The organism is Microbacterium sp. RU33B, from assembly GCF_900155915.1.
Classification (GTDB): Bacteria; Actinomycetota; Actinomycetes; order Actinomycetales; family Microbacteriaceae; genus Microbacterium.
Genome location: NZ_FTPO01000003.1, coordinates 1 through 114,290, shown reverse-complemented (window position 1 = coordinate 114,290; position 114,290 = coordinate 1). Strand labels below are relative to the sequence as shown.

At 70.2% G+C, this 114,290-nt stretch carries 108 protein-coding genes (1 of these 108 running past the window's edge); 25 read left to right on the top strand and 83 right to left on the bottom strand.

Annotation, left to right across the window (positions count from 1 at the left end):
- From B0B14_RS13970 to B0B14_RS13695, 56 genes are all read right to left on the bottom strand, one after another.
- Positions 1-1,545 carry the 5' portion of an adenylate/guanylate cyclase domain-containing protein gene (locus B0B14_RS13970; protein WP_179085335.1) on the bottom strand. The gene continues 630 nt to the left of window position 1, outside the view, so the window shows 1,545 of its 2,175 coding nt (coding positions 1-1,545); its start codon is at positions 1,543-1,545; its stop codon lies off the left edge, out of view.
- Between the two features lie 231 nt (positions 1,546-1,776).
- Positions 1,777-2,358: a 50S ribosomal protein L17 gene (gene rplQ / locus B0B14_RS13965; protein ID WP_076682965.1), complete on the bottom strand. Its 582-nt coding sequence runs from the start codon at positions 2,356-2,358 to the stop codon at positions 1,777-1,779.
- Positions 2,359-2,398: 40 nt separating this feature from the next.
- Positions 2,399-3,388: a DNA-directed RNA polymerase subunit alpha gene (locus B0B14_RS13960; protein ID WP_076682963.1), complete on the bottom strand. Its 990-nt coding sequence runs from the start codon at positions 3,386-3,388 to the stop codon at positions 2,399-2,401.
- A 160-nt stretch (positions 3,389-3,548) separates the two neighbouring features.
- Positions 3,549-3,947, bottom strand: coding sequence for a 30S ribosomal protein S11 (rpsK, locus tag B0B14_RS13955; protein WP_076682961.1), 399 nt, complete (start codon positions 3,945-3,947; stop codon positions 3,549-3,551).
- Positions 3,948-3,985: 38 nt separating this feature from the next.
- Positions 3,986-4,360: a 30S ribosomal protein S13 gene (rpsM, locus tag B0B14_RS13950; RefSeq protein WP_076682959.1), complete on the bottom strand. Its 375-nt coding sequence runs from the start codon at positions 4,358-4,360 to the stop codon at positions 3,986-3,988.
- Positions 4,361-4,519: 159 nt separating this feature from the next.
- Complete coding sequence (gene rpmJ, locus B0B14_RS13945; protein WP_005050492.1) at positions 4,520-4,636, bottom strand: 50S ribosomal protein L36; 117 nt, start codon at positions 4,634-4,636, stop codon at positions 4,520-4,522.
- 66 nt (positions 4,637-4,702) lie between these two features.
- Positions 4,703-4,924 carry a translation initiation factor IF-1 gene (gene infA, locus B0B14_RS13940; RefSeq protein ID WP_017201569.1) on the bottom strand — a complete coding sequence of 74 codons (222 nt, stop codon included), beginning with the start codon at positions 4,922-4,924 and terminating at the stop codon, positions 4,703-4,705.
- 152 nt (positions 4,925-5,076) lie between these two features.
- Entirely contained in the window at positions 5,077-5,760 is a 684-nt protein-coding gene (locus tag B0B14_RS13935) for a DsbA family protein (RefSeq protein ID WP_076682957.1), read from the bottom strand.
- Positions 5,761-5,780: 20 nt separating this feature from the next.
- Positions 5,781-6,614: a type I methionyl aminopeptidase gene (map, locus tag B0B14_RS13930; protein ID WP_076682955.1), complete on the bottom strand. Its 834-nt coding sequence runs from the start codon at positions 6,612-6,614 to the stop codon at positions 5,781-5,783.
- 1 nt (position 6,615) lies between these two features.
- Positions 6,616-7,242 carry an adenylate kinase gene (locus B0B14_RS13925; protein WP_076682953.1) on the bottom strand — a complete coding sequence of 209 codons (627 nt, stop codon included), beginning with the start codon at positions 7,240-7,242 and terminating at the stop codon, positions 6,616-6,618.
- Positions 7,239-8,564, bottom strand: a complete 1,326-nt coding sequence (gene secY, locus B0B14_RS13920; RefSeq protein ID WP_076682951.1) for a preprotein translocase subunit SecY — start codon at positions 8,562-8,564, stop codon at positions 7,239-7,241. Before secY ends, B0B14_RS13925 begins: the two co-directional genes overlap by 4 nt.
- 146 nt (positions 8,565-8,710) lie before the next feature.
- Positions 8,711-9,322 (bottom strand): 50S ribosomal protein L15, encoded by a 612-nt coding sequence (gene rplO / locus B0B14_RS13915; RefSeq protein ID WP_076682949.1) that lies wholly within the window; start codon positions 9,320-9,322, stop codon positions 8,711-8,713.
- Positions 9,322-9,507, bottom strand: a complete 186-nt coding sequence (gene rpmD / locus B0B14_RS13910; protein ID WP_023954062.1) for a 50S ribosomal protein L30 — start codon at positions 9,505-9,507, stop codon at positions 9,322-9,324. The genes rplO and rpmD overlap by 1 nt, the downstream gene beginning before the upstream one ends.
- Positions 9,507-10,220: a 30S ribosomal protein S5 gene (rpsE, locus tag B0B14_RS13905; protein ID WP_076682947.1), complete on the bottom strand. Its 714-nt coding sequence runs from the start codon at positions 10,218-10,220 to the stop codon at positions 9,507-9,509. The genes rpmD and rpsE overlap by 1 nt, the downstream gene beginning before the upstream one ends.
- Positions 10,217-10,576 (bottom strand): 50S ribosomal protein L18, encoded by a 360-nt coding sequence (gene rplR / locus B0B14_RS13900; protein ID WP_076682945.1) that lies wholly within the window; start codon positions 10,574-10,576, stop codon positions 10,217-10,219. The genes rpsE and rplR overlap by 4 nt, the downstream gene beginning before the upstream one ends.
- 2 nt (positions 10,577-10,578) lie before the next feature.
- Positions 10,579-11,115 carry a 50S ribosomal protein L6 gene (rplF, locus tag B0B14_RS13895; protein WP_076682943.1) on the bottom strand — a complete coding sequence of 179 codons (537 nt, stop codon included), beginning with the start codon at positions 11,113-11,115 and terminating at the stop codon, positions 10,579-10,581.
- Positions 11,116-11,121: 6 nt separating this feature from the next.
- Positions 11,122-11,520, bottom strand: a complete 399-nt coding sequence (rpsH, locus tag B0B14_RS13890; protein ID WP_076682941.1) for a 30S ribosomal protein S8 — start codon at positions 11,518-11,520, stop codon at positions 11,122-11,124.
- Positions 11,521-11,611: 91 nt separating this feature from the next.
- Positions 11,612-12,202: a 50S ribosomal protein L5 gene (gene rplE, locus B0B14_RS13885; protein ID WP_076682939.1), complete on the bottom strand. Its 591-nt coding sequence runs from the start codon at positions 12,200-12,202 to the stop codon at positions 11,612-11,614.
- Positions 12,202-12,561, bottom strand: coding sequence for a 50S ribosomal protein L24 (gene rplX, locus B0B14_RS13880; RefSeq protein WP_076682937.1), 360 nt, complete (start codon positions 12,559-12,561; stop codon positions 12,202-12,204). The genes rplE and rplX overlap by 1 nt, the downstream gene beginning before the upstream one ends.
- 2 nt (positions 12,562-12,563) lie before the next feature.
- Complete coding sequence (gene rplN / locus B0B14_RS13875) at positions 12,564-12,932, bottom strand: 50S ribosomal protein L14 (protein ID WP_013584005.1); 369 nt, start codon at positions 12,930-12,932, stop codon at positions 12,564-12,566.
- Between the two features lie 34 nt (positions 12,933-12,966).
- Complete coding sequence (gene rpsQ / locus B0B14_RS13870; protein WP_256714396.1) at positions 12,967-13,353, bottom strand: 30S ribosomal protein S17; 387 nt, start codon at positions 13,351-13,353, stop codon at positions 12,967-12,969.
- On the bottom strand, positions 13,353-13,667 hold the full coding sequence (rpmC, locus tag B0B14_RS13865; RefSeq protein ID WP_076682935.1) for a 50S ribosomal protein L29: 315 nt from the start codon (positions 13,665-13,667) through the stop codon (positions 13,353-13,355). Before rpmC ends, rpsQ begins: the two co-directional genes overlap by 1 nt.
- Positions 13,667-14,086: a 50S ribosomal protein L16 gene (gene rplP / locus B0B14_RS13860; protein ID WP_076682933.1), complete on the bottom strand. Its 420-nt coding sequence runs from the start codon at positions 14,084-14,086 to the stop codon at positions 13,667-13,669. Before rplP ends, rpmC begins: the two co-directional genes overlap by 1 nt.
- A complete protein-coding gene (rpsC, locus tag B0B14_RS13855; RefSeq protein ID WP_076682931.1) occupies positions 14,086-14,847 on the bottom strand; it encodes a 30S ribosomal protein S3 in 762 nt (253 codons plus the stop codon). The genes rplP and rpsC overlap by 1 nt, the downstream gene beginning before the upstream one ends.
- Positions 14,847-15,245 carry a 50S ribosomal protein L22 gene (gene rplV / locus B0B14_RS13850; protein WP_076682929.1) on the bottom strand — a complete coding sequence of 133 codons (399 nt, stop codon included), beginning with the start codon at positions 15,243-15,245 and terminating at the stop codon, positions 14,847-14,849. Before rplV ends, rpsC begins: the two co-directional genes overlap by 1 nt.
- A 25-nt stretch (positions 15,246-15,270) precedes the next feature.
- A complete protein-coding gene (gene rpsS, locus B0B14_RS13845; protein WP_045275479.1) occupies positions 15,271-15,552 on the bottom strand; it encodes a 30S ribosomal protein S19 in 282 nt (93 codons plus the stop codon).
- Between the two features lie 12 nt (positions 15,553-15,564).
- Positions 15,565-16,404, bottom strand: a complete 840-nt coding sequence (rplB, locus tag B0B14_RS13840; protein ID WP_076682927.1) for a 50S ribosomal protein L2 — start codon at positions 16,402-16,404, stop codon at positions 15,565-15,567.
- A 26-nt stretch (positions 16,405-16,430) separates the two neighbouring features.
- Positions 16,431-16,736 (bottom strand): 50S ribosomal protein L23, encoded by a 306-nt coding sequence (gene rplW, locus B0B14_RS13835; RefSeq protein ID WP_076682925.1) that lies wholly within the window; start codon positions 16,734-16,736, stop codon positions 16,431-16,433.
- Complete coding sequence (rplD, locus tag B0B14_RS13830; protein ID WP_076682923.1) at positions 16,733-17,395, bottom strand: 50S ribosomal protein L4; 663 nt, start codon at positions 17,393-17,395, stop codon at positions 16,733-16,735. The genes rplW and rplD overlap by 4 nt, the downstream gene beginning before the upstream one ends.
- A gap of 4 nt (positions 17,396-17,399) precedes the next feature.
- Positions 17,400-18,059, bottom strand: coding sequence for a 50S ribosomal protein L3 (gene rplC, locus B0B14_RS13825; RefSeq protein WP_076682921.1), 660 nt, complete (start codon positions 18,057-18,059; stop codon positions 17,400-17,402).
- 7 nt (positions 18,060-18,066) lie between these two features.
- Positions 18,067-18,375 carry a 30S ribosomal protein S10 gene (gene rpsJ / locus B0B14_RS13820; RefSeq protein ID WP_013584016.1) on the bottom strand — a complete coding sequence of 103 codons (309 nt, stop codon included), beginning with the start codon at positions 18,373-18,375 and terminating at the stop codon, positions 18,067-18,069.
- Between the two features lie 720 nt (positions 18,376-19,095).
- Positions 19,096-20,043, bottom strand: coding sequence for a carbohydrate ABC transporter permease (locus B0B14_RS13815; protein ID WP_076682919.1), 948 nt, complete (start codon positions 20,041-20,043; stop codon positions 19,096-19,098).
- Positions 20,040-21,032 (bottom strand): carbohydrate ABC transporter permease, encoded by a 993-nt coding sequence (locus B0B14_RS13810; protein ID WP_076682917.1) that lies wholly within the window; start codon positions 21,030-21,032, stop codon positions 20,040-20,042. The genes B0B14_RS13815 and B0B14_RS13810 overlap by 4 nt, the downstream gene beginning before the upstream one ends.
- A gap of 89 nt (positions 21,033-21,121) precedes the next feature.
- Positions 21,122-22,441, bottom strand: a complete 1,320-nt coding sequence (locus tag B0B14_RS13805) for an ABC transporter substrate-binding protein (protein WP_076682915.1) — start codon at positions 22,439-22,441, stop codon at positions 21,122-21,124.
- A 198-nt stretch (positions 22,442-22,639) separates the two neighbouring features.
- A complete protein-coding gene (locus B0B14_RS13800; protein ID WP_076682913.1) occupies positions 22,640-23,677 on the bottom strand; it encodes a LacI family DNA-binding transcriptional regulator in 1,038 nt (345 codons plus the stop codon).
- Between the two features lie 153 nt (positions 23,678-23,830).
- Positions 23,831-25,024, bottom strand: coding sequence for an elongation factor Tu (tuf, locus tag B0B14_RS13795; RefSeq protein ID WP_076682911.1), 1,194 nt, complete (start codon positions 25,022-25,024; stop codon positions 23,831-23,833).
- A gap of 165 nt (positions 25,025-25,189) precedes the next feature.
- Positions 25,190-27,304, bottom strand: coding sequence for an elongation factor G (gene fusA / locus B0B14_RS13790; RefSeq protein ID WP_076682909.1), 2,115 nt, complete (start codon positions 27,302-27,304; stop codon positions 25,190-25,192).
- Between the two features lie 106 nt (positions 27,305-27,410).
- Positions 27,411-27,881, bottom strand: coding sequence for a 30S ribosomal protein S7 (gene rpsG, locus B0B14_RS13785; protein WP_076682907.1), 471 nt, complete (start codon positions 27,879-27,881; stop codon positions 27,411-27,413).
- Between the two features lie 5 nt (positions 27,882-27,886).
- Positions 27,887-28,255, bottom strand: coding sequence for a 30S ribosomal protein S12 (gene rpsL / locus B0B14_RS13780; protein WP_017201609.1), 369 nt, complete (start codon positions 28,253-28,255; stop codon positions 27,887-27,889).
- Between the two features lie 283 nt (positions 28,256-28,538).
- Positions 28,539-29,129 carry a hypothetical protein gene (locus B0B14_RS13775; protein WP_076682905.1) on the bottom strand — a complete coding sequence of 197 codons (591 nt, stop codon included), beginning with the start codon at positions 29,127-29,129 and terminating at the stop codon, positions 28,539-28,541.
- A complete protein-coding gene (locus tag B0B14_RS13770) occupies positions 29,119-29,778 on the bottom strand; it encodes a hypothetical protein (protein WP_143733732.1) in 660 nt (219 codons plus the stop codon). The genes B0B14_RS13775 and B0B14_RS13770 overlap by 11 nt, the downstream gene beginning before the upstream one ends.
- Entirely contained in the window at positions 29,771-30,445 is a 675-nt protein-coding gene (locus B0B14_RS13765; protein ID WP_076682901.1) for a hypothetical protein, read from the bottom strand. The genes B0B14_RS13770 and B0B14_RS13765 overlap by 8 nt, the downstream gene beginning before the upstream one ends.
- Complete coding sequence (locus B0B14_RS13760) at positions 30,445-31,746, bottom strand: hypothetical protein (protein ID WP_076682899.1); 1,302 nt, start codon at positions 31,744-31,746, stop codon at positions 30,445-30,447. The genes B0B14_RS13765 and B0B14_RS13760 overlap by 1 nt, the downstream gene beginning before the upstream one ends.
- Positions 31,743-32,066, bottom strand: a complete 324-nt coding sequence (locus B0B14_RS13755) for a hypothetical protein (RefSeq protein ID WP_076682897.1) — start codon at positions 32,064-32,066, stop codon at positions 31,743-31,745. The genes B0B14_RS13760 and B0B14_RS13755 overlap by 4 nt, the downstream gene beginning before the upstream one ends.
- Positions 32,067-32,131: 65 nt before the next feature.
- Positions 32,132-32,428, bottom strand: a complete 297-nt coding sequence (locus B0B14_RS13750; protein ID WP_076682895.1) for a WXG100 family type VII secretion target — start codon at positions 32,426-32,428, stop codon at positions 32,132-32,134.
- Between the two features lie 102 nt (positions 32,429-32,530).
- Complete coding sequence (locus B0B14_RS13745) at positions 32,531-37,027, bottom strand: type VII secretion EssC family protein (RefSeq protein WP_076682893.1); 4,497 nt, start codon at positions 37,025-37,027, stop codon at positions 32,531-32,533.
- 11 nt (positions 37,028-37,038) lie between these two features.
- Entirely contained in the window at positions 37,039-37,632 is a 594-nt protein-coding gene (locus B0B14_RS13740) for a hypothetical protein (RefSeq protein ID WP_076682891.1), read from the bottom strand.
- On the bottom strand, positions 37,629-39,296 hold the full coding sequence (locus B0B14_RS13735) for a DUF5684 domain-containing protein (protein WP_076682889.1): 1,668 nt from the start codon (positions 39,294-39,296) through the stop codon (positions 37,629-37,631). Before B0B14_RS13735 ends, B0B14_RS13740 begins: the two co-directional genes overlap by 4 nt.
- Positions 39,293-41,806, bottom strand: a complete 2,514-nt coding sequence (locus tag B0B14_RS13730; RefSeq protein WP_076683578.1) for a transglutaminaseTgpA domain-containing protein — start codon at positions 41,804-41,806, stop codon at positions 39,293-39,295. The genes B0B14_RS13735 and B0B14_RS13730 overlap by 4 nt, the downstream gene beginning before the upstream one ends.
- Entirely contained in the window at positions 41,806-43,176 is a 1,371-nt protein-coding gene (locus tag B0B14_RS13725) for a DUF58 domain-containing protein (protein ID WP_076682887.1), read from the bottom strand. The genes B0B14_RS13730 and B0B14_RS13725 overlap by 1 nt, the downstream gene beginning before the upstream one ends.
- Positions 43,173-44,138, bottom strand: coding sequence for an AAA family ATPase (locus tag B0B14_RS13720; protein ID WP_076682885.1), 966 nt, complete (start codon positions 44,136-44,138; stop codon positions 43,173-43,175). The genes B0B14_RS13725 and B0B14_RS13720 overlap by 4 nt, the downstream gene beginning before the upstream one ends.
- Before the next feature lie 48 nt (positions 44,139-44,186).
- On the bottom strand, positions 44,187-50,150 hold the full coding sequence (locus B0B14_RS13715; RefSeq protein WP_076682883.1) for an Ig-like domain-containing protein: 5,964 nt from the start codon (positions 50,148-50,150) through the stop codon (positions 44,187-44,189).
- Positions 50,150-51,289, bottom strand: coding sequence for a serine/threonine-protein kinase (locus tag B0B14_RS13710; protein ID WP_076682881.1), 1,140 nt, complete (start codon positions 51,287-51,289; stop codon positions 50,150-50,152). The genes B0B14_RS13715 and B0B14_RS13710 overlap by 1 nt, the downstream gene beginning before the upstream one ends.
- A 131-nt stretch (positions 51,290-51,420) precedes the next feature.
- Positions 51,421-52,077: a spermidine/putrescine ABC transporter substrate-binding protein gene (locus B0B14_RS13705; RefSeq protein ID WP_076682879.1), complete on the bottom strand. Its 657-nt coding sequence runs from the start codon at positions 52,075-52,077 to the stop codon at positions 51,421-51,423.
- Between the two features lie 71 nt (positions 52,078-52,148).
- Positions 52,149-52,625, bottom strand: coding sequence for a hypothetical protein (locus tag B0B14_RS13700; RefSeq protein WP_076682877.1), 477 nt, complete (start codon positions 52,623-52,625; stop codon positions 52,149-52,151).
- 4 nt (positions 52,626-52,629) lie between these two features.
- The gene (locus B0B14_RS13695) at positions 52,630-53,544 is read right to left on the bottom strand and encodes an ABC transporter (protein ID WP_143733731.1); all 915 of its coding nucleotides are present in this window, start codon (positions 53,542-53,544) and stop codon (positions 52,630-52,632) included.
- Between the two features lie 118 nt (positions 53,545-53,662).
- Here B0B14_RS13695 and B0B14_RS13690 point away from each other — a divergent pair, with 118 nt between their 5' ends.
- Complete coding sequence (locus B0B14_RS13690) at positions 53,663-54,280, top strand: hypothetical protein (protein WP_076682875.1); 618 nt, start codon at positions 53,663-53,665, stop codon at positions 54,278-54,280.
- A gap of 15 nt (positions 54,281-54,295) precedes the next feature.
- On the opposite strand, the gene B0B14_RS13685 is transcribed toward B0B14_RS13690, so the two are convergent.
- The 5 genes from B0B14_RS13685 to B0B14_RS13665 all read right to left on the bottom strand — a co-directional run bounded on the left by B0B14_RS13685 (position 54,296) and on the right by B0B14_RS13665 (position 65,101).
- Complete coding sequence (locus B0B14_RS13685) at positions 54,296-54,928, bottom strand: hypothetical protein (RefSeq protein ID WP_076682873.1); 633 nt, start codon at positions 54,926-54,928, stop codon at positions 54,296-54,298.
- A 121-nt stretch (positions 54,929-55,049) separates the two neighbouring features.
- Positions 55,050-58,934: a DNA-directed RNA polymerase subunit beta' gene (gene rpoC / locus B0B14_RS13680; protein ID WP_076682871.1), complete on the bottom strand. Its 3,885-nt coding sequence runs from the start codon at positions 58,932-58,934 to the stop codon at positions 55,050-55,052.
- A 43-nt stretch (positions 58,935-58,977) separates the two neighbouring features.
- The gene (locus B0B14_RS13675) at positions 58,978-62,475 is read right to left on the bottom strand and encodes a DNA-directed RNA polymerase subunit beta (RefSeq protein ID WP_076682869.1); all 3,498 of its coding nucleotides are present in this window, start codon (positions 62,473-62,475) and stop codon (positions 58,978-58,980) included.
- A 266-nt stretch (positions 62,476-62,741) separates the two neighbouring features.
- Entirely contained in the window at positions 62,742-64,352 is a 1,611-nt protein-coding gene (locus B0B14_RS13670) for a 5-oxoprolinase subunit B/C family protein (protein ID WP_256714395.1), read from the bottom strand.
- On the bottom strand, positions 64,346-65,101 hold the full coding sequence (locus B0B14_RS13665) for a 5-oxoprolinase subunit PxpA (RefSeq protein WP_076682867.1): 756 nt from the start codon (positions 65,099-65,101) through the stop codon (positions 64,346-64,348). The genes B0B14_RS13670 and B0B14_RS13665 overlap by 7 nt, the downstream gene beginning before the upstream one ends.
- A gap of 94 nt (positions 65,102-65,195) precedes the next feature.
- On the opposite strand from B0B14_RS13665, the gene B0B14_RS13660 reads away from it, so the two are divergent.
- Positions 65,196-66,917: an ABC transporter ATP-binding protein gene (locus B0B14_RS13660; RefSeq protein ID WP_076682865.1), complete on the top strand. Its 1,722-nt coding sequence runs from the start codon at positions 65,196-65,198 to the stop codon at positions 66,915-66,917.
- A 193-nt stretch (positions 66,918-67,110) separates the two neighbouring features.
- Here B0B14_RS13660 and B0B14_RS13655 read toward each other — a convergent pair whose 3' ends face one another.
- From B0B14_RS13655 to B0B14_RS13645, 3 genes are all read right to left on the bottom strand, one after another.
- Positions 67,111-68,073: an ABC transporter permease gene (locus B0B14_RS13655; RefSeq protein ID WP_076682863.1), complete on the bottom strand. Its 963-nt coding sequence runs from the start codon at positions 68,071-68,073 to the stop codon at positions 67,111-67,113.
- Complete coding sequence (locus B0B14_RS13650; RefSeq protein WP_076682861.1) at positions 68,070-69,074, bottom strand: ABC transporter permease; 1,005 nt, start codon at positions 69,072-69,074, stop codon at positions 68,070-68,072. The genes B0B14_RS13655 and B0B14_RS13650 overlap by 4 nt, the downstream gene beginning before the upstream one ends.
- Before the next feature lie 102 nt (positions 69,075-69,176).
- Positions 69,177-70,838, bottom strand: coding sequence for an ABC transporter substrate-binding protein (locus B0B14_RS13645; protein WP_076683572.1), 1,662 nt, complete (start codon positions 70,836-70,838; stop codon positions 69,177-69,179).
- Between the two features lie 222 nt (positions 70,839-71,060).
- Between B0B14_RS13645 and B0B14_RS13640 the strand changes: the two genes are divergently transcribed.
- The 3 genes from B0B14_RS13640 (at position 71,061) to B0B14_RS13630 (ending at position 73,055) form a co-directional block, all read left to right on the top strand.
- Positions 71,061-71,927, top strand: a complete 867-nt coding sequence (locus tag B0B14_RS13640; protein WP_076682859.1) for a spermidine synthase — start codon at positions 71,061-71,063, stop codon at positions 71,925-71,927.
- Positions 71,928-72,012: 85 nt separating this feature from the next.
- The gene (locus B0B14_RS13635) at positions 72,013-72,537 is read left to right on the top strand and encodes a hypothetical protein (RefSeq protein ID WP_076682857.1); all 525 of its coding nucleotides are present in this window, start codon (positions 72,013-72,015) and stop codon (positions 72,535-72,537) included.
- Positions 72,538-72,566: 29 nt separating this feature from the next.
- Positions 72,567-73,055 carry a SprT-like domain-containing protein gene (locus B0B14_RS13630; RefSeq protein ID WP_076682855.1) on the top strand — a complete coding sequence of 163 codons (489 nt, stop codon included), beginning with the start codon at positions 72,567-72,569 and terminating at the stop codon, positions 73,053-73,055.
- A 22-nt stretch (positions 73,056-73,077) separates the two neighbouring features.
- Here the strand turns inward: B0B14_RS13630 and B0B14_RS13625 are convergent, their stop codons facing one another.
- Entirely contained in the window at positions 73,078-73,704 is a 627-nt protein-coding gene (locus tag B0B14_RS13625) for a 2-phosphosulfolactate phosphatase (protein ID WP_076682853.1), read from the bottom strand.
- Positions 73,705-73,738: 34 nt separating this feature from the next.
- Between B0B14_RS13625 and B0B14_RS13620 the strand changes: the two genes are divergently transcribed.
- On the top strand, positions 73,739-74,269 hold the full coding sequence (locus tag B0B14_RS13620; protein ID WP_076682851.1) for a hypothetical protein: 531 nt from the start codon (positions 73,739-73,741) through the stop codon (positions 74,267-74,269).
- Positions 74,270-74,272: 3 nt separating this feature from the next.
- Here the strand turns inward: B0B14_RS13620 and B0B14_RS13615 are convergent, their stop codons facing one another.
- The 4 genes from B0B14_RS13615 to B0B14_RS13600 all read right to left on the bottom strand — a co-directional run bounded on the left by B0B14_RS13615 (position 74,273) and on the right by B0B14_RS13600 (position 78,832).
- Positions 74,273-75,727 carry an ABC transporter permease gene (locus tag B0B14_RS13615; protein ID WP_076682849.1) on the bottom strand — a complete coding sequence of 485 codons (1,455 nt, stop codon included), beginning with the start codon at positions 75,725-75,727 and terminating at the stop codon, positions 74,273-74,275.
- Positions 75,724-76,500 (bottom strand): ABC transporter ATP-binding protein, encoded by a 777-nt coding sequence (locus B0B14_RS13610; protein WP_076682847.1) that lies wholly within the window; start codon positions 76,498-76,500, stop codon positions 75,724-75,726. The genes B0B14_RS13615 and B0B14_RS13610 overlap by 4 nt, the downstream gene beginning before the upstream one ends.
- Positions 76,501-76,985: 485 nt before the next feature.
- Positions 76,986-77,624 carry a response regulator gene (locus tag B0B14_RS13605; RefSeq protein ID WP_076682845.1) on the bottom strand — a complete coding sequence of 213 codons (639 nt, stop codon included), beginning with the start codon at positions 77,622-77,624 and terminating at the stop codon, positions 76,986-76,988.
- The gene (locus B0B14_RS13600; protein ID WP_076682843.1) at positions 77,621-78,832 is read right to left on the bottom strand and encodes a sensor histidine kinase; all 1,212 of its coding nucleotides are present in this window, start codon (positions 78,830-78,832) and stop codon (positions 77,621-77,623) included. The genes B0B14_RS13605 and B0B14_RS13600 overlap by 4 nt, the downstream gene beginning before the upstream one ends.
- Before the next feature lie 184 nt (positions 78,833-79,016).
- Here B0B14_RS13600 and B0B14_RS13595 point away from each other — a divergent pair, with 184 nt between their 5' ends.
- The 8 genes from B0B14_RS13595 to B0B14_RS13560 all read left to right on the top strand — a co-directional run bounded on the left by B0B14_RS13595 (position 79,017) and on the right by B0B14_RS13560 (position 87,476).
- Positions 79,017-79,865 (top strand): nitrilase-related carbon-nitrogen hydrolase, encoded by an 849-nt coding sequence (locus tag B0B14_RS13595; RefSeq protein ID WP_076683568.1) that lies wholly within the window; start codon positions 79,017-79,019, stop codon positions 79,863-79,865.
- Between the two features lie 16 nt (positions 79,866-79,881).
- Positions 79,882-81,318 (top strand): dihydropyrimidinase, encoded by a 1,437-nt coding sequence (gene hydA, locus B0B14_RS13590; RefSeq protein WP_076682841.1) that lies wholly within the window; start codon positions 79,882-79,884, stop codon positions 81,316-81,318.
- Between the two features lie 3 nt (positions 81,319-81,321).
- Positions 81,322-82,338: a TIGR03842 family LLM class F420-dependent oxidoreductase gene (locus B0B14_RS13585; protein WP_076682839.1), complete on the top strand. Its 1,017-nt coding sequence runs from the start codon at positions 81,322-81,324 to the stop codon at positions 82,336-82,338.
- Positions 82,335-83,246 carry an ABC transporter permease gene (locus B0B14_RS13580; RefSeq protein WP_076682837.1) on the top strand — a complete coding sequence of 304 codons (912 nt, stop codon included), beginning with the start codon at positions 82,335-82,337 and terminating at the stop codon, positions 83,244-83,246. Before B0B14_RS13585 ends, B0B14_RS13580 begins: the two co-directional genes overlap by 4 nt.
- Complete coding sequence (locus tag B0B14_RS13575) at positions 83,243-84,031, top strand: ABC transporter ATP-binding protein (RefSeq protein ID WP_083710622.1); 789 nt, start codon at positions 83,243-83,245, stop codon at positions 84,029-84,031. The genes B0B14_RS13580 and B0B14_RS13575 overlap by 4 nt, the downstream gene beginning before the upstream one ends.
- 29 nt (positions 84,032-84,060) lie before the next feature.
- Entirely contained in the window at positions 84,061-84,828 is a 768-nt protein-coding gene (locus B0B14_RS13570) for an ABC transporter permease (RefSeq protein WP_143733730.1), read from the top strand.
- An 85-nt stretch (positions 84,829-84,913) separates the two neighbouring features.
- Positions 84,914-86,092: an ABC transporter substrate-binding protein gene (locus tag B0B14_RS13565; RefSeq protein ID WP_076682833.1), complete on the top strand. Its 1,179-nt coding sequence runs from the start codon at positions 84,914-84,916 to the stop codon at positions 86,090-86,092.
- A 67-nt stretch (positions 86,093-86,159) separates the two neighbouring features.
- The gene (locus B0B14_RS13560; RefSeq protein WP_076683564.1) at positions 86,160-87,476 is read left to right on the top strand and encodes an aspartate aminotransferase family protein; all 1,317 of its coding nucleotides are present in this window, start codon (positions 86,160-86,162) and stop codon (positions 87,474-87,476) included.
- A gap of 21 nt (positions 87,477-87,497) precedes the next feature.
- On the opposite strand, the gene B0B14_RS13555 is transcribed toward B0B14_RS13560, so the two are convergent.
- Positions 87,498-87,947, bottom strand: a complete 450-nt coding sequence (locus tag B0B14_RS13555; protein ID WP_076682831.1) for an Lrp/AsnC family transcriptional regulator — start codon at positions 87,945-87,947, stop codon at positions 87,498-87,500.
- A gap of 72 nt (positions 87,948-88,019) precedes the next feature.
- Here B0B14_RS13555 and B0B14_RS13550 point away from each other — a divergent pair, with 72 nt between their 5' ends.
- Positions 88,020-89,429, top strand: coding sequence for a DUF6421 family protein (locus B0B14_RS13550; RefSeq protein ID WP_076682829.1), 1,410 nt, complete (start codon positions 88,020-88,022; stop codon positions 89,427-89,429).
- Here B0B14_RS13550 and B0B14_RS13545 read toward each other — a convergent pair.
- Positions 89,403-90,821, bottom strand: coding sequence for an MFS transporter (locus B0B14_RS13545; protein ID WP_083710621.1), 1,419 nt, complete (start codon positions 90,819-90,821; stop codon positions 89,403-89,405). The genes B0B14_RS13550 and B0B14_RS13545 overlap by 27 nt on opposite strands.
- A 56-nt stretch (positions 90,822-90,877) precedes the next feature.
- Between B0B14_RS13545 and B0B14_RS13540 the strand changes: the two genes are divergently transcribed.
- On the top strand, positions 90,878-91,576 hold the full coding sequence (locus tag B0B14_RS13540) for an SDR family NAD(P)-dependent oxidoreductase (RefSeq protein ID WP_083710620.1): 699 nt from the start codon (positions 90,878-90,880) through the stop codon (positions 91,574-91,576).
- An 11-nt stretch (positions 91,577-91,587) separates the two neighbouring features.
- Positions 91,588-92,655: a threonine aldolase family protein gene (locus B0B14_RS13535; protein WP_076682825.1), complete on the top strand. Its 1,068-nt coding sequence runs from the start codon at positions 91,588-91,590 to the stop codon at positions 92,653-92,655.
- A gap of 9 nt (positions 92,656-92,664) precedes the next feature.
- On the opposite strand, the gene B0B14_RS13530 is transcribed toward B0B14_RS13535, so the two are convergent.
- Positions 92,665-94,026 carry a DivIVA domain-containing protein gene (locus B0B14_RS13530; protein WP_076682823.1) on the bottom strand — a complete coding sequence of 454 codons (1,362 nt, stop codon included), beginning with the start codon at positions 94,024-94,026 and terminating at the stop codon, positions 92,665-92,667.
- A gap of 244 nt (positions 94,027-94,270) precedes the next feature.
- On the bottom strand, positions 94,271-94,927 hold the full coding sequence (locus B0B14_RS13525) for an NUDIX hydrolase family protein (protein WP_076682821.1): 657 nt from the start codon (positions 94,925-94,927) through the stop codon (positions 94,271-94,273).
- Between the two features lie 76 nt (positions 94,928-95,003).
- Here B0B14_RS13525 and B0B14_RS13520 point away from each other — a divergent pair, with 76 nt between their 5' ends.
- The gene (locus B0B14_RS13520; RefSeq protein ID WP_076682819.1) at positions 95,004-95,657 is read left to right on the top strand and encodes an alpha/beta hydrolase; all 654 of its coding nucleotides are present in this window, start codon (positions 95,004-95,006) and stop codon (positions 95,655-95,657) included.
- Here B0B14_RS13520 and B0B14_RS13515 read toward each other — a convergent pair.
- Entirely contained in the window at positions 95,654-96,364 is a 711-nt protein-coding gene (locus tag B0B14_RS13515) for a GNAT family N-acetyltransferase (RefSeq protein ID WP_076682817.1), read from the bottom strand. The two genes, B0B14_RS13520 and B0B14_RS13515, sit on opposite strands and share 4 nt — an antisense overlap.
- Before the next feature lie 189 nt (positions 96,365-96,553).
- Between B0B14_RS13515 and B0B14_RS13510 the strand changes: the two genes are divergently transcribed.
- The 5 genes from B0B14_RS13510 to B0B14_RS13490 all read left to right on the top strand — a co-directional run bounded on the left by B0B14_RS13510 (position 96,554) and on the right by B0B14_RS13490 (position 103,506).
- Entirely contained in the window at positions 96,554-96,736 is a 183-nt protein-coding gene (locus tag B0B14_RS13510) for a PspC domain-containing protein (RefSeq protein WP_076682815.1), read from the top strand.
- Positions 96,737-96,782: 46 nt separating this feature from the next.
- Positions 96,783-101,588, top strand: coding sequence for an Lhr family ATP-dependent helicase (locus B0B14_RS13505; protein WP_076682813.1), 4,806 nt, complete (start codon positions 96,783-96,785; stop codon positions 101,586-101,588).
- Positions 101,581-102,354: a DNA-formamidopyrimidine glycosylase family protein gene (locus B0B14_RS13500; protein WP_076683560.1), complete on the top strand. Its 774-nt coding sequence runs from the start codon at positions 101,581-101,583 to the stop codon at positions 102,352-102,354. Before B0B14_RS13505 ends, B0B14_RS13500 begins: the two co-directional genes overlap by 8 nt.
- A 122-nt stretch (positions 102,355-102,476) precedes the next feature.
- Entirely contained in the window at positions 102,477-102,884 is a 408-nt protein-coding gene (locus B0B14_RS13495; RefSeq protein ID WP_076682811.1) for a transferase, read from the top strand.
- Positions 102,885-102,930: 46 nt separating this feature from the next.
- Entirely contained in the window at positions 102,931-103,506 is a 576-nt protein-coding gene (locus B0B14_RS13490; protein ID WP_083710618.1) for a thermonuclease family protein, read from the top strand.
- A 281-nt stretch (positions 103,507-103,787) separates the two neighbouring features.
- Here the strand turns inward: B0B14_RS13490 and B0B14_RS13485 are convergent, their stop codons facing one another.
- Positions 103,788-104,192, bottom strand: a complete 405-nt coding sequence (locus tag B0B14_RS13485) for a DUF1304 domain-containing protein (protein WP_076682807.1) — start codon at positions 104,190-104,192, stop codon at positions 103,788-103,790.
- Between the two features lie 34 nt (positions 104,193-104,226).
- Here B0B14_RS13485 and B0B14_RS13480 point away from each other — a divergent pair, with 34 nt between their 5' ends.
- A complete protein-coding gene (locus tag B0B14_RS13480) occupies positions 104,227-104,946 on the top strand; it encodes a LysR substrate-binding domain-containing protein (protein ID WP_076682805.1) in 720 nt (239 codons plus the stop codon).
- A gap of 223 nt (positions 104,947-105,169) precedes the next feature.
- Here B0B14_RS13480 and B0B14_RS13475 read toward each other — a convergent pair whose 3' ends face one another.
- The 5 genes from B0B14_RS13475 to B0B14_RS13455 all read right to left on the bottom strand — a co-directional run bounded on the left by B0B14_RS13475 (position 105,170) and on the right by B0B14_RS13455 (position 110,824).
- Positions 105,170-107,647 carry a CHAT domain-containing protein gene (locus B0B14_RS13475; protein WP_076682803.1) on the bottom strand — a complete coding sequence of 826 codons (2,478 nt, stop codon included), beginning with the start codon at positions 107,645-107,647 and terminating at the stop codon, positions 105,170-105,172.
- Positions 107,648-107,680: 33 nt separating this feature from the next.
- Positions 107,681-109,342 (bottom strand): S8 family peptidase, encoded by a 1,662-nt coding sequence (locus tag B0B14_RS13470; protein ID WP_083710617.1) that lies wholly within the window; start codon positions 109,340-109,342, stop codon positions 107,681-107,683.
- A gap of 56 nt (positions 109,343-109,398) precedes the next feature.
- A complete protein-coding gene (locus B0B14_RS13465; protein ID WP_076682801.1) occupies positions 109,399-109,869 on the bottom strand; it encodes a hypothetical protein in 471 nt (156 codons plus the stop codon).
- Entirely contained in the window at positions 109,856-110,497 is a 642-nt protein-coding gene (locus B0B14_RS13460) for an RNA polymerase sigma factor (protein ID WP_218642094.1), read from the bottom strand. The genes B0B14_RS13465 and B0B14_RS13460 overlap by 14 nt, the downstream gene beginning before the upstream one ends.
- A 69-nt stretch (positions 110,498-110,566) precedes the next feature.
- Positions 110,567-110,824 carry a hypothetical protein gene (locus tag B0B14_RS13455; RefSeq protein WP_076682797.1) on the bottom strand — a complete coding sequence of 86 codons (258 nt, stop codon included), beginning with the start codon at positions 110,822-110,824 and terminating at the stop codon, positions 110,567-110,569.
- A gap of 45 nt (positions 110,825-110,869) precedes the next feature.
- Here B0B14_RS13455 and B0B14_RS13450 point away from each other — a divergent pair, with 45 nt between their 5' ends.
- Complete coding sequence (locus tag B0B14_RS13450; RefSeq protein ID WP_076682794.1) at positions 110,870-111,610, top strand: glutamine amidotransferase-related protein; 741 nt, start codon at positions 110,870-110,872, stop codon at positions 111,608-111,610.
- On the opposite strand, the gene B0B14_RS13445 is transcribed toward B0B14_RS13450, so the two are convergent.
- The 3 genes from B0B14_RS13445 to B0B14_RS13435 all read right to left on the bottom strand — a co-directional run bounded on the left by B0B14_RS13445 (position 111,555) and on the right by B0B14_RS13435 (position 114,153).
- Entirely contained in the window at positions 111,555-112,406 is an 852-nt protein-coding gene (locus B0B14_RS13445; RefSeq protein ID WP_076682792.1) for a TspO/MBR family protein, read from the bottom strand. The genes B0B14_RS13450 and B0B14_RS13445 overlap by 56 nt on opposite strands.
- A gap of 62 nt (positions 112,407-112,468) precedes the next feature.
- Positions 112,469-112,957: a glutaminase gene (locus B0B14_RS13440; RefSeq protein WP_076682790.1), complete on the bottom strand. Its 489-nt coding sequence runs from the start codon at positions 112,955-112,957 to the stop codon at positions 112,469-112,471.
- Positions 112,954-114,153 (bottom strand): cation:proton antiporter, encoded by a 1,200-nt coding sequence (locus B0B14_RS13435; RefSeq protein ID WP_076682788.1) that lies wholly within the window; start codon positions 114,151-114,153, stop codon positions 112,954-112,956. The genes B0B14_RS13440 and B0B14_RS13435 overlap by 4 nt, the downstream gene beginning before the upstream one ends.
- Between the last annotated feature and the right edge of the window lie 137 nt (positions 114,154-114,290).

The window sequence follows — 114,290 nt, the reverse complement described above, 5'->3', positions numbered from 1 at the left end:
ACTCGCTCGCTCGTGATCCTCGATGAGGTGCGACTTCACCTCGAGGCTGCGCGACATGTCGTTGAACGCCGTCGCCACATCGGCGAGCTCGTCGCTCGCGCCGGCATCGACCTGCACGCCCTCCTCGCCCGCCGCGATCCGCCGGGCCGCGGTCTTGAGCCGCCGCAGGGGCCGCACGAACACTTGCGCCAGCACGAGGGAGAGCAGGCAGACGAAGATGATCATGCCCGCCGTGGAGAGGATGAGGTTGCGCGTGAAGTCCTCCACGGGGACCAGCGCCTCCGCCGTGGTCTCCTGCGCGATGATGGTCCAGTCCAGTCCGTCGATGCCCAGCGGCCCGTAGGCCATCAGCGTCTCGCGGCCCAGATAGTCGCGGGCGATCATGGTGCCGCTCTCGCCCGCGAACGCGCGGACGACGGGGTCCCCCGCGACGGTCTGCTGGAGGAGGGTGTTCCCGTTGGCCACGCTGAGAGCCGCCGCCGGGGGCGAGAGGCCCGCCGCGACCGCCGCCGTCTCGTACGAGGCGGGATCGTCCAGGAGCACCCGCGAGATGGAGCGCATCGTCTCGTCCGGGCCGACGAGGTAGGTCTCACCGGTCGCGCCGAGTCCGTTGAGCTCCCAGGATCCGCCCACCGTCATGACGTCGTTGATGCGGTCGATCGGGAGCTCGATCGCGAGAGCGCCGATCACCGCTCCGTCGGACTCGATGGGGGTCACCGCCCAGCCCGCGGGGGTGCCGAGGCTCGGGCTGTACCCCTTGAAGTCGGCTATCACCACGTCGCCCACGATGTTCCGGCTCATCGCCTCGCGATACGCGTCGGCGAGATTCGACAGCCGGTACGGGCCGTCGAGGAGATTGGTGCCGAGGTCGATCCCCTTGAACGCCGTGTAGACGACGTCGCCGGCGGTGTCGATCATGAGGACGTCTTCGAAGTCCTGGAGCTCGGTCATGGCCCGGAAGTACTCGTGGTACTTCGCATGCGCGGCCGACCACGCGCTGCCGTCCCCCGCGTCGTCGGCACGGATGGCGTCCTCCCACGACGCGTAGGGGATCACGTAATTGGCCTGGAGGTAGCGTGCGGCGGCGTCGCGGGGCACGAAGGTCTTGCCGTCGACGGGCTCCCCCGTCGCCTCCGACAACTGCACGGCGAACACGTCGCGGTAGTAGGCCTCCAGGGCGGCGGACGCCTCGGCGTCCTCGGGCTCGTCGCGGAGGGCGGCGAACGCGTCGGTGAACGCGACCGCGGCCTGGCGGCTGGTCTCGTTCATGGCGCCGAGCCGCACCGCATTCTCGATGGTGGCGAACAGCTGCGCCACTTCGCGGCTGCGGTTCTCGCGGATCTCGACGAGCTTCTCGTACGCGATGCCCCGCAGCGCCTGGGTGCCGTTGAGATAGCCGATGATTCCGACGACGATGCTGGAGAGCACGCTCACCGACAGCAGCATGATGAGCAGGATCGAGTAGATCGAGAGCCCGGCGCGCCCGCGCGGCCGCGGCGTGCCCACCCAGGAGGGCGGTGACGCGGTCGCGCTCGGCTCGGACATGGCGCTGATCCCCACTCTCTGTCGCGACAGCCGTCGTCGCGGCGAGGAACCCCGGAGGCCCCGGAGATCCGGGGGCCGGGCCAGGATATCGCCGTGGGCATGGGCGCGTACAGAGGCAGGCGCCGCACAGGACGTGCGGGGCATCCGACCCCGGAATGCACGAGACCCGCGTGCCCGAAACGGGGCACGCGGGTCTCGCCGTGCACGGGGCGGTGAGGCCCCGGCAGGTCATCAGGCCTTGTCGGCGCCTTCGACGGCGTCCTCGGCCGCGGCCTCTGCAGCGGCACCCTCTTCGGGCGACTCCGCACCGGCGTCGGCAGCGGCGACCTCGTCGGCCCCGTCCTGCGTCTCGTCGGCCTCGGCGACGGCCTCAGTGGCCTCGTCCTCGGCGACATCCTCAGCCGCGGGCGCAGCGGCGGCCGGAGCTGCCTTCTTGGCCTTGGGCTTCGGGGTGACGGGCTCGAGGACGAGCTCGATCACGGCCATGGGGGCGTTGTCGCCCTTGCGGTTGCCGATCTTGGTGATGCGGGTGTAGCCGCCCTCGCGCTCGGCGACGAGCGGCGCGATCTCGGTGAAGAGGACGTGCACGACTTCCTTGTCACCGATGACCGACAGCACCCGGCGACGCGCGTGCAGGTCGCCGCGCTTGGCGAACGTGATGAGTCGCTCGGCGAGGGGACGAACGCGCTTGGCCTTCGTCTCGGTCGTCTGGATCGACTTGTGCGTGAAGAGCGCAGCGGCGAGGTTCGCAAGCAGCAGGCGCTCGTGGGCGGGACCGCCTCCGAGGCGGGGACCCTTGGTGGGCTTAGGCATTCTCAATTACTCCAGTGTGAAAAGTCGGGTCCGGCGGGGATCAGACGGTCTCGTCGTCGTATCCGCCGTAGAAGTGAGCGCCGTCGAACCCGGGGACCGAGTCCTTCAGCGACAGACCGAGCGACGTGAGCTTGTCGCGCACCTCGTCGACCGACTTCTGACCGAAGTTGCGGATGTTCATGAGCTGCGTCTCCGAAAGGGCGACGAGCTCCGAGACGGTGTTGATGCCCTCGCGCTTGAGGCAGTTGTACGAGCGGACCGACAGATCGAGGTCCTCGATCGGCATCGACAGCTCGTTCGAGAGCACGGTCTCGACCGGCGCGGGGCCGATCTCGATGCCCTCGGCCTCGACGTTGAGCTCGCGGGCGAGGCCGAAGAGCTCCGTCAGGGTGCGACCGGCCGACGCGACGGCGTCGCGCGGCGAGATCGAGGACTTGGCCTCGACATCGAGCACGAGCTTGTCGAAGTCGGTGCGCTCACCGGCACGGGTGGCCTCGACGCGGTAGCTGACCTTGAGGACGGGCGAGTAGATCGAGTCGATCGGGATCTGACCGGCCTCGGCGTACTCGTTGCGGTTCTGCGTCGCCGAGACGTAGCCGCGGCCGCGCTCGATCGTGAGCTCGAGCTCGAACTTGGCGGTGTCGTTGAGCGTCGCGATGACGAGCTCCGGGTTGTGCACCTCGACGCCGGCGGGGGCGGAGATGTCGGCGGCCGTGACCTCACCGGCACCCGTCTTGCGCAGGTAGGCCGTGATGGGCTCGTCGCGCTCGGAGGAGACGACCAGCTGCTTGATGTTCAGGATGATCTCGGTGACATCCTCCTTCACACCGGGGATCGTGCTGAACTCGTGGAGGACGCCGTCGATGCGGATGGACGTCACTGCGGCGCCGGGGATCGACGACAGGAGGCTGCGACGCAGCGCGTTGCCGATCGTGTAGCCGAAGCCGGGCTCGAGCGGCTCGATGATGAAGCGGCTGCGGAACTCCCCGACCTTTTCCTCGGTCAGGGTGGGACGCTGTGCGATGAGCACTATGTGTTCCTTTCGATCACGTGCCCGCTATATGACACGTGCGGTGTAGTGAGGTGTTGAGTTTTTCTCGATCGGATGCCTCGGCGAGCCATCCGGAAGCGTGCGGCCCTCCGGCAGGCTCAGGAACCGGTCACTGAGCCTGCCGGAGTGCCGGAGTGGATCAGACGCGGCGGCGCTTGGGCGGACGGCAGCCGTTGTGGGCCTGCGGCGTCACGTCCTGGATCGAGCCGACCTCGAGGCCTGCGGCCTGGAGCGAGCGGATCGCGGTCTCACGACCCGAACCCGGGCCCTTCACGAAGACGTCGACCTTCTTGACGCCGTGCTCCTGCGCCTGGCGGGCAGCGGACTCCGCTGCCATGCCTGCGGCGTAGGGCGTCGACTTGCGCGAGCCCTTGAAGCCCACGCCGCCGGACGATGCCCAGCTGATGACCGCGCCCGAGGGGTCGGTGATCGAGACGATCGTGTTGTTGAACGTCGACTTGATGTGGGCGTGGCCCAGCGCGATGTTCTTCTTCTCCTTGCGGCGCGGCTTGCGCGCGGCGGTCTTGGCCTGTGCCATGTTGCGTTCTCCCTAAATCCTGGGGCGCCGGCGGAGGCCTAGCGCGCCTTCTTCTTGCCGGCGACGGTGCGCTTCGGACCCTTGCGGGTACGCGCGTTCGTCTTCGTGCGCTGGCCGCGCACCGGGAGTCCACGACGGTGGCGGATGCCCTCGTAGGAGCCGATCTCGACCTTGCGGCGGATGTCTGCGGCGACCTCGCGGCGAAGGTCACCCTCCACCTTGTAGGTGCCTTCGATGTGGTCGCGGAGCGCGACGAGCTGGTCGTCGGTGAGGTCCTTGACGCGGATGTTCTCGTCGATCCCCGTCGCGGCGAGGATCTCGTCCGAGCGGGTACGGCCGACGCCGTAGATGTAGGTCAGGGCGATCACCACGCGCTTGTCGCGCGGGATGTCAACGCCGGCAAGACGTGCCATGCGGTTCTCCTAGGAGTAGTGGAGGTATGGAGCAGGATCGGTGCCCGGGCCTCCGCCCGAGGTGTCCTCCTCGCCGGCGCCTGAGTGCCGTCGCGGGATCTGACCCTGCCGTGTGTGTTCAGTTATGAGACCTGCGGGCCGCGCGGACGCGGCGCCCCCTCAACCCTGGCGCTGCTTGTGGCGCGGGTTGGACTTGCAGATGACCATCACGCGGCCGTGGCGGCGGATGACCTTGCAGTGGTCGCAGATGGGCTTGACGGAGGGGTTGACCTTCATGATTTCCTGTTTCGCTGTCTTCGCCGGCGGGCGCTCGCGCGCTCGGGGCGTTACTTCTCGACCGGTCTAGCGGTAGCGGTAGACGATGCGTCCGCGCGTGAGGTCGTAGGGGCTGAGCTCCACGACGACGCGGTCCTCGGGGATGATGCGGATGTAGTTCTGCCGCATCTTGCCGGAGATCGTCGCGAGGACCTTGTGCCCGTTGCTCAGCTCCACGCGGAACATCGCGTTCGGCAGCGCCTCGGAGATCACACCCTCGATCTCGATGACTCCGTCTTTCTTCGCCATACGCTCGCTAACACTCGTGCAGACCGGTCGGTCTGCGTTGGATGGGGGTTTCGGTGCCTCGACACGCCGACGAGGGCGCTAGGCACCAAAGATCAAGCATACGTGATATCGGATGCCTCGGCAAACCAGCACCGCACGCATCCGCTCGCGCGTCACTCGAACAGGGTGGCGAGGCTTCCGGGTGAGGGGATCGTCGAGTTCGAGATGACCTCGCCGTTGACCGCGATCGTCGGCGTGCCGATTCCGCTCGCTCCCGGCTGGATCGGGGTCTTCTCGGTCATCGCGGCGACGAAGTCCTTGTACGTGCCGTCGGTGATGCAGGACGCGACATCCGCATCGGTCACGCCCTTCGCGAAGTCGATGAGCTCCTGATCCGAGAGACCTTCGCTCTGCTCCGCGGGCTGGTTCTCGAACAGCGTCTGCATGAAGGCGACCGTCGCCGTCGGGTCGGAGTCCGCGACGCAGTACATGGCGTTCGCGGCACGCGTGGAGTACTGGGTGCCCTGCGAGTAGCGGTCCAGGATCGAGATCGGGTGGATGTTGAGGGTGATCGTTCCGTCCTCGACCAGCCCGAGCATCTCCTCGCCGTAGCTGGCCTCGAAGTCGCCGCAGATGGGGCACATGAAGTCGATGTAGGTGGCGAGTTCGTTCGCGCCCTCGCCGACCGCGATCGCGCCGGTCGTGGTGTCGATGCCGCCGCTCTCGGGAAGGGTGCCGGGGTCCTTCGCCGCCGTGTTCATCCAGACCACGAGCGCACCCACCAGGACGAGCACGACGACGACGCCGACGCTCACCCAGATCGCGAACCAGTTGGTCTTCCGCTGTGCGGCTGCCATGTGCTTTTCCTTGTCTGCTCTCAGGCGATCGCGCGCGGCGTGACGCCGAACGGCGCGAGGCCGGCGGCACCGCCGTCGGGTGCGGTGAGCACCCAGATGCCGTCATCATGCACAGCGACGCTGTGCTCCCAATGTGAACCCGCTGTGCCGTCGACGGTGGACACGGTCCAGTCGTCGTCCTCGACGAACGTCTCCTGGTCGCCGATGACGACCATCGGCTCGATCGCCAGAGCGAGACCCGGACGCACCTCGGGACCGAGGTCCGCCACGCGGTAGTTGAAGACGGACGGCGACTCGTGCATCTTGCGACCGATGCCGTGACCGACGTAGTCGCGCAGGATGCCGTACCCGTGACCAGCGGAATCGATGTGCGACTGGATCGCGGCGCCGACCTCGCCGAGGTGCTTCGCGGTCGCGAGCGCGGCGATGCCCGCCCAGAGCGACCCCTCGGTGACGCGGGAGAGCTCCTCGCGCTCGGCCACGACATCGGGGCGGGAGTCGTCGGGCACGACGATCGTGATAGCGGAGTCGCCGTTCCAGCCCTTGAACTCGGCCCCCGCGTCGATCGAGACGATGTCACCGGGCTCGAGCACGCGCTCCCCCGGGATGCCGTGGACGACCTGCTCGTTGACCGAGACGCAGACGGTGTGGCGGTAACCGCGCACCATCTGGAAGTTCGAGACGGCGCCGCGTGAGCGGATGACGGCGGATGCCGCGGCATCCAGCTCGATCGTCGTCACCCCGGGAGCCACCAGTGCGCGGACGGCCTCCAGCGCCGCCGCGGTGATGAGCCCGGGTTCCACCATCGCCCGCAGCTGGGCGGGCGACTTGTAGATCGAGCGACGGAGCCCCACGTCAGGCGGCGGCGACGCGGGCGATCCCGCGCGCCTCGAGAGCAGCGACGATCCGGTCTGTCACGGCGTCGAGCGATCCCACGCCGTCGATCAGGTCGACGATGCCGCGTTCGCGGTACACGTCGAGGATCGGCTCGGTCTCGCGCTCGTAGATCGACAGGCGGTTGGCGATGACCTCTTCGGTGTCGTCCGTGCGGCCCTGCTCGAAGGCGCGGCGCGTCAGCCGGTCGATGCTCACCGTGCGCGCGACGTCGAGGACGATGACCGCGTCGATCGCCTCGTCGCGGGGAACGAGGAATCCGTCGAGGAGACTCACCTGCGCGAGGTTGCGCGGGAAGCCGTCGAGGAGGAACCCGTGTCCGGTGTCGCCCTGGTTCAGTCGGTCGCGCAGCACCTCGAAGGTGAGCTCGTCCGACACCAGGTCGCCGTTCTCGATGACGGCCTTCACCTGGAGGCCGAGGTCGGTCTCGCCCTTGATGTGCTCGCGGAAGACGTCGCCCGTGGAGATCGCGGGGATGCCGAAGATCTCGCCGATGCGCGCAGCCTGCGTGCCCTTGCCCGAGCCCTGGGGGCCGACGATGAGCAGACGCGGCGAGCGGCCGTCGTGAGCGTGCGCGGTGTTCGTCATCGCAGGAGCCCTTCGTAGTGACGCTGCTGCAGCTGCGCGTCGATCTGCTTCACCGTCTCGAGACCGACGCCCACGATGATGAGGATCGAGGCGCCGCCGAACGGGAAGTTCTGGTTCGCACCGACGGTGGCCAGCGCGATGAGCGGCAGCAGGGCGATGAGACCCAGGTAGATCGAGCCCGGCAGCGTGATGCGCGTCAGGACGTAGTCGAGGTATTCGGCGGTCGGACGACCGGCACGGATGCCGGGGATGAATCCGCCGTACTTCTTCATGTTGTCGGCGACCTCGACCGGGTTGAACGTGATCGCGACGTAGAAGTAGGTGAAGCCGACGATCAGCAGGAAGTACAGCGCCATGTACAGCGGGTGGTCGCCCTGCGTCAGGTACGCCTGGATCCACGCCACCCATCCGGGAACGTTGCCGTCGGCATCCGGAGTCTGGTTGAACTGCGAGATGAGCGCCGGGATGTACAGCAGCGACGAGGCGAAGATGACGGGCACGACGCCGGCCATGTTCACCTTGATCGGGATGTAGGTGTTCGTTCCGCCGTAGGTGCGACGACCGACCATGCGCTTGGCGTACTGGACGGGGATGCGACGCTGCGACTGCTCCACGAACACCACGAGGGCGACGACGACGATGCCGACGGCCAGCACGAGGAGGAACACCTCGAAGCCGTTGGACTGCCAGATGGCCCACATCGAGGCGGGGAAGGCCGCCGCGATCGAGGTGAAGATGAGCAGCGACATGCCGTTGCCGATGCCGCGCTCGGTGACGAGCTCGGCGAACCACATGATGAGGCCGGTGCCGGCGGTCATCGTGATGATCATGAGCAGCTGGGCCCACCACACGTCGTTCGTCAGCACCTGCTCGCACTCGGGGACGCCGGTGACCCCGAAGAGCTGGCCGCTGCGGGCGACGGTCACGAGGGTCGTCGACTGCAGTAGCGCGAGGGCGATCGTGAGGTAGCGCGTGTACTGCGTGAGCTTGGACTGCCCCTGCTGGCCCTCCTTGTAGAGGGTCTCGAAGTGCGGGATGACCACGCGCAGCAGCTGGACGATGATCGTCGCGGTGATGTACGGCATGACGCCGAGCGCGAAGATCGACAGCTGCAGCAGCGCGCCGCCCGAGAACAGGTTCACCAGCGACAGGAGGCCGTCGGTACCGGAGTTCGAGGCGAGACAGGACTGCACGTTCGGGAAGTCGACGAACGGGGCCGGCACGTGCGCGCCGAGCCGGTAGAGCACGATGATGCCCAGAGTGAATGCGATCTTCCGACGGAGGTCGGGTGTACGGAAGACCCGCCCGATGGCGCTGAACAAGTGGATGCCTCCAGTAAGGGGGGTTCCGGTGCACTCGGTGGTCCCCGGACAACCAGGGTAACCCAGCGCGCCGCCGCGGACGGCGCCGGTGGTGTGCGACCGGAACGACAGTGGGGCCGGAGATGCCTCCGACCCCACCGCGTTGACTACTTGACGGAACCGCCCGCAGCGACGATCTTCTGCTCGGCGGAACCCGAGACCTTGTCGACCGACACAGTGAGCTTGACCGCGATGTCTCCGGTGCCGAGCACCTTGACCTTCTCGTTCTTGCGGACGGCACCCTTGGCGACGAGGTCGCCCACGGTGACGTCTCCGCCGGCGGGGTAGAGCTCGGAGAGCTTGTCCAGGTTCACGACCTGGTACTCCACACGGAACGGGTTCTTGAAGCCACGGAGCTTCGGGGTGCGCATGTGCAGCGGCATCTGCCCACCCTCGAAGCCGGCCTTGACCTGGTAGCGGGCCTTCTGGCCCTTGGTGCCACGACCGGCCGTCTTGCCCTTCGAGCCCTCACCGCGACCCACGCGGGTCTTGGCGGTGTTGGACCCGGGGACGGGACGCAGGTGGTGCACCTTCAGGACGCCCGGACGCGTTGCCGGGACATCCTTCTTGGGCGCCGCCTTCTTGGCGGGAGCCTTGGCGGCAGCCGTCTTGGCCGGAGCCTTGTCGGCGGCAGCCGTCTTCTTGGCAGCCGGCTTCTTGGCAGTCGTGCTCTTCTTCTCGACGACCTCTTCGGTCGCCTTCTCGGCCTTCTCAGCCATCAGTCGATCTCCTCAACCTTCACGAGGTGCGCGACGGTCTTGACGTAGCCGCGCGTCTGCGCGTCATCCGGACGGACGACCGAGTCGCCGATCCGCTTCAGACCGAGCGAACGCAGCGTGTCACGCTGGTTCTGCTTCTCGCTCACCTTGGACTTGACCTGGGTCACCTTGAGACGCGCGGCCATCAGGCACCAACCTTCGCTGCACGGGCGGCCTCGGCCGCGTCGGCCTCCGCACGCACGAGACGCGCGGGCGCCACCTGGTCGAACGGCAGGCCACGGCGAGCCGCGACCGAGCGGGGCTCTTCGAGCTGCTTCAGCGCTGCGACGGTCGCGTGCACGATGTTGATCGTGTTCGACGAGCCGAGCGACTTCGACAGGACATCGTGGATGCCGGCGCACTCGAGGACCGCACGGACGGGTCCACCCGCGATGACACCGGTACCGCCGGCGGCGGGACGAAGCAGGACGACGCCTGCAGCGGCCTCACCCTGCACGGGGTGCGGGATCGTCGAGCCGACACGGGGCACGCGGAAGAAGTTGCGCTTGGCCTCTTCGACACCCTTCGAGATGGCGAGGGGGACCTCGCGCGCCTTGCCGTAGCCGACGCCGACGACGCCGTTGCCGTCGCCCACGACGACGAGCGCCGTGAAGCTGAAGCGACGGCCGCCCTTGACGACCTTCGAGACGCGATTGATCGTGACGACGCGCTCCAGGAACTGGCTCTTGTCGGCATCGCGCGAACCGCGGTCACGCTGGTTCTGGTTGCGCTCGCGCCCACCGCGGCGGGGCTCGCGCTCGCGCTCGGTCTGCGCCGTCTCGGGCGCAGCTGCCTGCGCCGCCTCGGGCGCAGAAGCCTGCGTCGCGTCGGTCACTTCGTTCTCCTTGTTGTCACTCACAGGTTCAGACCTCCCTCGCGGGCGCCGTCGGCGATCGCCGCGACACGACCCGCGTAGCGGTTGCCACCACGGTCGAACACGGCATCCGAGACACCGGCGGCCTTCGCGCGCTCGGCGACGAGCTCGCCGACCTTGCGCGCCTTGGCGGTCTTGTCGCCGTCGAACCCGCGGAGGTCCGTCTCGAGCGTCGACGCCGAGGCCACGGTGTGACCCTGGCTGTCGTCGACGAGCTGGACGAACACGTGGCGGGCGGAGCGCGTCACCACGAGGCGCGGACGCTCGGCGGTGCCGACGATCTTCTTGCGAAGACGGGCGTGACGACGCGAACGTGCGTCAGTCTTTGACTTCACGGCCATGCTTACTTACCACTCTTTCCGGCCTTGCGACGAACGACCTCGCCGGCGTACCGCACACCCTTGCCCTTGTAGGGCTCGGGCTTGCGGATCTTGCGGATGTTCGCGGCCGCCTCGCCGACGGCCTGCTTGTCGATGCCGCTCACGGTGAGCTTGTTGTTGCCCTCGACCGTGAAGGTGATCCCTGCGGGCGGCTCGACGAGCACGGGGTGCGAGAAGCCGAGGGCGAACTCGACCGAGTCACCCTTCTGCGCCACGCGGTAACCCGTACCGACGACCTCGAGGCCCTTGGTGTAGCCCTGGGTGACACCGATGATGTTGTTGTTGATGAGCGTGCGGGTCAGGCCGTGCAGCGAGCGCGATTCGCGCTCGTCGTCGGGGCGCGTGACGAGCACCTGAGCCTCTTCGAGGGTGACCTCGATGGGGCGCGAGACGGCGAGCGCGAGCTCGCCCTTGGGTCCCTTGACCACGACATCCTGGCCGTCGACCGTGATGGTCACTCCGGCGGGGATGTCGATCGGCAGACGTCCGATTCGTGACATGTCAGATCACCACACGTAGGCGAGGACTTCTCCGCCCACGCCCTTCTGCTCGGCCTGCCGGTCGGTCAGAAGACCGGAGGAGGTGGACAGGATCGCGACGCCGAGGCCACCGAGGACGGTGGGGATCTCGGTCGACTTCGAGTAGACGCGGAGGCCGGGCTTCGACACGCGCTTGATGCCGGCGATCGACCGCTCGCGGTTCGGGCCGTACTTCAGCGTGAGCGTGAGGGTCTCCCCGACGCGGGCGTCGGAGACGGCCCACTCGGCGATGTAGCCCTCCTGCTTGAGGATCTGGGCGATGTGCGTCTTGAGCTTGGAGCTCGGCATCGACACGGAGTCGTGGTGCGCCGAGTTCGCGTTGCGCAGCCGGGTCAGCATATCTGCGACCGGGTCTGTCATTGTCATGTGTTGGTTCCTTCGTTCATGAGGTTTCGGCTGCCGTTACAGGGCAGACGACCTTCGATGATGACCCCGGCGGAACCGGGGACGTCGTGGGTCAGGACTTCTCGGCCTCGGCCTGGAACGGGAAGCCGAGTGCGCGCAGCAGGGCGCGGCCTTCGGCATCCGTCTTGGCCGTGGTGACGACGGTGATGTCGAATCCGCGGACGCGGTCGATCTTGTCCTGGTTGATCTCGTGGAACACGGACTGCTCCTGGAGACCGAACGTGTAGTTGCCGTTGCCGTCGAACTGCTTCGGCGACAGGCCGCGGAAGTCGCGGATGCGGGGCAGCGCGAGGTTCACGAGGCGATCGACGAACTCCCAGGCACGGTCGCCGCGCAGCGTGACGTGCGCGCCGATGGGCTGGCCCTCACGGAGCTTGAACTGCGCGATCGACTTGCGGGCCTTCGTGACGATGGGCTTCTGGCCCGTGATCTTGGTGAGGTCGTCGACCGCACCATCGATCACCTTGCTGTCGCGAGCGGCCTCGCCGACGCCGGTGTTGACGACGACCTTGACCAGGCGCGGGATCTGCATGACGTTGCCGTAGGAGAACTCCTCCTGCATCGCCTTCTTGATCTCGTCGTTGTACTTCTGCTTCAGGCGGGGCTGGATCTTGCCAGCCACCGCGGCAGTGTCGGTGCTCATCAGAGGTCCTTGCCTGACTTCTTCGCGTAGCGCACGCGGACCGTGCGCTTCACGCCGTCCTTCGTCTGCTCCTCGACCCGGTGTCCGACGCGGGTCGGCTTCTTGGTCGAGGGGTCGACGAGTGCGACGTTGGAGATGTGGATCGGGGCTTCCATCGTCTCGATGCCGCCCGTCTTGGTGCCGCGCTGCGACTGGCCGACGCGGTTGTGCTTCGTGACGTAGTTCACGCCTTCGACGATGACGCGGTTGCGCTCGGCGAGGACCTCGAGGACCTTGCCCTGCTTGCCGCGGTCTCCGCCACGCTCGGGCTTCGCGCCCGTGATGACCTGAACGAGGTCACCCTTCTTGATTTTCGCCATGATCAAATGACCTCCGGGGCGAGCGAGACGATCTTCATGAACTTCTTGTCACGAAGCTCACGACCGACGGGTCCGAAGATGCGGGTGCCGCGGGGCTCCCCGTCGTTCTTCAGGATCACGGCGGCGTTCTCGTCGAACTTGATGTAAGAGCCGTCGGGACGGCGGGTCTGCTTCACGACACGGACGACGACAGCCTTGACCACGTCGCCCTTCTTGACGTTGCCGCCGGGGATCGCGTCCTTGACCGTTGCGACGATGACGTCACCGAGACCGGCGTAGCGGCGGTTCGACCCACCGAGCACACGGATGGTGAGCAGCTCCTTCGCGCCGGTGTTGTCGGCGACCTTCAGGCGGGATTCGTTCTGAATCACTTGTTACTCCCTGGGTTCCAAGAAGGCCGAGGCCTTACTTGGCCTTCTCGAGGATCTCGACCAGGCGCCAGCGCTTGGTGGCGCTCAGCGGACGGGTCTCGTTGATGAGGACGAGGTCGCCGATGCCGGCAGTGTTGCCCTCGTCGTGCGCCTTGACCTTGGACGTGCGACGGATGACCTTGCCGTAGAGGGGGTGCTTCACGCGGTCCTCGACCTCGACGACGATCGTCTTGTCCATCTTGTCGCTGACGACGTAGCCGCGACGCGACTTGCGGTAGCCGCGCGCGTCGGCGTCGCGCACATCGTGCGCCGACGACTCGTGGCCGGCGGCCTGGGTGGGCTCGACCGTCTCGACGACCGCCGCGGCCTTCTTGGCCGGGGCCTTCTTCGCAGCAGGCTTCTTCTCAGTGGTCTCAGCCATCACTCGGCCTCTTCCTTCACGGCCTCGTCAGCGGCATCCGCCTTCTTGGCCTTCGTCTTCTTCGCCTTCGTCGCGACCTCAACGGGAGCGGGCGTGGCACGGATGCCGAGCTCGCGCTCACGGATCACGGTGTACAGCCGCGCGATGTCGCGCTTCACGGCGCGGATGCGTCCGTGGCTGTCGAGCTGGCCGGTGGCCGACTGGAAGCGCAGGTTGAACAGCTCTTCCTTGGCCTTGCGCAGCTCCTCGACGAGGCGCTGGTCTTCGAACGTGTCGAGCTCGCTCGGGGCGAGCGTCTTGGTGCCGAGCGCCATTATGCGTCGCCCTCCTCGCGCTTGATGATGCGTGCCTTCAGGGGCAGCTTGTGGATTGCACGGGTCAGTGCCTCACGAGCGAGCTGCTCGTCGACACCCGCGACCTCGAAGAGGACGCGACCCGGCTTGACGTTGGCGACCCACCACTCGGGCGAACCCTTACCGGAACCCATGCGGGTCTCGGCAGGCTTCTTGGTCAGCGGGCGATCGGGGTAGATGTTGATCCACACCTTTCCACCGCGCTTGATGTGACGGGTCATCGCGATACGAGCGGACTCGATCTGGCGGTTGGTGACATACGCCGGCGTGAGCGCCTGGATGCCGAACTCGCCGAACGAGACCTTCGTGCCACCGGTGGCCTGGCCGGAACGGCCGGGGTGGTGCTGCTTACGGTGCTTGACCTTGCGGGGGATGAGCATTACGCCGACGCTCCTTCTGCCACGGGGGCATCGTTGCGGGGGCCACGACGACGGTCGCCGCCACGGTCATCGCGACCACGGGGTGCCTTCGGTGCGTTGGCCTGCTCGCGAGCGAGCTCCTTGTTGGTGAGGTCGCCCTTGTAGATCCAGACCTTCACGCCGATGCGGCCGAAGGTGGTCTTGGCCTCGTAGAAGCCGTAGTCGATGTTCGCGCGCAGCGTGTGCAGCGGCACACGACCCTCGCGGTAGAACTCCGAACGGCTCATCTCGGCGCCGCCGAGGCGGCCGGAGACCTGGATGCGGACGCCCTTGGCGCCGGCGCGCTGAGCGCCCTGCAGACCCTTGCGCATCGCGCGACGGAACGCCACACGAGCAGAGAGCTGCTCGGCGATGCCCTGCGCGACGAGCTGAGCGTCGGCCTCGGGGTTCTTGACCTCGAGGATGTTGAGCTGGATCTGCTTGCCGGTGAGCTTCTCGAGGTCGGCGCGGATGCGCTCGGCCTCGGCGCCGCGGCGGCCGATCACGATGCCCGGACGGGCGGTGTGGATGTCGACGCGGACGCGGTCACGCGTGCGCTCGATCTCGATGTTGCTCACACCGGCACGGTCGAGCTGCTTCTGGAGCAGCTTCCGGATCTTGATGTCCTCGGCGACGTAGTCGGCGTAGCGCTGGCCCGGCTTCGTCGAATCCGAGAACCACCGCGACACGTGGTCCGTGGTGATGCCGAGGCGGAAGCCGTAGGGGTTTACCTTCTGTCCCATTACTTGCTCGCCTTCTTGGTCTTGGGTGCCGGTGCCGCGTCAGCGACCTCGGGCGTCGAGAGCACGACCGTGATGTGGCTCGTGCGCTTCTTGATCTGGAACGCGCGGCCCTGTGCGCGGGGGCGGAAACGCTTGAGCGTCGTGCCCTCGTCGACATAGGCGTTCGCCACGTACAGGTCCTGCTCGTCGAGGTACTCGCCGTCCTTGTCGGCCTTCACCCGTGCGTTGGCCATGGCCGACGCGACGAGCTTGTAGATCGGCTCGCTGGCGCTCTGCGGCGCGAACTTCAGGATCGCGAGGGCCTCTTCGGCCTGCTTCCCCTTGATGAGCGCGACGACACGACGAGCCTTCTGAGGGGTCACGCGGATGTGTCGCACGCGTGCGATGGACTCCACCATTTCTCTCTCCTCTTGCGCCCCCGCGTCAGCGGCGGCGGCCCTTCTTGTCGTCCTTCACGTGGCCGCGGAAGGTGCGGGTGGGCGCGAATTCGCCCAGTTTGTGACCGACCATGGTCTCGCTCACGAACACGGGGATGTGCTTGCGACCGTCGTGTACCGCGATGGTGTGTCCCAGCATGGCCGGGATGATCATCGAGCGACGTGACCAGGTCTTGATGACGTTCTTGGTACCGGCTTCGTTCTGGACGACGACCTTGCGAAGCAGGTGCTCGTCGACGAAGGGGCCCTTCTTAAGGCTGCGAGGCATCTTCCTCTACTCCTACTTGCGCTTCTTGCCGGCGTTGCGACGGCGGACGATGTACTTGTCGCTCTCCTTGTTGGCGTGGCGGGTGCGACCCTCAGCCTGGCCCCAAGGGGTGACGGGGTGACGGCCACCGGAGGTCTTGCCCTCACCACCACCGTGCGGGTGGTCGACCGGGTTCATCGCGACACCGCGGACGGTCGGGCGGATGCCCTTCCAGCGGTTGCGGCCGGCCTTGCCCCAGTTGATGTTCGACTGCTCGGCGTTGCCGACCTCGCCGATCGTCGCGCGGCAGCGTGCGTCCACGTTGCGGATCTCGCCCGAGGGGAGACGCAGCTGGGCGTAGGGGCCGTCCTTGGCGACGAGTCGCACCGAGACGCCCGCCGAACGTGCCAGCTTCGCGCCGCCGCCGGGGCGGAGCTCGATCGCGTGGATCACGGTACCGGTGGGGATGTTCTTCAGCGGGAGGTTGTTGCCCGGCTTGATGTCAGCCGATGCACCCGACTCCACGACATCGCCCTGCGACAGCTTGTTCGGCGCGATGATGTAGCGCTTCTCGCCGTCCGCGTAGTGCAGGAGCGCGATGCGCGCGGTGCGGTTGGGGTCGTACTCGATGTGGGCGACCTTGGCGTCGATGCCGTCCTTGTCATTGCGACGGAAGTCGATGACGCGGTACTGACGCTTGTGGCCACCGCCGATGTGACGCGTGGTGATGCGACCCTGGTTGTTGCGGCCACCGGTCTTGGACAGCGGGCGAAGGAGCGACTTCTCGGGCGTCGATCGGGTGATCTCGGCGAAGTCGGACACCGACGAACCGCGGCGACCCGGGGTCGTGGGCTTGTACTTGCGAATTGCCATTGTTCTCTAGTCCTCTGTTCCGACCGTCAGCCGACTGCCGTGAAGATGTCGATCGTGCCCGACTTGAGCGAGACGATGGCGCGCTTGGTGTCCTTGCGCTTGCCTGCGCCGAAGCGGGTGCGGCGGGACTTGCCGACGCGGTTGATCGTGTTGACCGATGCGACCTTTACGCCGAAGATCTTCTCGATGGCGAGCTTGATCTCGGTCTTGGTCGCGCGGGGGTCCACGAGGAACGTGTACTTGCCCTCGTCGATGAGCCCGTAGCTCTTCTCGGAGACGACCGGCTTCAGGATGATGTCGCGCGGGTCCTTGTTGACGATGGGGGCGGTCATGCCGAGACCTCCGAAGTTTCGCCGGCCTTCGATGCGACGAACGCTTCGTAGGCGGCCTGGGTGAAGACGATGTCGTCCGAGACGAGCACGTCGTAGGCGTTGAGCTGGTCGAACGTCAGGACGTGCACGTACGCGAGGTTGCGCACGCTCTTGGTCGTGACGTCGTCACCGCGCTCGATGACGACCAGGACGTTCTTGATCGCTCCGAGATCGGTCAGCACGGTGTTCGCGGCCTTCGTCGAGGGCGCGCCCTCGATGGCGAAGGACTCGATGACGTGCAGACGCGAGCCGCGTGCGCGGTCGCTCAGCGCGCCGAGCAGAGCAGCGGCGACCATCTTCTTGGGCGTGCGCTGCGAGTAGTCGCGGGGCTTCGGGCCGTGCACGATGCCACCGCCGGTCATGTGCGGCGCGCGGATCGAGCCCTGACGGGCGTTACCCGTGCCCTTCTGCTTGAAGGGCTTGCGGCCGGCGCCCGAGACCTCACCGCGACGCTTGGTCGAGTGGGTTCCCTGGCGGGCCGCCGCGAGCTGCGCGACGACGACCTGGTGGATCAGCGGGATGTTCGTCTTGACGTCGAAGAGCGACGCCGGGAGCTGGACCGAGCCAGCCGCCGTGCCGTCGGCCTTGCGGACGTCGAGCGCGAGAGTCGAGTCAGCCATGAGTTCAGGCACCCTTCACTGCGTTGCGGACGTAGACGATGCGGCCACGAGCACCGGGGACGGCGCCCTTGACGAGCAGCAGACCCTTCTCGGCGTCGACGGCGTGCACCTTGAGGTTGAGGACGGTGACGCGCTCGCCACCCATCCGGCCGGCCATCTTCATACCCTTGAAGACGCGGCTGGGGGTCGACGAGGCGCCGATCGAGCCGGGCTTGCGGTGGTTGCGGTGCGCACCGTGCGATGCGCCCATTCCCTTGAAGTTGTGACGCTTCATGACACCGGCGGTGCCCTTGCCCTTGCTCGTGCCGACGACGTCGACGAGCTGGCCGGATTCGAACGTGCCGTCGACCGTGAGCTCCTGACCGAGCGAGTACTCGGCGGCGTCAGCGGTGCGGATCTCGGTGAGGTGACGGCGCGGCGTGACGCCGGCGGCCTCGAAGTGAGCCGTGAGGGGCTTGTTCACCTTGCGCGGGTCGATCTGGCCGTACGCGATCTGGACGGCCTTGTAGCCATCCTTCTCGGGCGTGCGGACCTGGGTGACCACGTTGGGGGCGATCTCGATGACGGTGACGGGAACGAGCTTGCCGTTCTCGTCCCAGACCTGGGTCATGCCGAGCTTCGTGCCCAGCAGTCCCTTGGAAACCTTGGAGTTGATATCAGGCATGTCGACCTCAGAGCTTGATCTCGATGTTGACGTCGGCCGGGAGGTCGAGACGCATCAGCGAGTCGACGGCCTTGGGCGTCGGGTCGATGATGTCGATGAGGCGCTTGTGGGTGCGCATCTCGAAGTGCTCGCGGCTGTCCTTGTACTTGTGGGGCGACCGGATGACGCACACGACGTTCTTCTCGGTCGGAAGGGGCACGGGGCCCACGACGGTCGCGCCTGCACGGGTCACGGTGTCGACGATCTTGCGGGCCGACGAATCGAGGCCGGCGTGATCGTACGACTTCAGGCGAATGCGGATCTTCTGTCCCGCCATTGTCTGCTCTCTCTCATTCCGCGTCATACCTCTGTGGGCATCGGACGCACGGTGGCGCTTCGCGTTCGCGACGCACCAGGGCACTCCCGCCGGCTCTCACCGGCGATGCTGCACCGCTGTTCTGCTGTCAATCCGGCTGCCGGAGCATCCGGTATCCGGCTCCCCCGCACGCACGCGCACGGCCTGGTCTCCCAGGTGAGGAATCGGATGTCTTGTTCTGCTGCCCGCGGCCTAGGACTCTGCGCGTCACGCGCCGCCTATGCACTGCCCTGGCAGTGATCCATGCGCGCCGGAGGCACGCAGGAATGTGGAACCTGTCTAGTCTACGTGCAGCCCGGGCGTGTCGCAAACTCGGGCGTGTCGGACGGCGTGGCGCATGCCCGCCCTCGGGCGGCGAGGGTGGGTCTTGGGGGTGACCCGCCCTCGCCGCTTGCACAGGGGCGGCCGAAGCGGATGCCGTCGACGAGCATCCTGCCGCAGCCATGACACACCCTGTGTCATCACCCGGGCGCCGCGCGGCGGCGTCCTCCCGGAATCCCCAGTCCGCTTCCGCGCGCAGTGCCCCAGGCGTGCGCGGAAACGTCTCCTCTCCGCAGAAGGTATCCGCTCGCGTGCCGGACGGTCAATCTCACGGGCGATATATCGGCGCGTCGCGTCGCTCGCGGACGGCGAAGGGCCCGCATCCCCGATGAGGGGATGCGGGCCCGACCAGCCGGGGTCCTACTTGACGGAGCCGGCGGTGAGTCCTCGCACGAAGAACCGCTGCAGCGCGAAGAAGATCACCAGCGGCACGACGAGGGTGATGAACGACCCCGCCGCGACGCGCTGCCAGCCCTGGCCGTACTGACCGAGCAGCGTGTACAGCCCCTGCGTCATCACGGCGTTCGGACCGGACTGGATGAAGATGTACGCCACGAGGAAGTCGTTCCACACCCAGAGGAACTGGAAGATCGCGAACGACGCCAGTGCGGGCACCGACATCGGCACGATGAGCCGCCAGAAGATCTGGAAGTGGCTCGCGCCGTCGACGCGTGCCGCCTCGATCAGCGCGTTCGGCAGCGTCTGCATGTAGTTGCGCAGGATGTAGATCGCCAGCGGGAGCGCGAACGTGGAGTGCACGATCCAGGCCGCCGGGTACTGCCCGATGATCTGGATGCCGGTGGTGTTGCCGATCCACACGAACAGCTGCAGGACCGGGATGATGGCGAGCTGCACCGGCACGACCATGAGCCCCAGGACGATGGCGAAGTAGAACTCCTTGCCCCGGAACTGGAAGAACGTGAAGGCGTAGGCCGCCATCGCGGCGATCATGACGGGCAGGATCGTCGCCGGGATGGTGACGGCCATCGAGTTCCAGAACGTCGTGCCGACGTCGAGCGCCGTCCAGGCCTGACCGAAGGCGTCGAACGTCCATCCGGCGTTGAACGGGTCGGTGAACACCGTCCACCATCCGCTGGAGTCGACGGCCGACTTCGTCCGCAGGCTCGTGATGAGCAGCCCGAGGAGCGGGAACAGCCACGCGACCGCGATCACGCCCATGATGATCGTGACGAGGATGCGGGGCCGGGGCTTGTCTGCGGCGACCGCCCGCCGCTTCTTCTTTCCGTTCATCGTCACGATCTCGCGCGTGCCTTGATCGTCGATGACGGGGGTGGGAACGACGCTCATCGGAGTTCCTCCTGGGACTTGTAGCTGCGGACCTGGTAGACGATCAGCGGGACGACCGCGATCATGAGGACGATCACGACCGCCGCGGCCTTGCCGGGGTTCTGGAAGCTGAACAGCTGCGCGTAGAACTCCACCGCGAGCACGCTCGTGTCGTATTGGCCGCCTGTCATGGCGTAGATGATGTCGAACACCTTCATGACGAAGATCACGATCGTGACGAACACCGCGATGATCGTGCCCCGGATCTGCGGGACGACGACGTTGAAGAAGAGCCGCCGCTCGGATGCGCCGTCCAGGCGACCCGCCTCGATGGTCTCCTCCGGCACGCCCTTGATGGCCGCCGACAGCAGGACCATCGCGAAGCCGACCTGCAGCCAGATCGCGATGACCATGATGAGGAAGCTGTTGAGCCGGCCCGCGTTCATCGTGATCCACGGCACGGGGTCTCCGCCGAATGCGCTCCAGATGGCGTTGAGCAGATAGATCTGCGGCTGGCCCTCGGGTGCGTAGAAGTAGATGAACCGCCAGGTCACGGCCGCCGCGACGCCAGAGATGGCCATGGGCAGGAAGATCATGGCCTTGAACGCGGTCTCGCGACGCTTGCCGAGCTTGTCGGTCAGCACCGCCACCATGAGACCGATGAGCACGGAGCCGGCCGGGACGACCAGGACCCACAGCACGTTGTTCAGCAGGACGCCGAGGAAGCCGGCGTCGGTGAACAGCGAGATGTAGTTGTCGAAGCCGACGAAGGTCGAGCCCTCACCGCGCCGCTGACTCGCCTGCATGAAGCTGTCGATGAGCGTGCGGATCGCGGGATAGAGCAGGAAGATCGAGACGAGGATGATGACCGGGAAGAGGAAGACGTACGGCAGGAGCCGCGCCTTCCACCGGTCGTTCGTTCGCTCGACGACCCAGTTGAGTGCCCAGAAGATCGCGAACGAGACCGCGAGTCCGATGAGCACGGAGACGACTGCACTGAGAATTGCCATCTGTACCGCCTGACGTCGTTGTGAGGTTGGTGAGGGTGTGGGGCGGCGCCGGGCCTCAGCCCGGCGCCGCCCTGTTCACGCGGAATCGATCAATCGGTCGGGAACGCGGCGTCGATGGCCTGGAACGCGCTCTCCATCGTCGTCTGCCCGGCGAACCAGCTCGTGAGCTGCGTCCACTCCTCACCGGAGCCGATCTCGCCCGGCATCTGGTCGGAGGCGTCGAAGCCGAACAGCGTGGCGTCCTTCAGCAGCTCCTGCGACTTCTTCTGGAACTCCGTCGTGTACAGCGACGCGTCGAAGTCGTTGTGCGGCGACAGGAAGATCGCCTGGCTGGCGTACCCGTTCGAACCGAAGTCCTTACCGGTGATGTACTCCACGACCGCCTTGGTCGACTCGTTGTTCGTGAACGCGCCGACCAGGTCGCCGCCGCCGAGCATCGCGTTCTCCGTGCCCTCCGGCGAGGGGAGCTGGAAGAAGTCGATGTTCGAGAGGTCGCCCGCCGCGATCTGCGCCTTGATGTCGTCGGGGAAGAAGTCCGCGATGAACGAACCCTGACGCATCATGAAGCACTGTCCGTTGTCCTTGCCCTCGACGAAGAGCTGGTTGCCCGCCGTCTGGAAGGAGGTCGTGGCGATGGCAGGGCCGCCGCCGTTGACCTGGCCGTCGGCGAGGAGCTCGGTGGCCACCTTGTCGCCGGCCTTGTTCACGATCTCGCTGTCGAACTTGACGTCGCCGGTGATCCACTCGTTGTAGGTGTCGAGCCCGCCGTAGCGCAGCACGTACTCCTCGAGCCAGTCGGTCGCGCCCCATCCGGTCGCGCCGCCCGATTCGATGCCCGCGCACCACGGGTAGCCCAGGCCGTCGGCCTTGATCTTCTCGCTCAGCGCGGTCATCTCGGCATCCGTCGTCGGGATCTCGAGGCCGGCCTTGGCGAATGCGGCCGGGTTGTACCAGACCAGCGACTTGACGTTGATCGAGTACGGCAGGCCGAACGTCTTCCCGTCGACCTGTGCGATCGTGCCCAGGCCGTTCGCCTCGTCGGCGATGATGCCCTCGACGTCGATGCCGAGGTCCTCGAGCGGGAAGAGCGTGTTCGTCTGGCTCTTGAGCACGCCGGGCTGGGGGTAGATGGCGATGTCGGGCGGGTTGCCCGCCGTCGCGCGGGCGACCACGGCGGTCTGGAAGTCGGTGTTGCCGTCGTACTTGACGGTGATCCCGCTCTCCTTCGACCATTCGTCGAGATCGGCCTGGAAGGCGGCGGCCTGGGCGTCGGTGAACGCGCCCATGATCGAGACGGTCTCGGCGGAGCCGCCACCCGACTCGCCCCCGCCACCTCCGCCGGAGCAGCCGGCGAGAACCACAGCGGTTGCGGCGATGACGCCCAGACCGATGATGCGGTGTCGAAGCATCTTTACCTCGTCCTTTCGTTGGGGCTACGGCGCCCAAAACGTTTTCGTGACCCTCACGCTATCCAGTGGATCGCGCGGAGTAAATCGATTTGCATCACACTGCAATAACGATCGGACCCCCGTGCCGTGCCATGCAACGGACGATACGCCCGCCGTGCACCACGGGGATAGCCCCTTGCTCCGGTCGTTCGCCAGACGTTATGCGAGCGGCGCGACCGATCCTCGCTCGACGAGGCGTCCGGCGATGCGGCTCTCGACGTGCGCATCGGCCGCCCGCGCACCGTCGAGCATGGCGAGGGCCGTGTCGATGGCCCAGACGCCCATCTCGTAGTGCGGCAGCGCGATGGTCGTCAGGCCCGGCAGCAGCTCGGCTGCGACCGGCAGGAAGTCGTCGACGCCGATCACCGAGAGGTCGTCGGGGATGCCTATGCCTGCGCGGATCGCCGCCTGGTAGACCCCCATCGCCATCGGGTCGTTGAAGCAGAAGACCGCCGTGGGGGTCTCTCCCCCGGAGGCGGCGAGCTGCGCGAAGGCCTCGCGTCCGGCGGTGGCGTTGCCGATGCCGGGAGGCGCGACGACCACCGGCTCCAGACCGGCGTCGGTCATCGTGGCGATGTAGCCCTCGATGCGTCCGTCGACGGCGGGCCCGGGAGTCGCGACGGTCAGATGGGCGATGCGGGTGTGTCCGGCATCCAGCAGCGTCTGCGTCGCCAGCCGGGCGATCTGCTGCTCATCGGGCACCACCGAGGGGATCACGCCCGCGGTGTCGACGGTGTCGATGAGCACCGTCGGCACGCTGCGCAGCTGCGCGGGGGTGTCGGAGTCGCGGTGGAACATGCGCGCATAGATCACGGCGTCCACCTGCTGCGCCATGAGCGCGGAGATCTGCGCCGTCTCGATCGCGGAGTCGCTGTTGGAGTTCACGACGACGAGGAGCTGACCCCGGGCCGCCGCGGCATCCTGCGCCCCGAACACCACGCGTCCGGCGTACGGGGTCGTCGCGATGCTGTCCGACACGAAGCCGATGATGTGGGAGCGCTGACTGCGCAGTGCGCTCGCGATGCGGTTGGGCGCGTAGCCGAGCGACGCTGCGACCTCGCGCACGCGCTCCCGCGTCTTGACGGAGACGTGGCCCCGACCGTTCATCGCGTGGGACACCGTGGTGATGGAGACGCCCGCGGCTCGCGCGACGTCTTCGATGCCCACCGGCTTGGAGCCACTGGCGGCCCTGCCCATATCGCCCCTTCCGCGCCCCCGGAAAGATCATAAGGCAAAACGTTTGGCTAACTCAGGGGACCTGTGGACGGAGCCTCGGCGCAGGGCCGGATCCGAACGCGAGAACGCCCCCCGGCCGAAGCCGAGGGGCGTTCTCAGTGAGTCTCGAAGGACTTACTTGATGATCTTCGTGACCGTGCCGGCGCCGACGGTGCGGCCACCCTCACGGATCGCGTAGCCGAGGCCCTCTTCCATGGCGATCGGCTGGATCAGCGCGACCGTCATGTCGGTGGTGTCACCGGGCATGACCATCTCGGTGCCCTCGGGCAGCGTGATGACGCCGGTGACGTCCGTGGTGCGGAAGTAGAACTGCGGACGGTAGTTCGTGAAGAACGGGTTGTGACGGCCACCCTCCTCCTTGGAGAGGATGTACGCGGTGCCCTCGAAGTCGGTGTGCGGCGTGACCGAACCCGGCTTGACGACGACCTGACCACGCTCGACATCGTCGCGCTTGGTGCCACGGAGCAGGAGACCGCAGTTCTCGCCGGCCCATGCCTCGTCGAGCTGCTTGTGGAACATCTCGATGCCGGTGACGATCGTCTTCTGCGTCGGGCGCAGACCCACGATCTCGACCTCGGAGTTGATGTTCAGCGTGCCGCGCTCGGCGCGGCCCGTGACGACCGTTCCACGACCGGTGATCGTGAAGACGTCCTCGACGGGCATGAGGAACGGCTTGTCCTTGTCGCGCACGGGGTCCGGCACGGACGAGTCCACGGCCTCCATGAGCTCGAGGATCTTGGCGGTCCACTCGGCGTCGCCCTCGAGCGCCTTGAGGCCCGAGACGCGCACGACGGGCGCGTTGTCGCCGTCGAAGTCCTGCGACGACAGCAGCTCGCGGACCTCGAGCTCGACGAGCTCCAGGATCTCCTCGTCGTCGACCATGTCGGACTTGTTCAGCGCGACGAGCAGGTACGGAACGCCGACCTGCTTGGCGAGCAGAACGTGCTCACGCGTCTGAGCCATCGGGCCGTCGGTGGCGGCGACCACGAGGATCGCGCCGTCCATCTGGGCCGCGCCGGTGATCATGTTCTTGATGTAGTCGGCGTGACCGGGGGCGTCGACGTGCGCGTAGTGGCGCTTCGGCGTCTCGTACTCGACGTGCGAGATGTTGATCGTGATGCCGCGCTGGCGCTCCTCGGGAGCGGAGTCGATGGACGCGAAGTCGCGCTGCACGTTGGTGGCCGACGGGTACGTGTCGGCGAGCACCTTCGAGATCGCTGCGGTGAGCGTGGTCTTGCCGTGGTCGACGTGACCGATCGTTCCGATGTTCACGTGCGGCTTGGTCCGCTCGAACTTGGCCTTAGCCACTGGGTCCTCCTAGGACAGTCGTGTAGATGGTCCGGGCGCTGGATTGCGACCGGTTCTCTACGGGGATTGGTCTCCACTTTAGTGGAGAGAGGTACTGCGGTTTCTGTGAAGTTGTGGAGCCGGATGCTGCGACACCCTCAGAGGGCGTCGCAGCATCCGAAGGGCTTACTCGCCCTTGGTCTTCTGGACGATCTCGTCCGCGACGTTGCGCGGCACCTCGGCGTAGCTGTCGAACTCCATGGAGTAGACGGCACGGCCCGAGGTCTTCGAGCGCAGGTCGCCGATGTAGCCGAACATCTCGGACAGCGGGACGAGTGCCCGCACGACCTTGACGCCCTGGGCATCCTCCATCGACTGGATCTGGCCACGACGCGAGTTCAGGTCGCCGATGACGTCGCCCATGTACTCCTCGGGAGTACGCACCTCGACCGACATGATCGGCTCGAGGATGACGGGGTTCGCCTTGCGGACGGCCTCCTTGAAGCCCATGGAGCCCGCGATCTTGAACGCCATCTCGGAGGAGTCGACGTCGTGCGATGCGCCGTCCATGAGGATCGCCTTCACGCCCACCATGGGGTAGCCGGCGAGCACGCCGACGTTCATGGCGTCCTGGAAGCCCTGGTCGACGGGGGCGATGTACTCGCGCGGGATGCGGCCACCGGTGACCTTGTTCTCGAACTCGTACGTCTTGTCGGCCGTGACCTCGAGGGGCTCGAGCGCGAACTGGATCTTGGCGAACTGACCCGATCCACCGGTCTGCTTCTTGTGCGTGTAGTCGTGGCGGTCGACGGTCTTCTTGATCGTCTCGCGATACGCGACCTGGGGCTTGCCGACGTTGGCCTCGACCTTGAACTCCCGCTTCATGCGGTCGACCAGGATGTCGAGGTGCAGCTCGCCCATGCCCTTGATGACGGTCTGACCGGTGTCGGAGTTCTGCTCGACGCGGAACGTCGGGTCCTCCTCCGCGAGCTTCTGGATCGCGAGACCCAGCTTCTCCTGGTCGGCCTTCGTCTTGGGCTCGATCGCGACCTCGATGACCGGCTCGGGGAACGTCATCGACTCGAGCACGACCTGGTGCTGCGCGTCGGAGAGCGTGTCGCCCGTGGTGGTGTCCTTGAGGCCGATGACCGCGTAGATGTGCCCGGCGGTGACGGAGTCGACCGGGTTCTCCTTGTTCGCGTACATCTGGAAGATCTTCCCGATGCGCTCCTTCTTCGACTTGGTCGAGTTGACCACCTGGCTGCCCGAGTCGAGGTGACCCGAGTAGACGCGGATGTAGGTCAGACGACCGAAGAAGGGGTGCGTCACGATCTTGAACGCGAGGGCTGTGAAGGGCTCTTCGCGGTCGGCGTGGCGCTCGATGACGATCTCTTCGTTCTTCGGGTCGTGCGCCTCGATGGCGGGCACGTCCAGGGGCGAAGGGAGGTAGTCGATGACCGCGTCGAGCATCGGCTGGACGCCGCGGTTCTTGAATGCCGAACCGCAGAGCACGGGGTACAGCTCCGAGCTGACCGTGAGCTTGCGGATCGCGGCCTTGATCTCGGCGACCGTGAGGGGCTCTCCGCTGAAGTGCTTCTCGAGAAGCTCCTCGTCGGACTCGGCGACCGTCTCGAGGAGGATCTCGCGGTACTCCGCGGCCTTCTCGGCCATGTCGGCCGGGATCTCCTGGACGTCGTACTTGGCGCCCATGGTGACATCACCCTTGGCGTCTCCGGCCCAGACCAGCGCGCGCATCTCGACGAGGTCGATCACGCCGACGAAGTCGTTCTCGGCGCCGATGGGCAGCTGGATGACGAGCGGCTTCGCCTTGAGCTTGTTGACGATCGTGTCGACGGTGAAGTAGAAGTCGGCGCCGAGCTTGTCCATCTTGTTGACGAAGCAGATGCGCGGGACGTCGTACTTGTCGGCCTGACGCCAGACGGTCTCGGACTGGGGCTCGACGCCCTCCTTGCCGTCGAAGACGGCGACGGCGCCGTCGAGCACGCGGAGCGAGCGCTCGACCTCGACCGTGAAGTCGACGTGGCCGGGGGTGTCGATGATGTTGATCTGGTTCTTGTTCCAGAAGCACGTCACAGCAGCGGAGGTGATCGTAATGCCACGCTCCTGCTCCTGCTCCATCCAGTCGGTCGTCGATGCGCCGTCGTGCGTCTCGCCGATCTTGTGGTTGGTTCCCGTGTAGTACAGGATGCGCTCGGTCGTCGTCGTCTTGCCGGCATCGATGTGCGCCATGATGCCGATGTTGCGGACCTTGGTGAGGTCGGTGAGCACGTCTTGTGCCACGGGATGCTTCCTTACGTGTGGTTTCGAGTGTCGTGGGGCGCGGGCCCTTCGACAGGCTCGGGGATCGGACGGGGCGAGCCGCCGGCCCCCGAGCCTGTCGGGGGGTTTACCAGCGGTAGTGCGCGAAGGCGCGGTTCGACTCGGCCATCTTGTGGGTGTCTTCGCGGCGCTTGACCGCGGCACCCAGGCCGTTCGAGGCATCCAGGATCTCGTTCTGGAGGCGCTCGGTCATGGTCTTCTCACGACGGCCCTTGGCGTAGCTCACGAGCCAGCGGAGGGCGAGCGTGTTGGCGCGGTGAGGCTTGACCTCGACCGGCACCTGGTAGGTCGAGCCACCGACGCGGCGGGACTTGACCTCGAGGGTCGGGCGCACGTTGTCGAGCGCCTTCTTGAGCGTCGCGACGGCGTCCTGGCCGTTCTTTCCCTCGACGCCGCGGAGGGCGCCGTACACGATCGACTCGGCGAGCGACTTCTTGCCGTCGACGAGGATCTTGTTCACGAGCGACGTGACGATGGGTGCGCCGTATACCGGGTCGTTGACGACGGGGCGCTTGGGTGCGGGTCCTTTACGAGGCATGGTCCTCAGCCCTTCTTCGCGCCGTAGCGGCTGCGAGCCTGCTTGCGGTTCTTGACGGCCTGCGTGTCGAGCGCGCCGCGGACGATCTTGTAGCGGACACCCGGGAGGTCCTTCACACGACCACCGCGGACGAGCACGAGCGAGTGCTCCTGCAGGTTGTGTCCCTCACCGGGGATGTAGGCGGTGACCTCGGTGCCGTTGCGGAGCTTGACACGGGCGACCTTGCGCATCGCCGAGTTCGGCTTCTTGGGCGTGGTCGTGTAGACGCGGGTGCAGACCCCGGCCTGCTGCGGGTTCGACTTGAGCGCCGGCGCCTTGGTCTTGGTGACCTTGGGCGAGCGACCCTTGCGAACCAACTGCTGAATGGTTGGCACGTTCTCTCCTTCTCATGCTGCGCGGTGTCAGAGACGTGGCGCAGGTGCTGCACGGTGACAGCGATGGTGTTTTCACCACAGATCCACCGGCGCGGCGGAAGACCGACGCGATTGTGTGGTGGATATGCCGTGGGGGCGGCCTGTTCGCAGGACGATCCCTGTGTGTGGCCCCACGCCCCACCGGATGCCGAGGCACGCGGGACGGCGCGCGTGAGCGCACACCCGCCCAATGATACGCGGTATTACGGACGCGGGCAAACGCGCGTCCGGGTGCTGCCGCGGGTCAGCCGCGGTCCCATGCGAACGTGCGGGCGAACTCCTCGTAGCGGGGCCGGAAGCGCTCGTACCCGGCCATGTCGAGGGTGGACATCTGCATCAGGACGACGCCCTCGGGCGATTCGAACGCGTAGCTTCCGCTCACGACCTGCGCGAGGGGCTGATCGGCATCCAGCGGAGAGTGCCGCTCGACGTAGACGCCTCGGTCGCCGGCGTCGGCTTCGATCTCCTGGACGATCGGCGGCACGTAGTCCCCCGAGCCGTCCGCGCCGGCCAGCTCGCGCGCGCTCGCATCGCCGATGTCGCTGCGGACCAGACCCTGCACCGCGACGAAGAACAGCGGTCCGTCGAGCGTCTCGAGCCAGATGTAGCCCCCATCCGCCCCACCCGCCTCGAGTTCGCGCGCGACGAACGCGAACGTGTCGGCGAGCGCCGTACGGCGCTGACCGCGCCGCGTGAAGAGCCCGAGGTCGTCGGTCAGCTCTGCGGCGAGCGCCGCCGCCCACGCCTCGGCGTCGGCGAACATCTCGCCTGCGCCGAAGCGGGGGATTCCGATCCACCCCTCCGGATACTCGATGCGGTACCGCTCATCGGTCATCGGATGCCCGCCCCCTGTGGTCGTCGGCGCCGGAGGGCCCGCCCCGTCCCGGGGGGAAGCGAACCGTGGTGAGGAAGGCGTCGACGAAGAACTCGCATGCCGCGACGATCTCGGCGGCGCCGTCCTGCGGCACGACGATCTCCGCGAAGAACACGAGCCACTCGCCGTCCTCGGCGGGGCTCACCAGCGTCGTGATCCGCCGTCGGGGCATCTCGGTCCATTCGCCCGCCGCATTCCGGGCGCCGGCGACATCGGCAGCGATGCGGACCGCAGGGCGCCCACCGACGTCGATGAAGCGCGCATCGGGGGCGGATGCCGCGAAGGCCGTCAGGTGATCGCCCGCCGGCCGTGCGGGGTCGAGCACCGCCGGCGAGGGCGCGACCGTCATCGTGACCGGGATCGTGACGCCACCCGTCGGCGCGATCGGCATCCACAGCTCGTACGCGTTCCCCCTCGCCCGCGCGACCATGTCGGCGAGCAACCGGCGCAGCTGGACGCGTGCGAGATCCCGGCGGCCGGTCTCCACGCCGCTCAGGATGACCGCGACGGCGCCGTCGACCTGAGCGTCGACGGTGTCGTCGAAACGGAACCGCACCCATCCCTCGGGCAGCAGCACCGCGAGGGAGGGAAGCCCGCGCAGCTCAGCCACGACCGCGCTCCCGTCGGCGTGCCGCCGCACGGGGTCCGGGGGCCCGAGGGCCCGCGGCACCGTCGTGCGGTGCGCGCGCTCTGGCGCGGAGCCGGACCTCCGACGGGAAGAGCCAGAAGGCGTAGCCGCGGGCGAGTCCTGCGCGCGTCCGCTCGTCGAGGCGATCCGCGGTGGAGCGGATGCACACCGTGGCGAGCACGGCGGTCACCAGGGCGATGGCGCTCCCCCACCCGTACCCCCACACCGGCATGTCGCTGTACCGACCGGCCGTGACGGCGAAGCCGAGGAGGATGATCAGGAACCCCGCGCCGGCGTGCATCCGGAACCACTCGGGCGTGGAGAAGACCCCGGGGCGCAACGGGGTGACGTCGCCTCTCGGCGTCCACCAGCGCCGCGGCGACCAGCACACGAGCAGGGCCACGAGGATCACGGCGGCCCACCCCGCGGCCCACCAGGCGAGCCAGGGGCCGAACGGCACGGTGCTCATGGCGCACGGGACGGCACCCTCCAGGCACGCGTCCTTCTGCGCGCGCGTCCACGCGATCGCCGCCGCGAGCTGTCCGCCCAGGGGGACGAGCACCAGGGCGACCGTGGAGAGGACGGATGCCACGGCGACGATCCATGCGGCGATCCTGCCGACGGTCTCGCCCTTCGTCGCTGCGGTCATCACCAGGTGCCGTAGTGGCTCACGACGGCCGACTCACCCGACCCCATGCCCGCGACCTCGGGATCGCCGTAGAGTCGCCAGGGCAGGACCGCCTGCGGGAGTGCTTCGGACATCGTGCCGTTCAGCGCGATGCCGGCGATCGTCGTGATGCCGTTGACTCCGGCGACCGCGGCCAGGGCGCGGGTCGCCGTGTCGGCGGCCGCCGGGGCGACCAGCGCCCCGTTGAGCTTGAGGGTGGACAGCGCGTGCACCTGCGCCCACCTCCGGGGGTCGACCCCGACGACCTGGAGCGTCTGGAGCGTCTTCTGCGGCATGGTCGTCGTCGTCGCGCTGCGCATCGCAGCCTGCACCAGGCGATGGGAGCCGCCCCGGGTCGCCCCCGGGAGCGCCCGGAGAGCGGTGACCGTCGCGGTCTTCGCGCCGGTCGCCGCGACCTTCACGATCGCGCCGGCGCCGACGAAGTTCAGCGCGGCCATGCCGATCAAGAGGATCGCCTCGCCCGTCGTCATGTTGCCCGTCGCCGCTTGGAGGGCGCTGTTGGCGAGGGTGTAGACCAGGTTGACCGTGATGATCGCCAGGGCGATGAGATTGAGCCCGGGCACGAGCAGCGCGACGAAGACCGCGATCGCGGCGAGGCCGCTGAGGATGTTCCCGATGATGTCGAGGACGTCCTTGTGCTCCGCGACCCACTGCGACACGTCGTCCCAGAAGCCGTCGTTCAGGTCTCCGCTGTTCTCGACGAGCCGGACGTCGGCGATCGCCACCTCCGCGGCGCTGTCGCGGGTCGTCACGGCCGTGGCGACCCGGGCGATCGCGGAGCTCACGCCGCCCTGGGCCGCGGACTGCTTCGCCTCCCACGTCGAGAGCTGCGAGCGGAGGTGGGGGAGGTTCGCGGGAGGGGTCGCCGGATCGGCGATCCTGTCCTCGTAGTACCGCACCCAGTAGTTCGCCGTGGACTGCGAGCCCTCGGCCGCCTCGGCGTCGCTCAGCGCGGCCGCGGACTCGGCCTGGGCCGCCTGGAGCTTCGCGGCGTAGGCGATCATGGCGTCCCCGACCCCGCGGTACCGCTCCTCGGCCATGCCGATGCGGCGCGCGACCTCCTCCGCCTGGCCGCGGATCGCGTCGATCGACTCGGCGCGGCCGAACTCGTCGCCCAGCGCACGGGTGAGGTTGCTCGCGGCGCGGTCGATCGCGTCGGCCGTTCCCACGTACATCCGTCCGATCGTGAGGACACGACCGGGGTCACCGGGCACCGGATCGGATCCGTAGCCGACCGGGCTCCAGTCCGTGGGACGGCTCATACCGGCACCGCCGCCATCCGGGGCGGGTAGGTGTCGGCCTGCTCGGTCAGCGCCTTGGCCAGCTCCTGGTCGGTCTGAGAGAAGCCGTCGACGATGACGGCGAGGTTGTCGCGGACGACGGCCAGCTGCTCCGCGAGCTCGCTGCGACGGTGATCCCAGTTGTCGGCGAACGCCTGCACCCGCTCGGCGAGGGCCGCATGGCCCACGGCATCCGCGAGCCGATCCGTGCGCGCGGTCGCCTCCGTGAACTCCGAGTGGATGCGATCCACGTCGATGCGTGCGGCGTCGAGCACGAGAGTGTCGACGATGAGCTGATCCATGGCCCTCCCCTTCGGCACGAGCGAAGGCCCCATCGGCGCAGCCGGTGGGGCCTTCGTTCAGATCGTCAGCTGCGGATGGCGCTGGCGAGCTGCGTGTCGGTGTCGCCGAGGGCGGATGCCGCCGCGTTGAGGAAGTCGGAGAGTCCCTGGAGTCCGCCGATCGTCTGGGTGGCTCCGGTCGTGAACTGCGTGTACGACTCGTGGAACGCGCCGGAGGCCGAGTCGGTCACGAAGCCGCTCGCGACGAGGTCGCCGATGAGGCGCTGCAGCTCGTTGAGCTTGTCCTCGAGGATGCCCTTGCCGGTGACGAGCTGGCCCGCAGCCGCCGTCATGTCGCCGTACGTCACGTTGATGTTCGCCACGATGTACCCCTTAGTCGTCCTGATCGAGTGCGGTCCCAGGCTAACAAGCCTCCGGTCGCGATACGACCAGGCGATGTCCCCTTTCCGGGGGACACCGCCGCCTCAGCGCGTCGTCGCCAGCGCGACCTGCACGCGGCCCGCCTTGCCGCCGCCGACCAGGACTCCGCGCCCCTCGGGGAAGTCGCCGCGCTTGACGCGCGGAAGGCTGGTCTTGAGGATGACGTCGCCGTCGGCCTGGTCGGGCTGCAGCAGCAGTCCGCGGCGCGCGTTCTTGAACTCGCCGAACAGCGGCCACGACGACACCCACGACGAGGACTCCGCCTCGGCGACGACGAAGTGCTCCTCGCGCTTGAACTGGCGCACCATGTCGACCAAGGGGGTGTCGGCCGGGGTCTGCAGGTAGTCGCCGATCGACTCGATGAGCACGACGCAGCGACTCTGGCTCTGCGGATCGGCCACGATCGACAGCAGCATCTTCGCGAGGGCCGCGGCCTCCTCGGCCGAGCCCGCGGTCGCGGCGAACCGCGGATCGCCCGCCAGCGGCGATCGGCGCGGTCCGAAGAAGTACACGGCGTGCCCCGGCAGCGCGAACGCGCGCTCCGCGATGACCGCGAGGGCGTTGGAGCGGCCGCTTCCGGGAGGACCCGCGACGACGAACGCCCCGGTGGGGATGATCGCGGCGGGTTCGAGGGTCTCCTCGGCGAGCCCGATGACGATCCCGTGGTCGCGCGTCGCCGGGAGCGAGTCGAGGCGCACGACGGCGGGAAGAGCCGGGATGCCGGGGGCGGCCGTCGCGCCGATCTCGCGCAGCCGCGCGGCCAGCGCCGAGAGCGCCGCCGTCTGGTCGGCCGCCGCGGAGCTGCCTCCGAGGATGCCGAGCTGGGTCTCCCTGCCCTGCACCATCGCGCGACCGGCGGGAGAGTCCTCCGTCAGGACGTCGGTCGGCACGTCGAGAGCCGCGTACGCGGTGTCGTCGGCCATGCGCAGCACGACGCGACGCTGGATGCCCGAGGCGATCGCGCTGGACAGCGACGCGAAGCGGTCGCTCGTGAGCACGACGTGGATGCCGAGCGGCCGGCCGAGCGCGACGACGTCCTGGAAGACGCGGTACCACTCGTTGCGTCCGACCGGGATCTCCCAGTTCTCGCGGAAGGCGCCGAAGTTGTCGATGAGCAGCAGGATGCGGGGCTCCCGCTCGTTGCCGGGCGTCAGGCGGAACTCCGAGATGCTCGTGGCCCGGGCATCCGCATACAGCCTCGCCCGGCGATCGATCTCGCCGCGCAGCATCCGGAACAGGCGCATGATGCGCTCGTCGTCCTCTCCGGTGACGATCGCGCCCACACCCGGCAGCTCATCGAGGGCGCGCAGCGCGCCGGCGCCGAAGTCGAGCCCGTACACGAACACCTCCGAGGCGTCCGCGAGCGCAGCCGCCGCCGCGATCGAGCGCAGTGCGACGGACTTGCCCGCGCCGCCCGTGCCGAAGACGGCCATATGGCCGTCGACATCGGGCTGGAACGCCACGACCTCCTGGGCCTGACGTTCGGGGATGTCGCCGACGCCGAGCGGCAGCCTGTCATCGGTGCGGCTGCGCAGCTGCAGCAGATCGATCGCCGTCGGCAGCTCGTCGAGCCACGGGCGCCGCGGGGCGGGCACACGAGCTCGACGGGCCGCCTCGGTGACGATTCCGACCAGGCGCTCCTGATCGGTGGGGCCGAGATCGCGCTCCACCGGCGCCTCGTCGTCGCTCGGCGCGGTCCACGGGGCGGCGATGCCGAACGGCATGTCGGCCACCTCGACCCGCGCGGGCTCGGCGACGGTGCTCGACCATCCCCCGGCATAGCCGGACTGGAAGCGCTCCAGGCGACCGGGGGCGGTCTTCGCGATCGCCCGTCCCGGGATCGAGGGGTCGAAGTGCGCCGCGTCCTTCTCGCCGATGACGTCGTGCGAGTCGGACTCGTCGGCCATGCGCAGCGCGATGCGGAGGTTGGTGTTGGCGCGCAGATTGTCGCGGATGACGCCGGCGGGTCGCTGGGTCGCCATGATCAGGTGGATGCCGAGGGAGCGACCGCGCTGAGCGATGTCGACGACGCCGTCGACGAACTCCGGCACCTCCCCCACGAGGGCCGCGAACTCGTCGATGATCAGGACGAGGGCGGGCGGGGCATCCGGATCTCCGCGCTTCTCGAGCTCGAGGAGATCCTTCGCGCCCTTGCGGTGGAGGAGCGCCTCGCGGTGGTGCAGCTCGGCCCGCAGGCTCGTGAGCGCGCGGCGCACGAGGTGCGGCGTCAGGTCGGTGACGAGTCCGACGCAGTGCGGCAGCTTGACGCACTCCGCGAAGGCCGAGCCGCCCTTGTAGTCGACGAAGAGGAACGTGACCCGGTCGGGGCCGTACTCGGCCGCCATGCCGAGCACCCACGCCTGGAGGAACTCGCTCTTCCCGGAGCCCGTCGTGCCGCCGACGAGGGCGTGCGGGCCCTGCGTGCGCAGATCGAGGTGCATCAGTCCGAGCGCCGTCTGGCCGATCGTGGCGCGCAGACGCCCGGCCCGGCGACGCGTGGCGACGCGCTGCCCCGGCGTGCGGTCGGTGATCGAGTCGTTGGCCCGCCAGCGCTCGAGCACGGCGTCGGATTCGGAGAGGAGCTCGGGGTCGATCAGACCGACGAGGGCGACGCTCTGCGGCAGGTCGGACACGTCGTCGACCGGCACGTTGGCGTCGACCACGCGGCTGAGGCTGCGGGCGAAGCCCTCCGCCTCGGCGCGGCTCACGCGATCCAGCACCGGGGCGGTGAGCGCTTCGCCGAGGCGCACGAGACCCACGACCGGCGGCTGGGCGGGATCGGGGGCGACCGCGACGAACGTGCGGCAGACGGCCGGGAGGAGCGTCGCGTCACGCGCGACCCACACGGGATACACGCCGACATCGGCGCCGCGCTCCGACAGGTCGACGATGCGGCCGCGATCGCGCGACGCCTGGTCGGAGATCACGACGACGACCGCGGGCAGCGGCCGCGGCGCCCGGCTCGGCCCGCCGGCGCCCTGCCCGACCTTCGCGCCCGCCTCGAGCGCCGATCCCTCGGCCGAGATCGCGCCACGGGCCTCTTCCCGTGCACGCTTGACCTCCCGCTCGCGGGCCGCGATGAGGTCTTCGAGGTCATTGAGCAGGGCCGCGACGGCGGGTTCCGTGGCCGCCAGATGGTTGCCGCTGAAGGGGCTGTGCGGCGAGGTCGCGTGCGGGAGCCACTTGAGCCAGTCGAGCGTGGCGGCCCACTCCGGCGTGAGGGCGGCCGTGACGATGAGCTCGGCCGGCGAGTGCAGGCCGGTGAGCTGCACGAGGACCGAGGCGACGACGTCGGCCGCGGCCTCCTTCTCCCCCGCGATGCCGATCGCCCCGGATTCGCCGAACTCGACGACGATCGGCACATCGTCGACAAGACGATGCTCCTCGGCGACGGCGTCGAGGCGCTCCTGGAACTCGAACAGGAGATCGCCGCGCTGATCGTCGTCGATCGTGTTGCGCGAGGGCATGGACGCGGTGCCGAGCCGGAGCGACAGGAAGTTCCAGTGCTCGGGCCGGCGGGTCCACAGGAGAGGACTCAGCTGCGTCGCGGCCGAGAGCACCTCCGCCGAGGAGGGGATCTCGGCGACGCGCAGGCGCTGCTCGATCTTCTTCTCGCCCTCGAGCCGCTCGGCGAGCTCTGCGAGGCCCTCATCGAACCTCGAGATCTGCTTGCCGAGCTTCTTCTTGTCGCGCCGGCGCGTCGTGATCCAGGCGCCGACGAGCATCACGGGGGTCATCGCGATGAACAGCAGGGTGAGCGGACGGCCCGTCAGGGCGAACATCGCCCCGCCGAGGAGGACCGGGGCGATCATCGCGAGCAGCGGGAACGGCTGGTCCTCCGCCTCGCGCGGGACCTCGGGCACCGAGAACGTGCGCCCGTTGTAGCGCTCCTCGACGCGGGGCGAGCGGTTGAAGTTGACCGGGCCCACCTGGTCGGCGCGGCGCGCGGCCTCGTGGGCCTCGACCTCGATCAGCAGCTCGGTGCCGCCGACGAGGATCACGAGGCCGCCGGTGACGCGTGCCCGGGCGACGAGCTCGCCGTCGATCTCGACGCCGTTGGCGGAGCCGAGGTCGACGACCTCGACGCTCTGCCCGACGTCCACGCGCACGTGGCGCTTCGACAGGTAGGGGTCGGCGAGCACGACGTCGGACGACGGGTCGCGGCCGATCGTGTGCGAGCCCCGGCCCAGGACGGCGGAGAATCCGGCCTGCGGACCGCTCAAGACGGTCAGCGTCGCCGTCGCGCCCGCGTGCAGGTGCGGCAGCAGGTCGGCGGCGTCGGCCTCGTCGACGAGCGCGACGGACAGCCCCGAGGCGAGCCACTCGTCGCCGATGACGGCGTCCGGCGGCAGGAGGCGCCACTGCGGAGCGACGGGCGACGCCGTCTGCAGCGTGTAGCGACGCTCGGGGTCGTACGACCGGCGCGGGTCGGCGGCGGCGACCCGCGCCGCGATGTCGCGGACCGAGGCGGTCGGCTCCGCGGTGACGACGACGTCCTGCGACGATCCGTCGTCGCGGAAGAGGGTGAGCTTGACGTGCACGGGAGGACTCCTCAGCCCGCGAACGCGAGCACGATGACGGCCGCGACAGCGGTGATCAGGACGATGGATGCCAGGACGACGACGGTGGCGGCGCGGCGGCGCGCACGCCGGCGGGCGACGGCTTCGGCGGCGACGCCGTCGAACGGCGCCTGGGGTGTGCGGGTCGGCAGCGGCGCGCGCTGCACCTCGGCCACGGGCGGATACGCGGCACGGGCGTCGTAGACGGCGTCGGCGGGACGCGGCGAGAGCGCGCGCCGACCGAGCGCCGCAGGGACGTCGCCGGCGACCGTCGGGGGGAGCGGGCGCACGCCGACGCCCGCGACCGTCACATCGAGATCGGGCGCCGCCTCGCGCGCCGCCGCCTCGGCCCGGCGACGCGATTCGCGGCGCACGACCATCGTCGAGCCCGTCTCGGCGTCGATCTCGGGCGCCGGCTGGCGGAGGCCGGGTGCGCCCGCGTCGTCGGCGGGCCGGCGCGAACGCCGGGTGGCGTCGTCGAACTCGTCCTCCGCCAGCGGCTCGGTCGGAACTCCCCCGCGCCGGACGAACAGCGTGCCCTCGTCGAGGTCCTCACCGTCCGGCGAGGATTCGGCGTCCGACGTCACGCGTCGCTCCGCTCCAGCCGGATCTCGGCGTCGCCCAGCAGGAACCGCTCGCCCGCCTCGGCCTCGACGCCGGCCGTCGCCTCGACCTCGGCGCCCGCGGCATCCGTCAGCAGCACGCCGTTCGTCGAATCGAGGTCGACGATGAACCAGCGTCCGTCGCGCAGCTCGACGCGCGCGTGGGTCTTGGAGACCGTGCGGGTGTCGTCGTCGATCGCGATGAGCTGGGCGTGCGGGTACGCGGGGTCGCCGACGGGGCGACGACCCAGGATGAGCACGTCGGCGGTCACGGGCACGGACCGTCCGGATGCCGGCACGAGGGTCCACGGGGTGCGCTTGCGCCGCGTCACCACGGTCTCGTCGAGGTTCTCCCCGTCGTCCTCGGGAACGTGGGGGCGGGTGTGCAGCGCCGACACCGAGGCGCGCGCCGAACGGGGCGACCCCGCGTCGGGGGCGCCGGCGATCGCCGAGACGGGACCGGATGTCTCGGGGAACGCGTCGCCCTCCGGAGTGGGCGACAGGGCAGGAGCCCACGGCTCGCGGCCGACGGTCTCGACGCGGGCGGGAACCCGGGTGACCGGCGGGAGCGGCGGCACGGAGACGTCGGGCGCCGCCGCACGCGGCACGGCGGCGATCGGGCCGGGTGCTCCCGGCTCGGCTGCCGTGACGGCATCCGTCATCTCGTGCGCGTCGACGGGCGCCGACCAGGCGGACGGATCCTCGCGCGGCTCGGGCGCGGCGGGCAGCCCGAGGTCGTCGTCGTCGGCGGCATCGGCAGCCGATCGGCGTGTGCGGAGGGGACCGGGGGCACCATCGACGGGTGCAGTCGGGGGAACGGCGGGCGTCACGGGCGTGCCCGCCTCGTCCTGCGATGCGGACGCGGGTGCCGGCGGAGCAGCGGGGGCCGCGGAGGCCGGCACGGTCGGCGGAGCGGGCACGGCGGGGGGCGGCGGGAACGACGCGGGGGTCGACTGCGGCGCCGACACCGGAGCGGCTCCAGGGCCGGCCGGCGGCGGGGTCGGGGCGCCGTAGGCGCGCGGCGGCTGCGGCATCCATCCCGACGGGGCGGGCGCGCCGGGGGCGGGCGGGATCGGACCCGTGCCCTGCGGAGGCGGACCGACGGGAGCGGCGAAGCCGGGAGCGCCGGACGGGCGCGCGGGGCCGTACCCGGGCGGAGGGGCGATGGGCGGGTAGGCGCCCGGCGCCCCCGCGGGGCGGGCGCCCGCGGCGAAGCCCGTCGGGTCGTGCGGGAGTCCGGACCGCACGGGTCCGCTCGGAGCAGGCGTCTCCCGGCCGACCCAGCGCGACGAGCCGAAGCCGAGGATCGTGGCCCAGACGGGGAAGAGGAGCGCAGCCAGCACCGTCATGCCCGCACCGTGCCCGAACGAGACGTTGATGCGGTGGTACGAGATGATCAGCACCACGACGAGCACGATGTTCGCGATGGGGACGAGTCCCAGCAGCACGAACCACCCCGAATAGCCGCCGAGCTGGAGCAGCACGATCGTGTTGAGGATCGGCACCCAGGCCTTCCAACCCTCGACACCGGACTTCTGGAAGACGCGCGACAGCGCGAGCCCGATCCAGACGTACAGCGCGACGAGGATGACGACGTAGATCACACCGCCCAGGACGGCGACGGACGGGTCGATCGAAGGATTGCTCATGGTGTGGTGTGCGCGAGGTCGGAGCCTCGTCGCGTCCCCCTCTCGACGGTGCGCAGAGTAGAGCGGCGGCCCGCGGCCGGCGCCAGCTGACGGAAGAACGATCTCAACGATACGGTCGCGGCGAGCCTCTTCCAGAACCCGCGCTCACGAAGCAGCGTACGGCGCTCGGTCTCGACGAGATCCCAGTACGCGTCGACGTCGGACTCGGATGCGTCCGGACCCGCGAAGACGGCCCGGTCGGCGCCGTCGGCGAGCGCCGGCCCCGCCGACGTGCCGAACGACGCGGCGAGCTCGCCGCGGGTGAGGGAGGCCGGAGCATCCCGTCCCGCGTCGACCGCGGCATCCACGAATTCGTCCCAGCCGCCGGCGATCCGGCCCGCGGGGTCGCCCTGCGTCCGCCGGGAGCGGCGGCGCGCCGCCTTGGCCCCCACGATCACGAGGAGCGGGCCGAAGACGATCAGCAGCAGTCCCAGCGCGATGCCGCCGATGCGGAGCGTGGGAAGGAGCCAGGCCAGATCGATCGCGGCGTCGGCGTCATCGATCTCGCCCGTGAGCGAGTCCTGCTGCACCGGGTCGGGCGGCACGACCTCGTCGACGCCGTCGGGGCGGACCTCGGTCGCATTGAGCGGATCGCGCTGCTCGGTGACCTCGAGGCTCGGCGACTGCGCGTACTGCGGCGTGGCGTCGACGGCGATCCATTCGCCTTCGGCCGACTGCACCTCGGTCCACACGGCCAGGTCCTGCGCGCGGCAGGCGCCGTCGACGCACGTCGGCAGTCCTGACTCGGCCGACGACAGCCGGGCTCCGAGCACGACGCGCGACGGGAATCCGAGCTCACGGGCGATGAGGGCGACGGCGACGGCGAACTGCTCGTCATCTCCGACGGCGGCGACGAAGTTGCCGGATGCCTCGGCGCGCGGATCGGCCTCGCGGGTGAGGAGCCGGTCGAACATGGCGTCGATCCGGGCGAGCGAATGCCCGGCGGCGCTGGGCTGGAACGTGTAGTCGGAGAGGTCCTGCGTCCACACCGGCGGAGAGTCGGTCGCCGCGGTGAGGCCGTGGCTGAGGTATCCGCGCTCTCGCAGGAGGTCGACCAGCCGCGCCAGAGCCGCACCTCCCGTGCCGGACCTGTGCTCCTCCACCCACGTGGCGAGGCGGTCCGGGGCCGCGACCCGGGGGGAGACGCCGCCGGGCGCGTCGACGGCGGCGAGATCGGATGCCGCGGGCACCACGACGTCCAGCTCGTACTCGTCGCCGGCGCGCAGGCCGCCCGCCGCCGTCTGGACGCCCGCCTGGGCGGACTCGCTGTAGTAGAACCGGTCCGCGAGCGACGCGGACCGCGCGCCCTCGAAGGTCGCCGATGCGACGCGGCCGGCCGTCGGCATCCAGATGCCCGTGAGACCGTCGATCGTCACGGTGAGTTCGAGGGACGTGCCCTCTCCCGCGTCCAGCGCGGACGGGACGCGCACGAAGCGCGCCTCCTGAGCGGACTCGCCTCCACCCGCACGGAACACTTCGCCGTCGTAGGTGTCGAGCGTCGCGATGCGCATGCGCTCCGGCAGGGGCCCCTCCCCCGTCACCGTGAACAGCACGCTCTGCGCACGATCGTCGGTGAACTGCGCGCGGTACGCGCTGAGCGGACTGACGGCCGCCGACACGTCGATGTCGGGTCCGGCCGCCGAGCGGAGCACATCGCGGTCCAGGCCGCGCGCGGCGAAGGGAACGATCGCGACCGCCGCGACGACGGCGACCGCCACCATCCCCACCCCGAGGGCGCCGCGGCGGCGGTCGGCGGAGGACGGTCGACGCGACACCCGCACACCGCTCGAGGCCGCCGCGCGCTGGAGGGCGTGCACGCGTTCGTCGCGGGAGCGCCAGGCGAGCCAGAGAAGGGCTGCGAGCAGCGCCGAGATGCCGATCGCCGTCTCGACCGGCGCATACAGCGTCACCGGACCCCACGTGAGCGGGGCACTGACGCTCGTGCGTCCGAAGAACAGCCCGAACGACACCATCGCGAACCCGACGGGCACGGAGAGGAACGCCAGCCTCCCCGTGCGCCACGACAGCAGCAGAGCGGCGCACGTCCCCACCAGGAAGATGACGAGGGCGGGCACGAGGAGATTGCGGTACGACCCCACCGGGAGATCGACCGTCACGAGGTCCTTCCAGGCGAGCGCGACGCCCGCCGCCACCTCGCGGAGCCCCAGGGCCAGCTGCGCAGGCCCGCCCAGTCGCGACGGCACGGCGAGGGGAACCCCGAGCAGGAGGATCGCCCCGCCGAGGGCCGCCGCGACGAGCCAGGCGCTCCATTCCCGCCGGTGCGCGACGGCCGCGATCGCCGCGCCGACGACGGCGCTGACGGCGACGAGCACGATGAAGGCCTCGGAGCGGTAGATGGGCCAGGCGGCGGCCGCGGCGATCGCCACGACCGCCGCGACGAAGCCGCTCCCCACCCAGATGCGGGCGGGGATGCGTTCGCGCGAGATCCGATGCCTCGCCCGGTCGGACATCACGACCCCGCCCCGCGCAGCAGGAGGCCCGAGAGATCGTCCAACGTGCCGACCGTGAGGACGGTGAGCCCCGAGAGCGACCGCGTGCGAGGGTGCGCCCGCTCGTCGCACACGACCGCGATCACGACGGTGTCGGCCGGGAAGGCGAGCGCCGCCTGCCGCAGACGGGTGAGACCCACCTTCGACCCCACCACGACGACGGCGATCGACAGCCGCTCGTTCGCCTCCGACGCGAGCCGGCAGACCTCTTCGACGCGCATCGTGTTCTCCAGGCGATCCACCCGGCTGAAGCTGTCGAGCATCGGACGCGGCGCGGATGCCTCGACGTGCGAGATCGCGCGGAGCCTGCCCCGCACGACCCGCGGGATCTCGGTGCCCACCACGATGTCGAGGTCGCGCGCGTCGCGCACCGCGCGCAGCCCGAGCGACGCGGCGGCGCCGACGGCGAGCTCGAACTCGTCGTCGTCGAGGTACTCGGCTTCGGCGATCGCGAGCACCACGGCCATCCGCGAGCGCCGGGACTCCTCGTACTGGCGCACCATCAGCTGACCGGTCTTGGCGGTCGACTTCCAGTGGATCTGCCGGCGCGAGTCGCCGGGGGCGTACTCGCGGATGGCGTGGAACGACATGTCGGCGTCGACGAGCCGCCGCGTCGGTGCGCCCTCGAGGTCACGGATGAGTCCCGCACTCGTCGTCGGCAGCTCGACGGTGCGCGGGTGCACGTACAGCTCGTGGACGTCTTCGAAGGCGTGCTCGCGACGCAGCAGCCCGATGGGGTCGCTGCGCACGGTCGTGGCGGGCCCCACCGTCACCACACCGCGACGGAGATTCGGGATGTCGAGGGGCTGCGACACCGAGTGTCCCGGTCGCAGCAGCGGGACGCCGAACTCGACGAGACCGGCGCCGACGGGGATGTCGATGCGGCCGGGGAGTGCGTAGCGCTGCCCGTCGTTGCGCACCACGATCTCGCCGTCGATCCCGTCGCCCGCCACGATCCGCTCATGCGCGAGCGAGAGGTCGACGTCGTAGAGCCGCGCACCGAAGAGGAACGGGACGCTCATCGCCAGCAGTGCGAGGGAGATCGAGCCCGCGACGATCCATTCGACCCACCCGAAGGCGAGACCGAAGCCGAGCCCCGCCGACGCGGCGAGCGCGACGACCGCTCCGGCCGGGCGCACCGTGCGCGCGCACCAGCCCGCCACGGCCGTGGCGGCCGCCGCGATCGCCCGCAGGGCGCGCGTCCACCACACGACGACGCCCACGAGGGCGCGGCCGCGCCGCGTCGTGGTCGTGACGTGGGTGCGCGTCGTCGCCGCACCGGAGCCGGTGGATGCCGACGTGCGGGTCAGACGGGACTCGGTGAGGCTCATACGACCTCTCTGCGCGAAGGCGGTGCGACGTCGAGCAGCACCTGCCCGATGACGGCCTCCTGCGTGACCCCGTCGAACTCCGCCTCGGGATGCAGCAGCAGTCGGTGCGACAGCACCGACACGGCGAGCGCCTTGACGTCGTCGGGCGTCACGTACGTGCGCCCCTGCGACGCCGCGCGCGTGCGCGATGCGCGGGTCAGCGAGAGGGCCCCGCGGATGCTGACACCCAGGCGCACCTCGTCGGCCGAGCGCGTCCCGTCGACGATGCGGGCGATGTAGTCGAGCACGAGCGCGTCGACGTACACCTGCGCGGCCAGGTCGGCCATGCCGACGAGAGCCTGCGGCGTGATGATCGGGCTGAGATCCTCGGTCGGCGTCGCCGCTCCGTCGAGGATGCGGACGGTCGCGGCGTGATCGGGGTACCCGAGCGAGGTGCGCATCATGAAGCGGTCGAGCTGCGCCTCGGGGAGGCGGTAGGTGCCCGCCTGCTCGACCGGGTTCTGGGTCGCCAGGACGAGGAACGGCACGCCGACCTGACGCGACACGCCGTCGATCGTGACGCGCCCCTCCTCCATGACCTCGAGGAGCGCGGACTGCGTCTTGGGGCTCGCGCGGTTGATCTCGTCGGCGAGCACGATGTTCGCGAAGATCGGGCCGGCGTGGAACTCGAATGTCCCCGTCTTCTGGTCGTACACCGTGATCCCGGTGATGTCGCCCGGCAGCAGATCGGGGGTGAACTGGATGCGGGTGTTCGTGCCCTGCACCGACTGCCCCATCGCACGCGCGAGCGAGGTCTTGCCCGTGCCGGGGACGTCCTCCAGCAGCACGTGCCCGTCGCTCAGCATCGACGTGAGCACGAGCTCCACCACACGACGCTTGCCGAGCACGGCTCGCTCGACGTTGTCGGCGATCTGGCCGAACGTCTGGGCGAACCACGTCGCCTGCTCTTGCGTGATGGTCATCGGCATCCTTCGGATCTCACGGGGGTGTTCACGGTGTCGCCTGGGGGGTCACGGGTCGGGGACCGGCTCGGGCGGGAGGTTGGGCGTGCAGTTCGCCGACATCGACCCGGTCGCAGGATTCAGCCTCCACGCCTGCGCCCACGATGCCGTGACGCCCACGCGGTCGACCGACACCGCGCCGACCGGCACGATCCACGTCCCGGCTTCGTAGGTCAGCTGCTGACCGGCGGCGTCGAAGAAGCGGATGCGGGAGTCGTCGAACGCGAAGGTCGCGGAGCCCTGCGGCGTCGTCGACGCGCTGCCGTTGCGGGGCAGAACCTCTCCGCCCGCGCAGACGCCGAGCGACCATGTCGCGCGGAGCTGGTACGGGGCGCTGCCCGGGGCCGCGACGACGGCACCCCAGCCCGTGACGCGGTCGGGGCGGGACTCATGGACGTAGCGCACCTGGAGCCCGGGGTCGGCGTCGAAGCGCGACATCGAGAGCGGGTCCATGTTGAACTGCGCGTAGTTGCGGTTCGGAAGCGCCTCCGGCGACGTCGGCAGCGTGCGCACGCGCCATTCGGCCCTGTTTCCGGCCACGACCGGCGTCGCCGCGATGCGGAACGTCCACCCTGTCGGCGCCGCGGCCGACTGCTCCGCGAACACGGTGCCCGCCGTGCCCGACTGCCCGAAGCTCTCGCCGCCGTACCAGGACTGCACGCACATCTCGAACCTGTACTCCTCGCCGCCGCGGAGTCCCGCGAAGGTGGCGGAGGAGCCGGAGCCGGAGACGACGCACCGCTGGCCTTCGCGCACGATCCCGAAGCGCAGCTCGGAGCCGTCGCCGTTGGGGGTGGCCGCGGCGGTCGCCGTCACGCGGACGGTGTCTCCGGCGGTCGCGGTGGCCGCGAGCGTGAGCGCGGGGTCGAGCGGAGCGCCGATGCCGTTCGCGAAGACCGTCGCGGCGTTGCCCGTCGGGCTGCCTCCCAGACCCGGCGGAAGCTCGAACCGCGAGTACGGGACGACGGATACGAGGGTCGAGGCGTTCGACCCGACCCGGTAGGACGGAATCGAGACCTCGGTCTGACCGAGCCCGACCGGCACTCTGACGGTCTCGCCGGTGGCGCTGGAGACCTCGATGCTCCCGGTCTGCGCCGGCTCCAGACCCGACACGAGGAGCGATACGACACCGCCCTCGCCGCCCGTCACCACGGGACGGGCGGTGACCTGCGAGGGGGCGGGTGGGGCGTCGTAGGCCCACGCGACCGCCGTGACACCCGTGCGCGATTCGCCGACCGCGTTGACCGCCGTGGCCTCGTACGTGCGCTGCTCGCCGTTGGGGGCCGCGATCGGCGGGCACGTTCCGTCGGCGGCGCACTGCGCCACCACGACCCCGCCCGATCGCACCGTGAAGCCCGTGAGCGCCGGGTATGCGAGACGCGACTCCCCGGCATCCACGCGCAGAGTGAGCGATTCGTCGGCGAAGCCGGTCTGGACGAGCGCCGCAGGCGCCTTCGGGTACCCCTGCAGATCGAGCAGGAGCTGACCGTCGCGCTCGGACGCGGATCGACGCCCCTGGGCATCCTGCACCGTGAACGATGCCGAACAGGTCGTCCCGGGGGCATCCGGCGTCCACGAGGCGAGCACCGACGACGCTCCGGCGAGCGCGAACGAGATGCCGGCGCAGGCGCCCGTCGGACGCACGTCGACGACCTCGAGCGGCGTGCGCGGGAGCGGGTTCACCTCGCCGGCGGCGCCGATCACCGACACCACGCACGACGTGCCCGCGCTCTGCGAGCACTGCAGCGTCGTGGAGCCTCCTTGCGGAAGCGAGGAGGGCGCGGCGCCGACGCGGAGGAGGAGTCGTGCGGGGGTCACTGAGCTGTGGCTGGTCACCGAGACGAGCGCGACGTCCTCCGCGCCCGGCACGGCGCGGTCGGCGCCCGTGATCGTGGCGAGGGAGCCCTCGAGCGACACCTCGAACATCGAGCCGGGATAGGCGACCGAGTACGCGATCCCCTCCCAGTCCTCGCGATCGAGCTGCCACGTCGTCATGTCGCGCAGATCGAAGGTGCGCGTCTCGCCCGGGCCGACCGTGACCGATGCGGGTTTGAGCGCCGGCTGAGGATCGAGTGCGCGCACGGTGATCGGCACGGCGAGCAGGGTCCAGTCCTCCTGGCCGGCGATGCGGACGGGGACGAGGCACGAGTCCGCCCAGGGCGCGCCGGCGCCCGCGGTGTAGCGCACCTGGGTCCCGGACTCCACGACGCAGGATGCCTCGCTGCGGGCGCCCGACACCCGCAGGTCGGTGCCGACCTCGAGCGTCGATCCGCGCGGCGCCGCGACGAGCTTCTTCATGTCGAACACGACCGACTCGAGCTCGGTCACCTCGGGCGGCACGGCCGTGCGCCGCAGGGCCAGCGACACGTCTTCGTCGCCCGGCACGCGGAGGAACGCGTAGGTCGTGATGTCTCCCGCGGGTCCTTTTCCCGTGACGGCGAACGGGATGATCCGGGTCTTGGCCGGCAGGGCGCCGCTCAGCTCCCGCCCGTCGACCTCGACACCGCGCGGCTCGCCCCACAGCCCGACCTGGAGCTCGGACACGTCTCCCCCCGACCACGAGACCTTCTCGTCGAGCACGTCGACGCCGCGCACGAAGTCCTCGCGGTTCTCGGCCGTCAGGACGGTGTCGTCGACGACCGGGTAGTCCGGCACGCTCTCGCGCACGACCTTGACGACGATCAGGCCGCGGCCGGTGTTGCCCGAGGTGGACTGCACGTCGTAGAGGAACGACATCGTGGTCGGCTCCGTGCCCGCCTCGATCACGACCTGCGTCGCGTCCGCGGAGCGGATGAGGCCCTCCAGCCTCGCGTACTCCAAGTTGTCGCCGCCGTCCGCGAAGGTCTCGGGCAGATCGGGGCGCACGTCGGTCAGCTCGAGACGGCCCTGGGTCGGGTCGATGTCGTTCGACAGCGGGCTCACCCGGATCGTGCTGTCGACGCCCGCCTGCACCTGCACGTAGTCGGTGAAGGTGATGGGGCTCGGGTTGGCCTGGGCGTCGAGCACGCCGACCCGCACGGTGCCTTCGCCGGTCGCGCCGAAGGCGTCGACGACGCGGAACCGGAACGACACCTGGCCGCTCTGCCCCGTCACGCTCGAGTACACGATCGACTCGCCGTCGGCGGAGATGGTGGCCGAGCCGAACTCGGGCTGCGTCATGATGCGATCGAGCGTCACGACATCCCCGTCGGGATCCATCCCGAATCCGTCGAAGTCGATCGAGGTCGCCAGCCCCGACAGCACGCGCCCCTCCATGGTCTCGGGCAGCGGAGCCCGGTTGGACTCGTCGGCGAGCACCTGGATGCGCACGGTGGCCGTGTCGACGAGGGACGGCGACCCCGGCGTGTACACGCGGTAGTCCACGCCGTAGGGGCCGGGCTCGGTGGGCGCGAGGTAGCGGATGACGTCGCCCGAGGCGAACGCGAGCGCGTCGGGGCTCGTCGAGGTCACCGCCGAAGGATCGAGGGTCGGTCGTCCGCCGGCCGGCGCGATGTCGTTGTCCAGCACCGGGATGTCGATCTGCGAGCCCGCGCGCACGACCACGGTGTCGTCGACGGCGATGGGGGCGAGGGCCGGGGCGACGGGGAGGAGGTACACCGTGGCCTCGCCCGTGACGCTGGCTCCGGCATCCGCCGTCCCGTCGCTCACCGTGTAGGTCACGGTCCCCAGCCGGCCCGCCTGGTTGGTGGCCGTGGTGCCCGAGACCCGGAGATGGTTCTGCCCCACCGCGTCGACCGTGAGGCTCGCGCCGTCGGCCGCGGATGCCACGACGTCGCTCAGGAGCAGGACCCGGCGAGTGGGATTGGAGACGACCTCGAAGACGTCGAGCGTCGCGTCCTGCTGAGGGTGCACGAAGGCCACGACGGGCGCGGTCGCGAGCTGCGCGGGAGCGTCGGCGGCGAGGATCGTGATGCGGGCCGTGCCGGTCGCCTGCGACGTGCCGTCTGTCACCGTGAAGCCCACGCGGTAGACCCCCGGGGCCTGCGGCGAGAAGTCGAAGGCGGTCGTGCCGCCGACCACCGTTGCGGTGGCCGCGTCGTCGTCGAGCACGCGGACGGACTCGAGCGACATCGTGCCGGTCGTCCCCGTCACGTGGGGCCCGACGTCGACCGAGATCCCGGCGCCGATCGTGTCGACGAGCGCGAACGACTGGGCGGAGAGCTTCGGCTGCGCCGACACGCGGATCACGAGCGACTTCGTGGAGGTCTGCCCGGTCGTGTCGGAGACCGTCACATCGAGCGGGATGAGCTGATCGCCGCCCTCGCCGCTGTCGGCGTGCTGGTACACCACATCGCCGCCGGGCGTCGCTGCGACGCTGCCCGAGCCCGATCCGTTGGAGACCGAGAGGAGGAAGAGCGGATCGCCCTCCGGATCGACCCAGGCGGGGAGGACGGGGACGGTCACGGTGCCGCCGCGGGAGACCTCCGGCTCGGGCCAGGGGATGAGGCAGCCCTCCACGCCGCACCACTGCGGCGCCGAGTCGACTCCGGCCCCCGCGACGGTGAGGGTCACGGTCGTGGGCTCGGAGCTCAGACCGGGATCGGCGGTGCCGTCGGTGACGGCGTAGGAGAAGGTGGCGCTGCCGCTGGCACCCGGTGCGACCTGCACCGCGAGCCGCTGGGCGTCGTCGGTGATCGTCAGCGTCCCGAAGCCGGGGTCGAGTCCCGTCACCGTCGTGGGGTCGATCGAGAGCACGTCCTCGTTGGGGTCGTGGTCGTTCAGCAGCACCGGAAGCGTGGCGAGGGCGCCCGCCCGCACGCCGAACGTGTCCGCCTCGGCGACGGGCGGCTTCGGATCGATCACCACGGGCGCCTCTTCGAGGCTGGGCTCGGCATCCGGATTCGTCTCGTCGTCGAGCGACCAGTCCTGGCTTGACGTCACCAGGGCGCCGTCGGGGACGGTCCACACCCACCCCGTACGGGTCTCGTTCAGGATGACAGCGGTGTCGCTCTCGACGAAGACCGGCCGGATCTGATCGGGCAGTTCACCCCCGCCGTAGTCGAGCGGCACCTGCTCGCCCGTGCGGGAGTCCCACAGCCGCCCGCCCGTCGCCCCCGCATCGAGCCAGGCGGCGTAGACGACCCCGTCGTGCACGACGGGGGTCGCGGGGGTTCCGATCGCGGTCGTCTCCACCCCGACGATGCGACGCGGCGACGACCCGTCGCCGGGTACGCGCACCAGGCCCGTCTCGTCGGCCAGGTAGACGGCGTCGCCGTCGGGGTCGGGCTCGGAGACGACGACCGCTCCCGTCGTCTCGGCCGTGATCGGGGCGTTCGCGCCCTCGACCCACACCTCGCCGTCCTCCGCGTCGATCAGCACCCACGCATCGCCCGCGGCCGAGATCGTCGGAGACCTGAGCCCGTCGGCCGAGACCTCGTCCCGTGCCCGCACCGCCCCGTCGAGGATGTCGTAGGTGAGGACGGCCGCGTCGTCCTGCGAGTAGGCGAACAGGATGCCGCGGTCGTCGATCGCCAGCGCATCCGCCGTGTACTGGGGGGCGTCGTCCTCGTCGGAGGGGAACGGATCGAGCTGGTTCGCGGACTGATCCGAGAGGCGCCCGACGTGCACCGTGCCGGCGTCGGTGAGGTACGCGACGAAGTCCCCCGCGACCACGACGTCGGTCGTTCCCGCGGGGGTGGACGGCGACGCGCGCAGCGCCTCCTCGTCGAGGTCGACGGGCATCGCCTCGTCGATCGGCGTGAGCTTGCTCCAGCTGTCGGAGAAGAGGTACGCACCGCCCTCCCCCTGCACCACGGCGCTGGGATTGCTGACGCTGCGCACGGTGTCGAGCTCGCCGATCGTCGTGTTGACGCGGGCGTAGCGCCGCGTGTCACCCGACTGGATCGCCCAGACCGACGTGTCGACCTTCGGGGTCTCCTGCGCGTCGAGGCCGGGCCAGACGATGGATGCCCCCACCACGAGTGCGATCGCGGCGCCGCTGCCGACGAGGCCGATCAGCGTTCCGCGGCGCATCAGAATGCGCCGCCCGCGAGGGCCGCGGCGACGGCGACACCCGCCGCCACGACGACGGCGCCCCCGATGCCGAGCCAGAGCCACGGAACACGCCGGGTGCGCCGCTGCTTCGGCGCCGAGATCTCGGTGTCCTCATCGCGCGCGAGGGACGCGACGCCGACGCCCGGTCGGGTCTTGCGCCGCTCCTCCCGCTCGATGCGGCTGCGCGGGGCGCCGCGGAGAGCCGCATCGGAGAAGTCGACCGAGTCCGACGCGCCCGCCCATTCCTCGGTCGGCACCTCGAGCGGTGTCGGGGAGATCCCCAGCTCGGTCTGCACCGCGCGCAGCGCCTCGGCGAATTCGCGGGCGGAGGAGTACCGCTGGCGCGGATCGCGGTTCATCGAGCGGGCCAGCACATCCTGCAGCGATTCGGGCACGTCGGTACGAGGGATCCGGGTGTACGTCGCCCGCGCGATGCGGCGACGCAGCTGCTCCTTGGTGTTCTGTCCCCGCTCGCGTCGTTCGAACGGGCTGTGCCCGGCGAGGAGCGAGTAGATCGTCGCACCGAGGCTCCACACCTCGCTCTCGATCGTGCCCGCCGTCTGCTCGGCGACCACTTCGGGCGCCGACCACGGGATCGACATCGCGAGCATCTCGTCGGCGGTCTCCTTCGTGAGCGAGGACGAGATGCCGAAGTCGGCGAGCACGGGGGCTCCGAAGGTGGTCACGAGGATGTTGCTGGGCTTGACGTCGCGGTGCACGAGCCCGGCGCGGTGGGCCGACTCGAGGGCGTTCGCCATGCGGACCCCGATGGAGATCACGTCGTCGACGGGGAGCCGCTCGATCCGATAGCGCTGCGATAGCGAGCCCGGGCAGAACTCCATCACGATGTACGGGCGGCCGTCGGCCGAGATCCCGGCCTGGTAGACCGTGACGATCGACGGGTGCGCCGACAGATGGGCGAGCACGTCGGCCTCGGCGTTGAACATCCGCCGCATGTCGGCGTCGCGCACATCCGCCGGGAGCACCTTGACGGCGACGTTGCGCCGGGGCATGTCCTGCTCGTAGAGGAAGACGTCGGCGAATCCGCCGGAGCCGAGCGGTCGGATGTAGCCGAGCCCGGGCAGGATCGGGGGCGCAGACGGCAGGCGTGCGGCCACGGCTGCCTCCCCAGAGAAAAGTGACCTCCGCCGCACCCCACGGCGGAGCGCGCAGAGATGCGCGAATCCAGCCCGGCCATGCTAACAAAGACGGCTGGAATACCCTGTGGGGGATCTGGGGATAACCCGTGTCAGAGCGGTGGATGCTCGCCCGGGTCGAACGGCGAGTCCAGCGACCTGGTGAGCTCTTCGAGCATCGCCTCGATCTGCGGCTCGACGTACTCCGCGACGGCCTCCTGGATGCGCAGCCGGTGGTGCAGCAGGATCGCGCAGACTTCGCGGCCGACCATGTTGGCGTAGTCGTCGGCGAGCCCGACTTCCTGGCGGAGCGCGGCCTTGGCCTCGTCCGTGAGGGGCGGCAGATCCGGGATGCCGGCATCGGCCTCCTTCGCGAGGCCGGAGATCGTGAACAGGAACGGCGAACCCGGAACCGGGTCGGGGTCGAGCGGGAGTCCTTCGAACTCCGGCTCGAGGCCCTCCGTCGGCCGGTACGAACGCGCCCGGTTGCGGGCGGCCTGCTGGTCGAGCTCGGTCTGGAGCATGGGGAGGTTGACGGCGGTGTACTCGGCGACCGCATGGTCGACGATCGCCTTCACCCGCGTCGAGAGGCCGTGCTGCACGCCGTGCGGCACATCCGAACCCAGACCGGCGGCGGACAGCACGGGCGAGCCGAAGCACCGCCGGCAGGGAGCGACGCGGCCGCGGTGGGTCGACGGCTCCCAGCGCGGAAGCCACTTGAGCCAGGCGTCCACCGCCTGGCTGACCTGCGTCTCGAGCGAGCGCTCCACGGTCACAACCGTACTGCCGTGACGCCGCGGAGGGCGGGAGGCGGGGGCGCACCGGATGCCGCGGCGCGGCGTCACTCGTCGAAGGGATCCTCCCACGGCCACCGCGGTCGGTCGCTGCGGGTGCGCACGAGGGCGACACCGCCCCAGCCCGCCACGAGACCCGCTGCCGCGACGACGACGCCGAACCCGCTCGCCGCGACCCCGCCCGCGGCGGCCGCCGCCGCACCCAGATCGGCTCCGGAGAACGCCGCTCCGAGCCAGACACCCGCGACGTAGGCGAGGAACGCGGCCACGGCGCACCCGAGCGCGCCGAGATACGTCGGACGGCGCCGGATCGCCGCCCACAGCGCGGCGGCGAACGCTGCCACCGCGAGCGCCGTGCCGAGGATGCCGGGCACCTGCCCGAGCCCGCGCACCGCGATGACGTCCTGATCGAGGGCGAGGCTCAGCATCCCGAGCCCGGCGATGAGGAGGGCGACGAACGAAACCGTGGCCAGGGCCAGCGCGACGACGGGGCGCACCCCGTCCGGCCGCGTCGGCCCGGTCATGGGCTTACGCGCGAACGAGCTGCGGGCCCGCTTCGAGCGTGCGCTCGTACTCGCGCTGCGCTTCGACGTTGAGCTCCGTCACGCGCTTGCCGCGCGAGGCGACCCACGCGCCGAACCAGATCGTGAGCTCGCGGCCGATGACGAACGCGGCGATCGCGAGCGGAGCGAGCAGCGACGACTCCACGAGCGCAGCGCCCTCGCTCGCGGTGAGCAGCCAGAACGGCGCCTGGAACAGCTGGCCCAGGATGTGTCCGCCGTACGAGGCGACACCCACCAGGAGACCGAAGATGACCCAGGCACCCCAGCGACCGCGGTTGATGATCGCGCCGAGCAGCCAGAACGCGACGAAGAACACGACGACGGGAACCCACAGCGCCCACGTTCCGACGGCCTGCAGTGCCTGCTCGCCGATGTTCGCGGCCGTGACGTCGCCCGTGATGGCGCCGAAGCCGAGCCACGCGGCGAGGTAGAGTACGCCGAAGCCGAGGGCGGCCAGGACGCCGATCGCGCCGGCGGCCGCGCGGTTGCCCTTGGGGCGCGGGGCCTCGGGCGCCTGCACGAAGATGGGCTGCGCCGCGACCGCGGCGGGTGCGACGACGGGAGCGGCCACCGCGGGCTCGCTCGGGGCGACGACGACGGTCTCGGCCTGGTCTGCGGCCGGCGCGGCGGCGGCGGGCTCGACCACGACGGTCTCCTCCTCCACCACGACGGGCTCGACGACCTCGCGCTCGACCACGACGTCATCGGACGTGTCGTCGACGTGGCCGTAGATGGCCGGATCGAGGTCGGATGCCTCGGCGGCGTCACCGCGACGCGCAGCCTCGGCCTCGGCGAGGGTGTCTTCGACGCTCAGGGCGCCGTGGTCTGTGTGCGTGGGCTCCTCGATGGGCTCGCCCAGGGACGACTTCGGGTCACTCATCGGTTGCGCTCCTCACGCGGAGTCGTTTCTCCGCAGGGCGAGGCTATCCCGCGCCGTCCCCCGCGGCCGGGAGCCTCGCCGCGGTGTTTCCCAGTCCGTCCGCAGGTATCGTGGCGGCATGACCCGCCGTCGACGCCTTCTGCTCCCGACCATCGGGACCGCCCTGCTCCTGGTCGCAGCGCTCACGGCCTGCGCTCCCGACGCGCCGACGCCCTCGGCATCCGGCAGCTCCACGCCCGGATCGGCGACGGCGAGCCCCGGGCCGACCGCGACCGGCACGCCCTCCGCGACGCCCAGCCCGTCGGCGACGGCCACCGGCGAGATCGCCCTGCCGACCGACTGCCGCGCGATCCTGTCCGAGGCCGTGCTGACCCAGCTCGAGGGCGTCCCCCTCAACGACCCCGCGTGGGGGTCGACCGGCGTCCAGGCCGACGGCAGCCTGAAGTGCATCTGGGCCCAGCCCGGAGCCGACACCACCGGACTGACGACCGTGATCTCCCGGATGAACCGGGGGCCCGCGCTCGATCTTCTCAACAAGCTCGCCGCCGAGCAGGCGTTCACCTGCTACCAGCCCGACGCGGGCACCCGGTGCGAGAAGACCTGGCCGAACCCGACGTACCCCGTCACCGACGGGCGCACGCTCTACTGGCGCGACGGGATCCTCATCGACTCGACGTACTCGAACCTCTCGCCCAGCGGCTACACGGCGAGCATCGTCGACAGCGTCTTCGCCTGAGACCGGTCGAGGCGGTCAGCCCGCGTTCCACAGCCCGGCCGCGAGCCGCGCGCCGTACTGCTCCGGCACGGCCCCCGCGGTGACGCTGGAGAGCCACAGATCGCCCGAGAAGGCGTGCTCCTCCAAGGTCCCCGCCTCCGTGCGCGTGCACGAGAGCACGGTGCCGGATGTCGCGCACGCGAAGCCGGCGGCCTGCAGCGTCGCCTCGGCGACGGGCGCGGCATCCGGAGACACCTTCGCGAGCGTCGACGCCGCGGTCGCTCCGTCGGCGAAGGTCCACCGGCAGCTCACCCGCACCACCGGGGCGAGCGCCTCGGTCAGCGTCGTGACGCTCGTCGCCGACGGGGAGAAGTCCTGCTGCAGCAGGGCGCGCGGGCTCCACGTGAGCTCGGTCCACAGATCCGCCGGGTAGAAGCGGCGGCAGTCGAGGTCGGCGTCCGACTCCGCGGTCTCCAGAGCGGATGCGCGCGCCCCCGTCGTGGGAGCGGCCTGCGGGCCCGACGTCGCTGTGCGCAGCATCTCCCCCGCCCACGTCAGGGTCGCGGGCACGATCGGGATCGACAGCCACACGAGCGCCACCACGACGGCAGCGCAGAGCAGCCCCGCCGGCCATGCCAGCCAGGCGCTGCGCCCAGGAATCCGTGCCACGCCTCCCCCTCTCCCCTCAACGGTACGGCGGGTGCGGCCCGCACCGCCGACCGGCGCGCAGCACGCCCCGGAATGCACGAAGGGCCCCGGCGAACCGGGGCCCTTCGTGTCTAGCGGTCGATCAGTTGTACGACGTGAAGTCGTCGGTGGAGAAGCTGTCGAAGTCGACGTAGCTCAGGTCGGCGTCGCTGTACGCGCCGTCCGAGGCGAAGATGCGGTTGGGGTACCGCTCGCTCTTGGCCTCCTCCGTCGCCTCGACCGTGACATCGCGGTACTTCGCGAGTCCGGTTCCGGCGGGGATGAGCTTTCCGATGATGACGTTCTCCTTGAGGCCGAGCAGCGGGTCGCTCTTGCCCTCCATCGCGGCCTGCGTGAGAACGCGGGTCGTCTCCTGGAAGGAAGCAGCCGACAGCCACGACTCCGTCGCGAGCGACGCCTTTGTGATACCCATCAGCTCCGGACGGCCCGAGGCGGGACGCTTGCCCTCGGCGACGGCCTCGCGGTTGATCGCCTGGTAGCGCTTGAAGTCCACCAGCTCACCCGGGAGCAGCGTCGTGTCGGCGTGGTCGACCACGGTGACCTTGCGCAGCATCTGACGGACGATGACCTCGATGTGCTTGTCGTGGATCGGCACACCCTGCGAGCGGTACACGCCCTGGACGCCGTTCACGAGGTAGCGCTGCACCTCGCGGGCACCCATGACACGCATGACCTCCTTGGGGTCGAGCGTTCCCACCAGGATGGGCTGGCCGACCGTGACGTGCTGGCCGTCCTCGACCAGGAGCGTCGCGCGCTTGAGCACCGGGTAGACGTGCGGCTCGTCGCCGTTGTCGGGCGTCAGGATGACCTTCTTGGCACGGTCGGTCTCATCGATCGTGATGCGTCCGTCGGCCTCCGCGATCGGCGACGCGCCCTTGGGGGTGCGGGCCTCGAAGAGCTCCTGCACGCGGGGAAGACCCTGCGTGATGTCGTCGGCCGAGGCCGAACCACCGGTGTGGAACGTGCGCATCGTGAGCTGCGTTCCGGGCTCGCCGATCGACTGGGCCGCGATGATGCCGACCGCCTCGCCGATGTCGACGAGCTTTCCGGTCGCCAGCGAACGGCCGTAGCAGTTCTGGCAGACGCCGACGGCCGAATCGCACGTGAGCACGGAGCGGACCTTGATCGTCTCGACGCCGGCCTCGACCAGGCGGTTGATGAGCACGTCGCCCACGTCGTCGCCCGCGTCGGCCAGCACCTCGCCCGAGGGCGAGACGACCTGCTCGGCGAGCGAACGCGCGAACACCGAGTTCTCGACGTTCGGGTCCTTCGTGAGCGTGCCGTCGGCACCGACCACGGCGATCGGGAGCTCGAGGCCCTTCGTCGTGCCGCAGTCCTCTTCGCGGATGATGACGTCCTGCGAGACATCCACGAGTCGACGCGTCAGGTACCCCGAGTCGGCCGTACGGAGGGCCGTGTCGGCCAGACCCTTGCGGGCACCGTGCGTCGCGATGAAGTACTCCGCCACCGACAGACCCTCGCGGTACGAGGAGATGATCGGACGGGGGATGATCTCACCCTTGGGGTTGTTCACCAGGCCGCGCATACCCGCGATGTTGCGGATCTGCAGCCAGTTACCACGCGCACCCGACGACACCATGCGGTTGATGGTGTTGTCTTCGGGGAAGTTGTCCCGCATGGCCTTCTGGACCTCGTCGGTCGCCTCGGTCCAGATCTTGATGAGCTCCTGGCGACGCTCGGCGTCGGTCGTGAGGCCCTTCTCGAACTGGTCCTGCGCCTTGGCGGCCTTCTTCTCGTGCTTCGCGACGATCTCGCCCTTGTTGGGGGGCGTGAGCACGTCGGAGAGCGCGACCGTCACACCGGAGCGCGTGGCCCAGTAGAAGCCCGCGTCCTTGATCCGGTCGAGGGAGGCGGCGACCTCCACCTTGGGATACTCCTCGGCGAGCTTGTTGACGATCTGCGACAGCTTGCCCTTGTCGGCCTGCTCGCGCACGAACGGGTAGCCCTTGGGGAGCGTGTCGTTGAAGATCGCCTGACCGAGCGAGGTCTCCACGAGACCGTTGCGCTCGTACGCCTCGATCGTCTCGGGCGTCTCGCCCTCGGACTCGAGGAAGGTGAGCCCGGGGATGCGGATGCGCGCCTTCGCCTGCAGGTCGAGCGTGCCCTCGTCGCGAGCCAGGATGGCCTCGCCGACCGAGCCGAACGCACGACCCTCGCCCTTCGCACCCGGCTTGACCGTGGTCAGGTGGTGCAGACCGATGATCATGTCCTGCGAAGGCAGGGTGACCGGACGGCCGTCGGAGGGCTTGAGGATGTTGTTCGACGCGAGCATCAGGATGCGCGCCTCGGCCTGCGCCTCCACCGACAGCGGAAGGTGGACGGCCATCTGGTCGCCGTCGAAGTCCGCGTTGAACGCGGCGCAGACGAGCGGGTGCAGCTGGATCGCCTTGCCCTCCACGAGCTGCGGCTCGAAGGCCTGGATGCCCAGGCGGTGCAGCGTGGGCGCGCGGTTGAGCAGCACGGGACGCTCGCGGATGATCTCCTCGAGCACGTCCCAGACCTCGGGACGCGTGCGCTCGACGGCGCGCTTGGCGGCCTTGATGTTCTGCGAGTGACCGAGGTCGATGAGGCGCTTGATCACGAACGGCTTGAACAGCTCGAGAGCCATCTGCTTGGGCAGACCGCACTGGTGGAGCTTCAGCTGGGGCCCGACGATGATGACCGAACGGCCCGAGTAGTCGACGCGCTTTCCGAGCAGGTTCTGACGGAAGCGGCCCTGCTTGCCCTTGAGCATGTCGGACAGCGACTTCAGCGCGCGGTTGCCGGTACCGGTGACGGGGCGACCACGGCGACCGTTGTCGAACAGGGCGTCGACGGCCTCCTGCAGCATCCGCTTCTCGTTGTTGACGATGATCTCGGGGGCGCCGAGGTCGATCAGACGACGAAGACGGTTGTTGCGGTTGATCACGCGGCGGTACAGGTCGTTCAGGTCGGACGTCGCGAAACGGCCTCCGTCGAGCTGCACCATCGGACGAAGCTCCGGCGGGATCACCGGGACGACGTCGAGCACCATCGAGGCCGGGCTCATGCCCGTCGCGAGGAACGAGTTGACGACCTTCAGTCGCTTGATCGCACGGATCTTGCGCTGGCCCTTGCCCTCGGAGATCTGCAGGTGCAGGTCCTCGGACTCCTTGGCCAGGTCGAACGCCTCGAGACGGCGCTTGATCGACTCCGCACCCATGTAGGCCTCGAAGTACTGGCCGAAGCGGTCCTGGAGCTCGTGGAAGATCTCGTCCTCGCCCTTGAGCGAGCCGACCTCGAGGTTGCGGAAGTCCTCCCACACCTTCTCGAGACGGATGATCTGGTCGTCGGCACCCTTGCGGATGAGCGACATCTCCTTCTCGGCGGCGTCCTTGACCTTCTTCTTCTGGTCGGCCTTGGCGCCCTCCTCCTCCAGCGCCGCGAGCTCGGTCTCGAGCTTCGCGAGGCGGTCGGCGATCTTCGAATCGCGGCGGTCGCCGAGGTTCTTGATCTCGAGGCGGATGTTGTTCTCGTGCGTCGGCAGGTCGCGGTGACGCGCCTCCTCGTCGACCGAGATCACCATGTAGGCGGCGAAGTAGATGACCTTCTCGAGGTCCTTCGGCGCCATGTCGAGCAGGTACCCGAGGCGCGAGGGCACGCCCTTGAAGTACCAGATGTGCGTGACGGGCGCGGCGAGCTCGATGTGGCCCATGCGCTCACGACGGACGGAGGACTTGGTGACCTCCACGCCGCAGCGCTCGCAGACGATGCCCTTGAAGCGGACGCGCTTGTACTTGCCGCACGCGCACTCCCAGTCACGGGACGGTCCGAAGATCTGCTCTCCGAACAGGCCGTCCTTCTCGGGCTTCAGCGTGCGGTAGTTGATGGTTTCGGGCTTCTTGACCTCGCCGAACGACCAACGACGGATGTCGTCGGCGGTGGCGAGACCGATGCGAAGCTGATCGAAAGTGTTTGATTCGAGCACTGGTTCTCCTGTGTCGGAATTCTGTTCGTTGCCGGGTGCCGGGTCAGATCTCGTCGATGGACGAGGACTCGAAGCGGCTGGAGATGTTGATGCCGAGCTCTTCCGCCGCGCGGAACGCGTCGTCGTCGGTGTCGCGGAGGTTGACCGCCGTGCCGTCCGCCGAGAGGACCTCGACGTTCAGGCAGAGCGACTGCATCTCCTTCATGAGGACCTTGAACGATTCCGGGATGCCGGGCTCCTGGATGTTCTCGCCCTTGACGATCGCCTCGTAGACCTTGACGCGGCCGAGGATGTCGTCGGACTTGATCGTGAGGAGCTCCTGCAGCGCGTACGCGGCACCGTAGGCCTCGAGGGCCCACACCTCCATCTCGCCGAACCGCTGGCCGCCGAACTGGGCCTTACCGCCCAGGGGCTGCTGCGTGATCATCGAGTAGGGGCCCGTCGAACGCGCGTGGATCTTGTCGTCGACGAGGTGGTGCAGCTTCAGGATGTACATGTAGCCGACCGAGATCGGTGCCGGGAACGGCTCGCCGGAGCGGCCGTCGAACAGCAGCGTCTTGCCCGTGGAGTCGATCAGGCGGTCGCCGTCGCGGGTGGGCGTCGTCGAGTCGAGCAGACCCGCGATCTCCGCCTCGAACGCGCCGTCGAACACCGGGGTCGCGACCTTCGTGCCGGCGGGCGCCTGACGGGCCTCGTCGGGCAGGCTCACGGCCCACTCCGGCGTGCCTTCGACGTTCCAGCCCTGCTTCGCGATCCATCCGAGGTGCAGCTCGAGCACCTGGCCGAAGTTCATTCGACCCGGGATGCCGAGCGGGTTCAGGATGACCTGGACCGGCGTGCCGTCCGCGAGGAAGGGCATGTCCTCGACGGGGAGGATCTTCGCGATGACGCCCTTGTTGCCGTGGCGACCCGCGAGCTTGTCGCCCTCGGTGATCTTGCGCTTCTGGGCGATGTAGACCACGACGCGGCGGTTGACGCCCGAGCCGAGCTCGTCGTCGCCGTCCTCGGCGTTGAACTCCTTGACCGCGATGATCGTGCCCTGCTCGCCGTGGGGCACCTTCAGCGACGTGTCGCGGACCTCGCGGCTCTTCTCGTTGAAGATCGCGCGGAGCAGGCGCTCCTCGGCCGACAGCTCGGTCTCGCCCTTGGGCGTGACCTTGCCGACGAGGATGTCGCCGGGGCGGACCTCGGCGCCGATGCGGATGATGCCGCGCTCGTCGAGGTCCTTCAGCAGGTCGGGGCTCACGTTGGGGAGGTCACGGGTGATCTCCTCCTTGCCGAGCTTCGTGTCGCGGGCGTCCACCTCGTACTCCTCGATGTGGATCGAGGAGAGGGTGTCGTCCTTCACGAGGTCCTGGCTGAGGATGATCGCGTCCTCGAAGTTGTGGCCCTCCCACGTCATGAACGCGACGAGGAGGTTCTTGCCGAGCGCGAGCTCGCCGTTCTCCGTCGCCGGACCATCCGCGATGACCTCGCCCTTCTCGACGCGCTCGCCGGCCGAGACCACGACGCGCTGGTTGTACGACGTGCCCTGGTTGGAGCGGTCGAACTTGCGCAGGAAGTAGTCCTGGGTGCCGCCCTCGTCGAGCTGCACCGTGACGACGTCTGCCGAGACCTCGACGACGACGCCGGGCTTGTCGGCCGTGACGACGTCACCGGCGTCGATGGCCGCGAAGCCCTCCATGCCCGTGCCGACGACCGGCGACTCCGAACGCAGGAGCGGAACGGCCTGACGCTGCATGTTGGCACCCATGAGGGCGCGGTTCGCGTCGTCGTGCTCGAGGAACGGGATGAGCGACGTCGCGACCGAGACCATCTGGCGCGGCGAGACATCCATGTAGCCGATCTCGTCGGCGTGGAACAGGTCGACCTCGCCACCCTGACCGCGACGGGCGAGCACGCGCTCCTGCGCGAAGCTGCCGTCGGCCTTCAGCTCGACACCGGCCTGGGCGACGATGAAGTCGCTCTCCTCGGATGCCGTGAGGTAGTCGATCTGGTCGCTGACCTTGCCGTCGACGACCTTGCGGTACGGCGTCTCGATGAAGCCGAACGCGTTGATGCGCGCGAACGACGCGAGCGAGCCGATCAGGCCGATGTTCGGGCCTTCCGGGGTCTCGATGGGGCACATGCGGCCGTAGTGCGACGGGTGGACGTCACGGACCTCGACGCCGGCGCGCTCACGCGACAGACCACCGGGGCCGAGCGCCGACAGGCGACGCTTGTGGGTCAGACCCGCGAGCGGGTTGTTCTGATCCATGAACTGCGACAGCTGCGACGTTCCGAAGAACTCCTTGATCGCGGCGACGACCGGACGCACGTTGATGAGCGTCTGGGGCGTGATCGCCTCGATGTCCTGAGTGGTCATGCGCTCGCGGACGACGCGCTCCATGCGGGACAGACCCGTGCGGACCTGGTTCTGGATGAGCTCGCCGACGGCGCGGATGCGGCGGTTGCCGAAGTTGTCGATGTCGTCGACGTCGAGACGGATCTCGGCGGGCTGTCCGCCGCGGATGCCGTCGAACGTCGTGTCACCGCGGTGCAGGCGCACGAGGTACTTGATCGTCGCGACGATGTCGTCGACGGTCAGCACCGAGTCGCTCAGCGGGCCGGCGAGACCGAGCTTCTGGTTGATCTTGTAGCGACCCACCTTCGCCAGGTCGTAGCGCTTCGGGTTGAAGTAGAAGTTGTCCAGGAGCGCGCGGGCGGCCTCGGCGGCGACCTGCTCGCCCGGACGGAGCTTGCGGTAGATGTCGCGGAGCGCGTCTTCCTTCGTGAGGATGGCGTCCTTGGAGAGCGTCTCCTCGATCGAGTCGAAGCCGGCGAACTCGTTGAGGATGTCCTCCGAGGTCAGACCGAGCGCCTTGAGGAAGACCGTGACGGACTGCTTGCGCTTGCGGTCGATGCGCACGCCGACCTGGTCGCGCTTGTCGATCTCGAACTCGAGCCACGCACCGCGGCTGGGGATGACGCGCGCCGAGACGATGTCCTTGTCGGACGTCTTGTCGGGGGTCTTGTCGAAGTAGACGCCGGGCGAACGCACGAGCTGCGACACGACGACACGCTCGGTGCCGTTGATGATGAACGTGCCCTTGTCGGTCTGGAGCGGGAAGTCGCCCATGAAGACCGTCTGGGTCTTGATCTCACCGGTCTGGTGGTTCATGAACTCGGCCTCGACGTACAGCGGCGCGGCGTACGTCTTGCCGCGCTCCTTGCACTCGTCGATGGAGTACTTCTCCGGCTCGAGGTACGGGTTGGTGAAGCTCAGCTGCATCGTCTCGCTGAGATCTTCGATCGGCGAGATCTCCTCGAAGATCTCCTCGAGTCCGCTGATCTCGGGAACGTCGGTGCGGCCTTCCGCCTTGGCGGCGTCGACACGCTCCTTCCACGCTTCGTTGCCGACGAGCCAATCGAATGACTCGGTCTGCAGCGCGAGAAGGTCGGGGACCGTCAGCGTGTCGGAGATCTTGGCGAACGAGAGGCGGGAAGCTCCGCGTCCGTTCTTGAGGGTGGTGGGGTTGGATGCGTTGCGCGCAGCAGCCAAGGGGATTACCTCCGTGGGCCCGAAAGGGCACTGTCCTTGTCGTCAGGTGATGTGCTCTCATCCCCGAAACCCGCGCGTCAACCCCCACGTTTCAAGGAAGGGGAGCGCAGGCACAGCCGACCACCATATGAGGGCAGGGGGAATCCAAGAGCGCAACTACCCACTATAGTTCCGATGTTGCGACATGGCAAGCCGGAATCTTGACGAGTTTCGGAAGCTGCGGTATAACGCGAGGGATCGGCGTGTTTCCGGGCCCTGCGAGACGTTCAGTGCGCCGGGCGGGCGTGCCGGAAGCGCAGCCTCGTGCCCGGCCGGGCCTGGGCGAGGAGGTCGAGCGAGGCATCCGTCGCCGCGGCGATCACCGGGTAGCCGCCGGTGACCGGACCGTCGGCGAGCAGCACGACCGGCCGTCCGCTCGGCGGCACCTGGAGGGCTCCGGGCACCATGCCCTCGCTCGGCAGCTCGCCCGTCCGCCGGCGCTCGAGCACGGGTCCGTCCAGTCGCATCCCCACGCGGTCGGCGTCGTTCGTCACGGTCCAGATCGCGTCGAAGAGCGCCTCCCGAGCGGATGCCGTGAACCACTCCGCCCGCGGACCCGGGCCGAGCTCGATCTCGAGCTCGTCGTCGTGCGGCGCCCCCCACGGTGCGATGCCGGCGGCCGGGATCGGGGCCTCGGCCACCCCGACGGCCAGGTCGTCGCCGGCGCGGAGCCGGGCGGGGCCGAGCCCGGCGAGCACGTCGGTCGCGCGGGAGCCGAGCACGGCGGGGCCTGCGATGCCGCCGCGCACCGCGAGATACGCCCGCGCTCCGTGGTCGAACCAGTCGAGGCGCAGCTCCGTGCCCGCCGGCCACGCGTGGGCCTCGTAGGGGTCGACGTCGCGGCCGTCGAGCAGCATCCGCCCCCACGCCCCCGCGACCGCGAACCAGCCGTCGCGCAGCGCGACGACACGCAGACCGCCCATCGTGACCTCGATCCCGGCGGCGGTCTCCGCATTGCCGACGAGTCGGTTCGCGGTGCGCAGCGACGCCCGGTCGAGGGCGCCCGACGATGCGACGCCCAGCGACGCCGCTCCCGGCCGGCCGAGGTCCTGCACCGTGGCGAGGAGGCCAGGCTCGGTGACGCGGAGGGCGGGCTGGGTGTCATGTCCGCCGGCGACCGTCGCCCTCTCATTTCTCCGGAGATCTGCGCTTCGGAGGATGCCCTGCGACGAATCGATCCGAGGAAGCGCGGATCTCCGAGGTTGTGAGACGTCGGCGCGGGCGGCGACCGGGCGGAACCGCACGTGCGTACCGGGTGCGAGGAGGGCGGGGGATGCGGCATCCGGATCGAACAGCACGGCATCCGTCGTCGCGATGAGTCGCCACCCGCCCGGGGTCTCGCGCGGGTACGCGCCGGTGAAGCCCGCCGCGAGGCCGACCGCCCCGGCCGGGACGCGGGTGCGGGGCGTCTCGAGCCGCGGGACGTCGAACGGCCAGTCCTCGCTCACGAGGTAGCCGAACCCGGGTGCGAAGCCCGTGAAGGCCACGGTCCACTCCGCCTCGGAGTGCCGCCGCGCGAGGTCGTCGGTCGAGAGGCCGAGGAGCGCCGCGGTCTCGCCGAGATCCGCTCCGTCGTAGGTCGCATCGAGCTCGACGACGCGGGGCGGGGCGGGGACGGATGCCGCGGCATCCGGCGCCCGCTCGATCCACGAGCGGGCCGCGGCGAGCGCGAGCACACGCGGATCGACCCGCACGAGCACGGTCCGCGCGGCCGGGACGAGGTCGACGACCCCTTCGGGTCGGGATGCCTCGAGCCGCGCGTGCAGCGCAAGCACCTCCTCGAGGGAGTCGACCTCGACGAGCACGGCCCGCTCGCCCATCGGGAGGATCGTCACCACGGCGCCCGCACGTCGATCCCGCCGTCGTCGAGCGCGGCGCGGACGGCGCGGGCCATCGCGACGGCGGCCGGGGAATCGCCGTGGAGGCAGAGCGACACGGCCCGGGCCTCGACGACCGAGCCGTCGACGGCGGTCACGGTGCCCTCGCGCGCCAGCCGGAGGGCGCGTTCGGCCACGAGCTGCGGATCGCTCAGCACCGCGCCGTCGGCCGAACGCGGCACGAGCCCTCCTCCCGGGAGGTAGCCGCGGTCGAGGAACGCCTCGCGGGCGAACGGGAGGCCGGCGCGGGCGGCGGCGCGTTCGATCTCGCCGTCGAGGCCGAGCACGGGGAGCGTGCGACCGAGCCGCTCGGCCAGGTCGGCGACGGCCGCCGCGACGGCGCCCGCCTGCTCCCTGCTCTCGCGCACCGCGTGGTACAGCGCTCCGTGCGGCTTGACGTAGCGCACGTCGGCTCCCGCCGACACCAGGGCCGCCAGCTGCCGCGCCACCTCCGCCCGCAGCTCCGCCGGATCGGGATCGAGCCGCACGCGGCCGAAGTTCGCGGCATCCGCGTACGAGGGATGCGCGCCGACGGCGACGCCGAAGCGGGCGGAGCGCGACGCGGCATCCCGCATCGACTCCACGTCGCCGGCATGCCCGCCGCACGCGATCGAGGCGCTCGAGACGACAGCGAACATCGCCTCGTCGTCGGCCGTGGGCACGCCGCCCACGGTCTCGCCGAGGTCGGCGTTCAGGTCGATCGCGCGCATGCCCCCACGGTATCGCCGCCCGCGGAGTGTTTCGGCTCGGTAAAGGCTGCGCCGGGCGGGTGCGGGGCGGGCCCGCGCGGGGCAGGATGGTCGCATGCCCTCTGCCGAACGCCGCTCCACGACGTCGCCTCTGCTCCAGGTGCGCGACGTCGCCGTCGACTTCCACACGATGGACGGCGCCGTCCACGCCGTGGAGGGCGTCGACATCGACCTCGCGCAGGGCGAGACCCTCGCGATCGTCGGCGAGTCGGGCTCGGGCAAGTCGACCACCGCCATGGCGGTCATCGGGCTCCTCCCCGGCAACGGCAAGGTCGTCAGCGGCAGCATCCTGCTCGAGGGCGAAGAGCTGGTGGGCGCATCGGAGCGCGTCATGCGCGGCATCCGGGGACGCTCGATCGGCCTCGTGCCCCAGGACCCGATGTCGAACCTGAACCCGGTCGCGAAGATCGGCACCCAGGTGGCCGAAGCGCTGCTCGCGCACGGTCTCGCCACCAAGAAGGACGTCGATCGCAAGGTCATCGAGACCCTCGCCGCCGCCGGCCTCCCCGATGCCGAGAAGCGCGCGAAGCAGTACCCGCACGAGTTCTCCGGCGGCATGCGTCAGCGCGCGCTCATCGCGATGGGCCTGGCCTGCAATCCGAAGCTCCTCATCGCCGACGAGCCCACGAGCGCGCTCGACGTCACGGTGCAGAAGACGATCCTCGATCAGCTCGAGCGCATGACGGGCGAGCTCGGCACCGCGCTCATGCTCATCACCCACGACCTGGGCCTGGCGGCCGAGCGTGCGCAGCGGGTCGTGGTGATGCACCGCGGACGCATCGTCGAGCAGGGGCCCGCGCTGCAGATCCTCGAAGACCCGCAGCAGCCGTACACGCAGGCGCTGGTGCGCGCCGCGCCGTCGGTCACCGCCGTGCGGCTGCGGCCCGAGGCGTTCCGCCGACCCGACCCCCACGCCTCGGTCGTGGTGAGCGATCGGGCGACCGAAGGCGCCCCGGCCCCGGCATCAGCCCCCTCCCCGGCATCCGCCCCCGACAACATCGTCGAGGTCGAAGGGCTCACGAAGGTCTTCCCGATCCGCGGGCAGAAGGAGCCCTTCGTCGCCGTGAAGGACGTCTCGTTCGTCGTGCCGCGCGGGGAGACGGTCGCGATCGTCGGCGAATCGGGATCGGGCAAGACGACCACGGCGCGCATGCTGCTCAAGGTGATCGACCCCACGAGCGGGGCCATGCGCTTCGAGGGGCAGGATGTCGCGAAGCTCAAGGGCCGCCAGCTGAGCGACTTCCGCCAGAAGGTGCAGCCGATCTTCCAGGACCCGTACTCCTCGCTGAACCCCATGTTCACGATCGGGCGGATCATCCAGGAGCCGCTCGACTTCTACAAGCGGGGCTCGACGAAGGATCGGGAGAAGCGCGTCCGGCAGCTGCTCGACGACGTCGCCCTCCCGCAGGCGATGGCGAACCGCTATCCGTCGGAGCTCTCCGGAGGGCAGCGCCAGCGCGTCGCGATCGCCCGCGCCCTCGCCCTCTCGCCCGAGCTCATCGTGTGCGACGAGCCCGTGTCGGCCCTCGACGTGCTCGTGCAGGACCAGATCCTGCGGCTGCTCGGCGACCTGCAGCGCGAGTACGGGCTCAGCTACCTCTTCATCTCGCACGACCTGGCCGTCGTGCGCCTCATCTCGGACTGGGTGTGCGTCATGAAGAACGGCGAGCTCGTCGAGGCGGCCTCGAGCGAGGAGATCTTCACGAACCCGCGCGACCCGTACACGCGTCGGCTGCTCGCCTCGATCCCCGGCAACGAGCTCGACATCGCCGTCTGACCGCAGCTCACCCTGCGCCGGGGCATCCGTTCACCCCCACGGCAGGCGATCTGCCCGGCACAGGCTGGTTTCACCCAGATCGCCCTGTCGCGGGCGAACTGCCTGTTCTCGGCGACGCGAACATGCCGGCCTTCCCGTCCGCTCTCCGCAGGCGACCCGCCGAGGCAGGCTGCAGCAGCGGGCCGGTCGAGGGTCAGCGCCCGCGGGTCCGGGGGTCCATCGCCTCCCGCAGCGCCTCGCCGAGGAGCGTGAAGCCGAGCGCCGTGATCGTGATGCACAGGCCGGGGAGGAACGCGAGCCACGGGTTGACCGCCAGCTCGAGCTGCGCGTAGGTGAGCATCCGGCCCCACTCGGCCGTCTGCGGCAGCGTGCCGCCCAGGCCCAGGTACGACAGCGCCGCGGCCTCGATGACCGCCGTCGCGAGCGACAGCGTGCCCTGCACGATGACGGGCCCGACGGCATTGGGCAGCACGTGCGACATCGTGATCTTGCCGCGACCGAGCCCCAGGGTCTGAGCGGAGAGCACGTAGTCGGCCGAGCGCTGCTGCAGCATCGATGCGCGCAGCAGGCGCGCGAAGATCGGCACCTGCGCGACACCGATGGCGATCATGACCGACCATTGGCTCTGGCCGAGGATCGCGGCGATCGACACCGCCAGCAGCAGCGAGGGGATCGACAGCAGGATGTCGACGATGCGCATGATGAGCGTGTCGACCCACCCGCCGAACGTCGCGGCGAGCAGCCCGAGGATCATGCCGCCGAGCAGTCCGAGCGCGGTGGAGACGACGCCGATCGTGAGCGACGCCTGCGCGCCCCAGATGAGCTTGGAGAGCAGGTCGCCGCCGAAGCGGTCGAGGCCCAGCGGGAAGCCGGGGATCTCGCCCGGACCGGGGATGTCGGTGGGCGTGATGTACTTCTGGCCCGGGAGCTCGAGCGGGCCGTACGGCGCCAGCACCGGCGCCAGCGCGGCGACGAGCAGGAAGAGCCCGATGATGATGGCGCCGACCCACGCGCTGGGGTTGCGGCGGAGGCGGCGCAGCACGTCGCGCCAGAACCCGCCGGCGCCGGACTTCGCCTCGAGCAGCTGGTGGTCGACGATCGCGTTGTCGTCGACGGGTCCGCCGCTGGGGGCGGGAGGCAGGATGCTGGAACTCACTGGACCCTCACTCTCGGGTCGATGAAGCTGTAGGAGACGTCGACCGCGAGGTTCACGAGCGCGTAGAGCAGCGCGATGAACAGCACGAACGCCTGGATGACGGGGAAGTCGCGCGTGAAGATGGCCCGCGCGAGGAACGACCCGATGCCGGGATAGGCGAACACGGTCTCGGTGAGGACGGCGCCGGAGAGGATGAGGCCGACCTGGAGGCCCACCGTCGTCACGACGGGGAGGAGCGCGTTGCGCAGCACGAAACGCCCGCGGATCGTGCCCCGGGAAACGCCTTTGGCCATGCCGGTGCGCACGTAGTCGGCGTTCTGCACCTCGAGCACGGAGGCCCGGGTGATGCGCACGATGATCGCGAGGGGGATGGTGGCCAGGGCGACGCCCGGAAGGATCAGGTGGAGGAACGCGTCCCACGCGGCATCCCACTCCCCCGTGATGATGCCGTCGAGGACGTAGAGATTCGTATAGTGCGTCGCGTCTATCCGCGGATTCTGCCGCCCGTCCGACGGCAGCCAGCGCAGCTGCACCGCGAAGACCCACTTGAGGATGAACGCGAGGAAGAACACCGGGATCGTGATGCCGATGAGGGAGGCTCCGACGGCGATGTGATCGGATGCCTTGCCGTGCCGGCGAGCGGCCCAGTAGCCGAGCGGGATGCCGATGCCGATGGCCAGCACGATCGCGAAGACCGACAGCTCGAACGTCGCCGGGAAGCGACGCGTGAACTCCTCCAGCACCGGGCGCTGCGTCTGGATCGAGTTGCCGAAGTCACCCGAGAGGAGGCGTCCCATCCAGGTGACGTACTGGGCGATGAGAGGTTCGTTGAACCCGTAGAGCTCGTTGATCTCGGCGATGCGCTCCGGCGTCGCGCGCTCGCCCAGCAGCGCGACGGCGGGCCCGCCGGGCAGCGCACGCACCCAGAAGAACAGCAGGAGGGTCAGCCCGAACAGGGTCGGGATGAGCAGCAGCAGTCTTCTGCCTATGGTGCGCAGCACGTGTGGGGCTCCGTGGGATCAGGGACGTCGGGGACGGGGTGCGGATGCCGCGACCCTGCGCCTCGGTGAGGCGTCGGGCCGCGGCATCCGCGTCGGCCTGGCTTACTCGCTCAGCTCGACCAGGTTGTAGACCTCGTCCTGCACGGGGCTGGCCGGGTAGCTCGTCACCCGCGCGTCGAACGCGAGCGTGGGAACCGGGTGGGCGAGCGGGACGCCGGGCAGGAACTGCATGATCTGCTCGTTGATCGCCTTGTACGCCGTGCTCTGCTCCTCCTCCGTCGCGAGGCCGCGGGCCTCGGTCAGGGCCGAGAAGAGCTCCGCGTTGTCGAAGCCCCACTCGTTGGAGGCTGCACCGAAGAACGTCCCCACGAAGTTGTCGGGGTCGTTGTAGTCGCCCGTCCAGCCGAGGAGGTGGATGCCGTGGTCCGACCCGCCCTGGATGAGGTCGAGGTACTCCACCCACTCGTTCGTGACCGGGTTGAGCACGATCCCGACCGCTTCGAGCTGGCTCGAGAGGTTCGTGAAGATCTGCTCCGGGTTGGGCATGTAGGGCCGCGAGATGTTCACCGGGTAGTTGAACGTGATCGTGAGCGGGTTCGCCTCGGTGTAGCCGGCCTCCGCGAGGAGGGCCTTGGCCGCGTCGGGGTCGTACGCGTACTCGGTGACGCTGTCGTTCCAGCCGATGACCGACGGCGGCATGAACTGCGTCGCCGCCTCGGTGCCCTCGGGCAGGATCTGCGTGATGAGGGCGTCCTTGTCGATCGCCTGCGCGATGGCCTGACGCACCTTGACGTCGCTCAGACCGGGAGCGGCCTGGTTCATCGCGAGGTAGAGCACGTTGAACGGCGCACGGTTGATCAGCGTGTAGCCCGAGTCCTCGAGCGAGGCGAGGTCGGCGGGGGCGACGAGGTCGTAACCGTCGATGCTTCCCGACTCGAGCGCCTGACGACGAGCGGTGGTGTCGCCGATCACCTTGAAGATGATCTCCTCGACGACGCCCTGCTCACCCCAGTAGTCGGGGTTGGCCTTCAGGATGACCTGCTCGCCCGGGGCGGACGACTCGAACACGAAGGGTCCGGTGCCGGTCGGGTGACCCTGGCCGTACTCGCTCTGGATGGGCGCTTCGTCGGTGCCCCCGACCTCGTCGGCCTTGAACTCCTCGAGGGCCGCGGGGCTCTGGATGGAGAAGGAGGGCAGCGACAGCGACGGGATGAAGCCGGCGAAGGGCTGCTTCAGCGTGATCGTCGCCTGGTAGTCGCTGTCGGCGGTGCAGCTGTCGTAGATCGAGTCGGCGCCGAAGCCGCGCATGATGACGCCCCAGTAGTACGCCATGCTCTGCGACGCCGCGACACCCGTGAAGGCGTTCTGACGGTCGAAGTTGAAGCAGACCGCTTCGGCATTGAAGTCGGTGCCGTCGTGGAACTTGACGCCTTCCTCGAGGGTGAAGACGTAGGTGGTGTCGTCCGGCTGCTCCCAGCTCTTGGCGAGGAGCGGGGCGGGGTCGGCCGTGCCCGGAGCCGTACCGACGAGCCCCTCGAACATCTGGCGCGCGACGCGGAACGTCTCGCCGTCGCTCGCGAACGCGGGGTCGAAGCTGGCCGGGTCGCCGGAGGATCCGAACACGAAGGTCGTGTCGACGTCGCCCGCGCCTTCGCCCGAGTCGCCGCCGTCTTCGCGCTGGCTCGTGCAGGCCGTGAGTGCGAGCGCGCCGATGGCGACGGCCGCGACGCCGGCGAGGACGCGCTTCCTGGTTCTGTGGAGCATGCTGTGCACCTTCCGGATGGAGCAGGGCGGAGGCATGACAGCATCCGTCCCCGCGTAGGGATGATGGGTCGACGCTACCTGTGTGAACGCTGAGCGTCGGTTACGCGTTTGTCTCGATCGTGTTTCGATGACGTCGGATGCGTCGGAGCCGCCGGATTGCTCACCTCCTCGGCATCCAGCCTCGCAATCTGCGCACCCGGCGCATCGGGATAGCGTTGACGCATGGCGAGGGCCCGGCACGAACCCAGCGCGTATCCGCAGACCCGGCTCTCGGACGGCACGATCGCCCGCATCGTCCCCTCGGGCTTCACCACCGGGTACGAGCTCGACGTCGACGGCACTCCGCAATCGCACGTCGACCTCGACGATCCGACGCACCTGCACTTCGAGTACATCGGGCGCATGGGCGCGGTCATCGACCAGCTCCGGATGCCGAGGCAGCCCCTCACCGCGGTGCACCTGGGTGCCGGCGCCCTCACGATCCCGCGTTACATCGAGGCGAGGCGACCGGGCTCTCGACAGCAGGTGATCGAGCTCGAGCAAGCGCTCGTCGACCTCGTGCGGGAGCATCTCCCCCTCCCCCGCGGAGCCTCGATCCGCACCCGGATCGGCGACGCGCGGGAGGGACTCGGGCGCCTTCCCGACGGGCTCGTCGGCAATGTCGATCTCCTCGTCTCGGACGTCTTCGCGGGCGCGCAGACCCCGGCCCACCTGACGACGATCGAGTTCTACACGACAGCGGCGCGCTTCCTCGCACCGGAGGGCGTGCTGCTGGTCAACGTCGCCGACGGCGCGGGGCTCGCCTTCGCCCGCCGCCAGGTCGCGACGGTGCAGAGCGTCCTCGGCCACGTCGCGATCCTCGCCGAGGTGCAGATGCTGAAGGGACGGCGGTTCGGCAACATCGTCATCGCCGCCTCCCGTTCGCCGCTTCCGACCGAGTGGCTCCCCCGGCTGATGGCGGCAGGGCCGCACCCCGCCAAGGTCGCACAGGGATCCGAGCTGGAGGACTTCGCCCGGGGCGCCCGGCCCGCGACCGACGCCGACGCGACCGACTCGCCCAAGCCCTCGGCGACGCTCTTCGAACGGTGACCGGCGACCCCGGCGTGCCCTCGGGCGCCTGGACGGTGACCGGGGGACACTGGAACGGCGAACCGGTCGCGCGGAAGGAGTCCAGGTGAGCTACATCAAGGGATACGACCCGGATACGCTGCGCGAGATCGTCGATGTGCACGAGTGCTCGGAGAGACTCCGCGAGATCGGCGAGCAGCGGAGCCTTCCGGCCCTGCTCGAGCGGGTCTGGCTCCTCAAGGTGCTCGGACGCCCGGAGGACGCGCTCGTGATCTCGGAGCAGTCGGTGCGCGTCGCCCGCATGGCCGGCACGCGCAAAGACCTGCTGCGCGCCCGGACCCTGCATGCGTCGGTGCAGCAGTTCCTCGGCGCGTACGCCGCCGCCCTGCAGGAGCTCACGACGTGCGCCGAAGAGGCCGAAGGACAGAGCTGGTCGGGCATCGCGGCCTTCGCGTACCAGCACCGCGGCAAGGTGCACTACGACGCCGAGGAGTTCGAGGAGGCCCGTCGCGACTTCAAGCGCGCGCTGTTCCTCCGTCAGGAGTCGGGTGCGCCGGACGAACAGCTCGAATCGACGCTGCTCGCCGTCGATGCGGCCGACCGGCGCCGCTCGCGGGCCGTCGCCAGCTGAGTGTCGGCGGGGTCGGCTAGCTTTCTCGCATGTCGGAGTTGAACCGCGTGCGCGGATGGGCGGAGGCGCTCATCCGATTGCACCTCGACGAGTCGTGGACGTTCGCGTTCGACAACGCCAAGAGACGCGCGGGCCTGTGCGACTTCACGGCGAAGCGCATCTCGGTGTCGCGCTACCTGGCCGCGCGCTACGACGACGACGACAACCACCAGACGCTGCTGCACGAAGTGGCGCACGCGCTGGCCGGTCCGGATGCCGCGCACGGCCCGCGCTGGAAGAGCATCGCGCGGGAGATCGGCTACACCGGCGGCGTGACCCACCACGGCGAGACCGCCACCGAGCTCGCGCCCTGGATCGGCCACTGCCCGGCGGGTCACACGGCCTACCGCCACCGGCGTCCGACGCGGCCGACGTCGTGCGTGCGCTGCGCTCCGCGCTACGACGATCGGTTCCAGTTCCGCTGGGTGCGGCGCGAGATCACCGCGGCGACCCGGCTCGCGGCCACGACCCCGCGCTGACCGGCGCCGGCCGGCCCAAGTCTCAGAACGCGACGAACACGCCGTCGCGCAGGACGGGCACGGCCGTCGACGCATCCAGTGCCGCGGCGGCCGCGACGTCGGCGGCCAGACCCCGCTCCGCCAGCTCGCGGCCCGACCCGCTCGCCGACAGCAGGTGCTTCACGGCGCCGCGCAGGGCGCGGAAGCCCTCGCCGGCGACGGCGGCATCCGGCGAGCCGTGGTCGATGCCGAGGTCGCCCAGCGCGGCGATGACCGCGCCGGCGCCCAGGTGGTCTTCGACGGCGAAGCGCAGGGCGCCCGCGGCATCCCTCTCCCCGCCCGCGATCACGGAGACACTGGTGCGCGTGCCGCGCTGCTGCTGCACGGCGAGCACCGCCGCGGCGACCGCGGACGCGTTGCGAAGGCAGCCGAGCAGCACGAGGGGCGACTCCGCGGCCGCCTCGGCGACGGCGGCGCCGTTGATCGAGACCGCGTGCGCCGCGGCATCCAGCGCCGTCGTCTGCCCCCGGTCGAGCGCGGCCGTCACCGTGGACGAGAACCGCAGCACGTCGACGACCACGACGATGTCGGCCGGCGCGAGTCGGACGAGTCCGTCGACACCCCAGTCCAGCCGGACCTGATACGCGGACTGATCGAACGGCGAGGGCATCCGACCAGCCTAGAGTCGGTGCGAGACTGGGACGATGCGGATCCTGCTGAAGCTCGTCATCGATTGCGACGCGGATGCCGCGTGGCGCGCCCTGCACTCCCCTCGGGCCGTCGCCGAGCTCTACGGTCCGCTCGTGGAGATGGCGCCGCTCGGGAGCGAGGGCATGCCGCCCGCTCTGACCCCGGGGACGGACATGCCCGTGCAGCTCTCGGTCGGCGGGATCGGGATCGGCCGCCAGCTCATCCACGTGAGCGAGACGCACACGCACGATGCGCGGGGACCGGTGCGGATCTTCCGCGACAGCGGCATCCCGCTCACCGGCCCGCTCGCGAGCCTCGACGTGTGGGACCACCAGATGGCGGTCTCCCCGGCTCCCGGCGACCCGACCAGGACCCTCTGGCGCGACCGGCTCGTGATCGGCGGCCCCACCGCCGCTGCGATGTGGCCTCTGCTGTGGGCGACGTGGCAGTGGCGCGGGGCGCGCATCCGGGCGCTCGCCCCCACCTGGGCGCACGACCCCGAGCCGGTCGGCCCCGACTCCGGGCCGACCGACTCAGGATCGTAGCTCTCACTCGGCCAGGGCCTCCACCGGCGCGACCCGGGTGGCGAGCCGCGTCGGCACGACCGCTGCCACGAGCGTCAGTGTCGCCGTCGCGATGACGATGACCCCGACGGCGAGCCACGGGATGCCGGGGAGCACGAACGTGGGCGACATCCACAGCGGCGGGATCGGGACCGATCCGAGCAGCGACTGCGCGGCCGCCCATCCGTACGCGATCCCGAGCACGAGGCCGAACACGACGGCGGTGATCGTGACGTGCGCCGCTTCGAGCAGCACGACCCGGCGCACCTGCCTCGAGGTGAGCCCGAGTGCACGCAGCAGCCCGAGCTCACGGCGGCGCTGGACAACGCCGATCGTCAGCAGGTTCACCAGGCCGACCGCGGCGATCACCGCGGAGACGCCGACGAGCGCCATCATGACCGCCGCGAACGAGTCGAGGAGCGTCGCCATCTCGGCGGGCAGCTCTCCCCCCGACGACGACGCGATGACGAGCTTCACCGACTCGGAGGCGACGGCGAACATCGTGACCAGGGTGACTCCCATCACGACGCCGATCGCCATCCGCGACGAGCGCTCGGGATAGCGCAGCGCGTTCTCGGCCGCGAGCCGGGAGGTCGCGGATCGGCCGAACAGCCGACCGGTCAGGCGCAGGAGCGGCGGCATCACGAGCGTGGCTCCGAGCGCGAGGCCGGTGAAGGAGAACAGGCCTCCGCAGAACGCGACGATGATGCCGGCGGGGCTCACGAGGCCGGCGAGGATGCCGAGGGCGAGCAGGGCCGCCCCGACCACGAAGAGCGAGATCGCCACGACCCGGCGCGCCGGGCGGGCGACCTCGTCGCGCGATCGTTCGACCGATCCGCCGAGCGCCTCCAGGGGCGTCACTGCCAGCACTCGGCGGGAGCCGATCCAGGCGGCCGCCCAGGTCGTGAGCACGACGATCGCCGCGGGAAGTACGAGCGCGGGTTCCACGACGCTGTGCTCGACGGTCATCCCGAGCGCCGGAGCGACCCATTCGGCGAGCGCGGCGGCCGCGAGCGTGCCGAGCACGAGCCCCGTGAACGCGCCGAGGGCGCCGACGATCAGGCCCTGACCGGCGATCTCGGTGCGCTGCGAACGCGCCGACGCGCCGATGAGGCGCATCAGCGCGATGCGGCGCGTGCGCCCGGCGACGATCGTGGCGAACGTGTTGGCGGTGACGATGGCGGCGACGTACACGGCGACGCCGGCGAGCAGGACCGTGAGGATGCCGACGACGGCCGCCACGGTGTCGCCGCCGCCGATGTAGGGGTCGGCGCGCAGCCAGGCGCCGATGTAGCCCGTGACCGCGATCAGCAGCACGCCGAAGCCGCTCGAGATCGCCGCCACCAGGATCGAGGCGCCCATGCCGCGTTCGCGGAGCCACGCCAGGCGTGCGGAGATGGAGGCGCGAGGCATCCGGACCTGCTCGGCGATCGCGGTCATGCCGACACCCCGGCGGCGCCCAGCTCGGTCGCCAGCATGAACGCGGAGAGCTCCTCGGCCGTCTGGCGCGGCTTGTCGGCGACGACGCGGCCGTCGCCGAGGAACAGCACACGGTCGGCGTGCGACGCCGCGACCGGGTCGTGCGTCACCATCGCGATGGACTGGCCGTGGTCGCGCGACGCGGCCTGCAGCAGCGCGAGCACTTCGCGCCCGGAGCGGGAGTCGAGGTTTCCGGTGGGCTCGTCGGCGAAGACGAGGTCGGGCGCGGTCGCCAGCGCCCGGGCGATCGCGACCCGCTGCTGCTGTCCGCCCGACAGCTCGTGCGGACGGTGGTGCAGACGCTCCGTGAGCCCGAGCGTCTCGACCAGACGGTCGATGCGCGCCTTCTCGAGGGCCGACGGACGACGCCCGTCGAGATCGAACGGGAGCAGGATGTTGCTCGCCGCGTCGAGGGTCGGCACGAGGTTGAACGACTGGAACACGAAGCCCACGCGCCGGCGGCGCAGCACCGTGAGCTCGAGATCGGACAGCCCGGTGATCTCGGTGTCGCCGATCCACGCGCGTCCGCGGGTGGGCGCGTCGAGCCCGGCCATGATGTGCATGAGCGTGGACTTGCCCGACCCCGAGGGACCCATGATCGCGGTGAACTCCCCGCGGCGGATGCCGACGGTCACTTCGTCGAGCGCGCGCACCTCGCCGGCACCCGCCCCGTAGGTCTTCGTCAGCTGGTGGACGCGGGCGGCGAGGCCCAGTTCGGTCGATGTGAGTTGCATGCTTCGACGCTATGGAGCGGATGCCCCTCCCCGCGTCGGCCGGGAGGGGCATCCGCGTACATCTCGAGGATGATCCTGCGCGCGCGACGCGCGTGCTCGAGCTTTCGACGCTCTCGAATTCGCTGATGAACTTCACGTTCACACAGGGATGTGTGGTGCCCGGGGGACGTGGGCCGGCGGGTTCGGGTGCTCCAGGTGGCAGGTCGTCTCGCCTCGGTCGACGGCATGCGGCAGCACGGGCCCCCTCGACTCGAGCCCGATCGCCGATGTGGCAGGTCGTGTCTCCTGACCCGACCTCACCGGACGAAACCTGCCACCTCGGCGTCGAGGAGAGTGCTCTCACGCCTCGTCCCACCGACGCCGCGCCACACCTCACCGGCGTGTGAACATGAAGTTCATCAGCGATTTCGGGATGCTCGAAAGCCCCGGGAAGCGCTCCCGGCGGCATCGTCATCCGGGACTCCTCGACGTCGTCGAGCCGGAGGTCAGGTCAGACCGTGCTCGAACGCGAAGACGACGAGCTGCACGCGGTCGCGGAGCCCGAGCTTGGTGAGGATGCGGCTGATGTGCGTCTTCACGGTCGCCTCCGAGAGGAACTCCCCCGCGGCGATCTCGGCGTTGGAGAGACCGCGGGCGGCGAGCGCAAAGATCTCCCGCTCGCGCTCGGTGAGCGCGAGGTACGAGGGCGGCACGGCCACCGCCGCGGGGGCGGAGAAATGCGCGAACAGGTCGCGGGTGGCGGATGCCGCGATCACGGCCGAACCGGCGTGCACCGTGCGGATCGCCGCGAGGAGGAACTCCGGGTCGGCGTCCTTGAGCAGGAATCCGCTCGCACCCTGGCGGATGGCCCGCGCGGCCGCCTCATCGAGGTCGAACGTCGTGAGCATGACGATGCGCGGCGGCGCGGGATCCTGCAGCAGCTCGGCCGTCGCCGCGAGACCGTCGAGCACCGGCATCCGGATGTCCATCAGCACGACGTCGGGCTGCGCGGCGCGCACGACGGCGACGCCCTCGCGGCCGTCGGACGCCTCGCCCACGACCTCGAGGTCGGGCTGCGAATCCACGAGCATGCGGATGCCGGCGCGGAACAGCGCCTGATCGTCGACGAGCACTACGCGGATCATGACGCCTGCCCCTGCATCCCGGCCGGCTCCTGACCCGCACCCGCATCCGGCTCCTGAGCCTGTCGAAGGACCGGGATGCTCGCGCGCACGACGAACTGTCCGTCCTGCGGCGCCGCCTCCAGCCGTCCGCCGGCGAGCTGCGCGCGCTCGCGCATGCCGATCAGTCCGTGACCGCTCGACGGTGCCCGATCGCTCCGAGCGAGCGGATTGCGCACGACGAGGTCGACCCGATCCGTGAGCCACGACAGCCGGAGATCGACCGGACCCGGATCGCCGTGGCGCAGCGCGTTCGTGAGAGCCTCCTGGAGCACGCGGTAGACCGCGAGCTGCACCGCGGCGGGCGGGGTGCCCGGCGGCGCCGGGTCGACGTCGACGCGCAGATCGACACCGGCGGCGCGCACCTGCGCGTAGAGCTGCTCGAGATCGGCGAGAGTCGGCTGCGGCCCGTCGAGCTGCGAATGCCTCAGCTGCCCGAGCAGCAGCCGCACGTCGGCGAGCGCGGCGCGCGCGGTGGTGGAGATCGTGCCGAGCGCCTGCGTCGCGACCCCGGGGTCGGATGCCGCCGCATACCGCGCCCCGTCGGCCTGAGCGATCACGACGGCGAGTGAGTGCGCCACGACGTCGTGCATGTCGCGGGCGATGCGCACGCGCTCCTGCTCGACGACGGCGCTGGCCTCCGCGCGCTGCTGGCCCTCCCGGTTCTCGCGGGCACGCAGCGCGGTGCGCACCAGCGCGCCGACCGTCCACGCCAGCAGCAGTGCGAAGGTGGCGGCGATCAGCACGGCCGCCGCGGCGGTGATCGCGCTCCAGGGCTCTCCGCTGCCGAGGACGGGCACGGCGAACAGGTAGACCGTGATGACCCCTGCCCCCACGATCGCCGACGAGAAGCCGAGCCAGAACACGAGCCGCGATCCGTAGGCCGCCGTGGTGTAGAGCACCGCGAAGATGGCCGTGTCGGTGAGCGATGGAGGACGCCCGAACGACATCTGGGTGATCGCCCCCGCCCACGCGACGGCGAGGGCGAGCCCGGGCGAGAGGCGGCGGAGCGCCACAGCCACCGCGAACAGGACCACGACGAGCACCGTCGAGAGCGCGTTGAGGGCCACCGAGCGCCCGCTCTCCAGCTCGAGGAACGCCACGCACGCCACGAACACCGCGGCGAGAACGAGATCGACGACCAGCTGGTAGGGCTTCAGGCGGCGGAACACGTCTTCACGTTAGGCGAGAACGGATGCGGCGGCATCCGCCGTCAGATGTATCCCCTCCCGGCATCCAATGGTCTGCCGGTCCCACCATTGCGGCGATGCACCCTCGGGCTTTACTGTCGCGACACAGGCCGAAACCGACGGGAAACGTCGGATCGACATGATCAAGACGACGGAGGAGAACACGATGACGACGGTACGCGCAGCCATCACCCAGACGACGTGGACGGGCGACAAGGAGTCGATGCTCGACAAGCACGAGGGCTTCGCCCGCACGGCGGCCGCCGACGGAGCGCAGGTCGTGTGCTTCCAGGAGCTGTTCTACGGTCCGTACTTCGGCATCACCCAGGACAAGAAGTACTACCGCTACGCGGAGCCCGCCGACGGGCCGATCGTGCAGCGCTTCGCGGCTCTCGCGAAGGAGCTCGGCACCGTCATGGTGCTGCCCATCTACGAAGAGGCGCAGACCGGGGTCTACTACAACACGTCGGTGCTCGTCGACGCCGACGGCTCGATCCTTGGCTCGTACCGCAAGCACCACCTGCCGCATCTCGACCGGTTCTGGGAGAAGTTCTACTTCCGTCCGGGCAACCTCGGCTACCCCGTCTTCGACACCGCGGTCGGCAAGGTCGGCATGTACATCTGCTACGACCGGCACTTCCCCGAAGGATGGCGCGAGCTCGGCCTTGCCGGCGCGCACATGGTGTTCAACCCCAACGCGACCAAGCCCGGCCTGTCCAACCGGCTGTGGGAGGTCGAGGGCCCCGCCGCGGCGGTCGCCAACGGCTACTTCGTGCTCCAGCCGAACCGCGTCGGGCGCGAGGACAACGAGTACGGCGACCTCGCCGTGGACTTCTACGGAACGAGCCAGGTGATCGACCCGCGCGGGAACTTCGTCGGCGAACGCGGCAGCGGCGAGCACGAGGAGATCCTCGTGCGCGACCTCGACATGGACATGGTGCAGCAGATGCGCGACGACTGGCAGTTCTACCGCGATCGTCGCCCCGACTCCTACACGCAGATCGCGAAGCCGTGACGGAAGGGAGCGCATCATGACCACCACACTCATCACCGGCGGCACCGTCGTGTCGGCCACCGGCCGGGCCGCCGCCGACGTCCTCATCGACGGCGAGAGGATCGCCGCCGTTCTCGAGCCCGGTTCGCACCTGCTCGGCACCGACCTCGCGGCATCCGTCGACACCGTCATCGACGCCGCCGGCAAGTACGTCATCCCCGGCGGCATCGACGCGCACACGCACATGCAGCTGCCGTTCGGCGGCACGAGCGCGAGCGACACGTTCGAGACCGGCACCCGCGCCGCCGCGTGGGGCGGGACGACGACGATCATCGACTTCGCCGTGCAGACCTACGGACAGAAGGTGCTCGACGGTCTGGCGAAATGGCACGAGCTCGCAGCGGGCAACTGCGCGATCGACTACGGCTTCCACCAGATCATCGGCGGCATCGACGACGACTCGCTCGCGGTCATGCCCCGGCTCATCGACGAGGGCATCACGAGCTTCAAGCTCTTCATGGCCTATCCGGGCGTCTTCTACTCTGATGACGCGCAGATCCTCCGCGCGATGCAGGTGTCGCGCGACACCGGACTGCTGACCATGATGCACGCCGAGAACGGCCCCGCCATCGACGTGCTCGCGGCCCAGTTGGTCGAACAGGGCAAGACCGACCCGTTCTATCACGGCGTCGCGCGCGCCTGGCAGATGGAGGAGGAGGCGACGCACCGCGCGATCATGCTCGCGAACCTCACCGGCGCCCCGCTCTACATCGTGCACGTGAGCGCGAAGCAGGCCGTCGAGCAGCTCGCCTGGGCCCGCGACAAGGGGCAGAACGTCTTCGGAGAGACCTGCCCGCAGTACCTCTACCTGTCTCTGGAGGAGCAGCTCGGCGCCCGCAGCGACGAGTGGGGTGCGTTCGAGGGCGCCAAGTGGGTGTGCTCGACGCCGCTGCGCTCGCGCGAGGAGGGCCACCAGGACCACATGTGGCAGGCGCTGCGCACGAACGACCTGCAGATGGTCTCGACCGACCACTGCCCGTTCTGCATGAAGGATCAGAAGGAGCTCGGCCTCGGCGACTTCCGCAAGATCCCCAACGGCATCGGCTCGGTCGAGCACCGCATGGACCTCATGTACCAGGGCGTCGCGACGGGGAAGATCACGCTCGAGCGCTGGGTCGAGCTCACCTCGACCACCCCCGCGCGCATGTTCGGCCTGTACGGCCGCAAGGGCGTGATCCAGCCGGGCGCCGACGGCGACGTCGTGATCTACGACCCGAACGGGCACACCTCGATCGGCGTGGACAAGACGCACCACATGAACATGGATCACTCCGCCTGGGAGGGCTACGAGATCGACGGACACGTCGACACCGTGCTCTCGCGCGGCAAGGTCATCGTCGACGGCGGGCAGTACCTCGGAACGAAGGGCGACGGGCGTTATGTGAAGCGCGGCCTGTCGCAGTACCTGGTGTAGGCGATGGACTTCGGCGTCGTCCTCCAGACCAACCCGCCCGCGGCGCGCGTCGTGCAGCTCGCGCAGCTGGCCGAGGCCCACGGCTTCAGCCACGTGTGGACCTTCGACTCCCACCTCCTGTGGGAGGAGCCGTACGTCATCCACTCCGCGATCCTCGCCCAGACCAACCGGGTGATCGTCGGCCCGTTCGTGACCAATCCCGCCACCCGGGACTGGACGGTCACGGCATCCGTCTTCGCCACGCTCAATGAGATGTACGGCAACCGCACGATCTGCGGCATCGGACGGGGCGACTCGGCCGTGCGCGTCACGAACGGGTCGCCGGTGACGATGAAGGAGCTGCGCGAGTCGATCCACGTCATCCGCGAGCTCGGCAACTCGCGTGCGGTCGAGTACAACGGCGCGACGCTGCAGTTCCCGTGGAGCCGGGGCTCGAGCCTGGACGTGTGGGTCGCGGCCTACGGTCCGCTGGCGCTCAAGCTCGCCGGCGAAGTGGGCGACGGGTTCATCCTGCAGCTCGCGGACCTCGACATCGCCGCGTGGATGATCACGACGGTCAAGGAGGCCGCGGCCGCCGTCGGCCGCGACCCCGAGTCGCTGGCGTTCTGCGTCGCGGCGCCGATGTACATCGGCGCCGATTGGGAGCACATGCGCGACCAGTGCCGCTGGTTCGGCGGCATGGTGGGCAACCACGTCGCCGACATCGTCACGAAGTACGGTCACCACGGAGCCGTGCCCGACGCCCTGACCGACTACATCGCCGGCCGCCAGGGGTACGACTACAACTCGCACGGCAAGTCGGGCAACGACCACGTCGACTTCGTGCCCGACGAGATCATCGACCGTTTCTGCATCCTCGGGTCTGCCGGGCACCACATCGAGAAGCTGAAGCAGCTGAAGGACATCGGCGTGACGCAGTTCGCGGGCTACCTCCAGCACGACAACAAGGAGGAGACGCTCCGCGTCTACGGCGAGACCGTCATCCCGGCCCTCGCGACGCACATCACGGCCAAGCGATGACGGACTCCCGCACCTCGAGCCGGGGATGGGTGGCCGCGGCGTGGGGCGCCGTGGGCGTCCTCGCCGTGATCGCGGTGTGGGAGCTGTACAAGCTCCTCGGGCCGGCGGAGGGATTCGTGATCGGCGGCGCGGCCGGCGAAGCGGGGTCGGGCGTCATGATCCTGCCGCGCACCCACGATCGCGCGATGCCGCACGTGTGGGACATGGTGGCACGGCTGTTCGAGCCCACCAGCGGCGGGAGCACGCCGCCGCTGTGGGTGACGGTGGCGGCCGCCGCCCTCGTGACCCTCGGCATCGCCGCCGTCGGCTGGATCATCGGCGTCGTCGTCGGGGTCGTGCTCGGCGTCGTGATGCAGCGGTGGCGCGTCGTGGAGTGGGGGCTGCTGCCCTGGATCGTCGTGAGCCAGATCGTGCCGCTCATCGCGTTCGCGCCGGTCGTGAACGCCATCGGCAATCAGATCGATCGGGATGCCTTCCCCTGGCCGCAGTGGCTGTCGGTCGCCGTCATCGCCTCCTACCTCGCGTTCTTCCCCGTCGCCGTCGGAATGCTGCGCGGACTCGGCGCCCCCGACGCCCTGCACCTCGACCTCATGCGCACGTACGCCGCCGGCTACTGGGCGACGCTGTTCCGGCTGCGCTTCCCGGCCGCCGTTCCCCACCTCATCCCCGCCCTCCGCCTCGCCGCCGCGAACGCCGTCGTCGGCGCCGTCGTGGCCGAGGTGTCGATCGGGATGCGCGGAGGCATCGGTCGCATGCTCATCCAGCTCGCCGGCCAGGCCTCGAGCGACCCCGCCGCCCCGTGGGGCCCGATGTTCGGATCGATCGCGCTCGGGCTGGTCGCCGCCGGGTCGGTCGCACTGCTGGGCATCTGGTTCAAGAACTACCGAAGAGGAGAGGCGACCGCATGACCGCCGCAGTCAAGGCATCCGGTGTCGGCAAGGTCTTCCCGACGGGCAAGGGCGACGTGACGGCGCTCACCGACGTCGACCTCGAGGTGGCGGCCGGCGAGTTCGTATCGCTCATCGGCCCGTCGGGCTGCGGCAAGTCGACGCTGCTGCGCCTCATCGCCGACCTCGACCCCGCGACCACCGGCACGCTCGAGATCTTCGGCAAGCCCGCGCGCACCGCGCGCATCGACCAGGACTACGGCATCGCGTTCCAGCAGGCAGGGCTGCTTCCCTGGCGATCCGTCGCGGCGAACATCGCGCTCCCCCTCGAACTGCACCGGATGCCGAAGCCCGAGCGCGAGGCGCGGGTGGCCGAGCTCATCCAGCTCGTCGGGCTCACCGATTTCGCCGGCCGCTACCCCGACCAGCTCTCCGGCGGAATGCAGCAGCGCGTCGCGATCGCCCGGGCGCTGGCGTCGCGACCGAAGCTGCTCCTCATGGACGAGCCGTTCGGGGCCCTCGATGAGATGACCCGCGAGTACCTCCAGGGTGAGCTCACCCGCATCGCCGTCGAGACGGGCGCCGCCGTCGTCTTCGTGACGCACTCGATCCCGGAGGCGGTCTTCCTCTCCGACCGGGTCGTGGTGATGAGCCCGCGGCCGGGCCGCATCACCGACATCCTGACCACCGGGCTCGGAGCCGTGCGCGACGAGACCCTGCGCGAATCGCCCGCGTACTTCGAGCGCGTGACCGCGGTGCGCGAAGCGCTGCACGGCACGCCCGTCGAGAGGGCGAACGAGCGATGACCGCCCTTCGACCCGCTGAGGGGCCGGCCATGGGCGCCCCGCCTGCCTGGCTGAGGATCGCCGCGCCCGTCGCAGTCGGTGTGATCGGGTTCGTGCTGTGGATCGTGTGGGTCGACGTGCTGGGCACCGCGCCCCGGATGCTGCCGAGCCCGGTCGCGATCGCGGAGGAGTTCGTCCTGCGGTGGGACATCATCGCGGAGGACATGGGCATCACGGCGCTCAACGCGCTCCTCGGACTCGTGGTCGGATCGCTGGCGGCCGTGGCGCTCGCGGGGCTCGCGGCCTCGGTCCGGTCGATCGACGGGATGCTGGCGCCCCTCATCGCCGCGATCGCGGTGGTCCCGATCGTCGCCGTCACCCCCATCCTCAACACGATGTTCGGCGCCTCGAGCCAGTTCGGCCGCCAGGCGGTCGCGGCCATCGCCGCCTTCATCCCGGTGTTCGTCAACGTGCTGCGGGGCCTGCGGCAGACGCGGGCCGTGCATCGCGACGTCTTCCGTGCGTCCGCGGCCACGGGCGCCCAGACGTTCCGCGCGCTGACCCTCCCCACGGCGCTGCCGTACCTGATGACGGGCCTGCGGATCGCGGCATCCCTCGCTGTCATCTCCGCCCTCGTCGCCGAGTACTTCGGCGGCCCCGCCGACGGGGTCGGCACCGCCATCGCGACGTACGCGAAATCCGGCCGGGCCTCGCTCGCCTGGGCGTACGTGTTCGGAGGCATCCTCATCGGTCTCGCCTTCTTCCTGGCGACATCGCTCCTGGAGCGGCTCGCCACGAGGAGACCGGCCGGCTCCTGACCCCCTCCAGCCCTGCCCCCCCTCCAGTCCTGATCCACCCACCGGTCCCTGAGCTCGTCGAAGGGCACCACCCGAAAGGAACAGCATGAGACACAGCATCAGGCGAGGACTCCTCGCCGCATCCACTGTCGTGGTCGCTTCCCTCGCCCTCGCGGCGTGCTCCGGCTCGTCGTCGCCCGAGGAATCGGGCGGCGCGGCCGAGGGCGACTTCGAGCCGCTCACCTCGATCACGCTGCAGCTGCAGTGGCTGCCGCAGGCGCAGTTCGCGGGCTATTACCTGGCGCAGGAGAAGGGCTACTTCGAGGAGGAGGGCTTCGACGAGGTCACGATCGTCCCCTCCGGCGGCGACATCGTGCCCCAGGACGCCCTCGTCGCGGGCGACGCCGACTTCGCGATCGCCTGGGTGCCGAAAGTGCTCGGCACGCTCGAGGCATCCGGAGTGGAGCTCACCGACATCGCCCAGGTCTACCAGACCTCGGGCACTCTGCAGGTGTCGTGGAAGGACAGCGGCATCACGGGCGTCGGCGACTTCGAGGGCAAGAAGATCGGGTCGTGGGGCTTCGGCAACGAGTGGGAGATCTTCGCGGCGATGGCCGCGGACGACGTCGACGCCTCGTCGGTGTCGATCACGACGCAGGACTTCAGCATGAACGCCCTGCTCGATCGGGACGTGGATGCCGCGCAGGCCATGACCTACAACGAATGGGCGCAGATCCTCGAAGTCGTCAACCCCGACACCGGCGAGCTGTACCAGCCGGAGGACTTCGACGTCGTCTCGTACGAGGACACCGAGGGCGCGATGCTGCAGGACGCCGTCTGGGCCGACACGCAGCGCCTCGCCGACGACCCGGCGTACGCCGACGCCGCGGTGCGCTTCCTCAAGGCCATCACGAAGGGCTGGCTGTTCGCGCGCGACAACCCCGAAGAGGCGGCCGAGATCGTCTACGACATCGCTTCGAACGCCGAAGCGGCCTTCCCCGTCGGCCCCGTCCACCAGCTGTGGCAGATGAACGAGGTCAACAAGCTCATCTGGACCGGTGCCGAGTTCGGTCTCATCGACCAGGCGGCATGGGATCAGACGGTCGCGGGCGCGCTCGCCGCCGTCAACCAGGACGGCCTCAACCTGATCACGGAAGAGCCCGCCGAGACCGCGTTCTCGAACGAGTACATCGAGAAGGCGCTCGCCGCGCTGAAGGACGAGGGTGTCGACGTCGCCGGGGAGTACACCCCGATCGACGTCGTCCTCACCGAGGGCGGCCAGTAGCACCGTACGCACCATCCCGGCCGCTCCGCACTCGCGGAGCGGCCGGGTCACGACCAGAATGAGCATCATGACCGACACCACCACCGGCAGCGAACTCGACGACCTCACCCGGGAGCTGGACCGCCACGTGTTCCACTCGTGGTCGGCGCAGGCGACGCTGAACCCCGTCGTCATCGCCGGCGGCTCGGGCTCGACCGTGTGGGACCACAGCGGTCGCCGCTACCTCGACTTCTCGAGCCAGCTCGTCAACGTCAACATCGGGCATCAGCATCCCGCCGTCGTCGCGGCCATCAAGGAGCAGGCCGACCTGCTCGCCACGATCGGTCCCGCGACGGCCAACCTCACGCGCGGCGAAGCGGCGAAGCGCATCATCGCGCGTGCGCCCGAGGGTCTTTCGAAGGTCTTCTTCACCAACGGCGGGGCGGATGCGATCGAGAACGCGATCCGGATGGCGCGCCTGCACACCGGTCGCGACAAGGTGCTGAGCACCTACCGCTCGTACCACGGCAACACCGGCGCCGCGATCGTCGCGACGGGCGACTGGCGTCGCATCCCGAACGAGTTCGCACGGGGACACGTGCACTTCTTCGGCCCCTACCTCTACCGCAGCGAGTTCTGGGCGACGACGCCCGAGCAGGAGTCCGAGCGCGCGCTGCACCACCTCCGCCGGGTCATCCAGGCCGAAGGGCCCGCCTCGATCGCCGCGATCCTGATCGAGTCGATCCCGGGAACCGCCGGGATCCTCGTGCCGCCCCCCGGCTACCTCGCCGGCGTGCGCGCGCTGGCCGACGAGTTCGGCATTCTCCTGATCCTCGACGAGGTCATGGCGGGCTTCGGCCGCACCGGCCGGTGGTTCGCCTTCGACGGCTACGACGTGCGGCCCGACCTCATCACCTTCGCCAAGGGCGTCAACTCCGGCTACGTGCCGGTGGGCGGCGTCGTCATCTCCGACGACATCGCCGCGACGTTCGACGACCGGGTCTTCCCGGGCGGGCTCACCTACAGCGGGCACCCGCTCGCCGCCGCATCGATCGTCGGCGCACTGGACGCGATGGAGTCCGAGGGGATCGTCGACAACGCGCGCACGATCGGCGCGGAGGAGATCGGTCCTGGCCTGGAGGCGCTGGCCGAGAAGCACGACCTCATCGGGGAGGTGCGGGGCGAAGGCGTGTTCTGGGCGATGGAGCTCGTCGTCGACCGCGAGACCCGCGAACCGCTCCCCGCGCCCCGCATCGCCGCAGTCAAGAAGGAGCTCCTCGACCGCGGCGTGCTTCCGTTCGTCGCCGACAACCGCATCCACGTCGTGCCGCCGTGCGTCGTGACGGCCGACGAGGTCGGCCAGGCGATGACGGCGTACGACGAGGCGCTCGCCGCGATCGCCTGACCCGCGTCGGTCCGCCCGGTCTTACGCGTCCGGCAGGAGCGGGCGGTTCTCGTAGTACGTCTGCAGCACGACGGTCGTGCGGGTGTTGACGGATGCCGCGAGCCGGATGTCGCGGACGAGCGCCTCGAGGTCGCGAGGAGCGGCGACCCGGACGAAGAGCATGTAGGCGGCGTCGCCGGCGATCGAGTGGCACGCCTCGATCGCGTCGAGGTGCTCGAGGAGCTCGGGGGCGTTGTCGGGCTGTGCCGGATCGAGGGGCGTGATCTCGATGAAGGCGGAGAGCGACTTGCCCATCGCCTCGGGGTCGAGGATCGCACGGTAGCCCGCGATCACCCCGCGCGTCTCGAGGCGGCGGAGCCGGGCCTGCACCGCGGACACGGAGAGCCCGACGGCTTCGGAGATGTGCGACAGGGTCGCCCGCGCGTCCTTCGCGACTTCACGGATGATCGCTTCGTCGACAGAGTCCTCCATGGCATGGAATAATACCTGCAGGCAACCGCATTCGCCGGAAATATTCCTGCCTGTCGAAGATCGGAGGTTCCCATGTCCCTGACCCACGCCACCACCGGTGCCGTCGCGTCCGTCGTCGGAGAGCCCGAGGTCGTCGAGGACTCCGCCGCCTGGCTCGCGCTGAAGGACGCCGCGACGGGTCTTCAGCAGATGCAGGTGAAGGACGGATCGATCCCGAGCGTCGAAGACCACGCCGACGCCCGAGCGCACGTGCAGGCGATCATCGAGTCGATGCGCGCACTGGCGCCGCTCTTCCCGCACGACTCCGACTACCTTGCCGCGAGCATGCACGACTTCGAGCGCTGGGCCGACGGCGGGTTCGGCGTGCCCGACTTCCTCGAGTCGCTGATGGCCTTCCAGCCGCAGCAGCACCGGGTCGACGGCATCCGCCACCTCGTCGTGTTCCCGATGTACACGCAGAACGGCTCGACCGATCGCCGCGTCGAGGCCGTCCTCGTCGAGGTGATCTGGCCGGAGTTCATCGCGCAGCTCGAGACGGAGTACACGAACAAGCTGTTCGTGTCGCTGCGGTTCCTCGACTTCACGCCCGGCTACGACACGAACTCGGCGGTGCTGTTCCCCGAGACCGTCGCCATGCGGGAGATCCCGACGTTCACGTGGGGCGCGATCTTCCAGGATCGCGAGGCGGCCCGCTATCGCCGGGTCGTCCGCGCGGCGTCGGAGATCACGAAGCTCGAGCTCCCGGCCGAGGCGGCCGCGATGCTCGACGACCAGGAGCTCACCGAGAAGACGTTCGTGATGTGGGACATCATCCACGATCGCACGCACATGCGCGGGGACCTGCCCTTCGATCCCTTCATGATCAAGCAGCGGATGCCGTTCTTCCTCTACTCGCTCGAGGAGCTGCGCTGCGACCTCACCGCCTTCCGCGAGTGCGTCGCGATCGAGGAGCGCCTCCGCGCGCGTGAGGAGTGGCTCACCGACGCCGAGGCGGAGATGCTCGAGCACGCGAAGCTCGTGCAGTACGCCGTCATCTTCGACCGCATCTTCCGCTTCGCCATCACGGGCAGCCGGGTGCGCAACTACGACGGCCTCGGCGGACAGCTGCTGTTCGCGTGGCTGCACCAGCGCGGCGTCCTGCACTGGACCGACACCGCCCTCGCGTTCGACTGGGACGAGGTGCCCGCGGCGGTCGTCGCGCTCGCGGACTCGATCGACGAGCTGTACTGGAAGTCGATCGACCGCCCCAAGACGGCGCACTGGCTCGCCGCCTACGACCTCGTGCGCCAGACGCTGACGCCCAACCCGGCCTCCGCGTGGGATCGAGGCCTGCCGCTCGACGTGCTCGCCGGTGCGCCGAAGGGCTACACCGACATGGTGCTGGACGACGAGTTCCCCCTCTCGATGTTCTTCGAAGCGCTCGAGAAGAAGATGCGCGACGTCATCGCCTCGACCTCAGGCATCACGGGTCGCGACGCCTGACTCCGCAGCGGCCGCGGCCGGGTCCGCGGGCACCGATTCCTCGTTGCCCGCGTACTCGGCCGACAGCACGCGGTACGAGCGGGTGAAGAACGCGAGGATCGCGAGCACGACCATGACCAGCCCCGACACGAGGAACACCAGGGCGATCCCGCGCGCCTCGCCCTCGCCCAGGAGCCACGCCCAGTCCTGCTGCCCGGCATCCGAGTTCATGTACGGGATGATCCAGAACTGCGCGATCGGGGCGATGAGGAACGCCGTGACCGGAGCCGCGGCGGCCTCGAAGGCCTGCGCGAATCCGAACACGCGTCCCTGTGTGGCAAAGGGCACGACTCGCTGGATGACGGTCTGCTCGGAGGCCTCGATCACCGGGATGAGGCACATGTACAGCCAGATGCCGAGGGCGTACAGCCACCACCATTCGCGGATCGTGAAGAGGCTCCCGAGGAGCCCCATGACGATGACGAAGAGCAGCATCGTGCGGATCGGATTGCGCCCGAGACCGAACTTGGCGATCAGCGCTCCGCCGATGATGAAGCCGGTCGCCGTGACGCCGAGCACGACCCCCCACCACTCGACGGGGAAGAGCGTGAGGCCGTACGGATCCATCAGCGCCATGTACACGCCGCCGATGAGGTTGTTGAGGGTCGAGAAGATGATGAGCGCGAACAGACCCGACACGGCGACCACGGCACGGATGCTGCCGCGGAAGTCGATGAGGGGCGCCGCGTCGACGGCCGCGGGCGCGCCCTCGGGGATGCGGATGAAGAGCAGGTGCACCAGTGCCGCCACGGTGAGCACGAGGGCGATCAGCAGCGTCCACCCCATGCCGAGGAACCCGATCGCCAGACCGCTGAAGACGCTCGTGACCATGAACGCCATGCCCTGCACGGTGCCGACCAGGCCGTTGGCGTTCGCATGACGCTCCTGCGGCACGAGCAGCGTGACGGTCGTCGACAGGGCGATGCTGCGCAGGTTCTCGACCACCGCTCCCAGCAGGATGATGGCCGAGAACACCCAGAACCACACCGCGCCGAGGTCGATGAGCGCAGGCTCACCCAGTGCGACCCACATCACCCCCGCCACGAGGAACGCCGCGAGCGTGACGAAGCCGGACAGCACCATGACCCGGTGCTTGCGATGCCGGTCGACGAGCGTGCCGAACAGCATCCCGAACAGCGCGATGAGGAGCATGTAGGCGCCGCCGATGACGCCGGTCGCCAGGACGGACTGCGTCTCGAGGTACGCCCAGAACGTGAGGGCGAACCAGAGGAAGCTCGTCGTGATGTTCGCCGCCGCGGTGTTGACGAGCACCTGGATGAAGATGCGCATGCCGCCCGGCGGCGCCAGCGTCGTCTGGTCGGCCGGACCCGCGGAAGCCGCCTCTTCGGTCATGTGGCGAGGGTAGCGGCGAGTCCCGACACAGGGAACCCGATGGAAGGATGTCGAGCATGACGACCATGACCGGACGCACCGTCGTGCTGGCGGGCGCGACGAGCGCTGCGGGCCGCGCGGCCGCCCAGACCCTGAGGGATGCCGGCGCGCGCGTCGTCGCCGTGGGCCGCGACCCGCTCAAGCTCAACGCGCTCGCGGCATCCCTCCGCCCCGCGGCCGGAGCCCCCGGAGACGGTGCGCTCCTCACGGTGGAGAGCGATCTGGCCGACGCCGACGCGGTGACCGCGCTCGTCGACCTCGTGCACGACTCGGCGGGGCCGATCGACGGGATCCTGCACCTCGTGGGCGGCTGGCGCGGCGGCGGCGGCCTCGCCGCACAGAGCGACGACGACTTCCGCTTCCTCGAGCGGTCCTTCACGGCGCTGCGGCACCTGAGCCGCGCGTTCGACGCCGATCTGCGCGCGTCGGCCGCCGGCCGGCTCGCGATCGTGTCGTCGACGGCGGTGGCCCGGCCGCTCGCGGGCGGCGCGAACTACGCCGCCGTCAAAGCGGCGAGCGAAGCGTGGGCGCGCGCGGTCGCGCAGGGCTTCGCGAAAGCGGCTCGGGATGCCGCGCAGCCGCAGACCGCGGCATCCGTGGTCTTCCGCGTGCGCTCCCTCGAGGGTCTCGAGCAGACCCTCGCCGACGCGTTCACGGGGCTGTGGGATGCCGAGGCGGCCGCCGTGAACGACGCCATCATCACGCTCGAACCCTAGGCTGGAACACCGTGACCACGATCCACGACCGCGCGGTGCGCGGCTTCGCCTCCGACAACTACTCCGGCGTGCACCCCGAGGTGCTCGCGGCCATCGCCGCCGCCAACGAGGGCCACCAGATCGCGTACGGCGAGGACGCCTACACCGCACGTCTCCAGGAGGTGTTCGCGCACCACTTCGGCGACGGGATCGAGGCCTTCCCCGTGTTCAACGGCACGGGGGCCAACGTCGTCGGCCTGCAGTCGATGCTGCCCCGTTGGGGGGCGGTCATCGCGGCATCGACCGCGCACATCAACGTCGACGAGGGCGGTGCGCCCGAACGCGTCGCCGGCATCAAGATCCTGAACGTCCCATCCCCCGACGGCAAGCTCACCCCCGAGCTCATCGACCGCGAGGCCTGGGGCTGGGGCGACGAGCACCGCGCACAGCCGCTCGTCGTGTCGATCACGCAGTCGACGGAGCTGGGCACCCTGTACACGCCCGACGAGATCCGCGCGATCGCCGACCACATCCATCCGCTCGGCATGAGGCTTCACCTCGACGGCGCGCGCATCTCGAACGCCGCGGCCGCGCTCGATCTGCCGCTGCGCGCCTTCACGCGCGACGCGGGGGTCGACGTGCTCAGCTTCGGCGGCACCAAGAACGGCGCGATCGGGGCCGAGGCGATCGTCGTGCTCACGCCCGAGGCGTCGACCGGCCTCACCTACCTCCGCAAGCTCAACATGCAGCTGTCGTCGAAGATGCGGTTCGTCTCGGCGCAGCTCGTCGCGCTGCTCGAGGGCGACCTGTACCTGCGCAACGCCCGGCACTCCAACGCGATGGCGGCGCGCCTGCGCCGCGAGGTCGAGGAGGGCATCGCCGCCGGAGCGATCCGCGGCGTGGCGTTCAGCCAGCCGACGCAGTCCAACGGCGTGTTCGCGACCGTGCCCGACGGCGTGGCCGACGCGCTGCGCGAGAGCTTCCACTTCTACGACTGGGACGCCGCCAAGAACGAGGTGCGCTGGATGTGCTCGTTCGACACGTCGCCCGACGACGTCGACGCGTTCGTCGCGGAGCTCGGGCGACTCACGACGCGGTAGCGCGGGAGATCAGGCCGCCGACTCGTCGTCGTCCTGCTCGGCCGCATCGTCGGCCTGCCCGGCCGCATCGTCGGCCGCCAGCTCCGGCTCGTCGGAACCGGAGTCGAGGGGCGATTGGGGGCGGATGAGCTCCGTGACCTCGGCCATGAAGCTCGTCAGCTGGTGCTGCTGCCAGCGCAGCTGACGCGTGCGGTCCTCCGCGTCGCGCAGCACCGCCTGCGAGTGCTGCGTGACGGTGTCGATGATCTTCTCCGCCTTGGCCCGGGCGCGCTCCAGCGTCTCGCCGGCCCGCACGCGGGCGTCCGCCTCGAGCTGCGCGGCCTGCGCCCGCATGAGGCGGTCGAAGTCGTCCGCCTTCGCCGCGACGCGCTGCGCATGGTCCAGCGAAGAGGCGACCTGCTCGTTGGCGTCCTGCGTGATCCGCTCGGCGTGCGCGACGGCCTGGTTGTGCAGCACGAGGAACTCCTGCTGCGCGTCGTCCTGGCGGCGCGTGAGCGACTCCTCGAACTCGAGGGCGCGCACGCGGAGCTCGCGCACGGCTTCCTCGGCTTCCGATCGCGCCAGCGAGGTCTCGCGTGCGACCATCGAGCGCAGCGCCGCCGCGCCCTTCTCCGCCTCGGAGCGGATGGCCGCGGCCTCCTGCTCGGCCTGCGACACCTTCTCCGCCGCGTGGGCGGACTCGCGCTCGAGCTGCGACTGGTGGGCCGTGAGCTCGGTGTCGATGCGCAGACGCACCTGCTGGGCGTCGTGCTGGGCCCGCGCGGTGATGCTGTCGGCCTCGGCCTGCGCCTCCTTGCGGCGGTTGAGGATCTCTTCGCGCGCCGCTTCGAGCAGGCGGTCCGCCTGCACGGTCGCGTTCTTGATGATGAGGCTGCCCTGCTCCTCGGCGACGCGCAGCACCTCGTCGAACTGGTGACGGTTGGCCGTCTCCGTCGACGCGCCCGACAGCTCCTCGGTCAAGGCGGCCACCTGGTTCTCGGCCACCGACGCGCGGGCGGACGCCGCAGCGAGCTCCCCCTCGAGTCGGGCGACCTCGTCGCGACCGCGCTGGGCGAGCTCGTCCGCGATCTCGTCGGCGCGCGCCTCGGCGGCATCCGCCCGCTCCTGCGCCTCGCGCACGCGCTCCTCGGCCGATTCGCGGATCCGGCGCAGTCGCTCCTCCTGCGCTGCGACCTCGTCGGTCTCGGCCCGGAGGCGCGCGGTGAGGCCGGAGATCGCCGCGTCGACCTCGTCCTTGTCGTAGCCGCGGAACGCCGTCGCGAACTCCGCGGGCGCCGCGGGCGACGCGCCGCTCGCACGGCTGATCAGCTCGTCGAACGGCGACGCCTCCGCAGCATCGGGGTTCCAGGCCTGGACAGGCTGATCGGTCATGAGACTCTCGCTTCTTCGTGTGCGGGGTCGACAGCGGTCGGGCCGACACCTGCGACTCGCGCGCCTCGGGCGGCACGGGTGAGGAGCAGGGTGGACGTCGGCCTTTCGGCGCTACCGGCGGGGGGATGCGGCGCAACGGGGCGCCTCTGGTATGAGAGTACCTTTTCCGCCGTCGCGCGTGAACACGTTTCGGACCGTTCTCCCCGCCGGTGACGGAGCACCGTGCGGGCCGGGAGGAGCCGTGTCAGCGCAGAGCGCCGACGCTCGCGAGCGCGAGACGCACGAGGGTGCCGCGTCCGCCTTCCATCTCGGCGGCGACGGCGTCGGATGCCGCTTCCTGCGGCGTCATCCACGTCACCTCGAGTGCATCCTGACGCGGCTCGCATGTGCCGGTGACCGGCACGACGAAGGCGAGCGAGACGGCGTGCTGCCGGTCGTCGTGGAACGCGCCGAGGCCGGGCATCGGGAAGTACTCGGCCACCGTGAACGGCACCGGCTGAGGGGGCAGGAGCGGGAAGGCCATCGGCCCGAGGTCGTTCTCGAGATGACGGAAGAGCGCATCGCGCACCTGCTCGCCGTAGCGGACACGGCCCGACACGATCGTTCGGACCATCTCGCCGAGCGGCGTCGCGCGCAGCAGGATGCCCACCTCCGTCACGGCGCCGACGCCGTCGGTGCGCACCGGGACCGCCTCGACGTAGAGCATGGGCAGCCGACGGCGTGCCTCGGCGAGCTCGATCTCGGTCAGCCAGCCGGGATTGGAGGCGCTGCCAGGCGCGGGCGACCCGAAGGACCCCCCGGAGCTGGACGCGCCGTACGCACCGGCGATCCCGCGCAGCGGGTCGTTCGCGGCGCCGTCGCCGTTCTCGTCGGGATCGGGGTCTGGAGTGCGCACCGGCATGTCTCCTGTATACCCCACGACTCCTCCGCAGGCCCGGATCGTCGACGGGGTCGGACGCCCCTGCGAGGATGGAGGGATGACGGCATCCGTCCCTCTCGATCCCGCGTCCGTGCTCTGGTCGGCAGAGCCCGAGGAGCGCGCAGGCCGCCCCGTGCTCGTGCTGCTGCACGGCTACGGGGCCGACGAGCGCGACCTGTTCGGGCTGGTGCCCTATCTCCCCGCGGAGTTCGTGATCGCCGCTCCCCGCGCTCCCCTCGCTCCGCCGTGGCCCTCGCCCGGCTTCTCCTGGTATCCGATCGACGACCTGAACGGGCGGGATCCCGCGCACATCACGGCTGCGGCATCCGGGCTGCTGGAGTGGGTGGATGCCGCGATCGACGCTCCCGTCGTCGGCCTCCTGGGCTTCTCCCAGGGCGCGGCCGTCGCCGTCCAGGCCATGAGACTCTCCCCCGGGACGTTCGCGTTCGCGGTCACGCTGTCGGGGTATGCGGCTCCGGGTGCGCTCCCCCGCGACGCCGAGCTCGCCGAGCTCGCACCCCCGGTGTACTGGGGTCGCGGCACCCACGACGACGTCATCCCGGTCGCGCTGGTCGAGCACACGATCGAGTGGCTGGCGCGGCACACCGATCTGAGCGGCCGCGTCTACCCCGGGCTCACGCACAGCGTGTCGGAGCAGGAGCTCGCCGACGTGCGGGTGTTCCTCGAGAAGCGCCTCGAAGACGCTGCCTAGTCCTGCGCGATCACGTCCCACGTGGCGAAGCGCTGGAGCCCCGCCGACGCCGCGAGCGCCACGGACGCATGGTTGTCGAGCTGGCACCGGTACTGCGGCTCGTACCCCTGCCGCAGCGCATCCGCGCTGAGCGCCCGCACCGTCTCGCGCGCGAGGCCCCTCCCGCGGAACGCCGGGAGGGTCAGCACGCCGAGATCGGCGAGCCGCGTTCGGGTCCACGGGTACATGCTCGCGGCGGCGACGAGCTCGCCCGAGACGAAGGCCCCGTAGACGAGCCAGTGGTCGAGCTCGACGAACGCCTCGTCGAGGTCGTCGTCGGGGGCCGCCTCCTCGAACGCGGCGAACGCGGCGGCGTCGTCGGGGCGCAGCCGGCGGACGGTGTCGGAGGGCGGGGCCGCGGTGAGGGCGGCGTGCTCGGCGAGCGGGAAGTAGAACACGTGGTCGGCGCCGTTGAGCACGATCCCCGCCCGGTTCACGACGGCAGCGAACTCGTCAGCGCCGATGTGAGTCTCGGCTGCGAGGCCGAGCTCCGCAGCGATCCCCGGCGTGAGCCGCACCACGCCGCCGGTGTCGATCGGCTCGAGGACCGAGAGCCGCCGGTTCGGCGGCAGCGCGGCGTCGACCGCGATGCGCAGGATGCCGGGGGCCGGCAGATCGCTCCGCGCGACTCCGCCGAACCAGTGGTCCGTGACGGTGCGGGAGTACATCACGATCCCCCGTCGCGGTCGGGGCTCGGTCGCTTCTTCGCCGGTTCGGTCATGGTTCGAACCTACGATGTCGCGGCGGAACAGGCATCCGTCCGTCGGAGGAGATGCGGAAACCGCCCTGCCTGACCCGCCCCCGGTTCGGGGGCCATCCCCCGTGTGCCGACGGGCGCCATGCGCGAGAGTGGAGCCATGAACGGACTCGTCAGACCTCAGCAGGGCAGATGGATCGCGGGCGTGTGCCTGGCCATCGCGAACCGCTTCGGCTGGGACGTGACCCTCGTGCGGATCCTGACGATCGTCGCGATGGTGTTCGCCGGGCTCCCGCTGTGGGCCTACATCATCATGTGGATCGTGATCCCGCCCGAGCGCTGACGCATCCGCCCGCCCCGATGTCGGTGCTTCGGGGGAGGATGGGGGGATGAGCGACGTGCTCGAGCGGTTCAGTCCTGCGACCCAGGACTGGTTCCGTGGCGCGTTCGCCGCGCCGACCACGGCGCAGACCGGCGCGTGGGACGCGATCTCCAAGGGCCGCCATGCCCTCGTCGTCGCCCCGACGGGGTCCGGCAAGACCCTGTCGGCGTTCCTGTGGGCGATCGACCGGGTGTTCCGCGGCAAGGCGCAGGCCCCGCCGACCTCCGAACCGGCTCCGGCACGAGGCCGCCGGCGCGCACCGACGGCTCCCCTGCCGGGCACGCGCATCCTCTACATCTCGCCGCTGAAGGCGCTGGGCGTGGATGTCGAGCGCAACCTCCGCTCCCCTCTCGTCGGCATCGGGCAGTCGGCCCGGCGGCTCGGCCTCGCCTTCCCCGAGGTGACGGTGGGCGTGCGCTCGGGCGACACGACCTCGAGCGATCGGCGCAAGCTCGTCAGCGCTCCCCCCGACATCCTGATCACGACGCCCGAGTCGCTGTACCTCATGCTCACGAGCGCGGCCGGCGAGACGCTGCGAGACGTGCACACCGTGATCATCGACGAGGTGCACGCCGTCGCCGCCACCAAGCGCGGCGCGCACCTCGCCGTGAGTCTCGAACGGCTCGACGCGCTGCGCCGGTCGCATGATCCGGATGTCGCGCACGCCCAGCGCATCGGTCTGTCGGCGACCGTCCGCCCCATCGACGAGGTGGCGCGCTTCCTCGGCGGCGCGGAGCCGGTCGAGATCGTCGCCCCGCGGGCGACGAAGGCATTCGATCTCCGGGTCGTCGTGCCGGTCGACGACATGCTCAATCCCCCGCCGCCGCCCGGTTCGGTCGCCGAGGCCGCCGCCGCAGCGACCGCCGGCGGAGAGCAGGTGATCGTCGGCGAAGTCATCGACGAGGACTGGTTCGGCGACGGCGGCGGCCCTTCGGCAGGCTCAGCGACCGGGAAGGAGCGCGCACCCGAGTCGACCGAGATGACCGGTTCGCTGTGGCCGCACGTCGAAGAGGCGATCGTCGACCGCATCCTGCAGCACCGCTCGACGATCGTGTTCTCCAATTCTCGACGCCTCGCCGAGCGGCTCACGGGCCGGTTGAACGAGATCTACTCGGAACGGCTCGGCCTCGACCTCCCCGACGCGAGCGGACCGGCTGCCGCGATGATGGCCCAGGCCGGCCAGACGGCCGGAGCCGATCCGGTGCTCGCCAAAGCGCACCACGGCTCGGTCTCGAAGGAGCAGCGCGCACTCGTGGAGGAGGAGCTCAAGTCGGGCGCCCTGCGCTGCGTCGTGGCGACCTCCAGCCTCGAGCTCGGCATCGACATGGGGGCGGTCGATCTCGTCATCCAGGTCGAGGCGCCGCCGTCTGCAGCCTCCGGCCTCCAGCGCATCGGACGCGCGGGGCACCAGGTCGGCGAGGTCAGCCGCGCGGCGCTGTTCCCGAAGCACCGCAGCGACGTCCTGCACACCGCGATCGTCACCGAGCGGATGCTGGCCGGCCAGATCGAGTCGATCTCGGTGCCTCAGAATCCGCTCGACATCCTCGCGCAGCAGACCGTCGCCGCGTGCGCGATCGCCCCGGTCGACGTCGAGGGCTGGTACGAGACGGTGAAGCGCTCGGCGCCGTTCCGCTCCCTCCCCCGCTCGGCGTACGAGGCGACGCTCGACCTGCTCGCCGGGCGCTTCCCCTCCGACGAATTCGCCGAGCTGCGGCCCCGCTTGGTGTGGGATCGCGACCTCGGCGTTCTCACCGGCCGCCCGGGGGCGCAGCGCATCGCGGTGACGAGCGGCGGCACGATCCCCGACCGCGGACTGTTCGGCGTCTTCATCGCCGGCGAATCGCAGAACGCCCGGGTGGGCGAGCTCGACGAGGAGATGGTCTACGAGTCGCGGGTCGGCGACGTCTTCACGCTCGGCACGACGAGCTGGCGGATCGTCGAGATCACCCACGACCGGGTGAACGTGCTCCCGGCCTACGGGCAGCCGGGGAAGGTCCCGTTCTGGCACGGAGACGGCCTCGGACGGCCCGCCGAGCTCGGCGAGGCGCTCGGCCGGTTCTCGCGCGAAGTGTCGACGGCCACTCCCGAGAAGGCGAACGACCGGCTGATCGAGGCTGGGCTCGACGACTTCGCGCGCCTCAACCTCCTCTCCTACCTCGCCGAGCAGCGCGAGGCGACGGGGACGCTCCCCACCGACAAGACGCTCACCGTCGAGCGGGGGCGCGACGAGGTCGGCGACTGGCGCATCATCCTGCATTCCCCCTACGGCATGAAGGTGCACGCCCCCTGGGCGCTGGCCGTCAATGCGCGCATCCGCGAGCGTCTGGGGGTCGACGGGTCGGCGGTCGCGAGCGACGACGGCATCATCGCGCGGGTTCCGGATGCCGCGGCGGAGCCGCCCGGCGCCGAGCTCTTCGTGTTCGATGCCGACGAGCTCGACCAGATCGTCACCGACGAGGTCGGCGGTTCGGCTCTGTTCGCGTCGCGCTTCCGCGAGTGCGCCGCGCGGGCCCTCCTCATGCCGCGCCTCAACCCCGGCAAGCGCAGCCCGCTCTGGCAGCAGCGTCAGCGCTCCGCTCAGCTGCTCGAAGTCGCCCGTCGATATCCGACGTTCCCGATCATCCTCGAGACGCTGCGCGAGGTGCTGCAGGACGTCTACGACGTGCCGGCGCTCCTGCGCATCGCCCGCGCGATCGGGGAGCGCAAGATCCGCCTGGTCGAGACCGAGCCCTCCCAGCCGTCGCCGTTCGCCCGCGACCTGCTCTTCGGCTACGTCGGCGCGTTCATGTACGAAGGCGACTCGCCGCTCGCGGAACGCCGCGCGGCCGCGCTGTCGGTCGACCCGGCGCTGCTGAGCGAACTGCTCGGCAAGGTCGAGATGCGCGAGCTGCTCGACCCCGACGTCATCGCCCAGTTCGAGCGCGAATCGCAGCGCCTGGCGCCCGACCGCCGTGCACGCGGTCTCGAGGGGGTCGCCGATCTGCTCCGGATGCTGGGGCCCCTCGACGCCCACGAGGTGCAGGCGCGGCTCGAGGACGACGCCGGTCCGCCCGAGGCATCCGCTCACCTCGACGCCCTCGTCGACGCGCGCCGCGCGATCCGTGTGACGATCGCCGGCGCAGCCCGCACGGCCGCGATCGAAGACGCCGGACGCCTCCGCGATGCGCTCGGCGTCGCTCTTCCGGTCGGGATCCCCACGGCCTTCCTCGAGCCCGTCGCCGACCCGCTGGGCGACCTCGTCGCCCGCTACGCGCGCACGCACGCTCCGTTCACGGCGGATGCCGTGGCCGAGCGTCTCGGCGTCGGGGTCGCGGTCGCGCGTCTCACGCTGCAGCGCCTCGAGTCGCAGGGCCGGGTGTCGAGCGGGTACTTCCTGCCCGACGCGGCCGCCGGCCCGTCGACGGGGGCGACCAGCAGCGGCGGCGACCTCGAGTGGTGCGACACCGAAGTGCTGAGGCGCCTGCGGATGCGCAGCCTCGCGGCGATCCGGGGCAGCGTCGAGCCCGTGCCGCAGCAGGCGTTCGCACGCTTCCTGCCCGTGTGGCAGCACCTCGCGCGGCCGCTCGAGGGCATCGACGGCGTCGCCGCCGTCATCGAGCAGCTCGCCGGGGTGCCGATCCCCGCGAGCGCCTGGGAGTCGCTCGTGCTGCCCGGCCGCGTGTCGGACTACACACCCGCCATGCTCGACGAGCTCACCGCGACGGGAGAGGTCGTGTGGTCGGGGCACGGATCGCTCCCCGGCCGCGACGGCTGGATCGCCCTGCATCCCGCGGATGCCGCGCCGCTCACGCTCGCTCTTCCCGAGGACGACATCGCCCCCGGCTCGCTCGAGCATCAGCTCCTCCACACGCTCGGCGCCGGCGGCGCCTACTTCGCCGCGCAGCTGAAGCAGCTGACCGGCGCGGAGAACGAGCAGTCGGTGATCGAGGCGCTGTGGAACCTCACATGGTCGGGCCGGGTCACGAACGACACGTTCACTCCCGTGCGCACGCTGCTCGGGGGCGGGTCGCAGGCGCACCGCACCGCGCGCAAGGCGCCCCGCGCCCGGCTCTACCGGGGAGCGGCGGTGCGGACCGTCGCGGCGTCCATCGCCGCGCGGCCTCCCGCGATCGGCGGACGCTGGTCGCTCCTGCCCGCGCCCGAGCCCGATGCCACACTGCGCGCCACCGCGGCGGCGAGCCTGCTGCTGGATCGCTACGGCGTCGTGACGCGCGGCTCGGTGCAGTCCGAAGGGCTGCCGGGCGGATTCGCCCAGGCGTATCGCGTGCTGTCCGGATTCGAAGAGGCAGGTCACTGCCGCCGCGGGTATGTCGTCGAGAAGCTCGGCGGCGCGCAGTTCGCGGCATCGGCGACGGTCGATCGCCTGCGGGAGTTCGGAGGCCTCACCGATCCGCCGCCGCGGCGCGCGGTCACGCTCGCTGCGACCGATCCCGCGAACCCCTACGGAGCGGCGCTCGTCTGGCCGGGGATCGAAGGCGTGACGCATCGCCCGGGGCGCAAGGCCGGTGGACTCGTCGTGCTCGTCGACGGCGAGCTCGTGCTCTATCTCGAGCGGGGCGGCAAGTCGGCGCTCGCCTTCACGGGCGACGAAGACCAGCTCGCGGCCGCGACGAAGAGCTTGGCCGAGACCGCCCGCACGCGTCACCTCGCGACGCTGACGATCGAGCAGGTCAACGGCGCCTTCGTGCACGGCACCGGGATCGGTCGACTGCTGCGCGATGCCGGCTTCGTGGAATCTCCGCGCGGACTCACTCTGCGCAAGCTGACGGCGGGTGACGCGCTGCGCGCCGCGGGGAGCGCCGCGCGTGCCTGAGGGCGACACCGTCCACCGCGCGGCGCAGCGACTCGACGAAGCGCTGCACGGCCTCCAGGTCACACGGTTCGAGCTGCGGGTGCCGAAGTTCGCGACGTCGGATCTCCGCGGGGAGACGGTGCACGAGGTCGTGGCCCGCGGCAAGCACCTGCTGCACCGCATCGGCGACTTCACGCTCCACTCGCACCTCAAGATGGAGGGACGCTGGCACGTCTACCGCGACGGCGCGCGCTGGCGGGCTCCCGCGTACCAGGCGCGCGCCATCGTCGGAGCAGCGGGGGTGGAGACGGTCGGCTTCGAGATCGCGGATGTCGACCTCGTGCGCACGCGCGACGAGGAGAGCATCGTGGGCCACCTCGGTCCCGACCCGCTCGGCGACGCGTGGGATGCCGCCGAGGCCGCCCGTCGGCTCTCCGCCGACACCCGGGTCGTGCACGTCGCCCTGCAGGACCAGCGGAACATCGCCGGGTTCGGCAACGAATACGTGAACGAGATCCTGTTCGTGCGCGGCATCCTGCCCACCACCCCCGCCACGCAGGCGGATGCCGCGGGCATCGTCGACCTCGGATCCCGCATGATCCGGGCCAACCGCACACGGCGCAATCGCACCTTCACCGGCGACGACCGCGACGGCCGCCGTACCTGGGTCTACGGCCGCGAAGGCCGACCGTGCAGGCGCTGCGGCGCGATCGTGCAGAAGACCGAACTCGGCGCCGACCCCACGAAACTGCGCATCGTGTTCTGGTGCCCGGTGTGCCAGTCCTGACCACGACGGAGTGGAGCAATCCGAACGGGCCGGTTGGTCCGAACAGATCATGCACGGGAATGAATCGACCGGCATCGTGGTTGTTTCTGTTCTCGGTTCACAACGGCCGCGGGAGGACTCCAGTGGGTAAGAACTACATCGACATCGAGAACGACCGAGGCGAGCTGCTGCGCTATCGCAAGCACGTCAACGGACGCGGTCTCGTCGCGCACGGTGCCAAGGTGCACCCCAGTGCACTCGTCGAAGCGGGGGCGTACGTCGAACCCGGTGTTCAGATCGCCGCCGGTGCTCACGTCGGCCGTGGGGTCTGGGTGGAGTCGGATGCCGTCATCGGCCCGGAGGCCGAGATCCAGGCGCACGCGCACATCGGTGCCGGAGCGGCCATCGGCGCACGCGCCAGGATCGGCGTCCGCACGCAGGTCGGCCGCGAAGCGCGTGTCGCGGTGGGCGCCCTCATCGGCGACGACGAGACGATCGGCGAGCGCGAGGCCGTCGCGACCGATCCCCGCGGACTGCGCCTCGCCGCCTGATCCACAGCCGGCCGCGGCCCACGGTCCGCGTGGCTAGGCTTCACGCGTGAAGCGGTGGGGGCTCTGGACGGCGGTGGCCGCCGTCGCGGTGATCGTCGCCCTCGTCCTGTGGATCGTGCCCGGACTAGGTACGGCCTGCTGCGGCCCGCCCGGTGTGGAGTCTCCCCCGGCATCCGACATCCCGCCGCGTCCCGCCGATGCAGTGCCACTCACCGTCGCGTCGGTGTGGGACGGCGACACGATCCGCGCGAGGGCGCAGGGTCCGAACGCGATCGTGCCGGATGCGGAGGAGATCCGCATCCGGCTGATCGGCGTCGACACCCCCGAGCTGTCTCCCGACGAGCAGTGCTGGGCCGTGCAGGCGCGCGACGAGCTGCGCGCGCTGCTGCCGGAGGGATCAACGGTGTGGGCGGTGCCCGACGTCGATCCACGCGATCGGTACGACCGGTGGCTGCTGTACCTGTGGACGGACGACGGCCGCTTCGTCAACTACGAGCTCGTGGCCGCCGGTGCCGCGGAGGCCGTGCTGTTCGAGCCCAACGGCGCTCACTTCGCCCTGTTCGAGAGCGTCGAGGAGTACGCCTACACGTGGGGTGTCGGCCGCTGGGGCGCGTGCGGCTGACCTCGCCCGCTGGACCTCGGGACCCTTGCGCGAGTTCGCGACGCGGACGTTCTCATGTTCCGTTTTCCCTGATGAACTTCGCGCTCACACAACGCGGAGGTCGCGCTCACACAACGCGGAGGTCGCGCTCAAACAACGCGGAGGTCGCGCACGCACAACGGGGAGGTCGCGCTCCCACGCCCTGACCGTGCAGGGGCTGTGTGAGCATGAAGTTCAACAGCGAATTCGCGCGGTCGCTCAGGCCCGCGACACGCCGAGGCGCCGAGGCGCCACGCCCGGGGTCAGGCGAAGAGGAACAGCCCGAACCCGATGAGCGGCAGCGTGCCCTGGATCAGCGCGGGCCGCAGGTACTTGGCGCCCGACGTCGTCAGCACGAGAGCCGCGGCCACCATCGACCCGAGCGAGAACAGCACGAGGGTGCGACCCGCGACATCCGCCACGGTGCCCGCATCGCCCGCCCAGAACAGCACGATCCCGAGGATCGCGCCGATGGCCAGGAAGAGGTTGTAGAAGCCTTGGTTGTAGGCCATGGGCTTGGTGATGTCGGCGGCCGCCTGATCGGCGACGCCGAAGCGCTTCCAGATGCGCGGCTGCGTCCACTGCACGCTCTCCATGACGAAGATGTAGACGTGGAGCACAGCGGCGAGCGCACCGAACAGCGTCGCGAGGATCGGAAGGACAGCCATGAGCGAACACTATCGCCCCGGCTAGCCTGAGAGCATGGCGAAGAGCGGCGGGAAGAGCCCGCGGGGCACGGGCGGTCCGAAGAGGCCGGCGCGCACGGCGCAGCGCACGCCGAAAGGTCCGAAGAAGCAGGCCCCGCCGGTCGTCGCTCCCCCGGCCCTGCCGCCTGGTCCGCTCCGCGTCGGCGTCATCCCCGGCGCCACCCCCGGCAAGTGGATCGACACGTGGCAGGAGCGGATGCCGCGCATCCCGCTCCAGGTCGTGCCGATCGCCGTCGCAGACGGACGACGGGTGTTCGACGACGACGAGGTCGACGTCGCCCTCGTACGACTGCCGCTCGACACGGACGGCCTGCACACGATCCCGCTGTACGACGAAGTGACCGTGGTCGTGGTCCCGGTCGACTCGCATCTCACCGCGGCCGACGAACTCGCTGCCGACGATCTGGCCGGCGAAGTGCTGATCACGCCCGCCGACGACGTCCTCGGTCTCGCCGTTCCCGGCACGACGGCGCCGCGCTTCGCACCGCCCGAGACGACGGAGGAGGCCATTGCCACCGTCGCGGCGGGTGTCGGCATCGTCATCGTCCCGATGTCGCTCGCTCGTCTTCATCAGCGCAAGGACGTCGACCAGCGGCCGCTGCGCGACGCCCCGGCCTCGAGGGTCGCGATCGCGTGGCGGGCCGATGCCGCGAACGCGCTCGTCGACACGTTCGTCGGCATCGTGCGGGGGCGCACGGCGAACTCCTCGCGCTGAGCGACCGTCTCGCACGCGCGGGCGTGGCCGGAGGGCGCCGCACCTGACCCGAACAGGGGCGCCCTCCGGCGCGACGACGTCTGCAGGCCTCGGAATCCCCACGATTCCACCGAGTCCTGCCTCTGACGAGAAGCGATCCGGATCCCCAATCCGTTCCGTTCCGACGCCGTCATGGAGCAAGAGCGACCCCCGGCATCCCTGATACACGGCCGACGGACTTTTTTCAGAATCCTGCGCCGTGCGCCTGGAACGGAGCCACGATCCCCGTCGACGCGGATGCCGCGGCCAGCGCATCGGCGGGCGCCTCGCCCCGCGCGAGACCCTCGTGCATCACGCCCAGCAGCACGCACGCGTCGTCGTCGGCGACGATCACCGGCGAGGCGATGACGCAGCGGGTGCCGGCGTGCAGCCAGATGCGGGTCATGCCGATCGCCTCCTCGCCCCAGCGCACCGACGAGCGCCCGACCTCGCAGGCCGACAGCACGACCGTCTCGGGCACCTCGGGGATGAGGTCGATGTCGTAGCCGTACAGGGTGCCGTCGGCGAGCTCGATGCCCGAGAAGAGCGGGTTGTCGACACTGTGGCGTCCGTGCGCGGAGACGTGGAGGACGTCGACCTCGTGCGCGAGGCCCGTGACGGCGGAGACCGATGCCTCCGGCCCCCGCAGCGTGCGGGTGGTCGCCCACGTGTGCGACGCCGCCGTCACCTCCTCGTCGGCTCGCGGCACGCGGGGTCCGACGACGAACCCCGCCGACCGCACCGGCGGCGGCGTCTGCGCGTGCAGGCCCGCCCAGCGGGTCGCCGACACCGCGAGTGTGAAGGAGCGACCGCGCATCGCGGGCAGCATCGCCCACGGGATGCCGTTGAGGATGCCGGGCACCGTCACGACGATGCGGCGGTGATCGCCGGCCGCTGCGAGCGGCCCGTGCAGGAGGGAGCGCGACAGCTGAGCGAGGCGACCGTCGAGGCTGCGCCGGATCACGTCGGCCACTCCCCCGGCGCGCATCGAGGCGGCCATGTCGAGGTCGGCGCGCAGACCCGGAAGCGCCGTGCGCACGTCCGCCCATCCGTGGATCGGCACGAACCGCGCCCGGTCCCGGGTCGCGACGACGGCGGCGAGTCCGGCGGTGGAGAACACGAAGGAGATCACAGCCGTCTCGGCATCCAGCCCCGCGCGCAGCGCATCGAGCGTGATCCGCTGCTGCACGGCGGCCGACCCGGTTCCCGACCACTGCCGCTCCCGCGCGCGATCGCGCAGCTCGGCCGCGCGGGCCGAGTCGAGGCCCGCAGGGTCGTCGGCGCGCAGCATCCGCAGTTCGGCCAGGTCCTCCGCGAGCCCCGGATCGGGCGGCGGGCGCAGCGGCACGACCTGCTGACTGAGGTGACGGGCGCGCTCGGACCACTCGAACGCGACGTCGGGGCGGCCGGTGCGGATCGCGGAGTCCAGGCCCGACACGATGAGCCCGCTCCCGTGCATCGCGACCGAGGTCTGGAGGTCGAGGCTGCCGAACTCGCTCTGCCACTCCGCGAGCTCGCCGAGTCCGCGCGCCGCGTGACGCCGCGCCTCGCCGTCGCGTCCGCGGGCGACCGCGCGGGCCGCTCGCACTTCATGGGCGAGCATCCGCACATCGAGCGACGCCCGGGGAGGGACGCGCACCGGGGTGTCGAGATCGGTCGACCCGTGGCGCAGGCGCCAGAGCTGCCGTGTCATCCGCAGCGCGGCCGCCTCGCTGCGCAGGCCGATCCGATCGAGAGCGGATGCCGCGACCTCGACCTCGACCTGCGGCGGAACGCGGCGCGACGATGCAACGACCTCACCCGTGCGGGTCAGTCCGTCGAGCGACAGCTCCGCGCGGAGCCGGAGCGCGCGGGCGCGGGCTGCCCAGGGAGCGTTGCCGAGAGCATCGAAGCGGCGCGCGCTCGAGGATGCGATGCGGCGGGCCTGCGGGGCATCGTGGGCGAGGAGGGAGCGGGCGAGGTTGAACTCGGCCTCGGCGCGGCTGCGCGGCATCCGCGTCGAGCCGAACGTCACCGCCGCCTTGGCCAGGAGCGCTTCAGCCTCGCGAGGGAGCCCGGCGTCGCGGAGCACTTCGGCACGGTCGACGTCGCCGATCGCCGCATGGACGGGCGAGACCGGACCGAGCACGCTGCGCGCCGACAGCATCTGCTGCAGCGCCGCGACGAGATCGCCGCGGAGCAGGTCGATGTAGCCGAGGTTGTGGCGCATCTCCGCCTCGTCGATCGTGCGACCGTGCGCCGCGTAGATCTCCGCGGCGGCCGCGGTGTCGCGCGCGGCATCGTCGAGGCGCCGCCGCTGCATGCCGACGTTGCCCCGGTTGGCGAGCAGGTTCGCGCGGGCGACGGGGTCGTCGACCTCATCGATCGCGCGACCGAGCCACCGGTAGGCGTCGTCGAGGCGCCCGGCGCGCTCCATGATCGTGCCGAGCTGCCCGGTGAGGAGGGCGAGGGTCGGCCGATCGAGGCCGGGGGTCGCCAGGGCGGCCTCGCACGTGGCGACCGCCTCCGCGAACGCGCCGTGATGCGCGAGAGCCACAGCCAGCGTGCCCTGGATGCGCGCTCGGAGGTCTGCCGTGTCCGCCGACCTGGCCGCGCGCGCGAGGAGGCGCTCGGCCTCGACGAAACGTCCTGCGTTGACGAGGTCGACCGCCGACCGATGGAGTGCATCCGGCGAGCGAGCCACGCTCCCATCCTGGCCCGTCCGCACCGGGACCGCTCACACGGCCCGCGGACCCGCTTTCGCCAGCACCGGGACCACGACGGCCTCGGCCTCGAGGAGCGCGGAGACACGATCCTCCGCGGTGACGATCGCCCCCGACATGAGGTCGCCCGCGATCGCCCGCGCGAGGAGCCCCGCGACGTACGGAGCGGCGAACGACGTTCCGCTCCAGATCGCGAAGCCGCCCGTGAAGTCCTCGGGGTCGATCGTCTCGCGCCGGATGCCGTCGCGGTCGTCGCGCACACCGGGCTGCGCGCCCCCGTTGAACCCCGGCGACGTGCTGACGACCGCGGCCCCCGGTGCGAACGTCGTGACCCAGGCCCCGAGGTTGCTGAACAGCGCCATCGTGCCGTTGGGGTTCAGCGCGCCGACCGACACGTGCGGCGCGACGTCATCCGGGTCGGGCACCACGAAGTCGGCGCCGTCCCATCCCCACAGCGCCGCGGGGAACGTCGGCCTGTCGGTGGAGTCGTTGCCCGCCGAGCACACGACGGCGCAGCCGCGGCGGCGCGCGGCGAGCAGAAGGCGCACGAGCGTGAGGTCGAACAGGTCGTCCTGCGGAGTCTCGTGGTAGTACCCGAGGGAGAGGTTGAGCACGTCGATGTGCCGCCCGCCGTCCTCCACCGGGAGCGACATGAGCTTCACGAGGGAGCGCACCGCGTGCAGGAAGTCGCCCTCGAGGAGCGTGCCCTGACTGTCGGCGACTCTGACCGACACGATGTCGGCCTCGGGGCTCACCTGTCGCACGATGCCCGCGATGAAGGTGCCGTGGCCCGCGGCATCGTCGAGGGCGCCGTCGAACGGGCCGGACACGTCGCCGAGCACCTCCGGATCGGTCGTCCGGTCCGCCACCCCGATGACCTTCGCCTCCACCTCGGGGTAGGTGGTCACGATGTCGCCTGTCAGCCACCGATGGGAGCCGCATCCCGTGTCGAGCACGGCGACGACCGGACGGCGGCCCTTCTCGCTCAGCGGAAGCGTGCGCACGGGATCAGGCCCGACGAAGCCGACGACCTGGCGCCCGCCGCTGCCGGGCTCGCCGTAGCTCTCGGTGCCGTTGGTCTTCCCGCCGTACGGGTTCGTCTTCCCCCCGTACGGGTTCGTCTTGCCGCCGTAGGGATTGGTCTTGCCGCCGTAGGGGTCGAGCGACAGCACGTGGTCCAGGCCCACGCCGATCAGCAGCGCGCGGCCCGCGGCGTCGTTCTCGGTGCGCGCCCGCGCGCGCTGCAGCAGCCGCCAGGCGTCGATCGGCGGCACGGGCTGATCGTCCCTCCCCGGCTTCGGATCGCGGTAGATCCGTACGCGATGGATCGTGGGGATGTCGTATGCGTCGGCCGCGCGCCGCTCGCGGGCGACGGCCTCGTCGACGTCGAGCGGCGTGCCGTCGAGGTTCTCCAGCCGCACACTCCAGCCGAAGTCCGATGCGGCGTCCTGGAGGAGTCCGACGGTCGCCTGGAGCTGCGTGGCATCGGTGACGAGGAGCTGCTGGGGCTCGTAGGCCGTGGGGTACGCGCTGACCCCTTCGACGTGCTCGCTCTTCGGATCGAGCGAGACCCCCTTCTCCCGGGCGGCGTCGAAGCGCTCGCGCCAGTCCGACGGGCGCTGGCGCCTGGGCGGGGGTGAGGTCGCGGACCGGTCGTCGGGAGGCTCGATCGCCATGCTGTGTTCTCCTGTGGTGATTCAGGATGCCGGGGGCCCCGCATCCTGTCGTGGGATCAGACCTCGAACTGCGGGGTCTGGAACTCGCGCATCTCGCCGCCGGCGTCGCGCACGACCAGACGCACGCGCGACATCCCGGCCGCGACGTCGTCGAAGGCGAACCGGCCGCTCTCCCCGGCATCCGCCGACCACTCGCGCTCGCCCTGGGCGAGCTTGACCGCGAGGGCATCGGCGTCGACCCATCCGTCGATCCGGCGTCCGCCGCCCTCCGCCATCGTGACGTGGAGGAGGACCGTGGTGGTGCCGTCGGTGAACTGCAGGGTCGAGGCATCCGTCTCGCTGCGGACGGCCGTGAGGCCTGCCGCTTCGACGAGGGTGAGCATCTCGTACTCCCGGGTCAGATCCTCCACCGCGACGGCGGCGACCATCCGATCGACCAGCCCGGTGGGCACGGGGTCCACCGACTGCCAGACGGCTCGCATACGGGCGAACAGCGCCGCGTCCGAGGATGCGTCAGAGGCGTTCATGTCCTCGGTCCTCTCCCTCCAGCAGCGCCCGGAGCTTTCCGAGGCACCGCTGACGTGTCGGGCCGATCGATCCGATCGGCATCTTGAGCTCTTGTGCGATGTGGGCGTAGTCGGGACGCTCATCGAACGCGATGACCCGCAGCAGCCGCTGGCAGCGTTCCTGCAGGAGACCCACCGCATCCCAGAGCCGCCGCGCCTCGTCGTCGAGCGAAGCGAGGTGCTCCGCCGACGGGGCGGACGGCAGGTGCGGCTCGAGATCGATCGCCTCCTTGGCGTCGGCGCGGCGATGCAGGCGCGAGACGCGCCAGGCCTCGCGGCGCGCGCTGACGGTGAGCCAGCCCGAGATCGCCCGCGGTTCGTGGATCGATTCGTGCCGACGCACGAGCGTCAGCCACGTGGTCTGAACCACGTCCTCCGCGAGGGCGCTGTCGAGGCCGTACGACCGCACGATCTGCCACAGCACGGGCGACATGAGCCGGACGAGGTCGTCCATGGCCCGCGTCTCTCCGTCGACCCAGCGCGTGAAGAGATCGCCTGCCTGTTCCCAGCGCGTGACATCACGAGCATCGGAGTCCGCTGCTCCGTCGTCGCTCTCGTCAAGGGGCCGGGGAAGTCCGACTTCGCCCATGCCGACCATTCTGTCCACACCCTGCAGAGGGGGGAAGACGCACCGCTGATACGTGATGTCGGAAAAAAGTTACCCGTGCGTCGCCGCGTCGCCCTCGCGGACGATCTCGGCGCCCTCGACGACCGCCCGGTCGCCGCAGCGCACCCGCTCGAGCACACGCCGCGCTTCGGGTCGCCGGGTGCACGTTCCCGGCACGACGCGCACGCGCGCGACGCCCCCGACCGGCTCCTCGGCCTCGAGACCCCACCCGTACACGCCCGCGGCGTCCCGGAGCGCGGACACGGCGCGCCCCAGACGCGCGTCTGCCGGGATGAGGATGACGTCCACGGACCCATTCTCGCCCCGCGCGGCGCACCCGCCTAGACTCCTCTCATGATCGGCGCGCCGTTGCTCTATGTGTGCGTCCGCCCTCAGAAGGGTGCGGCCGAGGCCGAGTACGAGTCCTTCCGCACCGCCATGCGGCTCGAGCCGCATCAGCTGGCATCGCTCGATCTCGTGCGCGAGACGGCTCCGACCGACGTCGCGGACCGCTACAGCGGCTTCGTCGTGGGCGGAAGCCCGTTCAACGTGACCGATCCCGAGTCGAGCAAGACCGACGTGCAGCGGCGTCTCGAGGCGGACCTCCTGGGCCTGGCCGAGGCGGCCGCCGCCCGGCGCACTGCGGCTCTGTTCACGTGCTACGGCATCGGCGTCGTGTCGCGGATGCTCGGAGGCGACGTGAGTCGCGGCCATCCCGAAGACACCGGGCCCGTCACGGTGCACCTGACGGAGGACGGACGAGCCGACCCGATCCTCGGCGGCCTCGCCCGCAGCTTCACCGCGCTGACGGCCCATAAGGAGGGGTCGGGTGCCGTGCCGCCGGGGGCGACGCTGCTCGCGACGAACGACGGATGCCCCGTGCAGGCCTACCGGGTCGGCGATCGCCTGTACGCGACGCAGTTCCACCCCGAGCCGACGACGCGCGCCTTCACGGAGCGCATGGCCGTGTACCGCGACGACGGCTACTTCCCGGCGAGCGACTTCGACGCCGTCGCGGGCCGGGTGCTCGCGGCATCCGTCACGGAACCCGTGCGTATGCTTCGGGCTTTCGCGCAGGCTTTCGGCCCCGGATGACCACCGGCACGATCAGCACCGCGACGGCGGCGACGATCGCGGCGATCGCGATCGGCGTGCTCTGCGGCTCGCCCGCCAGTCGGCCGTAGGCCAGCCACCCGAGTCCCCACGCGATCGCGAGCGCCGGCGCGAACCGGCCGTTGCTGAAGTATCCGATCGCCATGCCGATGACGGCGACGACGGCCAGCACGATGACGCCCCAGACTCCGGGCGCCGGCACGCGCACCCCTTCGGCCGTGAGCCACGCCGTCGTGTTCGCGACGGTGGCCAGCGACACCCATCCCAGGTGCAGCCCCGTGACCACGTCGATGAGCCACGCGCTCCAGCGGCTGTCGGCGGGGTGCGTCAGCGTCAGGCGGAACGTCAGCCCGAGCACGATGAGGAGGGCGACGATGGCCACCACGGTGAGGGGGAGCGTGAGGAACTGGGCGGTGACGAGCCACACCCCGTTGAGCACGGCGGTCAGCGCGATCCACCAGCCGAGCCGGCGCTGCCGCGCGTTCGCGCGCTGGCCCGGAAGCGCCTGCCACACGGTGTAGGCGATGAGCCCGACGTAGATCGCGGTCCAGATCCCGAAGGCGGGTCCCGCCGGCGCCAGGTACGAGCCGTCTTCGGCGAGCGCGCCGTCCTGCAGGTCCTGCACGGAGGTGCCGCCGAGGGCTCCCGTTCCGACGGCTGCGGCGATCAGCATGAAGCTCGTCGCGGCGATCACGCCGATCTGCCGGCCCAGATCAGCCGGGCGCGTGCGAGACGGCTCGCCGGGAGCACTGCGACGATAGTTGGCAGACGTGTTCATGATTCGACGCTAGTGAGCGCCGGGCGCCTCCGCATCCCGGTTGACAGACACCCGCCCGTCGCCTAGGACGCTCCCGCGGGCGGATGGCGCAGCAGCTCGATGCGGTCGTCGAGATATCGCTCCAGCGGCATATAGCCGCCCGTCGCGCTCCACCGCACACTCGGAACGCCGTCGACGAGGGCGAGCGGACCGGATGCCCCGCCCGCCGACACGGCGGCGATGTCGATGGTCGTCCATCCGACGTGCACCGCCCGGCCCTCCGGGAATCCTCCTCGGGCCGCGGCGCCGGCGAGCGCGGCCCGCGCCCGCTGCGACTCCGCCGCGAACCCGCGCGGCGCCTCGGTCCGGGCACGCACGATGTCGCCTGTGGCGCGCACGGCGTCGTCGTCGAGGAGCAGGACACCGAGGTGCCAGGCGTCGCCTGCCGGCACGATACGCGGGGCTCGTGCGAAACCGAGGACCCGACGGGGCACGACCAGCTCGCCGAGGGATTCGCGCGGCGCACCGGCCAGGCGTCCGCGCGCAGCCTGGAGGATCTCCTCGATCGTCACAGGCGCTCTTCGGCGACCGGGAGCGACGCCCCGACCGCGTCGCCGCGAAGGGTCGTGCCGATCACGGGGAACACCAGCACCGAGAGCATGCCGATGCCCACGAGGGCGGCTGCGAGCCCTGAGGACAGGATCTTCTCGTCCACCCCGATGTTCGTCACGGCGACGATGATCGGCAGACCCGTCGCACCGAAGAACACGACGGCCGCGCGATCGCGGGGCCGGGAGTCGGCCGGGGCGGCGAGCATCGACGGCAGTCCGCGCACGAGCAGGAGCCCCGCGAGGCCGATGGGCAGAAGGAGCAGGAGTTCCGGATCGGCGAGGAGAGCCTCGAGGTCGAACGTGACGCCCGTGTAGATGAAGAACACCGGCACGAGGAACCCGAACGCGACGCCTTCGATCTTGCTCTCGACCGCGTCACGATCGGCCGCGGCCGCATCGCGCATGACGAGGCGCCACACGATGCCGGCCGTGAAGGCACCCAGCAGCATGTCGAGATCGAGCAGGAGGCTCACCACGACGAGCGCGCCGAGCACGAGGAACACGACGCGGATCGCGAACTGGCCCGAGGTGTGCAGCGTCGCGTTGACGAAGCGGTGCAGGGCGCCCTGCGGAGCGCGGAAGGCCCACCAGATCGCGAGCGCGGCGACCAGGACGAACGCGATCAGGACGATCGTGGCGATGCCCGGGTCACGGCCGCCGAGGAAGATCGAGATGGCGACGAGGGGCGCGAACTCGCCCACCGCGCCGATCGCACCGACGGCCTTGCCGAACGGCGTGCGCAGTTCGCCGTTGTCGCGGAGCATGGGAAGGATGGTCCCCAGCGCGGTCGAGCTCAGGGCGATGGCGATCACGATCGCCGCTTCGCCGGGGGCGATGAGCCACCCCACGGCGATACCGAGCGCGATGCTCACGAACCAGCCGCCGACGGCGCGTCGCCCGGTGCGGCCGCGGAAAGCCGAGAGCTGGATCTCGGATCCCGCGACGAAGAACAGCATCGCCAGGCCGAACTCCGACAGCAGCTCGACGAACTCCGACGGAGCGGCCCAGCCGAGCACGGCGGGGCCGACGAGGATGCCGAGCATGAGCTCGAACACGACCACGGGAACGCGCACGAACACCCCGACGCCGCGCGCCAGCAGGGGCGCGAGCACGGCGAGCACCGGGATCAGGAAGATCGTGGCTTGGGCGGCGGACACGGGTTCAGGCTAGCGATCGGGACGGTTCACCGGGGAGCGACCCGGTCGAGCCAGTGCAGCATGCCCGGGAGGGCGAGGTAGGCGACGCTGCCGTGGTCGGCGAACGAGATCTCGTGGTAGGTGACGGAGATGCCGAG

What these genes read in the sequence shown, in the direction of transcription:
- rplW (WP_076682925.1), bottom strand. Translation starts at nt 16,736, where the DNA reads ATGACCGCCCCCATCGTCAACAAGGACCCGCGCGACATCATCCTGAAG.
- B0B14_RS13760 (WP_076682899.1), bottom strand. Translation starts at nt 31,746, where the DNA reads ATGAGCCGTCCCACGGACTGGAGCCCGGTCGGCTACGGATCCGATCCG.
- rpsS (WP_045275479.1), bottom strand. Translation starts at nt 15,552, where the DNA reads ATGCCTCGCAGCCTTAAGAAGGGCCCCTTCGTCGACGAGCACCTGCTT.
- B0B14_RS13730 (WP_076683578.1), bottom strand. Translation starts at nt 41,806, where the DNA reads ATGTCCGACCGGGCGAGGCATCGGATCTCGCGCGAACGCATCCCCGCC.
- infA (WP_017201569.1), bottom strand. Translation starts at nt 4,924, where the DNA reads ATGGCGAAGAAAGACGGAGTCATCGAGATCGAGGGTGTGATCTCCGAG.
- B0B14_RS13465 (WP_076682801.1), bottom strand. Translation starts at nt 109,869, where the DNA reads ATGAACGCCTCTGACGCATCCTCGGACGCGGCGCTGTTCGCCCGTATG.
- B0B14_RS13450 (WP_076682794.1), top strand. Translation starts at nt 110,870, where the DNA reads ATGATCGGCGCGCCGTTGCTCTATGTGTGCGTCCGCCCTCAGAAGGGT.
- B0B14_RS13515 (WP_076682817.1), bottom strand. Translation starts at nt 96,364, where the DNA reads ATGTACTCCCGCACCGTCACGGACCACTGGTTCGGCGGAGTCGCGCGG.
- rplR (WP_076682945.1), bottom strand. Translation starts at nt 10,576, where the DNA reads ATGGCCGTGAAGTCAAAGACTGACGCACGTTCGCGTCGTCACGCCCGT.
- B0B14_RS13640 (WP_076682859.1), top strand. Translation starts at nt 71,061, where the DNA reads ATGGCGAGGGCCCGGCACGAACCCAGCGCGTATCCGCAGACCCGGCTC.
- B0B14_RS13505 (WP_076682813.1), top strand. Translation starts at nt 96,783, where the DNA reads ATGAGCGACGTGCTCGAGCGGTTCAGTCCTGCGACCCAGGACTGGTTC.
- rpsQ (WP_256714396.1), bottom strand. Translation starts at nt 13,353, where the DNA reads ATGGCTGAGACCACTGAGAAGAAGCCTGCTGCGAAGAAGGCCCCGGCC.
- B0B14_RS13480 (WP_076682805.1), top strand. Translation starts at nt 104,227, where the DNA reads ATGGCGAAGAGCGGCGGGAAGAGCCCGCGGGGCACGGGCGGTCCGAAG.
- B0B14_RS13925 (WP_076682953.1), bottom strand. Translation starts at nt 7,242, where the DNA reads ATGACGAACACCGCGCACGCTCACGACGGCCGCTCGCCGCGTCTGCTC.
- B0B14_RS13725 (WP_076682887.1), bottom strand. Translation starts at nt 43,176, where the DNA reads ATGAGCCTCACCGAGTCCCGTCTGACCCGCACGTCGGCATCCACCGGC.
- B0B14_RS13805 (WP_076682915.1), bottom strand. Translation starts at nt 22,441, where the DNA reads ATGCTTCGACACCGCATCATCGGTCTGGGCGTCATCGCCGCAACCGCT.
- B0B14_RS13775 (WP_076682905.1), bottom strand. Translation starts at nt 29,129, where the DNA reads ATGACCGATGAGCGGTACCGCATCGAGTATCCGGAGGGGTGGATCGGA.
- B0B14_RS13570 (WP_143733730.1), top strand. Translation starts at nt 84,061, where the DNA reads ATGGGCGCCCCGCCTGCCTGGCTGAGGATCGCCGCGCCCGTCGCAGTC.
- B0B14_RS13540 (WP_083710620.1), top strand. Translation starts at nt 90,878, where the DNA reads ATGACGACCATGACCGGACGCACCGTCGTGCTGGCGGGCGCGACGAGC.
- B0B14_RS13800 (WP_076682913.1), bottom strand. Translation starts at nt 23,677, where the DNA reads ATGGGCAGGGCCGCCAGTGGCTCCAAGCCGGTGGGCATCGAAGACGTC.
- rplV (WP_076682929.1), bottom strand. Translation starts at nt 15,245, where the DNA reads ATGGTGGAGTCCATCGCACGCGTGCGACACATCCGCGTGACCCCTCAG.
- B0B14_RS13690 (WP_076682875.1), top strand. Translation starts at nt 53,663, where the DNA reads ATGACCCGCCGTCGACGCCTTCTGCTCCCGACCATCGGGACCGCCCTG.
- rpmC (WP_076682935.1), bottom strand. Translation starts at nt 13,667, where the DNA reads ATGGCGCTCGGCACCAAGACGCTCGCCCCGAGCGAGCTCGACACGTTC.
- B0B14_RS13615 (WP_076682849.1), bottom strand. Translation starts at nt 75,727, where the DNA reads ATGACCGCGATCGCCGAGCAGGTCCGGATGCCTCGCGCCTCCATCTCC.
- B0B14_RS13935 (WP_076682957.1), bottom strand. Translation starts at nt 5,760, where the DNA reads ATGGCAGCCGCACAGCGGAAGACCAACTGGTTCGCGATCTGGGTGAGC.
- rplF (WP_076682943.1), bottom strand. Translation starts at nt 11,115, where the DNA reads ATGTCACGAATCGGACGTCTGCCGATCGACATCCCCGCCGGAGTGACC.
- B0B14_RS13695 (WP_143733731.1), bottom strand. Translation starts at nt 53,544, where the DNA reads ATGAGTGACCCGAAGTCGTCCCTGGGCGAGCCCATCGAGGAGCCCACG.
- rpsJ (WP_013584016.1), bottom strand. Translation starts at nt 18,375, where the DNA reads ATGGCGGGACAGAAGATCCGCATTCGCCTGAAGTCGTACGATCACGCC.
- B0B14_RS13550 (WP_076682829.1), top strand. Translation starts at nt 88,020, where the DNA reads ATGTCCCTGACCCACGCCACCACCGGTGCCGTCGCGTCCGTCGTCGGA.
- B0B14_RS13720 (WP_076682885.1), bottom strand. Translation starts at nt 44,138, where the DNA reads ATGACCATCACGCAAGAGCAGGCGACGTGGTTCGCCCAGACGTTCGGC.
- B0B14_RS13545 (WP_083710621.1), bottom strand. Translation starts at nt 90,821, where the DNA reads ATGACCGAAGAGGCGGCTTCCGCGGGTCCGGCCGACCAGACGACGCTG.
- rpsM (WP_076682959.1), bottom strand. Translation starts at nt 4,360, where the DNA reads ATGGCACGTCTTGCCGGCGTTGACATCCCGCGCGACAAGCGCGTGGTG.
- rpsH (WP_076682941.1), bottom strand. Translation starts at nt 11,520, where the DNA reads ATGACAATGACAGACCCGGTCGCAGATATGCTGACCCGGCTGCGCAAC.
- B0B14_RS13530 (WP_076682823.1), bottom strand. Translation starts at nt 94,026, where the DNA reads ATGACCGATCAGCCTGTCCAGGCCTGGAACCCCGATGCTGCGGAGGCG.
- B0B14_RS13510 (WP_076682815.1), top strand. Translation starts at nt 96,554, where the DNA reads ATGAACGGACTCGTCAGACCTCAGCAGGGCAGATGGATCGCGGGCGTG.
- rpmD (WP_023954062.1), bottom strand. Translation starts at nt 9,507, where the DNA reads ATGGCCGCGCGTCTCAAGGTGACCCAGGTCAAGTCCAAGGTGAGCGAG.
- B0B14_RS13735 (WP_076682889.1), bottom strand. Translation starts at nt 39,296, where the DNA reads ATGAGCAATCCTTCGATCGACCCGTCCGTCGCCGTCCTGGGCGGTGTG.
- B0B14_RS13810 (WP_076682917.1), bottom strand. Translation starts at nt 21,032, where the DNA reads ATGGCAATTCTCAGTGCAGTCGTCTCCGTGCTCATCGGACTCGCGGTC.
- B0B14_RS13560 (WP_076683564.1), top strand. Translation starts at nt 86,160, where the DNA reads ATGACCGACACCACCACCGGCAGCGAACTCGACGACCTCACCCGGGAG.
- rplC (WP_076682921.1), bottom strand. Translation starts at nt 18,059, where the DNA reads ATGCCTGATATCAACTCCAAGGTTTCCAAGGGACTGCTGGGCACGAAG.
- rpsK (WP_076682961.1), bottom strand. Translation starts at nt 3,947, where the DNA reads ATGGCACAGGCCAAGACCGCCGCGCGCAAGCCGCGCCGCAAGGAGAAG.
- B0B14_RS13815 (WP_076682919.1), bottom strand. Translation starts at nt 20,043, where the DNA reads ATGAGCGTCGTTCCCACCCCCGTCATCGACGATCAAGGCACGCGCGAG.
- B0B14_RS13625 (WP_076682853.1), bottom strand. Translation starts at nt 73,704, where the DNA reads ATGCCCTCGCCGTTCGATCAGTCCGCGTATCAGGTCCGGCTGGACTGG.
- B0B14_RS13630 (WP_076682855.1), top strand. Translation starts at nt 72,567, where the DNA reads ATGTCGGAGTTGAACCGCGTGCGCGGATGGGCGGAGGCGCTCATCCGA.
- B0B14_RS13525 (WP_076682821.1), bottom strand. Translation starts at nt 94,927, where the DNA reads ATGCCGGTGCGCACTCCAGACCCCGATCCCGACGAGAACGGCGACGGC.
- B0B14_RS13645 (WP_076683572.1), bottom strand. Translation starts at nt 70,838, where the DNA reads ATGCTCCACAGAACCAGGAAGCGCGTCCTCGCCGGCGTCGCGGCCGTC.
- B0B14_RS13660 (WP_076682865.1), top strand. Translation starts at nt 65,196, where the DNA reads ATGCCCTCTGCCGAACGCCGCTCCACGACGTCGCCTCTGCTCCAGGTG.
- B0B14_RS13485 (WP_076682807.1), bottom strand. Translation starts at nt 104,192, where the DNA reads ATGGCTGTCCTTCCGATCCTCGCGACGCTGTTCGGTGCGCTCGCCGCT.
- B0B14_RS13665 (WP_076682867.1), bottom strand. Translation starts at nt 65,101, where the DNA reads ATGCGCGCGATCGACCTGAACGCCGACCTCGGCGAGACCGTGGGCGGC.
- B0B14_RS13605 (WP_076682845.1), bottom strand. Translation starts at nt 77,624, where the DNA reads ATGATCCGCGTAGTGCTCGTCGACGATCAGGCGCTGTTCCGCGCCGGC.
- B0B14_RS13610 (WP_076682847.1), bottom strand. Translation starts at nt 76,500, where the DNA reads ATGCAACTCACATCGACCGAACTGGGCCTCGCCGCCCGCGTCCACCAG.
- B0B14_RS13700 (WP_076682877.1), bottom strand. Translation starts at nt 52,625, where the DNA reads ATGACCGGGCCGACGCGGCCGGACGGGGTGCGCCCCGTCGTCGCGCTG.
- rplX (WP_076682937.1), bottom strand. Translation starts at nt 12,561, where the DNA reads ATGGCGAAAATCAAGAAGGGTGACCTCGTTCAGGTCATCACGGGCGCG.
- B0B14_RS13460 (WP_218642094.1), bottom strand. Translation starts at nt 110,497, where the DNA reads ATGGGCGAAGTCGGACTTCCCCGGCCCCTTGACGAGAGCGACGACGGA.
- rplB (WP_076682927.1), bottom strand. Translation starts at nt 16,404, where the DNA reads ATGGCAATTCGCAAGTACAAGCCCACGACCCCGGGTCGCCGCGGTTCG.
- B0B14_RS13575 (WP_083710622.1), top strand. Translation starts at nt 83,243, where the DNA reads ATGACCGCCGCAGTCAAGGCATCCGGTGTCGGCAAGGTCTTCCCGACG.
- rplD (WP_076682923.1), bottom strand. Translation starts at nt 17,395, where the DNA reads ATGGCTGACTCGACTCTCGCGCTCGACGTCCGCAAGGCCGACGGCACG.
- rpmJ (WP_005050492.1), bottom strand. Translation starts at nt 4,636, where the DNA reads ATGAAGGTCAACCCCTCCGTCAAGCCCATCTGCGACCACTGCAAGGTC.
- B0B14_RS13620 (WP_076682851.1), top strand. Translation starts at nt 73,739, where the DNA reads ATGCGGATCCTGCTGAAGCTCGTCATCGATTGCGACGCGGATGCCGCG.
- B0B14_RS13715 (WP_076682883.1), bottom strand. Translation starts at nt 50,150, where the DNA reads ATGCGCCGCGGAACGCTGATCGGCCTCGTCGGCAGCGGCGCCGCGATC.
- rplE (WP_076682939.1), bottom strand. Translation starts at nt 12,202, where the DNA reads ATGAGCACCGACACTGCCGCGGTGGCTGGCAAGATCCAGCCCCGCCTG.
- B0B14_RS13585 (WP_076682839.1), top strand. Translation starts at nt 81,322, where the DNA reads ATGGACTTCGGCGTCGTCCTCCAGACCAACCCGCCCGCGGCGCGCGTC.
- rpsG (WP_076682907.1), bottom strand. Translation starts at nt 27,881, where the DNA reads ATGCCTCGTAAAGGACCCGCACCCAAGCGCCCCGTCGTCAACGACCCG.
- B0B14_RS13445 (WP_076682792.1), bottom strand. Translation starts at nt 112,406, where the DNA reads ATGAACACGTCTGCCAACTATCGTCGCAGTGCTCCCGGCGAGCCGTCT.
- B0B14_RS13555 (WP_076682831.1), bottom strand. Translation starts at nt 87,947, where the DNA reads ATGGAGGACTCTGTCGACGAAGCGATCATCCGTGAAGTCGCGAAGGAC.
- rplQ (WP_076682965.1), bottom strand. Translation starts at nt 2,358, where the DNA reads ATGCCTAAGCCCACCAAGGGTCCCCGCCTCGGAGGCGGTCCCGCCCAC.
- B0B14_RS13520 (WP_076682819.1), top strand. Translation starts at nt 95,004, where the DNA reads ATGACGGCATCCGTCCCTCTCGATCCCGCGTCCGTGCTCTGGTCGGCA.
- rplO (WP_076682949.1), bottom strand. Translation starts at nt 9,322, where the DNA reads ATGGCTGAGAAGGCCGAGAAGGCGACCGAAGAGGTCGTCGAGAAGAAG.
- B0B14_RS13595 (WP_076683568.1), top strand. Translation starts at nt 79,017, where the DNA reads ATGACGACGGTACGCGCAGCCATCACCCAGACGACGTGGACGGGCGAC.
- rpsC (WP_076682931.1), bottom strand. Translation starts at nt 14,847, where the DNA reads ATGGGACAGAAGGTAAACCCCTACGGCTTCCGCCTCGGCATCACCACG.
- B0B14_RS13765 (WP_076682901.1), bottom strand. Translation starts at nt 30,445, where the DNA reads ATGACCGCAGCGACGAAGGGCGAGACCGTCGGCAGGATCGCCGCATGG.
- B0B14_RS13565 (WP_076682833.1), top strand. Translation starts at nt 84,914, where the DNA reads ATGAGACACAGCATCAGGCGAGGACTCCTCGCCGCATCCACTGTCGTG.
- B0B14_RS13580 (WP_076682837.1), top strand. Translation starts at nt 82,335, where the DNA reads ATGACGGACTCCCGCACCTCGAGCCGGGGATGGGTGGCCGCGGCGTGG.
- hydA (WP_076682841.1), top strand. Translation starts at nt 79,882, where the DNA reads ATGACCACCACACTCATCACCGGCGGCACCGTCGTGTCGGCCACCGGC.
- B0B14_RS13470 (WP_083710617.1), bottom strand. Translation starts at nt 109,342, where the DNA reads ATGGCGATCGAGCCTCCCGACGACCGGTCCGCGACCTCACCCCCGCCC.
- B0B14_RS13755 (WP_076682897.1), bottom strand. Translation starts at nt 32,066, where the DNA reads ATGGATCAGCTCATCGTCGACACTCTCGTGCTCGACGCCGCACGCATC.
- rplP (WP_076682933.1), bottom strand. Translation starts at nt 14,086, where the DNA reads ATGCTCATCCCCCGCAAGGTCAAGCACCGTAAGCAGCACCACCCCGGC.